Genomic DNA, 113,914 nt, shown 5'->3' with positions numbered 1-113,914 from the left:
ATCTGCGCGGTCCCGGTCTGGGTCAACACGGGCAGGGTGGACGGGCCGGGCAGCACCCGCATCCCCGCGACATGCGCGATGCGACGGGGATCGAGGACGCCGTCGGTCACGGCATAGGTCTCGAACATGCGGTGGTCGGGGTCGGTGTACTCGACGGTGATGCCGGTCGGGAACGCGGTGATCGTGCAGTCGGTGCAGTGGAGACGGTCGGCGCCGGTGCGCGGATCGACGATGAATCGGCCCGCGTCGCTGGTGGTGATCTGCAGCAGCCCGTCGGTGAGCACCTCGGCGCTCGCGGCGCGGGCGAAGGTGCGCGACCACTGTTCGTGGCCGTCCGGGGTGGCCATCGACACCCGGTAGCCGGAGGAGGAGATACGGACGAAGCCCGATCCGGCGCCGAGGACCGATGCGGTGTCGTCGAGGGCGGTCGGGCCGGACGGGGTGCCGTCGTCGTCTACGAGGTAAAAGCCTTGTGCGAGATCGCTGCTGGCATTGACCGCGCAGCCGACCACGCCGTCGTCGGTCATCCCGCAGCTCCCGGTGCCCGCGCGCAGCGGATGCTTCCACAGCAGATGTCCGTCGCTGCGATCGACCATCACATAGGCGCGACCGATACCCGACGGGTAGCTCAGCAGCCAGCGGTCGGTGCCGGTGGCGACCACCTTGATCTGGTCGCTGGAGGTGTAGTCGGGCAGGGTCTGGCTCGACGCCGTCCACGCGAGGGCGGGCTGGTCGGGGTAGGGCCGCAGTTGGCCGTAGGTGTAGCCGGTCGCCGGGCGATCGGGTGTGCCGATGGCCAGCACCGCCCCCACGCACACGACCATCACGGCGGCGAGTACGACCACGACGGTGCCGATACCGAACGGAAGTCGACGGCCCCGCTTGCTCCCCACACGCATGGCGACAGTCAATCACTCATGCCCTGCGTGGGGGAGGCTGACATGCAGATCAGGCGGTCACGGCCGCCAGGCCCGCGCGCAACACCTCGACCAGAGGCGTGGACGGCCGGCCGGTGAGAGTCGCGAGGTCGGTCGAGTCGGAGTCGAGCGCACCCCGGGCGACTCCGGCGTCCGAGTCGGCGAGGATCTCGGCCATCGGTGCCGGGATGCCGGCCTCGGTGAGTGCCGCCGCGTAGTCGGCCTCGGGAATATCGGTGTAGCGCAACGGTTTTCCGCTGACCTCGGCAAGGGTTGCGGCGATCTGTGCGTAGGTCGGGTGCTCGTCGCCGGCGAGCTCGTAGACCTCACCACCTGAGGCCTCGACGAGTGCGGCAGCCGCCGCAACGGCGTAATCGCGCCGCGACGCCGCGGCGATGGTCCCGTTGCCTGCGCTGCCGTACAGGACGCCGGTTTCGATGGCCTGCGGTGCCGCGGCCAGGTAGTTCTCCCAGTACCAGCCGTTGCGCAGCAGCACCGTGGGGATGCCGGACTCGGCGAGCACGCGCTCGGTGGCGACGTGTTCGGTCGCCAGAGCCAGCGGCGAGGTGTCGGCGCGCAGGATGCTGGTGTAGGCGATGAGGGAGACGCCGGCATCGGTCGCGGCCTCGATCACGTTGCGGTGCTGCGAGACTCGCCGCCCGACCTCGGAGCCCGAGACCAGCAGCACACGGTCAACGCCGGTCAGGGCGGCGCGCAATGCGGTCGGGTCGCCGTAATCGGCGACCCGGACGTCGACACCTGCGGACCTCAGGGTGTTGGCCTTCTCCGGATTGCGGACGACGGCGACCACGTCGCCTGCCGCGACGCCCCGGTCGAGCAACGCCTCGACGGCGGCACTACCGAGTCCTCCGGTTGCTCCGGTGACGGCGTAGGTGGTCATGGTTCCTCCTGGGTAGGTGACGGGAAGTGCGAGCTTCCCACTCATAATGCACTTACTGTTCGTATGGTGCAATATGTGCGACGTGCACATGTTTGACGATTAGCACCATCGTCCGGATGCGCCTAGAATGGCGCCATGACCCCCGCCGCCCCCGGCTCCGCAGCCTCCGACCCGGACGCCGTCGATCCGACTCTGGAGGCCGACGTCTTCGCCCGCGATTGCAGTTCGCGTGATGTGTTGCAGAACGTGACCAGTCGGTGGGGTGTGCTGGCGCTCGCGGCGCTGGCCGAGGGGGACCTGCGGTTCAGCGCGTTACGGCGCCGCGTCGACGGGGTCAGCGAGCGGATGCTCTCGCAGACGCTGCACAACCTCGAACGCGATGGCTTCGTCACACGTACTGTGCTGCAATCGATCCCACCGAAGGTCGAGTACTCGCTGACCGACCTGGGTACCGACGCCGCGACCCAATTGCGCGCTCTGATCCACCTCGTCCAAGGCAATCTCGCGGCGGTCGAGCGGGCACGCGAGGCCTACGACGAGACCCGTCAGAACAACTGACCGAGGTAGAACCGCGCGCCCTGGTCGTCGGTGCATCGCGCCACCGCGCCGTAGGCCTGACGGTTGGGCTCCTCGATCACGGCTCCGCCGGCGGAGCGCACCCGGTCGACGGCCTCGTCGATATCGGCCACGTTCCACATCGGTTCGGCCAGGGACCGATCCGCGCCCCCGGAGATCCCGATCTGCGGATGCACCCCGTCGACCTCCCAGCCGTCGTCGATACGACCGGGTGTGAACCGCCAATTCAACACGGCGCCATAGAAATCGCGGTACCGGGCCGAGTCCGGGGTGTGCACGGTGAGATACGACATCGCGCCGAGGGTGCGAGGGTGCTGTTCCCCGCGGGTCTCGCCGGGGTCGGGTACGTGGACCGAGAAGGCGACGCCCTGGTCGTCCACGGCGTCCATCACGAGGTATCCGTCGCGTGCGACGGTGCTGATCTCGCCGACGCGACCACCGGCGGCGAGGATGGCTGCGCGGGCTCGATCGAAATCCTCCACGGCGTACACGCAGTAGAGGGTCCCAGCCGTTCCGTAGCCGTCGCCGTCGAAGATCCCGAGCCGGTGGCCGATGTTGGTGACCTGCCGGGTTTCCGGGTCGTACTCCCAGCCGAGAACCGCGCCGTAGAAGCGGGCGGCCCGCTCACGGTCGGGCGTCTGCAGCGACAGGTAGACGATGTCGCCGACCCGGACACGTTCGGCAGTCACTGCGGTCCGTGCGGGACCGGTCAGCATCCACCGGTGTCCGAAGGGATCGATGATGGTCGCCGAGCGCGTGCCGTAGGCGTCGTAGGGTTCGCGGGTGACGGCGGCGCCACCGCGCTGTGCGTGGGCCAGGGCCTCGTCGGTGTCGGCGACGGGAAGCATGAGGCTCACCGAGACGTGCCCGGGTTGCGGGCCCCGCAGACCCAGGTCGGGGAATTCGTCTGCGAGGTAGAGCACACCGTCGCCGATCTCGAGTTCGGCGTGCCCGATTCGGTTGTCGTCCATGACAATCGGCTCACCCCGTAGACGCGCGCCCAGGTTGTCGCGGTACCAGTCGATCGCTTGCCGCGCTCCGCGGACCGTGAGATACGGCAGGGCGCCGGGGCGTTCGACGGGAGACGCGGCGGGTGCCGAGATGGCCGCTTCGCTCTCGGTAATGGCGGTGTCGGCGCCGGGAGCGAAGCGAGCGGGCCGGGAAGTATTGGACATGAGGATTCCCTTCGGGAGGGTGACGCCGCGTTCGAGTCGGTCACGGAGACGGGCGGCGAAGGCGGGATCGGGCGCAACCGGTGCGTCCCACCCGGGGGTGTCCGAGGCGCGCAACACGGCGAACGGGTCGCCGATGGACGAGTGTGGGGCCGAATCGAATTCGGCGTCGTCGTGGTTCATGCGCGTCCTCCTTTCCGGGTGGATCGGGCCGGTTGGCCGGGGTAGGCCGCGCGGAAGGCGCGCTTGGCCCGGGTCAACAGCGCCTCGGTGGCACCGACGGTGCGGCCCATGATCTCGGCGCATTCGGCGACCGGGAGGTCGTCGACGTAGCGCAGCGTGAGCACCGACCGGTGGATCGGCGTGAGCTGCGCCAGGGTGTGGTGGGCGATCATCCGGTCCAGATGGGCCTCGGCGAGATCCTCGCCCGGCGGATCGGGCACGTCCGGCACGGGCTCGGGCGTCCGTTGCGCCCGTCGCCAGTGGTCGGCGAGCTTGTGCCGGGCGACCCCGATCAGCCAGGGCACCGTCGGGGCCAGGTCGGCGTCGCGACGAACCGAATCCATCGCGGCGAGAAAGGTCTCCGATGTGACGTCCTCGGCGACCCGTCGGTCCGAGCACCGTCGCACGACGAACCCGTATACCGCGGGTAGAGCCGTGTCGTAGACCTCGAGGAGGGCCTCGGGGCCGGTGTGTTCGCCACTCACACCCTCATCGTCGTCGCCCGGACCGCAAACCCGACGCCTGTTGGGCAGAAAAATGTGTCGCCGGCCGTGCCCGTACGGCACGACCGGCGACACTCGCGCCCGCCGATCAGGCCGGCGGGAAGGACCCCAGACGAATCACCCTGCCGCCCAACTGGAATGCCGTGACGTAGGTCGGTCCGCCACTCGCGCAGCAGAACGGGTCGTCAGCGCGCAGCCAGCGGTACTTGACGGTGACGTGGTCACGCGACCATCCGGCGATGGAGGTGTAGGAGTACGGCCTCGGATCGACGGTGCCGAGGAAACGGCCGTTGTGGAAGAGCAGGACGCGCGACTGGTAGGTGGCGTCGCCGATCCCGTTGCCGGTGACCAGCATCCAGTCGAGGTTGCAGCCGCGGGAGAGGGGATTGGTGCTCGCGCTGCGGGGCTCCCAGCTCCCACCGTTGGCATCACGTCCGATCTTGGTGAGCGAGTCGCGGGCGAGGGCCGAGTTGAGGTCGAAACACAGCCCGTGCCCGCTGCCGGGCGGGGCGGCCGCGGCGTCGCCGGCCCCGAGGGCGGTGGCCGAGAGTGAGCCGGCGAGCACGCCGGCCACCGCGAGGCACAGGACGAGGAGTCGCCGGAGTCCGGTCGGCGGTCGGGTGGACGGAGAGCGTCGAGCAGAGGTCATGATGTGGCCTTCCTGGTGGTGGTGTCAGGTCCCGACCTCGGGAGCGATGTCCCGTAGTGACCTGTTCGCGCGTTTCGCCGGTCTCGTTAGCCAGGCGTAGCTGTTGTCATTCGGGTGCGGTACCCCCGACGGCTCGTCGCCGCTCGGACTGAAGGGGCCACGGAGGCGGCGTCGTTCGCTCTCGGCGTAGCGCGGCGGCGCGCATCGCGGAACATGCTGATGTGCAGGGCGGTTGTACCGCGCAGACCCCCGTCGACGTGTGCATGACGTTGACTTCTGGTGGGCGTTAACTGCAGGTGCACACCGCACGACCTCTAGAGTGGAAGCAAGCTGGTCGTCGTGTACCCCGACACCATCGCAGTTGTCGCCTCGCATCGGTCGCCGCCCGCGGTTTCCGATCACCGGGACAACCACGACGGCCGGGGCGAAAGCGAAATGAGGGAGAACAATGTTCGAACGGTTCACCGACCGCGCTCGGCGGGTTGTCGTGCTCGCCCAAGAAGAGGCGCGGATGCTCAACCACAACTACATCGGCACCGAGCACATCCTGCTCGGCCTGATCCACGAGGGCGAAGGCGTCGCCGCCAAGGCCCTCGAATCGCTCGGCATCTCCCTGGAAGGGGTCCGCAGTCAGGTCGAGGAGATCATCGGTCAGGGCCAGCAGGCGCCGTCGGGGCACATCCCGTTCACCCCGCGCGCCAAGAAGGTCCTCGAGCTCTCGCTGCGTGAGGCGCTGCAGCTCGGCCACAACTACATCGGCACCGAGCACATCCTGCTCGGCCTCATCCGCGAGGGTGAGGGCGTCGCCGCACAGGTGCTCGTCAAGCTGGGCGCCGACCTCAACCGGGTGCGCCAGCAGGTCATCCAGCTGCTGTCGGGTTACCAGGGCAAGGAGCCGCAGGAGGCCGGCACGGGTGGCCGGTCCAGCGAGTCCGGCACCCCGTCGACGTCGCTGGTCCTCGACCAGTTCGGCAGAAACCTGACCGCCGCGGCCGCCGAGGGCAAACTCGACCCCGTCATCGGCCGCGAGAAAGAGATCGAGCGGGTCATGCAGGTGCTGTCCCGCCGCACCAAGAACAACCCGGTGCTGATCGGCGAGCCCGGCGTCGGCAAGACCGCCGTCGTCGAGGGCCTCGCGCAGGCGATCGTCAACGGCAAGGTGCCCGAGACGCTCAAGGACAAGCAGCTCTACACCCTCGACCTCGGATCGCTGGTGGCGGGCAGCCGCTACCGCGGTGACTTCGAGGAACGCCTCAAGAAGGTCCTCAAGGAGATCAACACCCGCGGTGACATCATCCTGTTCATCGACGAGCTGCACACGCTCGTCGGTGCCGGTGCCGCCGAGGGCGCGATCGACGCCGCCAGCATCCTCAAGCCGAAGCTGGCCCGCGGTGAGCTGCAGACCATCGGTGCCACCACCCTCGACGAGTACCGCAAGTACATCGAGAAGGACGCCGCACTCGAGCGCCGGTTCCAGCCGGTGCAGGTCGGCGAGCCGTCGGTGGAGCACACCATCGAGATCCTCAAGGGTCTGCGCGACCGCTACGAGAGCCACCACCGCGTGTCCATCACCGACGGTGCGCTCGTCGCCGCGGCCACTCTGGCCGACCGCTACATCAACGACCGGTTCCTGCCGGACAAGGCGATCGACCTCATCGACGAGGCCGGTGCGCGGATGCGCATCCGCCGGATGACCGCACCGCCGGACCTGCGCGAGTTCGACGAGCGCATCGCCGACGCCCGCAAGGAGAAGGAAAGCGCCATCGACGCGCAGGACTTCGAGAAGGCCGCCGGCCTGCGGGACAAGGAGAAGCAACTCGTCGCCGAGCGTGCCGAGCGTGAAAAGCAATGGCGCAGTGGTGATCTGGACGTCGTGGCCGAGGTCGACGACGAGCAGATCGCCGAGGTGCTGGGCAACTGGACCGGTATCCCGGTGTTCAAGCTCACCGAGGAGGAGACCACGCGTCTGCTCCGCATGGAGGACGAGCTGCACAAGCGGATCATCGGCCAGGAGGACGCGGTCAAGGCCGTCTCCAAGGCGATCCGTCGTACCCGCGCGGGTCTCAAGGACCCCAAGCGCCCGTCCGGCTCGTTCATCTTCGCCGGCCCGTCCGGTGTGGGTAAGACCGAGCTGTCCAAGGCGCTCGCGAACTTCCTGTTCGGCGAGGACGACGCCCTGATCCAGATCGACATGGGCGAATTCCACGACCGCTTCACCGCGTCGCGCCTGTTCGGTGCCCCTCCCGGCTACGTCGGCTACGAAGAGGGCGGCCAGCTCACCGAGAAGGTGCGCCGCAAGCCGTTCTCGGTGGTCCTGTTCGACGAGATCGAGAAGGCCCACTCGGAGATCTACAACACCCTGTTGCAGGTTCTCGAGGACGGTCGACTCACCGACGGCCAGGGTCGCACGGTCGACTTCAAGAACACGGTGCTGATCTTCACCTCGAACCTCGGTACCGCCGACATCTCGAAGGCCGTGGGTCTGGGCTTCAGCAAGGGTGACGACTCGAAGTCGAACTACGAGCGGATGAAGCTGAAGGTCAACGACGAGCTGAAGAAGCACTTCCGCCCGGAGTTCCTGAACCGTATCGACGACGTCATCGTCTTCCACCAGCTGACGAAGGACGAGATCATCCAGATGGTCGATCTGATGATCAACCGCGTCGAGACGCAGCTCAAGAACAAGGACATGGCGATCGAGCTCACCGATCGGGCCAAGTCGTTGCTGGCCAAGCGCGGTTTCGACCCGGTGCTCGGCGCCCGGCCGCTGCGCCGCACGATCCAGCGCGAGATCGAGGATCAGTTGAGCGAGAAGATCCTGTTCAACGAATTGACCCCGGGTCAGATCGTGCTGGTCGACGTCGACAACTGGGACGGCGAAGGTGAGGGCGAGGACGCCAAGTTCACCTTCACCGGCTCGGAGAAGCCGCGTGAGTTGCCCGACGCCCCGGTCGAGCTGAGCAAGGCAGGTGACGCCGGCAGCGAGAGCTGATCGGTCCGACCGCGAACACCCACGACGCCCGTCGACTCCTTCTCTGGAGCGGCGGGCGTCGTGGGCGTCGGCATCACCGCCGATGGCTGTCGGCGCCGGGTCCGACCCCGGAGTGTGGGCATCATGAGGACACCGCCACAATGGTGACCGGCGCAACATCAGGTGCGCCGTCATATATCACCGAGTGGAGGCGTCACACCGTGAGCACCGAATCAGCAACGCAGGGTCTGGCCGAAGCGGCCCCCGAACCGGTCATCACGGTCACCCGGCACGACGAGATCGCCGTCATCACCCTGAACCGCCCGGACCGGCTCAACGCGTTCACCTTCGAGATGGGTGAGCAGATCCAGGCGGCCTTCGACGAGACCGACGCCGACGACTCGGTGCGCGCGGTGGTCATCACCGGCGCCGGCCGGGCGTTCTGCGCCGGCGCCGACCTCGCTGGTGGCGCAACCACATTCGAGCTCGAGGAGAAGGAGCCCGGTGAGGTGCCGCCGGATTCCGGTGGCCGGCTGACGCTGCGCATCTTCGCCTCGCTCAAGCCGGTGGTGATGGCGATCAACGGCCCGTCCGCAGGCGTCGGCGTCACCATGACCCTGCCCGCCGATGCCCGCATCGCCTCGGAGAACGCCCGCTTCGGGTTCGTGTTCACCAAGCGCGGACTGGTGCCCGAGGCGGCGTCCACCTGGTTCCTGCCGCGCCTGGTCGGGCTGCCGACCGCGCTGCGCTGGACGTTGGGGGCGCAGATGGTCGGCGCCGCAGAGGCGCTCGAGGCCGGTCTGGTGCAGCAGGTCGTCGCTCCCGATGAGGTTCTCGACGCGGCGATCGCCGCCGCCCGGGAGATGACGTCGGGCACCGCGCCGGTATCGGTCGCGCTGACCCGGCAGTTGCTCTGGCGCATGGCCGGGGCGCCGAGCCCGCTCGACGCCCATCACGCGGACTCCGCGGCGATCTACGCGCGGGGTCGGATGCCCGACGTCGCCGAGGGGGTGACGTCGTTTCTGGAGAAGCGTGATCCGACCTTCACCGATTCGGTGGCGACCGATCTGCCGGAGATCTTCTCCTGAAATCGCCCGAATGCGGCTTTTTCGCAGGCCACGTGGGCAATTCAACACGGGGCGTTGACGCTTCCCGTCATCGTGGTGTGTGAAACTGTACGACGATGTCTCGAGCACTTTTCGGCCGTGTCGCCACGGCTGTCGCCGCGTTGGTCGCCGCCGCCGTCGTCGTACTCCCCGGGAGTGCGAGCGTGCCGTCGGCGGCTGAGTCGACGACGGTGCAGACCGCCGCACAGCGCCAGCCCGAGACCGCCGTCTCGTCTGCCGCCGCGCCGCAGAAGTATGTGGCGTTGGGTAGCTCCTACGCCGCAGGCCCGGGTGGGCTGGACTCGATCGGCAACCGGTGCCTGCGCACCATGGACAACTATCCGCACCAGGTTGCCCAAGCACTGAACATGAGCCTGGTCGACGCGACGTGTTCGGGGGCGACGACCGAGAACATCCTGGACCGTCCGCAGCGGTTCGTGAAGCAACCCCAGATCGACGCCGTCACCCCGGGCACGGCGTTGGTGACGATCACCACCGGCGGAAACGACATCGGTTACGTGCAGCGCCTGATCGCCATGGGCTGCAAGAACTCTGTCGCCGACCCGGTGAAGAAGATCGCCGAGCGGGTGTGCGGACACGGCCGCCCGATCTCTCCCGAACCCGGATTCGAACGGTATGCCGCCGTCGAGCAGAAGATGATCGAGACGGTGTTCGCCGTCCGGATGCGCGCCCCCGCGGCGCGGATCGTCCTCGTCGACTATCCGCCGGTGGTGGTCGCAGGCGGCCCGATCTGTCCCAAACTCGCACTCACGCCGGAGGAGATCGAGTCGACCATCCGGGTGTACGACGCGCTCGCCCAGGTGACTGCTGAAGCCGCGCAGATCTCGGGTGCCGAGCTCGTCACCACCGGTCCGCTCGGCGCCGAGCACACCGTGTGCTCACCCGACCCGTGGCTGCGCGGATTCGAGCTCCCGGTGCCGTACCACCCGAACGCCTCCGGCAAGGCAGGCGTCGCCCGCCTCATCGTCGACGCGCTGCGTCGGTGATGTGCTGACGCGCTGCGTCGGTGATTCGCTGCGCTGACGCGCTGCGTCGGTGATTCTTTGACGCGCTGCGTCGGGTGATCACACCGCTTCTTCGACGTACTCCGCGTCGCGGTGGCGGATCTGGTGCCAGTAGACGATCGCCATCGAGAACACCAGGAAGGCGCCGGTCGCGGCGATCAGATTGCCCGCCCACCAGCCGAAGCCGAGGCGGACGATCAGGCCGACGACGATGCCGGCGAGTCCGACGAGCGCGGACCGTCCGGCGTTCTGGGAACGCCAGTCGATGCGATTGCGTCCGGTGGTGATGAGGCTGATCGGGCTGCGGCGCAACGTTTCCACCACGAACACGGTCAACACGACGGTGGCGAGGTAGGCCAGGATCACGCGCGGCAGGGCGTGGATGCGTTCGTCGGCGATCTGTGGCAGCAGTGCATAGATCGCGAGGACATGTGCGAGATAGATGGCGAAGGAGCGATCGGCGGCGGTCTTCATGAACCGGTCGGGGATCGAGCCGGGGTGGCGGCGTTCCTGCCAGAGCGTGCCGAGGCCGTACAGGATCACGATGATCGCGATGAATGCCCACATGTTGTGGAGCATGAAGACGTTGGTCGCCCGGAACAGGTCCTCGCCGCGGTCGACGATGTAGAGGTAGTAGAGCCAGGTCGCGATGATCACCACGACGCCGACACCGATGAGCTGCCAGCGCCACCGTTTGATGAAGGCCTGGAAGGCCTCGTAGTGCATGGCCGACACACAGCCCGCGAGGATGAAGAATTGGTAGGGGAAGATCGTCACCACCAGGTGGCTCCAGATCTCGCCCTGGATACCCCAGGTGAAGAACGAGATGGGTGAGCGCACCATCGCGTACATCATCACCATCTGGAAGATGAAGCTCACGGCGAGCAGGTAGCGGTGAAAACCCCAGGTGCGCCGCAGAATCCACAGCATCAGCGGGAACACCAGATAGATCTGCATGCTCACCGACAGGAAGTACAGGTGGTAGGCGGCGTTTCCGGTGATGAGGTCGTAGACGATCGATTTCACCGAGCGCTCGGCGGCGTCGAGACTGTTCCAGGCGTTGGCGATCGCGTCGACGCCACCGAAGTGATAGCGGACGTAGAACCAGTAGAACAGGCTCCACACGAGGAAGGGCAGGCCGATCAGCTTGTAACGCCGCTTCCAGAACGGAATCGCCTTGAGCTCGCGGTTGCGGTACTGGTAGCCGAGGACGAAGCCGGTCAGGGCGAAGAAGCTGTAGCGGGTGTAGCGGAGGAAGACCTCGACGGCGCCTGCGGCGACACTGGTCGGGGCGGTGACGCTGAGCATCACGTGGTCGAGGATCACCGCACCGAAGGTCACCAGTCGGACGAGGTCGATCTGGTAGAGGTGTTTGTCGCGTTTCGCGGGCTTGGCGGCCGGTTCGGCGCCGGAGTCCGTCGGGGTGACGTCGCCTGCGACGGGGTCGGGGACGGTCACCGGATCGGTGTCCGGACGTTTCGCGGACGCCGGGGTACCGGTCGATGGCTGTTCGGTAACGATCGGAAGACCTCCGTCCAATTCTTCGCACGTCGCAGAGGGTGAGGCTACTCCCTGTTGCTGAAAGTTCCGAAGTCGGCCCGTGACGCCATTGGAGGCATTCACACCGACCGCTCAGGGGCGCTGCGGATGCCGCGTGGTGGCCGATGTCACGTGCTTGGATGTCATCGTGGCACCAAAACCGCAGGAAGACGGGGACCTCGATGCGGGTGTTTCCTCCGGAGGTGATGCCGCGGATCGAGCGGCGACACCCTCCCCGGTGGACGTGACATATCCCACTGTCGGCGGGGGACGCAGTCGCCTCCGGTCGGTCGGCGCGGCGCTGCTGACCGTGGTGTCGGTGGTGCTGGTGGTGTTGACGCTGCTTGCGGGCTATCTGCGGTCCGATCTGCTCGACACCGACGGCTACGTGGCGATGGTGGCTCCGCTGGCATCCGACCCGGCGATCCGGGCCGAGGTCACCGATGCCCTCGTGACGGTGATCGACGATCACGTCGACATCGCGGCACTGAGCGCCGAGGCGTTCTCGGCGCTGACGCCCGGCACCGGTTCGCGAGCGGCGCAGGTGCTCTCACCGCTGATCGCGGCGCAACTCCAGTCCTACCTCCACGACACGGTCGAGCACTTCGTGTCCTCGTCGGCGTTCGCGACCGCGTGGACGACCGCCAATCGTGCCGCGCACGCCACCCTCGACCGGCTTCTCGCCGGCGACACCGGAATCGTCGCGATCGATCTGGCCCCGATGGTCGCCCGGATCCGACAGCGATTGATCGACGACGGATTCACCGCCGCCGAGCAGATCCCCGAGATTCATCGTCAGGTCGTCCTGTGGCAGTCGGACGCACTGCGCCGCGCTCAACGCGCGGTGTCCGCATTGAACACCGCGGCGCTGGTCCTGCCCTGGCTGACCGCGCTGGCGATCATCGCGACGATCGGTGTCGCTGCTCCGACCCGCGGGTGGCGAGCGGTGATGGGGCTGGGCCTGGGCATCACCACGGTGATGCTGCTGCTCTGCGTCGCATCGGTGGTGGCCCGCGGCCGGTATCTCGATGCCGTTCCCGCCGACGTCATCACGCCGGACGCGGCCCGCGCGGTGTTCGACACCGTGGTGGCACCACTGCGTACGCGCATCTGGGTGGTCGCCGTCGTCGGTGCCGTGCCCGCGGTGCTCGCCTTCGTCGCCGAGCGTCGCGGGTGGCCGTCAGGTCGTCGATTCCATCCGCGGTAGGTGCGGCGCGCGGCGGCGATGGATGGCCAGGCCGATGGCCGCGGCGACGAAACACGAGGCAGCGCCGACGGCGAGGCCGGCCCGCGGCCCGGACGCCTCGCTGATCCACCCGATCAGCGGTCCGCCGATCGGCGTCGACCCCATGAACGCCACCGACCACAACGACATCACCCGGCCACGCATCTGCGGGTCCGAATTCAGTTGCAGCGTCGCGTTTCCGGTCGACATGAACGACACGCTGAGCCAGCCGACGAAGAACAGGGCGACGATCGCCATCCACAGGTGCGGGACCGCAGCGGTCACCGCGATGGTGATGCCGAACCCGATGGCGGCCAGGATCAACGTGCGCAAACCGGTGGTGCCACGCGCGGCCACCAGCAGACCGCCGACGACCGCGCCCACCCCCATCGCCGCCGTCATGAAGCCGAAGGCCTGGGGGCCGCCGTGAAAGGCGTCCTTGGCGGCGGCAGGCAGCGACACCTGGAACTCGTAGGCGAGGGTGCCGACCAGCGCCATCATCGTCAGCGGAACCCACAGCACGGGGCGTCCGGCGACGTAGCGGAGTCCTTCGCGCAGTTGGCCTTTGCCGCGTTTGACCGGTGTCTCCTCGGCGATCTCGGCGGTCCGCATCATCAGCAGTGACACCACCACCGCGACGAAGCTGGCCGCGTTGATCGCGAAACACCAGCCCGCGCCGACCGCGGCGAGGACCAGACCGGCCACGGCCGGGCCGACCGCCCGCGCCGCGTTGACCATCACCGAGTTCAAGGTGACCGCATTGCGGATCCGGGATTCGCCGACGATCTGGTGGATGAACGCCTGGCGGGAGGGGTTCTCGAAGGCGTTGTTCAGTCCGAGCAGCACGGCGAGGACCCCGACCTGCCACACCTGCACCCAACCGCCGAAGGTGAGGATCGCCAGTGCCGCCGCCAGCAGCCCCATCACCGACTGCAGGATGATCATCAGCTTGCGACGATCCACGCGATCGGCGATCACCCCCGCGTACGGGCCGAGGACCAGGATCGGTACGGCCTGCAGCGCGACGATCACGCCGAGCACGGTCGATGAATTGCTGAGGGTCAGGACCAGCCAGGCCTGGGCGGTGGCCTGCATCCAGGTACCGACCAGCGAGAGCGCCTGCCCACCGAAGTACAGGCGATAGTTGTGGATGTGCAGCGAGGCGAACATGCCCTCGCGCTCCTGCGCCATGTCACCCACAGTCATTTCATCCACTGTAGAACCCGCCACTGACCGCTTCCTGGGAGGTCAACCCGGGAGGTCGGCACAGGGCCAGGCCGCGACTGTATTCTATATTCTATGGTTGATCCTGCCGCTCCCGCTCCGGCGGCGCGACGCCGACGCCGTCCCCGGTTGTCCGACGAGGTCTCGGAGTACGTCCGCGAGCTCATCGTCTCCGGACAACTGCAACCCGGCGAGTTCATCCGCCCGGAAACCGTTGCCGATGAACTCGGGGTCTCGGCCACGCCCGCACGGGAGGGATTGCTGTCCTTGCAGAGCGAGGGGCTACTGCGGGTCGAACCGCGGCGCGGATTCGTCGTCGCACCCCTGAGCAGCACCGACATCGAGGACGTCTTCGCCGGGCAGGCCCTGCTGGCCGGCGAACTCGCCGCCCGCGCCACCACCCGTCTCGACGACGTGGACCTGGCCACTCTCGACCGTCTGCAGGTCGAACTCGAGGCGGCCGCCGACGCGGAGGACAACGACGAGGTCGAGCGGCTCAATCACGAATTCCACCGACTGATCTATGCCGCGGCGGGATCGCCCAAGTTGTCGTGGATGATCAAGTCGTCGCTCAATTATGCTCCCCGACGGTTCTTTTCGTCGGTCGACGGCTGGCCGCAGGCATCGGCCGACGATCATCGCGACATCATCGACGCCCTGCGCCGACGCGATGCGGCCGGCGCGCGGGCGGCGATGTCGGCGCACATCGGCAAGGCCGGGCGTCTGCTCGCCGAGCATCGGCGCGACTCACGCTGAGTCCTCCGGCCCAGGGCTTTCGGTGAGGGGAGCAGACGCCAGAATCCGTTGTGCGCGTGCGACAACCGGCGGGTCCACCATGTGTCCGTCGACCGCGACCGCCGAGGAGTCGGTACCGGCCGCCGCCACGATCGAACGCGCCCAGGTGATCTCGGTGTCCGACGGCGCCAGGCACGCGTGGACCGTTGCCACCTGGGCGGGATGGATGCAGAGCTTGCCGGTCAGGCCGATCCGCGCGGCGTAGCCGACGTCGGCGACGAGTTTCTCGACGTCGCGCAGCGCCGTGGTCACCCCGTCGATGGGGTCGGCGACACCCGCCGCGGCCGATGCCGTGACGAGCATCGAACGCGCAAACAGCAGTGCCTCGTGGTCATCGGGGTCGGCACCGATCTCGACGGCGAAGTCGATGGCGCCGAAGCCCAGTCGAGCGACACCGGGTACCTGCGCGATGGCCGGCGCCGCAAGAATGCCCCGCGCGGTCTCGATGAGCGGCAGGACCGGCGCCGCGGTCGCCTGCGCCACGCGTATCACCTCGTCGGCGCTGGTCGCCTTGGCGAGCATCACCGGTGCGCCGTGTCGGGCCGCGAGTTCCACATCGGCTGTGTGCCACGGCGTTGCGGCGGCATTGATGCGCAGGACGGCGTGCTTGCCGGCTGCAAGCCAGCCGGCGATGTGCTCGCGGGCCGCGCCCTTGTCCTCCGGGGCGACCGCGTCCTCGAGGTCGATGATCACCACGTCGGCACCGGCCGCGGCGGCCTTGTCGAAACGCTCGGGCCGATTACCCGGGACGAACAGGAAGCTGCGCGCGACGCGCAGCGATGCGATGGGATCGGTGGTGTCGGTCATGCGAATTCTCCCTTGCCCGAGACGTGAACGGTGCCCTGTCCGGTGACGACGGCGAGCTCTACCGCGTCACCGTCGTCGTCCGGGGTGGCCTCGACCCGGAAGCGGTCACCGAGGAACAGTGGGCTGCGAAGCCGGAAGTCGAAGGTGCGCAGCGATTTACCGTGATGATGTGCGCGGGCTAGCTCGGCCATGTAGGTGGCCAGCAACGGTCCGTGGACGACGAGATCGGGGTAGCCCTCGACGCCCGTCGCATACGGGCGGTCGTAGTGGATGCGGTGGGCGTTGGAGGTCAGTGCCGAGTACCGGAAGAGCAGCGGCGTGTCGGGTGTCGGCTCCGCGGTCCATGGTGCGGTCGCGTCGGCGAGGTCGGGACTCGGCCGATCGAAGGGCCGCGCGTTGCCGGAATCGCTGCGATACACCAGATCCTGGTCCTCGGTGAGCACAACGGTTCCGCCCTGGCGGTATTCACTGCGGACCGTGACGAAGAGCATGTCGCCGGTACGCCCGTGCTTCTCGGTCATCGAGGCCACCGACGACACCTTCTCGGCGCGCGTGCCGAGAGCCAACGGGGCCGTGGACGAGATCCGCGCACCGGCGAACATCCGACGGCGGTCCGGGATCGGTGGCAGGAAATGGCCGCGGGCGGGGTGACCGTCGGCGCCCAGTTCCGCGGTCTGCGGCCACTCGGAGAAGAAGATCCAGTGCCAGGGCAACGGCAGGGGATCGCCGTCGGCGAAGGTTTCCGACAGTCCGAGCGTGGCGGCCAACCGCGTCGCCTGCGCCGCGTCGAGGGTGTCCACCTCGGTGATCGGTTCGGGACGCCAACCGGCGACATGGTCGCTCAGACTCGATCCGGTGGTCCCGGCCATTTGCGCTCCTCCGCTTCTCCGCCTGCACAACGACATTCCACACTATGAAACATAGTCTATAGAGTTGGTGGATGGGCCGGTGTCCCGCCCCCACTTAGGGGGGTGTTGACGGCGCTGGTGTGACGTGGATCATGCACTCATGACCAGCACCACCGCCACCGACAGCCCCTCGACGACCAACACCGAGCGATACCGCGTCGCGCGAGATCAGATGGTCCGTCTCATCGGCGACTACGAGACCGCCGTTCGTGAGTTCCGGTGGCCGGCCATCACCGGCCGGTTCAACTGGGCGATCGACTGGTTCGACGTCATCGCTCGCGGCAACGACCGCACCGCGCTCTGGTTGTGCGAGCAGGACGGCACCGAAACCAAGGTGTCGTTCGACGAGATGGCCACGCGCTCGGATCGGGTGGCGACCTGGCTGGCCGAGCTGGGCATCGGCAAGGGCGATCGCGTGATCCTGATGCTCGGCAATCAGGTCGAGTTGTGGGAGGCGATGCTCGCGGTGTGCAAGCTCGGGGCGATCGTCATGCCCACCACCGCAGCGCTGGGGCCGGCCGACCTGCGGGACCGGATCGACCGTGGTGCGGCTCGATGCGTCATCGTCAACGCCGCCGACACCGCCAAGTTCGCCGAGATCGACGGCGACTATCTGCGCATCGCGGTCGGCGACGCGGTGCCGGGCTGGCACTCCTACGGCGACTCGGCCACGGTCACCTCCGCCGGGCCGTTCGACGTCGTCACCGAGGTCGGCGATCCGATGCTCATCTACTTCACCTCCGGCACCACCAGTCGTCCCAAGCTCGTCGAGCATTCCCAGACCAGTTACGCCGTCGGCCATTTCACCACCATGGCGTGGATCGGGGTGCGCCCCGGCGACATTCACCTGGCGATCAGCTCGCCGGGTTGGGCCAAACATGCCTGGAGCTGTTTCTTCGCACCGTGGATCGCCGAGGCGACGATCTTCGTCTACAACTACGCGCGCTTCGACGCGCAGGCCCTGATGATGCAGCTGCGGCGGGCGCGTGTCACCACCTTCTGTGCGCCACCGACGGTGTGGCGCATGCTGATCCAGGCCGACCTCGGCGAGCGACCCGAGGGTATGCGAGAGCTCCTCGGTGCCGGGGAGCCGCTCAATCCCGATGTCATCCGGCAGGTCGAGAAGGCGTGGGGCCTGACCATCCGCGACGGTTTCGGGCAGACCGAGACCACCCTGCAGGTCGGGAACACGCCGGGCGCGCCGGTCAAGGCGGGGTCGATGGGCCGACCGATGCCCGGCGTCCCGGTGGTGCTGATCGATCCGATCAGCGGCGAACTCGCCGACGAGGGCGAGATCTGTCTGGAACTCGCCCAGCATCCGGTCAATCTCATGACCGGATACCTCGGCGACCCGGAACGCAACGCACTCGTCACGGCCGGCGGCTACTACCACACCGGCGATGTGGCGCAACGTGATTCCGACGGCTACATCACCTACATCGGGCGCACCGACGACGTCTTCAAGTCCTCGGACTACAAGGTCTCGCCCTTCGAGTTGGAGAGCGTGCTCATCGAGCACCCCGCCGTGGTGGAGGCGGCGGTCGTCCCGCAGCCCGACGACACCCGTCTGGCCGTGCCGAAAGCCTATGTGGCACTGGCCTCCGGGTGGGAACCCGACGAACAGACCGCACGCTCGATCCTGAAGTACTCCCGAGATCACCTCGCGCCCTATCTCAAGGTGCGCCGCGTCGAGTTCTTCGAACTGCCCAAGACCATCTCCGGCAAGATCCGCCGCGTCGAACTGCAGCAGCGGGAGGCCGCTGCGCATCGGGACAAGGAGACGATCACCACCGAATACCGGTACGAGGATCTGGTGGACTGAGCGTCGGCGGCGAGGTCAGCCGGGCCGGAACTGGTTGCGGTGCACCGATGGTGACACGCCGAACCGGGCGACGAAGTTCTGGCGGAGGGTGACCTCGCTGCCGAATCCGCACCGTTGTGCAATCAGCCCGATGTCGAGATCGGTGGTCTCGAGCAGGGTGCGGGCATGGGCGACTCGCTGGGTGGTCACCCATCGCGCGGGGGTGGTACCCGTGGCGTCGCGGAAGTGGCGCAGGAAGCTTCGTCGGCTCATCCGGGCCCGGGCCGCCAGCCCCGACACCGACAGGTCGGAATCCAGATGGCCGATCACCCATTCCAGCACTGCGCTGACCGAGGTGTCGGATTCGCTTGTGGCGAGCGGATGTTCGATGTATTGCGCTTGGCCGCCGTCGCGGTGCGGGGCCACCACCATGCGTCGGGCGACGCGGTTGGCCAGGTCGGCGCCGCACAATCGTCGCAGCAGGTGCAGGCAGGCATCCACCGATGAGACCGTGCCGGCCGAGGTGATCACGTCGCCGTGGTCGATGTAGAGAACCGAATCGTCGACCCAGCCGCAGCGCCCACGACGCTCCAGTTCGCGGGTGCCCAGCCAATGCGTCACCGCTCCACGGCCTTCGAGGAGGCCGGTGTCGGCGACGGCGATGGCCCCGAGGCACAGTCCGGCAATGATCGCACCCCGCCCGTGGGCATCGAGCAGAGCCGAGCGCACCACGTCGTCGATCTCCGGTGCCGACTCGGGCCACGACGGCACGATGACGATGTCCGCAGCAGTGGTCGCCTCGGGACCACTGATCCCGCTGAGGCGTTGGCCCATCTCGAGCTCGACATCTCCGGAGTGGGCGGCCCACAAGGTGATCGACCAGAGCGCCGGATCTCGCGCCACCACCGCGGCCTCCCGGAAGACCATTTGGGGTGCAGCGACATGAAAGAGACTGACGCCGTCGAACACATGAATCGCGACCCGCATCGGTGCACCTACTCCGTGGCACGATCTCATCGGAAATCGGCATTCGCGCCACTGTCGTGGGTCAGCGTAACGCAGCAAAGTGGGTCGGGGACGGCGAGGATGACCGTCCGCCGAGCCAGAAGGAAGGCCCGACATGACCGCACCCACCCGCGCACTCGTCGTCGTCGACGTCCAGAACGAGTACTTCGACGGTCCGATGCAGATCCAGTACCCGCCGCGCGAGGGCTCGCTGGCCAACATCACCCGCGCGATCGACGCCGCGACCGAGGGCGGATTACCCATAGTGGCTCTGCGACACACCCTTCCGGCCGACTTCCCGGTGTACGCGGAGGGCTCGCACGGCTGGCAGTTGCATCCCGACATCGAGCGGCGCATCGGGGCGGACTGGAAGGTGGCCGACAAACAGTTCGGCACCGTGTTCGCCGGCACCGGGGTCGGCGAGTGGCTCGCCGAGCGGGGCGTCGACACCATCACGATCGTCGGGTACATGACCAACAACTGTGATCTCGCGACCGCCGCCGAATCCGAGACGCGGGGTCTGAGCGCGGAGATCCTCTCCGACGCGACCGGCGCCATCCACCTCGCCAACGACGCGGGCAAGGTGTCGGCGGAGCAATTGCACAACACGCTGATGGTGCTCTACCACTCGAACTTCGCGGCCGTGGCCACGACGGATGACTGGATCACGGCGGTGAACGCCGGTGCGCCGTTGGACCGGGGCAACCTCGTCGAATCCGCGGTGGCGGGTGCGGCGGCCAACTCCTGACCTGCCAACAGCGTTGGGCGCGCGAGCATTCAGCGCCGGGCGATCCAGGTGGTTTTGAGGCCGGTGAATTTGTCGATCGCGTGGATTGACAGGTCCGCGCCGAAGCCTGATCCCTTGAAGCCGCCGAACGGTGTGCCCGGCGACAACGCGTCGACGGTGTTGATCGACACGGTGCCGGCATGCAGCGCCTCGGACACACGCAGGGCTCGGTCGAGGCTCGCCGTCCACACCGACGCGGCCAGCCCATACGGGGTGTCGTTGGCCAGTGCGACGGCTTCTTCCTCGGTGTCGAAGGGGATCATCGCGAGCAGCGGGCCGAAGATCTCGTCGGTCACCACCGGCGAGTCGACCGGCAGGTCGGTGACGACGGTCGGTTCCAGGAAGAAGCCGGTGTCGCCGATCCGGTTGCCGCCGAGGATGATCCGTCCGTCGGTGTGGGCGCGGTCGATGTAGCGCAGGACAAGGTCGAGTTGCTTGCGCGAGACCATCGCACCGGCGCTCGATGCCGGATCGAGCGGGTCGCCCGGCAGGTAGGCCGCCGCCTTGTCGATCAGTGCGGCGGCGAACTCGTCGACGATGTCACGCTGGATCAGTAGACGACTGTTGGCCGAGCACACCTCGCCCTGGTTGCCGAAGATCCCGAAACACGCCATCGCCGCGGCCTGCTCGAGATCTGCGCAATCGGCGAAGACGATGTTGGGGCTCTTGCCGCCGCATTCGAGCCACACCTGTTTCATGTTGGACTCGGCGCTGTAGGCCAGGAACTTCTTGCCCACCTCCGTCGACCCGGTGAAGGTGAGGCAGTCGACGTCGGGGTGTCGTCCCAGAGCTGCTCCGGCGGTGGCCCCGAGGCCCGGTACCACGTTGAACACTCCGGCGGGTATGCCTGCATCCAGGGCGATCTCGGCCATACGCAGTGCCGACAGAGGTGACTCCTCGGCGGGTTTGAGGACCACGGAGTTGCCTGCGGCCAGGGCTGGCGCGAGTTTCCAGGCGGCGATGTCGAGCGGGAAGTTCCACGGCACCACCGCGCCGATCACTCCCAGGGGGACACGCCGCACCATGGCGACGCTTCCGTCGGCGGTCGGCGGAAGCTCACCGGGGATCTTGTCGATGACTTCGCCGTAGTAGCGAAAGACCGCAGCCGCGCCGGGTATCTCCACGTCGAGCGAATCGGTGATGGCCTTCCCCATCTCCAGGGTGACGAGCAGCGCGAGTTCGTCGCTGTGGTCGAGCAGAAGATCGGCGAAGCGGTTGAGTACCGCGCCACGCTCGGCGGCCGACAGGCGGGACCACCGGCCGTCGTCGAAGGCCCGTCGAGCCGCCAACACCGCGGCGTCGACGTCGGCCGCGTCGCACGCGGACACGCTCACCAGCACCTCTTCGGTCGCCGGGTTGACGACGTCGAAGGTGGAGCCTGAGATCGCGGGTACCGGGTGACCGTCGATGAGTGCGTCGGTGGGCGGCTTCAGGCCGGCCGCTCGCGCGTGCCAGTCGATCGGGGTGGGTACGGAGGGTGCGGGCATGGACCCAGGATGGCCGATGTCCGCGCCGGTCGATAGATCCAGTTGAGCCGAATTATTGGATGATCTGCATCGGTTCAGCCGAAGATGGCGGCGTGGGTATTGCATCGACTCCGGTGATACAGAAGCCAGAAAGATTCTGTTTTCTCTGGGATGGCCGGTGTCGAATACTGGCCGAACAGCGATCACGATCCCAGCCAGGAGCCGACCAACCCATGACGAGCACACCAGAATCCGGCGCCCCGGGCGCCGCGCCGGCACTCGAACGCCGCACCATCGATCACATTCCGCATGACGAACGGCACGGTCGCGCCCGCGACATCTTCACCGTGTGGTTCGGCTCCAACATCATGCTCCTGACCATCATCACCGGCGCGCTCGCGACCACCGTGTTCGGTCTGCCGTTGTGGGCCGGGGCGCTCGCGGTGATCGCCGGCAACGTCGTCGGCGGTGTCGTGATGGCGTTGCACGCCGCGCAGGGTCCGCAGATGGGCGTGCCTCAGATGCTGCAGACCCGCGCCCAGTTCGGCTCGCTGGGAAGCCTTCTGGTGGTGGTGCTCGTCGTCTTCATGTACCTGGGGTTCTTCGCCTCCAACGCGGTCCTCGGTGGCAAGGCCTTCGCGGCGGTGACCGGCCTGCCGACCAACTGGGCGATCGTGATCATCGGTGCGATCAGCGTCGGTGTCACCATCATCGGCTACCGGTTGATCCACTCCATGGCTGCGGTGTTGTCGGTGGTGGCGGGTGTGGCATTGATCATCGCGTTCGTGTGGATGGTCGGGGTGCAGGGCCTGCCCAGCGGCACGTGGCATGGCGGCGGATTCGGCTGGGCCGGTTTCATGGCCACCTTCTCGGCCGCGGCACTATGGCAGATCGCTTATGCGCCCTACGTTTCCGACTACACGCGGTATCTACCCAAGGACACCGGGGTGACCACCGCGTTCTGGGCCACCTACTCCGGCTGTGTACTCGGATCGGTGCTGCCGATGCTCCTCGGTGTGGTCGTCGGTGCAGCTCTGCCCGCCGCCGACACCCTTGACGGCCTGTCGACGCTGACCCACGGCATCTCGACCGGGCTCTTCGTGATCTTCGCGGTGGGCATCAGCGTCACCAACGGGATGAACCTCTACTGTGGTGCATTGTCGACGATCACCATCGGGCAGAACATCTTTGCGTGGTGGCGTCCGCAGGCCACGAGCCGCGCGGTGATCGCCGTCGTGCTGTTCGCCATCGCGATGGCGCCTGCGCTTCTGAGTGCCGACGACTTCCTGGCCAACTACGCCAATTTCCTTTCCCTGCTGCTGTGCGTGCTGATCCCGTGGACCGCGGTCAACCTCGTCGACTATTACCTGTTGCGCCACGGTGACTACGACATCGACTCGCTGTTCGCCAAGGACGGCGGAGTCTATGGTCGCTTCAACTGGACGGCCATCACCTGTTACGTCCTGGGCATCGCGTTGCAGATCCCTTTCCTCTCGACCACCCTGTGGGTCGGTCCTATTGCTACATCGCTCGGCGGCGTGGATATTTCGTGGCTGGTGGGGCTCGCGGTGATCTGCCCCCTCTACTACGTGCTGATGCGCGCGAAGATGCCTGTGCCGTCGGCCTCGCTGGTGTCGGGGTCGGTCGCGTGATGAGCGACTACGTGGTGGTTGGCGGTGGCACCGCCGGTTGTATCGTCGCCGCACGGCTCAGCGAACGCCCCGACGTCACGGTGACGGTGCTCGAGGCCGGTCCGGACGACGAGCACGAGCCTCGTGCCCGATCGATCCGCCGGTGGGCGGAGATGATCGAGAGCGAGTACGACCAGGATTACCGCAGCATCCCGCAGGAGCGCGGGAACTCGGGAATCCGCCAGTCGCGCATGCACATTCTCGGTGGATGCTCGACCGCCAACACGATGATCACCTGGCGGCCGCTGGCCGCGGACCTCGAGGAGTGGGCCGACCTCGGCGTCGTCGGCTGGGATGTGCACACCCTCGGACGATGCTTTGATCGACTGGCCACCCCCATCACGCCGGTCGCCGAGCAGGATCGCAACCCCTACGTGGCCGACGTCGTCGCCGCGGCCGGGGAGGCGCTCGGCCTGCCTTTGCGGACGGCGTGGAACAGCGACGACGACTTCGCCTCGACGGGAGAGGGCGCCGGCTTCTTCGAGATCGGCTACGCCCCGGACACCAATCTCCGGTCATCGACGTCGGTGCACTATCTCCATGACGTCCGGTCACGCGCCAATCTGACTCTGCTGCAGAGTAGTTCGGTCTCTCGAATCCTGTTCGACGGGACACGTGCGGTGGGTGTGGTGGCAGTCGACGAGAACGGGGCCGAGTACGAGGTGCGCGCCGCAGTGGAGGTGATCGTGTGCGCCGGTGCTCTCGGATCGCCGGCTATCCTGCAGCGATCAGGGATCGGGCCTGCGGACGTGGTGGGCGCCGCCGGGGTGCCGGTGTTGCTCGACCTGCCCGGGGTGGGCGAGAACCTGATGGATCATGCCGAGGGGCTGATCGTCTGGGAGACCGATCGCGACGTGCCGTCGACCTGCGCGACCGGCTGGGACGCCGGTGCGGCGCTGCGGATCTCGGCCGACAGCCCGGCACGGCCGGACGTGTTGATGCACTTTCCGGTCGAGGCCGTTGCCGATCATGCCGTCGCCGCCGGTGCGGAACTGCCCGAGCACATCGTCTCGATCGCACCCAATGTGGCCAAGCCCCGCAGCCGCGGGCGGGTGTGGATCACCGATGCCGATCCGGCGACGCCGCCGGCCATCGACTACCGGTACTTCACCGATCAGTCCGGGGCGGACGAGGCCGTGTTGCTGGCCGGTGTTCGTGCGGCCCGTCGCATCGCCGAGACCGAGCCTATGGCGAAGTGGATTGTCCGAGAGGTATTCCCGGGCCCGGAGGTGGTCGGCGACGAGGAGCTCTCGGCCGCGCTGCGAGCGACGCACCAGACGGTCTATCACGTGTCCGGCACGTGCCGCATGGGTTGCGATGGTGACCCGCTCGCCGTCCTCGACAGCGATCTGAGGGTGCGTGGCGTGAGCGGTGTGCGGGTGGTGGATGCGTCGGTGCTGCCGACGCTGACCTCGGTCAATCCGGTCGGCACCATCATGAGCGTCGCCGAACGTGCCGCCGAACTCATTGCCGCCGAACTCATTGCGCCGGTCGGGGCGTCCTCGTCTTAACTCCCGAACAGATCCCGGCAGAGTTCGGCCACCACGGCCGCGCGGCGCGTGGGACGGGCGGCGACCGCGCTGAGCAGCACCATCGTGAGTGCCGGGGCGTCGTCGGCGATGGGGATCGCCGCGACCTCGTGTCCGTCGAGCGCCACCGGCACCGCCGACTGCAGGTTGAGCACTGTGTAGGCCAGTCCCCGTCCGACGAGCGCCCGACATGTCTCGACCGTCGTGGAGCGGTAGCGGATCGCGGGCTCCACCCCGGCGTCGCCGAAGACACGTCCGAAGTAGTCGCGACTGTGCGGTAGATCGAGCAGGGCCATCGGCTCGTCGGCGAGTTCACGCAGCCGCAACGACTTTCGCTTTGCCAACCGGTGGGTCCCCGACACGAGCACGTACGGCGGTACGGTACGCAGCGGCCACCGCTTGAGACGGGCGTCGTCGACGAGGTCGTATCCGATACCGAGTTCGAAGGTGCCGTCGGCGACGCCCTCGGCGAGATCGGCGAGGTCGACCTCGGTGGTCTGCAGATGTAGACGCGGAAGCTTTTCCGCAGCGGTGCTGAGCAATTCGGGTAAGAGGTACGGCGCCATCACCTCGAAGCAGCCGATCGACAGCGATCCGGTCAGTGAGCCGCCCAGTCCGTGCGCGATGGACCGCAGATCGGCCGCGGAGGTCAGCAGTTGCCTGCTCGCCACGAGGAGCTCCCGACCCGACGGGGTCAGGGTGATGCCCTTCGCGTGATGACGTACCAACAGCTGCACGCCGAGGGCGCCCTCGAGGTCGGTCAGGGCCGTCGACATCGCCGACTGTGAAAGATGGACGGCGGCGGCGGCTTTGGTGATACTGCCGGCCTCGGCGACCGCAACGAAGTACTCGAGTTGCCGCAGGGTGTAGTCGGCCATGTCCCGCCTCCGTTGATTCGACTGAACCGATATTAAACCAAGAAAACAACGACTGTACAGATGGGATCGCCAGACTCAGTCTTGTAGTGCACGTCATACTTTTCTCGCAATCAGGAGTTGTTTCATGGGAACTCATCCAGTAGGCCAGGACGGTCCGGATCTGCATCTGAAACGGTCGCTCCGGCGCCTCGACGTCCCGATCATGATCTTGTCGGCGCTGATCAGCCTCGACATGGTCGGTGAGATCTCGTCGTTCGGCGGCGAGACGTTCACCTGGTTGCTCGTCCTGGCACTGCTCTGGATGATCCCGTACGGGCTGGTGGCGGCCGAGTTGGGCAGCGCTTTCCCCGACGAGGGCGGCCTCTACGAATGGGTCAAGCGCGCCTTCGGCCGCCTACCCGGATCGATCGCCACCGTCATGTACTGGTCGATCAATCCGCTGTGGATCGGCGGCTCACTTGCGTTCATCAGTACCCAGGCGTGGAGCGGCTTCATTCATCCGGTGGGTTCGGGAACGCTCGGCGACTTCGCCTTCAAGATCGTCTTCGTGTGCGCCTCGGTGGGGGTGACGCTCCTGTCGATGCGACGAGCACGCGTGATCTTCCGGATCGGCACCTATCTCAAGCTCGGCCTCGCCGCGGTCTTCCTGATCACCACCGTCGTCTACGGCATCGACCACGGCTTTCACGGCATCGGTGCGGTCAGCTGGTCGCCCACGATGGCCGGATTCCTGGGACTCGTCCCGCTGCTGCTGTTCTCGCTCGTCGGGTTCGAGGTACCGAGTCAGGCGGGCGGCGAGATGGCCAACCCGCAGCGCGACGTACCGCGCGGCATCGCGCTCGGCGGGTTCGTCGGACTGGCGGTCTATGCGCTGCCCGTCCTGGCGCTGCTGCTGGTCCTTCCGGCCGAGGCGATCACCGGAATCGGCGGATTCATGGCCGCGGTGGACACTGTCTTCGGTGTCTACGGTCCGGCCGCGTCGATCCTGGTCAAGATCGCGGTCGTCGCCTTCATCATCGGACTCGGGATCACCGGCGCCACGTGGGCGGTGGCGGCCAATCGCGCTCTGGCAGTGGCGGCTTCCGACGGAGGCTTCTTCCCGTACTTCGCGCGCTTCGACGAGAAGCGCAACTCGCCGGTGCGTGTCAACGTCTTCACCGGTGTCATCGCGCTGCTGTTCATGATCGTCGGCGTCCTCTTCTCGCGGGGCGACAGCGCCGCCACCTTCACCGTCGTCCTCACCATCACCATCTCGACGTCCCTGGTCGCCTATCTGTTCGTGTTCCCGGCAGCACTGCGGCTGCGATTCACCCACGCCGACATCAACCGCCCCTATGCGATCCCCGGGGGTCGCGCGGGTCTGGCGGTGGCTGTCGCCCTGACCACGTTCTGGGCCGCGCTCGGTGTCTGGGTGGCGGTGTTCCCCGGGACCCTGGAGAACCTCATGGGTGTGCACTACGACTTCGTCGAGACCTGGGGAGTGGGTCGGTTGCGGTTCGAGGTGTTCACCCTGGGCACGCTCGCAGTGCTCGCCCTGATCGCGATCGTCGGCTACCTCCGAGGACGCGTGACCCCCTCGACGCCGGTCGGTACCGACACCCCGGCTGTCGCCGCACAGATCTCGTAGCCGGCATTCGCCGGATCATCTGTCACCGATCGATCACCCCTGAAGGAGTACCCATGAGCACCCTGCAGTCGACCACCCCGCAGATCATCTCCACCGACGACGCCGCCCGCACTGTGATGACGCTGAGCGCCTACGTCACCCCGGAGAACCTGCGCGCCGGCGACCCCGCCGAGCGCGAGGCCACCCACCTCGTCAGCGCGGACGACAAATTCGTCGTCGGCTCGTGGTCGGCACAGCCATACACCGAGTTCATCGAGTCCTATCCGGGTGACGAGTACGCGCGGGTCCTCGAGGGATCGGTCACGCTCACCGGTGACGACGGTGTGGCGCATACGATCTCCGCCGGCGAGGCGTTCACCCTGCGACGTGGCTGGCGTGGCGAGTACCGCGTGACCCAGCCGCTGCTCAAGCAGTTCGCGCTGTATCTGGGCTGACGCGGCGTCACGCCGTCGGCCCGCGCCCGGCCACTGCCGAAACCCGGGGAGCAACATTCCTCCCCGGGTTTCGTGCTCGTCGGAAGATGTCTCTCGCCGACGACGGCACTCAGATGGCGTGCACCACGGTGCCGCCCACCATCGTCATCGTCGCGGTCAGAGCGCCGATGTCGACGGCCGTGCGGATGTCTTCATCGAGCACGACGAGGTCGGCGTCCTTGCCGACGGACAGCGAGCCCGCGCGATCCTCGGCGTGCATGGCGCGAGCGGAGCCGACCGTGTAGGCGTCGACGGCCGCGCGCAAGGTGATGGCCTCCCCGGCGACGAGCGGTACCGTCCGGGCGTCGTCTCCGATGGCGTGCGGATCGGCGATCGACCCCGTTCGGTGCACCGCGGTGTGTATGGCCCACAACGGATTAGGATCGGTCACCGGCCAGTCGCTGCCCATTGCGAGCGCCCCGCCCTCGGCCCGGATCGACCCGAACGGGAAGTGGAACGGTTCGCGATCGGGTCCCAGTAGCGGGAGCTTGCGTTCGACGATCTCGGTATCGCGTCGCGCCCAGAGTGCCTGGATGTTGGCGATGACGCCGAGTTGCGCGAACCGCGGGATGTCGGCCGGGTCGACCACGTCGAGGTGAGCGATCTGATGCCGGGCATCGAAGCCGGGGCGTGAGGACCGCGCGGCGCCCAGCGCATCGAGGCATTCGCGGACCGCCCGATCGCCGACGGCGTGCATGTGGATGTGAAAGTCGTTGCGCACCAGTAGTGCACACACCTGCTCGAGCTCGGCAGGATCGATGAAGGACAGTCCTGTCGGAGATGCTCCGGCCGGCAGGTCCGAGTACGGCGCCAACATCGCGGCGGTGCAGTTCTCGCAGATGCCGTCCTGCATCACCTTCACGGTGTCGACGTGAAAGCGGTGTCCCCGGCCCTGTGCTCGACGCTCCCGCAGGGTGTCGAGCTGCCCGACGCCCTCGTCGGCGGCCCACCACAGGGCGCCGCAGACGCGGGCGGTCAGCTCGCCCGCGGCATCGGCGGCGAGGTAGGTGGCGAGGGTATCCGACAGCCCGAACGCCGGGATGTCGACGCCGGCATCTTGCCAGCCGGTGACACCCGCCGCATGCAGGCGCTGCTGTGCGATCAGCAGTGCGCGCCGCAGGAAGGCCTCGTCGTAGTCGGGGATCAACGCATTCGCCGGATCGCCGGCGCGCTCGAAGAGGATTCCGGTCGGTGTGCCGTGCGCGTCCCGCTCGATGCGGCCGCCGCTGGGGTCGGGTGTCGACGCGTCGATGCCGACCCTGCGGAGAGCCTCGCTGTTGACCCACACGCCGTGACCGTCATGGCTCGAGAGCACCACCGGGCGGTCGGCGATGACCTCGTCGAGATCGCCGCAGGTGGGTAGACCACCGACGAAAGCATCTCCGTACCAACCGCTTCCACTGATCACCGGCTCGTCCGGATGGGCACGCGCATATGCGGCGATCGCGTCGAGGTAGCCGCGTCGGGTGTGCGGCAGCTCGGACAGGTTGCACCGGAGGGCGGCGAGCCCGCCGGCCACCGGATGCACGTGGGCGTCGACGAAGCCCGGCAGGAGGCTTGCGCCACCGAGGTCGTGGACCTCGGTGGCAGGTCCGAGCAGTGCCCGATCGACGCCGCGGCCGACGGAGATGATCACTCCGTCGGCTACGGCGAGGGTATCGGCACCGCTCACGTCATCCGGCCGCCAGAGTGCGGCATTGGTGAAGACATGAGAGGCGTACATGGGTTACTCCTTCGGGCCGGTCACGAGGCCGTCACCGGTGTTCGGAACACCGGTTCGATGGACAACTGGGTGACCTCGCGCCGGAACGGCACCAGGTCATCGGACTTCTCGACATCGAGTTCCTCGGCGTACCGATGGCCCGCCCACACCGCGGCGGCGATCGTCGAGGGTGCCCACGCGTCGCCGATGCCGCGTACCGAGCGCACGCCTGCGGCAGACCACTCGTCGGCGCGTGCGTGCAGGGCCGTATACAGCTCGTCGTGGGGGAGTCGGGCGGTGACGAGGACGACGGCGTCGGCGTCGAGTTCTCCGGTGCGCCCGGTGAATCGGCAGGCGGTGCCGACGCCGCCGGCACCGATCGCGGTGAGCGCGGTGTCGGTGCGGACCTCCACGCCGGCCTCGATGATCCGAGCCCGGATGCGGTGGGCCTCCATGGTGTTCACCGTCCATTGCGACACCTGCGGCGCGGGGGTGACCAGGGTGACCGCATACCCCTCCTTGGCGAGCAACTCCGCGATGACGGCGCCGAGGTAGTAGTGGTCGTCGTCGAAGAGCACGATGCGCTTTCCGGCGGGACGAAGCCCGGCGATGATGTCGTCGGGGGTGAGGACTTCGGGGGTGGGGTCGATCTCGATGGGGTGGGTGTGCCAGCGGCCCACCCCATCACGACGCCACGACGAGCCGGTGGCGACCACCACGTGGTCGAAGCCGTACTCGAGGATGTCCTGCTCGGTCATCGGTGACTCGCGATAGACCTCCACATCGTCGAGACGATCGAGCTGTTGCAGCCGGTAGTCGACGACCCGAATCCATGCGGACAGGCCGGGGAGCGTGGACTCCTTGGCCACGCGCCCGCCGAGTACGCGGCTCGCCTCGGTGAGGGTCACCGGATAGCCGCGGTTGCCCAGCGAGCGCGCGGCTTCCAAGCCTGCCGGCCCGGCTCCGACCACGAGCACCGACGACGCCGAGGTGGCCGGGGCGATGCGTTCGGGATGCCAGCCGCGACGGAACTCCTCACCCATGGTCGGGTTCTGGGTGCAGCGGATGGGCGACATGGTGAAGTCGCCGGACACGCAGATGTTGCAGCCGATGCATTCGCGGATGTCCTCGAGATCTCCACGTTCGATCTTGTTGGGCATGAACGGATCCGCGATGGAGGGCCGGGCGGCGCCGATGAGATCGAGGATGCCGCTGCGGACGTGGCGGACCATGGTGTCCGGGGAGGTGAAGCGGCCCACGCCGACAACGGGTTTCGTGGTGAGCTGCTTGAGTCCGGTGACGAACGGTTCCTGTTCGGCCTCGGGGCCGAACCGCGAGGTCACCGAATCGTCCTCCCAGCTGCCGAGCACCAGGTCCCAGAGGTCGGGGTGCTCGCCGATGAGGCCGAACACGTCCTCCATCTCCGCGCGGGTGATGCCGTCGTCACCGAGGAGTTCATCCACCGAGATGCGGCAGGCGACAGCCGCTTTGCCGTCGGCGATCTCCCGGGTGTCCTCGAGGATCTCGCGGATCAACCGCACTCGATTCTCCAGGCTCCCGCCATACTCGTCGGTGCGGTTGTTGTAGCGGGGCGAGAGGAAGTGGTGCAGGCCGCCGATGGCGTGCCCGGCGTAGACGTAGACGATGTCGTAGCCCGCTCGCAGTGATCGGTGCACCGAATCGGCGTGCCACTTGCGCAGGTCGACGATGTCGGACTTGCTCATCGCGCGTGCCTGAACCGGATCGAAGTTCCACGAGACGACGGGCAGATGTTGTGGCGCCAAGGGGGTTTCGCGGCTGATGAGATTGGGGCTGTTGAGGCCGTTGTGTGCCAGCTCGATGCCGGCGAGTGCGCCGCCCTCGTGGATCTGCTCGGCGATGCGGGCGATCGCCGGCATGTCCTTGTCGTCCCAGAGGCGTAGCTCGATGAACGGGCCGATGTCGGAGGTGGGGTGTATCTCCACCTGCTCGGTGCAGACCACGGCCCAGCCTCCCTCGGCCTTGGTGCGGCGCATCGCGGCCTCGCCGGAGGGATCGCGGTACCCCATGCCGTTGCAGTGCGGCACCTGGAAGAAGCGGTTGCGGGCGGTGACCGGTCCGATGGTGACCGGTTCGAAGAGGACGTCGTAGCGGGGATCGCGCATGGGAACACTCCGGAGGCTGGACTGTGAGGGAGCACCTCATTCTTTGGGTTCAATCTCAAAGAATGAATCGACGGTATCGCGAGCTCGGCCACCGCGCACAGCTGTCAGCGGGATCTCGTCGTGCGAAGATCCGATCCGTGACATCGGCTGGATCGATGCAGCCGGGGCATGTTGCATCACCCGGCGGTGCAAGGCAGGATCGGCACACATGGCCAGACCTCGAAGACAGGATGCCAGGCGCTCCGAGATCATCACCGCCGCAACGGTTGCCATCGCCGAGCGAGGATTGATCGGGCTGCGGCTCAAGGACATCGCCGAGGCCGCGGCGATGTCGGCGGGCTCGGTCGCCTATTACTACCCAGAACTCGACGACCTCCTGCTGGCCGTCCACGAGCGGGCCGTCGAACGGTTCCACGGGGGTCGGCGAACGGCCATGACCACCCAGGACGATCCGGTGGGACGGTTGCGGATGCTGGTGGACCTCGGTGTCTGCGACCCTGACGATCCGATGTGGCCCGCACTGTACGAGTTGCATCTGCACAGCGCGCGCGAACCGCGTCATGCCGAACTGATGTCGAGACTGTTCGAACTCGAGGTCTCGCTCTACCGCGACGTCATCTCCGCCGGGGTGGAGTCCGGTGTCTTCGACCTCGGCGATGACGCCGAACGGATCGCGGCCACGGCGGTGGCTCTCGAGGATGGCTACGGCATCCACCTCGTCGCCCGTAACCGCGAGGTGGATGCTGACGCCGCGCGTACCGCACTCCGTGGCTACCTCGCTGCGGTACTCGCCTGCGCCGACATCATCGGCGGTCGCGCGCGACCTCGACCGCCGAGTGCGGACGCGACAGGAGTGCAGGACTGAATATGCGTGCCAGGACGTCGTCGTCGACGAGTCGGGAGCGCCGGACCAGATCGGGAATCGAAGCGCCGGTGGCAATCGCCTCGGCCACCAGGGCGGTGGCCACCTCGTAACCGAGCAGCGGATTCAGTACGGTGGCCAGGCTCGCCGATCCCATGACGGCCTCGCGCATACGATCGGGATTGGCGGTGATGCCTGCGATGCAGCGTTCGCCGAGAACGTCCACGGCGGCGGTCAGGTGGGTCAGCGACGACAGCAGTGCACGAGCCATGATGGGCTCGAATGCGTTGAGCTGTAACTGTCCGGCCTCGGCGGCCATGGTGATCGTCAGATCATTGCCGACCACCTCGAAGGCCACCTGGTTGACCGCTTCCGGGATCACCGGATTGACCTTGCCCGGCATGATGCTCGACCCCGCCTGCACCGGCGGGAGATTGATCTCGTTGAAGCCTGCGCGGGGTCCGGAGGACAAGAGCCGCAGATCATTACAGATCTTGGACAGCTTCACCGCGGCCCGTTTGGTGACCCCGGACAGCTGCACGAATGCGCCGACGTCGGAGGTGGCCTCCACGAGATCGCCGGCGGTGCTCAGCGGCAAACCGGTAATGGTGCGCAGATGTTCGCAGGCCCGTGCGGCGTACTCCGGATCGGTGTTGAGACCGGTTCCGATTGCGGTGCCGCCCAAGTTGATCTCGGCGATCAGCAGGGCAGCCTCGGCGATCCGGTCGGCGTCCTCGACGATGGTCACCGCGTACGCGCTGAACTCCTGGCCCAGGGTCATCGGCACCGCGTCCTGCAATTGGGTGCGTCCGAGCTTGAGCATGTCGCCGAATTCTTGCGACTTGGCCACACAGCGCGCCGCCAGTTCGCGCAGCGAGGTCTCCAGGGCGCGAGCGGCGAATCCGAGGGCCGCCTTGACCGCCGTCGGGTAGACGTCGTTGGTGCTCTGCCCGAGATTGACGTGCTCGAGCGGGTGCACGACGGTGTAGGTGCCTCGCGGGTGACCGAGGATCTCGAGTGCACGGTTGGCGATGACCTCGTTGGCGTTCATGTTCGTCGACGTTCCCGCGCCGCCCTGGATCTGGTCGACAACGAACTGATTGTGTAGCGCGCCACCGCGAATCTCGGTACAGGCGTCCGTGATCGCCCCGGCGATGACTGGGTCGAGGAGCCCGAGTTCGCGATTGGTCTGCGCTGCTGCTTGTTTGACCGAGGCCAGTGCAATCACCAGATCGCGGTGGACGGCGATCGGAACCCCGCTGATCGGGAAGTTCTCGAGTGCACGGGCGGTGTGCACACCGTAGTAGGCCCCGGCGGGGATCTCCCGGTCGCCGAGCAGGTCGTGTTCGATACGGAAGGCGGCATGAGGCTCGGTGGACACGATGTTCTCCTCCGTTGGGTCGGTGGGGGACGGTGGGTCAGTGGGCGCCCAGCAGACGAGTCCGAACAGTCGACTGCATCGCGGCGTCGACAACGGTTCCCGCCATCGCGAGCGCACCGTGCGCGATCGCGGTCTCGGCGGCCGGGCTCAGGGTGGCCGCGGCGAACTCGGCCTGGTGATTGACCGCCGGCATCGAATCGATACCGATGTAGGGATGGATCGCGGGGAGTAGCTGCGACACATTGCCCATGTCGGTCGATGCCCGTGCCATCATCGAGTCCGATCCGGTCTCGAAACGCCGGCCGAGTGCGGTGGCGCGACGTTCGTACAGTCCGAGAAGTTGCTCGTCGGTGCGGAATTCGGCGTACGGACGGGATTCGGGTGTCACAGTGAGCCGAGCCCCGGACGCCAGGGCGCCGGCCTCGAAGCAGCGCAGTACCCGGGGCGTCACCTCGGCGAGTTCGGCGAGCGTCTCGGCCCGCACATACCAGCGGCCCTCGGTGTGCTCGGCGATGGCGTTGGGCGCCTCCCCGCCACGGGTCATCATCCCGTGCACGCGCACCGACGACGGCAGCTGTTGCCGAAGCAGCCCGATCGCAACCTGCGCGACAGTGAACGCATCGGCGGCGTTGACCCCACGCTCGGGGTAGGCGGCGGCGTGCGCAGCCTTGCCGTGATACTCGATATGGTTGTGCGACACAGCAAATGGCCGGGCCCGCGCCACATCGACCGGTCCTGGATGCACCATTGCGGCAGCGTGTTGACCATCGAAACCATTGCGTTCGAGCATCTCGATCTTGCCCCCGCCGCCCTCTTCGGCAGGTGTGCCGATGACGGTCAGACGCAACCCGAGATCGTCGGTGAGCGGCGCGAGAGCGAGCGCCGCACCGACGGTGATCGCCGAGATCAGATTGTGGCCGCAGGCGTGACCGAGGCCAGGAAGTGCGTCATACTCGGCGCACAGCGCGAAATGGAGGTCGCCGGTCCCGATCGTCGCGGCAAAGGCGGTGTCGAGCCCGCAGTATTTCTCCGTGATCTCGAAGCCGGCGTCGGACAGGCGATCGGCCACCCGCCGCGCCGAACGTACTTCCTCCCAGGCAATCTCGGGATCATCGTACAGCTCCCGGGACAGCGTGGTCAGCAGCGAATGATCGGCGGCGATCTTATCGGCGAGCGCCGAGTCGAGGGTGCTCACAGATCCCCCGCAACACCGTACGAGGGGGCGCGCGTCGGGTCGATACCGCGCACCCGGTAGTCGTCCTTCTGTGGTGCCCAGATCTGCCAGAGGGCACTCATTTCGTCCACTGGGTCGTCGGCGAAATCGACCCGCAGATCGGTGACCGGCCAGTCGACGTCGGCCACGACGAGCAGTCCGGCCGAATGCACCGGGCCGGCCTCACCGCCGGCAGCGAGCGCATCACGTAGCCCGTCGAGTAGTCGCTCCTCGAGATGTTCTGCCCTACTGCGGGTGTAGCCGGTCACCAGTTCGGTGAGAACGCTCTCGTCGGCCAGGAGATTGCCAGCGGCGACCACGTTCTCGGCCTCGATGTGACCGTACACACCGAGGCTCTGCGAGCCCGAGTGCACTGCTGTCGTGCCGTCGGCCCCGATTGCGGTGACCTGTCGATGGTCCGGAAAGCGCTCCCGCGACAGTGCATTTGCCAGAGCATCCGGCGCGTTGGCGCCAACAGCCATCTCGTCGAGCACGGCGGTGCCCAGCGCCGGATTGGTGATGTTCTGCGAGGCGACCACACCGACACCTGGCCGCAGGTGCGCGCAGCGCGCGGCGACTGCCGGGCTCGACGAGCAGATCACGATGCCGAAGGCACCCGTTGCCGGTTCGTGGGCGATCAGTGAGAGGGTCATCGATCGTCGGACTTCGGTTCGGTGAGAACGGGTTCGCTGACAACGGCGGTCGCATCGATCTCGACGAGCCACTCGGGTCGGGCGAGTGCCTCGACGACCAGTCCGGTGGAGACGGGGAAGACACCCGTGAGCCATCGGCCCATCACGCGGTACACGGTCTCGCGAAACCGGATGTCGGTGAGATACACGGTGACCTTGACGATGTCGCGCAGCGAACTCCCCGACTCGTCGAGCAGCATCGCGATGTTGGCCATGGCCTTGTCGGCCTGTGCCTCGACATCGCCGATGCCGATCGACTCGCGCGTGTCGAGGTCTTGTCCGATCTGACCGCGCAGGTACACCACGCCGCCTGCGACGACGGCCTGGCACAGATCGTTGTCGAGGTTCTGCTCGGGATAGGTGTCGCGGGTGTTGAACGGACGGATCCGGGTGTGGGTGACCCCGCGGGAGGGTGCGGCGCTCATGGAGAGAATCCTTTCGGCTGTCAGGTGTCGGGGCTCAGCGTGCGGCGAGAGCGGGCGCTTCGTAGGCGAGGTAACCGCGCTGGATGGCGATCTGATCGGCGAGATACTTGGCGTCGTGCCAGACACCCCAGATGAAGCTCGATCCGCGTCGCGACAGCCATGGCAGCCCGAGGAAATACACGCCGGGCTCGCTGGAGACACCGCGCTGATGCCGCGGCCGACCGAGTTCGTCGAGGGCCGCGACCTGTAGCCAGTCGTAGTCGTAGGCGAAGCCGGTGGCCCACACGATGGAGGCCACCGAATGCGCCGCCAGGTCGAGTGATCGGACCGGTGTGGTGACGCAGGCCGGATCGGGTCCGATGACCCGGGCCTGCGGTTCCTCGGGCAGATCGAGTCCGTTGCGGGCGATGTGGGCGTCGGCCTCGTCGAGCATCGACAGGTAGTTGGCGTCACCGGCCTCGATGTTGGCGCGCAGGTCGTCGGCAAAGGTCATGACTCCGTCGACGACGGCCTCCGCACGTCCGAGCAGGGTGATGCCATCGGCGGCGAGGCTGCGGAAATCGACGGTGTGTCCGCCGTGAGCGCCGCTGACGGCGATCGTGACATGCTCGGCCCCGGCGGGCGGAACGGCCATGTCCCACTTGCCGAGAACGCCGAGCCACCAACAGAAGTCACGGCCGCGATAGCTGCGCGGGGGACGGTCGTGCGGTCCGACCGCAAGATAAACCGTACGCCCCGATTCGCGGAGCTCGTCGGCGATCTGCACACCCGACGAGCCGGCACCGACGACGAGTACCGCGCCGTCGGGTAGCTGCTGTGGCCGGTGATAGGAACTCGAATGGATCTGGTGCAGTGCCGAATCGGCGGGTACCAGCGGCGGGATGACGGGCTTCTGGAAGGCCCCGGTTGCCGAGACGACGAAGCGGGCGTCGATGGTGCCCTCGCTCGTTTCGACACGAAAACCCGAGCGGCCGTTGTGTCGTCGGACCGAGATCACCTCGACACCGGTGCGGATGGGCGCGGAGATCATCGAGGCGTAGGCTGCGAGATAGTCGGCGACGCCGTCCTTTCCGACGAAGGAATCGGGGTCGGCATCGAATTGCATGTTCGGGAAGCGGTCGTGCCACGCCGGCCCGTTGGCGACGAGGGAGTCCCACCGCCACGAGCGCCAGCGCTCGGCGACGCGATCACGCTCGAGCACCAGGTGCTCGATTCCCTGCGCGCCGAGGTGTTCACTCATGGCGATACCGGCCTGCCCGGCACCGACGATGACCACGTCGATCTGCTCGTTCTCCACTGCCAACCTCCAACGTTCGCCCAATGTCTCGTGCGTCGGATCAAGGATCGCGTGAAGCTGTTGAATCTGTACAGCGGTATTAATCGGTGCATTGCATCGGTTTTCCCGAATGCTGTCAGAGCGGTCGACAACCCACGGAATCAATCGATCGGGGAGCCCGTTGCAGCGACCATGCGAGCAATCACCTATGACCGCTTCGGCGGCTCCGATGTCCTGACGCTGCGCGATCTCCCGACACCTCACGTCGGACCCGACTCCGTCCTCGTGCGCGTGCGCGCTTCGAGTGTCAATCCCGTGGACTGGAAGGTTCGCCAGGGCTACCTCGCCGAGGTCCTCGACACCGTGTTCCCGGTCGTCCCGGGATGGGATGTCGCCGGTGTCGTCGAGCAAGTGGGCTTGGACACACCGGAATTCGAGGTCGGCGACGAGGTGTTCGGCTACGTCCGCAAAGACGTCGTCGGTGGGGAGGTGGCGGGCGGAACGCTCGCCGAATTCGTCGCCGCGCCGGTACGAACCCTCGCCCGCAAGCCGGCCGGGTGGTCGTTCGAAGACGCAGCGGCCGTTCCGCTCGCCGGGCTTACCGCGTACCAGACGATTCGGCGCGCGGGCGTGCGATCGGGGCACACGGTGCTCGTCCACGCCGCCGCCGGCGGTGTCGGCTCGTTTGCCGTGCAGATCGCGCGGTCGATGGGCGCCCGGGTGATCGGCACGGCGTCGGCCGCCAATCACGACTTCCTCCGACGCCTCGGTGCCGAACCCGTCACCTACGGACAGGGCCTGGCCGAGCGGGTATGCGCGCTCGAACCCCGAGGTGTGGACGCGGTTCTCGACTATGTCGGCGGTGACGCGCTGGACTCGGTGCCGGAGGTGTTGCGCGCGGGCGGCACCGTCGCCTCCATCACCGATGCGCGGGCGCGAGACGAGTTCGGTGGCCAGTACGTCTGGGTGCGGCCCGACGCCACCGATCTTGCAGAACTCGCCCGACTCGGCGAGACGGGTGCCCTGACTCCCGAGATCGCCGAGGTGTTCGACCTGGCCGATGCCGCCGCCGCGCACGAGCGCAGCGAGTCCGGCCATGTGCGCGGGAAGATCGTCGTCCGCGTCTGAGACCGGCCGGCGCGTGGCTCAGGGGCGGGCGATGGTGCGGCTGTCACCGCGGAATTCGGCGACCACCTGCTCGCCGCAGGTGACGGTGACATCGTAGATCCCATTGCGCCCGAAGCCCGCTACCTCGCGGGCGTCGGCGACGAGCAGGTCACCGGCGTGGGTGGGACGTAGGAAGCGGATATCGCAGCGGGCGGCCACCGCAGCGTCGTCACCGCTGTTGCAGGCGACCGCGAACGCGGTGTCGGCGAGGAGAAACACATAGCCGCCGTGGGTGATGCCGTGGCCGTTGACCATCTGTGCTGCTATGCGCATCGACATCCGCGCCCACCCGGCACCGAGCTCGAGGAGCTCGATGCCGAGCGCGCGAGACGCGTTGTCCTCGGCGAACATCCGCCGCGCGATCGCGTGGTCGGTGACCTCGTCGGGAACCGACGTCACGGACGCACCGAGGTCTCGGCGTGGGTGAACATGGTGACCCCACCGGTGGCGAAGTTGGGCACATCACCTGCGGCGGCGGCCATCTCGGGAGACCCCAGGCCGGCCTTCAACGAGTCGTCGTCGGCGAAGTACAGGCTCGCGACCGAATAGTACGGCGGCTCGGAGCCGTCGAGCGTCGACACCTTGGCATAGGTGTACTCGGTCAGGCCCGGGATCGCATTCGCGAGCGGGATGTGCACCCGCTCGTAGTAGTCGTCGAACGCGGCGGGGTCGGCGGGTTGTCCATAGCAGACGGCAACGCGAACGGTCATGTCGATTACTCCTTTTCGGCTTTGGCGACGAGCGTGAGCACGTCGTAGGTCGCCACCGGGTCGTCGTTCTGATTGGTGACGACGGCATCCCAGCGCACCTCACCGTAATCGGCGCTCTGGCGCGGCGTGATCTGTTTGGCCGTCAACGTGACGATGAGGCTGTCCTCGGCTTTGACCGGGGTGAGGAATCGCAATCCGTCGACACCGAAGTTGGCCAGCACCGGACCCGGTGCCGGATCGACGAACAGGCCCGCGGCCAGCGACACCACCAGGTATCCGTGGGCGACGATGCCGCCGAAGAGGGGGTTGGCCGCGGCAGCCTCCGGGTCGGTGTGTGCATAGAAGGTGTCGCCGGTGAATTCGGCGAAGTGGTCGATGTCGGCGCGCGTCACCTGACGCGGCCCACCGACGATGGTGTCACCGATCTGCAACTGCGACAGATTCTTCCGGAACGGGTGCACGTCGGTGTGCACGCGGTCGGCGCCGCTGACCCAACGCCGTCCGATCGCGGTGAGGATGTTCGGTGTGCCCTGCACCGCGGTGCACTGCATGTGGTGGAGCACGCCGCGGATGCCGCCGAGTTCCTCCCCGCCACCCGCGCGGCCGGGGCCGCCGTGCACCAGGACCGGCAGCGGTGAGCCGTGGCCGGTGGATTCGGCGGCATCCTCGGCGTTGAGCACCAGAATGCGACCGTGGTAGGCGGCGATGCCGCGCACGACGGTCGCCGCGACATCGGTATCGGCGGTCACCAATGAGGCGACCAGCGATCCACGGCCGCGGGCGGCGAGGGCGATGGCGTCGTCGGTGTCGCGGTAGCCGATGACCGTCGACACTGGGCCGAAGGCCTCGATGTCGTGGATCTCCGGCGCCCAGCTGTCGTTGGCGCGCAACAGGATCGGCGAGAGAAATGCGCCTTTTGACCGCTCGGCGTCGACGAGCTCGACGTGGTCGGGGTCGCCGAAGACGATGTCGGCCGACTTGGTCAGTCCGCGAAGTGATTTCAGGACCTCGTCGCGCTGGTCGATGCTCGCGAGGGCGCCCATCCGGACGTCGGGGGCGGCGGGATTGCCGACGCGGATCACGGCCAGTCTCGTCGACGCGGCCTCGACTACGGCGTCGACGAGCGGCTCGGGGACCAGTGCGCGCCGGATCGCGGTGCATTTCTGCCCGGCCTTGACGGTCATCTCGGTGACGAGTTGCCGTACGTACAGCTCGAATTCGGGATCGTCGACACCGATGTCGGCGCCGAGGATCGATGCGTTGAGTGAGTCCGCCTCGGCGGTGAAGTGCAACCCGGATGCCACCACCGTCGGATGGGCGCGCAGCACGGCGGCGGTGTCGGCCGAGCCGGTGAACGCCACCGAATCCTGTCCGTCGAGATGGTCGAGCAGATCGCCCGCGCTTCCGCACAGTAGTTGCACCGATCCCTCGGGCAGGATGCCGCTCTCGACGATGCGGCGGACCACGAGTTCGGTGAGATAGGCAGTGGCACTGGCGGGTTTGACGATCGTGGGCACGCCGGCGATGAACGCCGGGGCCAGCTTCTCCAGGAAACCCCACACCGGGAAGTTGAAGGCATTGATCTGCACCGCAACCCCGCGTCGCGAGGTGTAGAGGTGCTGGCCGAGGAAGGTGCCATTCTTGCCGAGCGGCTCGACCGGGCCGTCGAGATAGACGGTGTCGTTGGGCAATTCCCGTCGTGTCTTGCTCGCGTAACTCAGGACGGTCCCGAATCCGCCGTCGATGTCGACGGCGCTGTCGCGGTCGGTGGCGCCGGTCTTGCGGGAGAGTTCATAGAACTCGTCCTTGCCCGCCATGAGGGTGAGGCCCAGTTGTTTGAGCAACCCGGCCCGCTCGTGGAAGGTCAGCGAGGCCAGCGCCTCTCTGCCGACGGTGCGTGCATATTCGACCATCGCGGCGCGATCGACACCGGTCGCCGAGATCCGCGCCACCTCCGATCCGTCGACGGCGTCGAGCAACGGCGTGCCCTCGTCGGGCGCGGCGTACCAGCGTCCTTGTGTCCAGCTTTCCAACAATCGGCTCACAGCCCAGCTCCCTCTACCGTCCATTCGGTCGGTAATTACCATCGCCGGGACGTTGGTTCCGTGTCAAGGGGTGGCGGTGTCAGCGCCGGCGGCGCAGTCCGTCGAACGTCATCGCGACCACGGCGTCGGCGAGTTCGTCGACGCTGACCCCGACGCGGGGCCGGTACCACTCGATGAGCGAGTTGACCGTGCCGAACAGCAGCCGCGCCACCAGCGCCGGGTCGACCTCCGGCGAGACATCGCCCTCCTCGGCGGCGCCGATGACGAGGTTGCCGACGAACTCGTCGAACTCGCGTCGACGGGCCAGTGCCCGGCGCTCGACGACCGAGTTGCCACGTACCCGCAGCAGCAGCGTGACGTAGGGGAGTTCGGCGGCCAGGATCTCCACACTGCGCCTGACCAGGTATTCCAGCCGATCGATGTGCCGGCCCTCAGTCGTGCCGGCCTCGGTGGTGGCGGCAAAGAGTGCTCCGAGTGCACGCCCGAGAGCCAGCTCGAGGAGTTCCTGCTTGCCCGAGACGTGGTGATAGATCGACGACTTGCTGATCCCGAGCCGGTCGGCGAGCACATCCATGCTGGTGCCGTCGTACCCCTTCTCGTTGAACACCTTGACCGCGACCGCGAGCAGCGAGTCGAGGTCGTAACCGGGGCGCCCCGGGCGGCCCGTGCGCTTGGCCGGTTTCGCTGTGGTCATGGATCTCATGATGGCAAAGAGTCCGCGGAGTGGCGTCCGGGGTGGGCAAGGGGTTGCAACCGACCAAAAGGTCGGTTATTAATGGAGGGGTCCACAGTGTGAGGAGGGCCAATCATGGCCGGTGCGGTGACCACCGACACGCGACCCGTCGATCTCGACCACGTGGTGATCTCCGACGACGGTGATCGCTACCGGGTCACGCTGAACCGTCCGGAGCGTCGCAACGCGATCACCGGCGAGATGATCGCCGAACTGCACCGGGTGTGTGCGATCGTCGAGCGGGCGCCCAAACCGGTGCTGCTGTGCGGGGCCGGACGCAACTTCGCGGGCGGCGCCGACCTCGCACAGCTCGCCCGACGTACCCGCGACGATGCCCTGGCCGGGATCAATCGCACCCTGTTCGACCGGATCGCGGCGCTCGCGCTTCCCACTGTCGCCGTCGTCGAGGGTTACGCGCTCGGTGGTGGTGCCGAACTCGCCTATGCCTGCGACATCCGCATCGCCGCACCGGATGCGGTGTTCGGCAACCCGGAGCCCGCTCTGGGCATCCTCGCCGCGGCCGGCGCGAGCTACCGCCTCCCGCAACTCGTCGGCATCTCGGTCGCCAAACAGATCCTGCTCGCCGGCGCGCGACTCGACGCCGAGCAGGCGCTCCGGCACGGCCTGGTCATGGAGGTCGCCGACGACCCGTTCGCCGCGGCCGAGACCGTCATCGATCGCATCGTCGCGCAGTCGGCGCTGGCGCTGCGCCTGTCGAAGACCGTCATCGACGCCCCCGGGCATCACCCGTGGGCCGACGACATCGCACAGGCCGTGCTCTTCGAAGGACCCGACAAGACCGACCGCATGGCCGCATTCCTGGAGAAGAAGTCATGAACAGCAGCACTTCTGGCGGCGATCTCCCGGCAACCGTCGGCGTCGTCGGTGGCGGACGGATGGGCGCGGGCATCGCGCAGGTCTTCGCCGAGCGCGGTGTCACGGTGACCATCGCGGACTCGCTCGACCAGGAGGGAGCCCGCAGTCGTGTCGCGACCGGTCTGCAACGCGCCGCGGACCGCGGCCAATTGGGGGGACGGGCACCCGACGAGGTTCTGACACGGGTGCACACCGTCGGTGAACCTCGCGCGTTGCCGACGGATCTCGGTCTGGTCGTCGAGGCGGTTCCCGAGAACGTCTCGCTCAAACTCGACGTTCTCGCGCAGGTCGCCGAGACGGCGGCCGCCACCACCGTCATCGCCTCCAACACGAGCTCCCTGTCGATCACCGAACTCGGTGCGGCACTGTCCGACCCGTCACGATTCGTCGGCATGCACTTCTTCAATCCGGTGCCGGTCTCCGAACTCGTCGAGATCGTGTGGGCCGGCACCACCGCCCAGAGCACCGTCGACGCCGTCCGCGGATGGGTCGACGCCCTCGGCAAGACGGCGATCGTCGTCAACGACTCCCCGGGATTCGCCACGAGCCGGCTCGGGGTCCACCTGGGTCTCGAAGCCATCCGGATGGTCGAAGAAGGCGTTGCCGACGCCGAATCCATCGACCGCGCCATGGAATTGGGCTATCGGCACCCGATGGGTCCGCTCCGGTCGACCGATCTCGTCGGACTCGACGTGCGGTTGGCCGTCGCCGACCACCTCGCCGCGACCCTCGGGGCGCGATTCGAACCGCCACAACTGCTGCGCGACAAGGTTGCCCGCGGTGAACTCGGTCGCAAGTCCGGCCGTGGCTTCTACGATTGGAAGGCTGACAGATGACAGCGACATTGGAGATCACCGACGGTCTCGCCACCATCACCCTGGCGCGCCCGCGCGCCCACAATGCGCTCGACGTCGAGACCAAGACGGCGCTGCGCCAGGCGATCGAGAAGGTCGCAGGTGATCGCACGGTACGTGCGGTACTGCTGGCGGCCGAGGGCAAGAACTTCTGCGTCGGACAGGATCTCGGCGATCACGTCGCCGAACTGAAGAAGTCGCCCGAGCACGCGATGGACACCGTCGCCGACCACTACAACCCGGTCATCCGGGCGCTCGCGGGCATCGAGGTGCCGGTGATCGCAGCCGTCCACGGCGCCTGCGTCGGTGCGGGGCTTGGGATCGCACTGACCGCCGACATCCGGATCGCCTCTCAGACCGCCACGTTCGCCACCGCATTCGCGGGCATCGGCCTGGCGAGCGACTCCGGTCTGTCGCATCATCTGGTCTCCATGCTCGGCAGCAGCCGCGCCACCGGACTGCTGATGCTCGGCGATCGCATCGACGCCGCGCAGGCCCTCGATTGGGGACTTGTGCATCGCGTCGTTGACGATTCCGATTTCGATTCCGCCGCAGTGGATCTGGCTCGTCACCTCGCCGACGGACCCACCGAGGCGTTCCGCCGGATCAAGGGCCTGGTCGGGGCCGGCGCCGTCGGACTGAGCGAAGCGCTGGACCGTGAGTACGACGCACAACGTCACCTCGGGGCGACCGCCGACCACGCCGCCGCCGTCGAGGCATTCCTCGACAAGCGCACGCCCGAGTTCAGCGGTCGCTGAGAGAGCAGGAACGATGACCGACACGCAACTACAGCAATCCGAGCTTCAGCAGTCGTTCGACGCGACCATCGCCGCCGAGGCGCGCATCGAACCGCGTGACTGGATGCCCGAGGGCTACCGCAAGACGCTGATCCGGCAGATCGCCCAGCACGCGCATTCGGAGATCATCGGCATGCAGCCCGAGGGAAACTGGCTGACCAGGGCTCCGTCGTTGCGGCGCAAGGCGATATTGATGGCCAAGGTGCAGGACGAGGCCGGCCACGGCCTCTACCTGTACTCGGCCGCCGAGACACTGGGCGCCGATCGCGCCGACCTCACCGACAAACTCATCTCCGGGCGGCAGAAGTACTCCTCGATCTTCAACTACCCGACGCTGACCTACGCCGACGTCGGGACCATCGGGTGGCTGGTCGACGGCGCGGCCATCTGCAACCAGGTACCGTTGTGCCGCAGCTCTTTCGGACCGTACGCCCGGGCGATGATCCGCGTGTGCAAGGAGGAGTCCTTCCATCAGCGGCAGGGTTATGAGCTGCTCACCACAATGATGGGTGGCACCGACGAGCAGCGCGCGATGGTCCAGGAATCCGTCGACCGGTTCTGGTGGCCGGCGCTGATGATGTTCGGTCCGCCCGATGACCGTTCGCCCAACAGCGAGCAGTCGATGGCGTGGGGTATCAAGCGGCACAGCAACGACGAGCTGCGCCAGAAGTTCGTCGACATGAGCGTCCCGCAGGCCGAGGCCCTCGGCGTGAGCTTCCCCGACCCGGATCTGGCCTGGAATGCCGAACGCGGACACTACGACTTCGGCGAACCCGACTGGAGTGAATTCACCGAGGTCGTCAAGGGCAACGGTGCGATGAACGTCGAACGGATCGCCGTCCGCCGCGCCGCACACGAGGGCGGCGCCTGGGTGCGGGACGCGGCAACGGCTTTCGCCGCACGGGAACAGGAGAACCACCGATGAGTGACATCAAGGCGGAATGGCCGCTGTACGAGGTGTTCGTGCGCGGCAAGCGTGGGCTGAACCACGTGCACGTCGGGTCGCTGCACGCCGCCGACGACCAGATGGCCTTGCGGCATGCGCGCGACGTGTATACCCGCCGCAACGAGGGCGTCAGTATTTGGGTGGTGCGCTCGGCCGACATCGTCGCCACCAGTCCGTCGGAGAAGGACCCCTTCTTCGCCCCGAGCGGCGACAAGGTGTACCGGCATCCCACGTTCTACGACATCCCCGACAACGTCCCCCACATGTGAGAGGACGACGACATGACCGATCATGACAACGCCTACGAGGGCCTCGTCGACGAGGATTCGCACGGCCAGTGGGCCTTCGGCACCAGCTTCGACGATCCGCTCGCCGGCGTCGACACCACCGTCCCCGACGACGTCGACCACGCCGCGCTGGCCGCCTACTGCCTGATGCTCGGCGACGATGCGCTGATCAGTGCTCAGCGACTCGCCCAATGGTGCACCCACGCACCCGAACTCGAGGAAGAGGTGGCGCTGGCGAACATCGGACTCGACCTCCTCGGTGCGGCGCGGCTCCTGCTCGCCCGCGCCGCGGCCGCCGATCCGGCTGTGGTACCCCACATCTCCGAGACCACGCCGGTGCCCGCCGAAGACGCACTGGCCTTCTTCCGGGACGAGTCGTCGTTCCGCAACGTGCATCTCGTCGAGATCGCCAACGGCGACTTCGCGGTCTCGCTCGTCCGGCTGCTGGTGTTCTCGACCTGGCGACTGGCCCTGTTCGACAGACTGCGCACCTCACGGGATCCGGTGCTGGCCGCGGTCGCCGACAAGGGCGTCAAAGAGCTGACCTATCACCGTGATTACGCGGCCCGCTGGGTGGTCACCCTCGGGTGCGGCACCGCGGAGTCACGACGCCGTCTGCTCGACGCGCTGTCGCGGGTGTGGCCCTACGTCGACGAGCTGTTCGTCCCGGCATCCGAGGAGCTCGCACTCGCCGCCGTCGGTGTGGCGGTCGATCCCGCTTGCGTGCGAGACGAATTCGACGACATCGTGGGCCAGGTGTGTCACGCTGCCGAGGTCGAGATCCTCGACGGACCGCACATCGGGCGGGTCGGGGGCCGCGCCGGGCGTGACGGTCTGCACACCGAGCACATGGGATTGCTGCTCGCCGAGATGCAGAGCGTGGCCCGTCGCCACTCCGAAGGGGTGTGGTGAGATGCAGACACTCGCAACCCGATCCGCGCGGGAGATCGTGGAATCGATTCTCGACCCGGAGATGCCGATGGTCACCCTCGCCGACCTCGGGATCATCCGCGAGGTCCGGCTCGATGATCCCGGCGCGGTGACCGTCACGATCACCCCGACCTACTCGGGCTGCCCGGCGATGGCCACGATTCGCGACGACATCACCGACGCGTTGCAGCGTCACGGATTTGCCGACGTCACGATCCGAACCAGCCTCACTCCGGCGTGGAGCACCGACTGGATCACCGACAGGGGTCGCGCCAAGCTCGTCGAGGCCGGGTACTCGCCACCGGGTGCGGCACCGATGCGGCGGTCCGGGCCGATCCCGCTGACGTTGACCGCGCGGCCGCGCGAGGTGGCGTGCCCCCAGTGTGGTTCGACTCGTACGCAACTGATCTCGGAGTTCGGTGCCACCCTGTGCAAAGCCCACTACCAGTGTCTGGCGTGTGCCGAGCCGTTCGATCACGTCAAGGAGATCTGACCGTGACCTCAACCGTCGAGACCACCGCCGTTCCGGTCACCGGTCCGTCGCGCAACCGCGACTTCCACCGCCTGACCGTTGCCGACGTCGAATCCCTGTGTGACGACGCCGTCGCCGTCCGGTTCGACGTTCCGCCGGATCTGCGGGACACCTTCACCTTTCGGCCCGGACAGTCCCTCACGTTGCGGCGAACGGTCGACGGGACCGAACACCGGCGCACCTACTCGATCTGCGCGCCCGCGGGCGCCGCGCCGCGGGTGGGTGTTCGTGAGGTCAATGGGGGACTGTTCTCGAGCTGGCTCGTCCATCAGGTGCGTCCCGGCGATCGCATCGAGGTGCAGCCGCCATCGGGATCGTTTCAGGCGAACCCGGATTCGGGCGGGCGGCACCTGTTGATCGCGGCCGGCTCGGGCATCACCCCGATACTGTCGATCGCTGCGTCGATGCTGGCGACTCCCGACGCCGAGGTGACGCTGATCTACGCCAACCGCAAGACCCGGTCGGTGATGTTCGCCGAGGACATCGCCGATCTCAAGGACGCCCACGGTCCGCGGTTCGACGTGATCCACGTGCTCTCCCGCGAGCCGCGCGAGGCCGAATTGTTCAGCGGGCGACTCGATCGTGATCGTCTCGAGGAGATCCTCACCACCGTCGTACCGACCGGCGACATGGACCACTTCTGGTTGTGCGGCCCGCTCGGCATGGTCGAGGCGGCCGAGGAGGTGCTCCTGGCCCGTGACATCGCCAGGGACCGTATCCACCACGAACTCTTCTACGTCGAGGCAACGCCGCCGCCACCGGATCGGCATCGGGAGCCGGGGATCTCGGGGCCCACCAGCGAGGTGACCATCGTCCTCGACGGACGTTCGGTTGCCGGTTCGCTCTCTCGGGACGAGAGCATCCTCGACGCGGGGGAGAACCTGCGCTCGGACCTGCCGTTCGCCTGCAAGGGCGGGGTGTGCGGAACCTGCCGCGCCAAGATCACCTGTGGGGAGGTCGACATGCGACGTAACTATGCCCTCGAGGAGTCCGAGGTGGCCGCCGGGTTCGTCCTCACCTGCCAGTCCTATCCCGTAACCGAGTCCGTGACCGTCGATTTCGACGCCTGACACCGTCCTCCCTCTCACGCCTGGAGTCCACCATGACCAGCACCCTCCCCAGCGCCGCCGGCGGCTCGGAGACCGTCGCCATCGAATACGCGAGTCGCGACCGGATCGCCGATCTGCAGCTCTCGCGTCTCAAGTGGTCCTTGCACCACGCCTACGACAACGTCGCGCATTACCGGAAAGCTTTCGACGAGAAGGGGGTTCATCCGAGCGATCTGAAGGAACTCTCGGATCTGTCGTTGTTCCCGTTCACGGCGAAAGCCGATCTGCGCGACAACTATCCGTTCGGGATGTTCGCGGTACCGCAGGAGCAGGTGTCGCGGATTCACGCCTCATCGGGAACAACGGGCCGTCCCACCGTCGTCGGTTACACCGCGAACGATCTGAACAACTGGGCCGATCTGGTGGCCCGCAGCCTGCGGGCGGCGGGGGTTCGGCCGTCGGACAAGGTCCACGTCGCCTACGGCTACGGTCTGTTCACCGGTGGGCTGGGCGCACACTACGGCGCAGAGCGTCTGGGCTGCACGGTGATCCCGATGTCCGGCGGCATGACCGATCGCCAGATCCAGCTGATCGAGGACTTCGCCCCCGATGCCATCATGGTCACGCCGTCGTACATGTTGACCATCGTCGATGCGATGATCGCCAAGGGCATCGATCCATCGTCGACGTCGTTGCGCGTCGGCGTGTTCGGTGCCGAGCCGTGGACCGAGCAGATGCGGCGTGAACTCGAGACCCAGGTGGGGATGGACGCCGTCGACATCTACGGACTGTCGGAGGTGATGGGGCCCGGTGTCGCGCAGGAGTGCGTGGAAACCAAAGACGGACTGCACATCTGGGAGGACCACTTCTATCCCGAGATCGTCGACCCGATGACCGGTGAGGTGCTGCCGGACGGGGAGGAGGGGGAACTCGTCTTCACCTCTCTGACCAAGGAGGCGATGCCGATAATCCGGTACCGCACCCGCGATCTGACGCGACTGCTGCCGGGCACCGCGCGTTCGGTGCGACGAATGCAGAAGGTGACCGGACGATGCGACGACATGATCATCCTGCGCGGGGTCAATCTGTTCCCGACGCAGATCGAGGAACTGATCCTCACCGTGCCGGCACTCGCGCCCCAATTCCAGTGCGTCCTCGAACGTCCCGGCCGCATGGACAATCTGACCGTGCGTGTCGAATACCGCCCCGACGCACCGGGTTCGGACTGGCAGCCTGCTGCCGATTCGCTGAGAAAGGCCATCAAGAATCGGATCGGGGTTACCGTGGATGTCGAGATCGCCGAGCCCGGGACCCTCCAACGATCGACCGGCAAGGCGAAACGATTGGTCGACAACCGCCCCAAGGATTGATGTCATGAGCACCGCCGCCTCACACGATCTGGAGTTCGACGTGTGGCGGGAGGCGATCTCGAGTGCCTTCGTGCCGTTGGACGCCGCGCCGCTCGTCGGCGCGCCCACGGCATTCAGCGGCGGCCTCGCCAGCCGGGAACTCGGGGACCTCCAGCTGTCGGAGGTGCTCGGGGCGTCGGCGTGGGTGCGCCGGACCGCGTCGACGATCCGGCGGGCCGACCCCGGCGTGATCAAGGTGGCGCTGCAGTTGTCGGGGCATTCGACGGTGTCACAGGCCGGGCGGGAGGCCGAACTCGGACCCGGGGACCTGGCCGTCTACGACACGAGCCGACGTTACGAGCTGGCCTTGGCCGACTCGTTCGACATCCTGGTCGCCGTCATCCCGCGGGAGACGTTGCGTATCAATGACTCCGAACTCGACGACGGCGTGGCGCGCACCATCACCTCATGCACCGGTGTGGGTGCTCTGCTGCGTCCGATGCTCTGCGCGCTGCGGGAACAATCGCTGGGCGAGGAGTCGATGGCGCCGCAGGGAATGAGCGCGCAGTCCCTCGTGACCGATGCCGTGGCCGACCTCGTCAGCGCCTGCCTGCGTGCCGCGGTGCCCGACACCGGCATCGGTGCCGGGGACACGGTGCTGATGTCGGCGCGGACGTACATCGAAGGGCACCTCGGTGACCCGTTCCTGACACCGGCAGCCGTTGCGGCTCATCATCATGTGTCGCTGCGCTATCTGCAGAAGCTCTTCGCGCAGGACGGCGACACCGTCGCCGGATTCATCCGCCGGCTGCGACTGGAGCGATGCCGCGGCGACCTGGCCGACCCGCTGCAGATCCACCGCAGCGTCGGGGCGATCTGTGCCGCCAACGGTCTCGTCGAGGCCGCCCACTTCTCCCGGATCTTCAAGAGCGCCTACGGCATGAGCCCGCGTCAATATCGCGACTCCCACCTGCCCGCCGCCGGCTGATCCTGTACCCCGGCATCCCACATCCACGCCCGCATCCACGGACTGGACTGACCGACTGTATGAAAAACGCTGCCCGAGTTGGCAAACGCGGGTGGTACACCCACCGCGTCTGCCAACTCGGACAGCGTTCGCAACGTCAGTACATGATCACCCCGCGCACGTTCTCGGCGCGGCGCATCGCGGCGTAGCCGTCGTTGACCTGGTCGAGAGTGTATGTGCGCGTGATCATCTCGTCGAGCTTGAGGCGCCCCTCCATGTACAGACGTAGCAGGTGGGGGATGTCGAAGCGGATGTTGGCGTTGCCGAACCATGCTCCCTTGAACGTCTTGCGCATCGCGGTGAGGTCGAACAGGCTCATCGTGACATCTGTGGCGGTCAGGTCACCTACCGAGACCTGCACGCACACACCACCCTTGGCGACCAGGCTCATCGCCGGTGCCACCAGGGCGCCCTGTGCGACGTCGACGGTGATGAGCACCTTGTCGGCCAGCTGACCCCAGGTGATTTCCTGCAAGAGTTCCTGTGCCTCCTCGATGCTCGCGACCGCGTGCGTGGCGCCGAAGATCTTGGCCTGATCCCGCTTGAACGGCGACGGATCGACGAGCACGACGTGCCGCGCACCCGCCAGCGCTGCACCCTGCACCGCGCCACAGCCTACGCCGCCCATACCCAATACGACGACGGTCTCACCGGCGGAAACGCCGGCCGCGTAGACCGACGAGCCCCAACCGGTGGTCACACCGCACCCGACGAGAGCGGCCTTGTCGAGCGGGATGTCCTTGGTGAGTTTGACGCACGACGCCTCGTTGACCACGGTTACCGGTGCGAAGGTGCCGAGCAGACACATCAGACCCGCATCCTGGCCGTTGACGTGATGGCGAGAAGTGCCGTCGGAGAGCTGCACGCCGGCAAGCAGATTGGCGCCGAGATCACAGATGCTCGACATCCCCTTGGCGCACGACGGGCACCGCCCGCAGGCCGGGATGAAACCGAGGGCGACGTGGTCGCCGACCTCGACGGACTTCACCCCCGGGCCGATCTCGGTCACCACACCGGCGCCCTCGTGGCCGCCGATGTACGGATACATCCCCACGGGCACGCTGCCGTCGCGGACGTGCTCGTCGGAATGGCACATCCCCGACGCCGCCAGCTCGACCTTCACCTCGCCGTACTTCGGCGCGTCGAGCTCGAGTTCCTCGATCTGCCAATCCTGACCGGGCTCCCACAGAACTGCTGCTTGTGTCTTCATGATCGATCCTTGTCTTCGGTGAAGTTACTTCGGTGGTCCGATGTTCGGGCGGTCGTCAAAGGTCCGTCTGTTCAGAGAACGACGGTGACGACCTTCTCCTCGGTGTTCGCGACGATGCCCGCCCACCCGAGCTCACGGCCGACACCGCTGGTCTTCATGCCGCCCCAGGGCAACGCCGGGTCGATCGCCGCCCACCCGTTGACCCAGACCGCTCCGGCCCGTACCCGCGCCGCAAGCGAATGCGCCTGAGCCACATCCGATGTCCAGATACTGGCGGCGAGGCCGTAATCGGTGTCGTTGGCCAGTGCGATCGCCTCGTCCGACTCGTCGAAGGCGATCACCGTGCCGACCGGCCCGAAGATCTCCTCGCGGGCGATCCGCATGTCGTTGGTGGCGTCGGCAAAGATGGTGGGCTGCACGAAGAATCCGGACTCCCCGCCACGCTCGCCACCGGCGACGAGTCGTGCCCCCTCGGACCGGCCGGACGCGATGTAGTCCAGCACGGTGGCCTGCTGTTTCGCGTTGACCAACGCACCCATGGTGGTGGCCGGATCCAGCGGGTCGCCGAGGACCTGCGCGGCCGCGGCGCCGGCGAGTCCCTCGACCACCGCGTCGTAGTGCGAACGATGCACCAGCACACGGGTTCCGGCGGCGCACACCTCGCCCTGATTGAAGAACAGCCCCATCGCGGTGCCGTTGATCGCGGCCTCGACGTCAGCGTCGGCGAGGATGATCTGCGGTGACTTGCCGCCGAGTTCGAGCGTGGTGCGCTTGAAGGTGTCGGCGGCCACCTTGAGGATGTGGCGACCCACCCGCGGACTTCCGGTGAAGCTGATCTTGTCGACGTCGGGATGCGCGGTCAACGCCTCACCCGCCACCTGGCCCAGTCCGGGGACGACGCCGACGACACCGTCGGGCAGTCCGGCCTCGGCGAGTAGCGATGCCAGATGCAGGATCGACAGCGGTGCATCCTCCGGGGGCTTCACCACGACGGTGTTCCCGGCCGCCAGGGCGGGTGCGAGCTTCCATGCGGCGATCATCAGCGGGGTGTTCCACGGGATGATCGCGCCGATCACACCGACCGGCTCGCGCACGGTGTAGGAGTGCGTCGGCCGCCCGAAGTAGCCGGCGGTGGGGATCGATTGACCGGTGATCTTGTCGGCCCAGCCCGCGAAGTGACGGAACGTGGCCGCCGCGTTGGGGACGTCGAGCATGGCCGGCTGGCCGATCGGCTTGCCGATGTCGAGCGACTCGAGACGGGCCAGGATGTCGGCATCACGCTCGATGAGGTCGGCCACCCGGTTGAGCAGTGCGCCGCGGGCCGCGCCGGGGGTGGCGGCCCAACTGCCCGACAGCGCGGCGCGGGCCGCGCGGACCGCGTCATCGATGTCGGCGGCCGAACCCGCGGCGACGTCGACCAGCGGCCGACCGGTCGCCGGGTTCAGGTCGATGAAGGTCTCACCGTCGGCGGCCGTGTGCCAGGCACCTCCGATGAAAAGCCTCGTCTCGGTGCCCGCGGGTAGGTGGGTGGCCTCGCCGTCGATGTTCACTGCCGTCATTGCGTCTCCGCTCTCTCGGTCGTTGTGACTGCTGCCACAATTCTCGAAATCGGCGGCCGGCATTACTTGCACGTGCGCGCATGGATTGTTGACCGAACGCGAACCATCACAACTGGCTAACGACCGCTCCCGCGATTTCCGGGACGCCGATTAGGGGCGTTAAGCTGAGAAAACTGTGACTGTTGTGATTGAAGGGGCTGATGGTGCATAAGAGCTTGGTGCGGGTTCTGGCGGCGGTGTCGACCGCCGTGACCGTCGGCGCGCTCACCGGCACGGGCGTCGGCATCGCCGACACCGATCCGGCGCCGCCCAATTCCTCGACCAACACCACGACGACGTCGACCACCTCGACCGCCGACCAGCCGGCCAATCCCGCCAATCCGGCACCGATGAATGCGTCGAAGATCCAGACCCTCGTCCACGACTCGCCCCAGCAGGTCACCGCGATCGTGTACTCGGCGTCGATGGACAAGCTGATCCCGGTGACGGTCCTGCTGCCCAAGGACAAGAGCAAGCCCGCGCCGACGCTGTACCTGCTCAACGGTGCGGGTGGCGGCGAGGACTCGGCCACCTGGGCCGCCAAGACCAGCTACATGCAGTACTTCGCCGACAAGAACGTGTACGTGGTGACGCCGATCGGCGGCGCCTTCTCCTATTACACCGACTGGCAGAAGGACGATCCGGTACTCGGGCGCAACAAGTGGACGACCTTCCTCACCAAAGAGCTTCCGCCGCTGATCAACAAGGAGTTCGACACGACGGGCGAGAACGCCATCGCCGGTATCTCGATGGCCGGCACGTCGGTGCTCAATCTCGCGATCGCGGCCCCCGGGTTGTACAAGTCGGTCGCCGCCTACAGCGGGTGCGCCCGCACCAGTGACCCGTTGGGGCTGGCGTACATCCGGATGGTCGTCGGCGATCGCGGCCACGGCAACATCGTCAACATGTGGGGTGTACCCGGCGGTCCCGGATGGGTGGCCAACGACCCCTACGTCAACGCCGGAAAACTCAAGGGCACCAAGGTGTACATGACCAGCGGCAGCGGTCTGCCGGGTCCCAACGATCAGCTCAATGCGCCACTCATCGACGGTGATCCGGTCACCCTGGGTAACCAGATCCTCCTCGGCGGCGTGATCGAGGCCGCGGTGAACCAGTGCACCGAGCAGATGGCCCAGCGGATGAACGAGCTCGGCGTCGAGAACAAGGTGATGTTGCGCCCCACCGGAACTCACTCGTGGGCCTACTGGGAACAGGACCTGCACGACACCTGGCCGATGATCGCCGCCGATCTCGCGAAGCGGCCGGCCGGCAACTAGGTCGGGCCGGTGGGCGCCTAGTAGGCCATGAACAGGATCTCGTTGCGCGAGTACTCGTGGTCGGGGTGATTCTCGGCCAGGTGCTTGCGGACGTTGTCGACGAGTTCGTCTTCGGTGGTGCCGCGCAGCATCTCGCCGCACGGGCAGGTCAGTCGGGTCTTCATGAGTGGGGCACCCGATCCTTCAGGAGTAGTCGGACGGTCAGTTCGAGGCGATTGGTGACATCGGTCGCCGACGCGCGGCGCGTGAGCCACTGCACCAGGTTCGACATCCACACGTCGGCGAGCACGCGGGCGATGGCGAGATCCTCCTCGCCCGGTTCTCCCTCGTCGACGATCGCGCCGGCGAGTAGTCGGTCGATGATGCCGGCGACCTGATCGACCTCGGCGGTCGCCGACGCGTCGGCGAACATGAACGCCCGGGTCATCGCCTCGGTGAGAAGCGGATCGCGCTGCATCGCGAAGGTGATCATGTCCAGGACGTGCCGCAGACGTTCGATCGCGTTGTCGCCGCGCAGTTGTGACCGGTCGACCCGGGACTCGACGCGGGCGAGTTCGCGCGCCAGCGAGGTCACCAGCAGGTGCACCTTGGACGGGAAGTACCGGTAGAGCGTGCCGACCGCGACGTCGGCCTTCTCGGCGACGGTCCGCATCTGGACGGCGTCGTAGCCGCCCTTGGACGCCAACGTCAGGGTGGCGTCGAGGATTCGACGTCGTCGGTCTCGCTGGGCCGCGGACCCGTATTCGCCTGTGCCGGTGTCGGCGACCGCTTCGGTCGCGGTTGCGGCGTTGTCAGATGCAGCCATGTGCTCTCGGACATCCTCACGTCGTCGGGTCGTGGTGGGCCGCGCGGTCGAGTAGGTGGGTACCGAACCCGCGTCCCTCATGGCATATTAGAACAGGTTCTAGTTCTTGGTCACCTTTCGACACCGAAGGAATCCCGTGACTCTCGCCACGTCCTCCGAACAGCTCGCGGTCTGCGAGGCCATCGCGGCCTGGTCGGCACGGGTCGGTACCACCGACATCGCCCGCGCCCAGATCGACAAACCGGGCGAGGACTGGTTGGGATTGTTCCACCAACTCGCCGAGTTCGGGCTGTTCGCCGCGGTGTTACCCGAATCGAAGGGTGGTCTGGGCGCGGGCTTCACCGACCTCGCCGCCATGCTCGAGCAATGCGGCCGCGACCTCATACCCGGCCCGATCGGGGAGACCGCGGCGACCGCACTCGCGCTCACCATGACCGACGACCCGCGGGCCGAGGAACTGCTGGCCGCGGTGGTCGCAGGTGAGGCTCCCGGAGTCGTCCCGGTCTTCGACGGTCCGCTGCCATCCATCGGGGATCGGGTCGAGCTGGTGGTCCCCGGATACGTCGACGCAGCGGTACTGCTCCTGCCCACCGTCGACGGATGGCGGATTCTCGCGCCCGCGTACGGGATGCGCGAGCGGACCGTCGAGACCCCGGTCGACGGGGCCACGCCGGTCACCCGCGTCACGATCGAGGGCCTCGAGCCGGATGCGCCGATCGTGTGCGCCGATTCGCCCCTCGTCGACGGTGTACTGGCGTTGGCGCGCAACGCTTTCGCGAGTGGGGTGTGCCGCTGGGCGCTCGACACCGCCGTCGGCTACGCCAAGGTCCGCACCCAGTTCGGGGTCGCGATCGGCTCCTTCCAGGCGATCAAACACATCTGTGCCGACATGCTGTGCCGCACCGAGCAGGTCGAGGCCGCGGCCTGGGATCTCGCGAACGCCCTCGACTCCGCCGCTGCCGACGCCGACGAACAGTTGTCGCTGAGCGTCGACGTCGCCGACATCCTGGTCGCCGACCTCCCCGTCGCCGTCACCAAGGACTGCGTGCAGGTCCTCGGCGGCATCGGCTTCACCTTCGAGCACGATGCGCATCTGTATCTGCGGTCGGCGATGACCGCGCGCGCCCGTCTCGACGCCGGTGTTCCCGCGCGGATCTCGCTGTCGCAGCGTGGACTCGACGGCGGGCGGCGGGAGTTCGAGATCGACCTGTCGGCCGTCGAGAGCCAACGAGCAGAGGTCCGCGCGATGGCCGAAAAGGTGCGCGCCGCACCGGAATCGGAGCAACGTCGGCTTCTCGCCGAGAGCGGCTATCTGGCACCGCACTGGCCGCCGCCGCACGGGCTCGGCGCCGACCCCGCACTCCAACTGCTCATCGACGCCGAGTTCGACCGCGCCGGTGTCGTCCGGCCGGACCTCGTCATCGGGGCCTGGGCGATCCCGACGATCCTCGAGCACGGTACCGACGCCCAACGCGACCGTTTCGTGGCGCCCACGCTGGCCGGCGACATCATCTGGTGTCAGCTGTTCAGCGAACCCGAGGCGGGCTCGGATCTCGCCTCGCTGCGCACCCGTGCCACCCGGACCGACGGCGGCTGGATGCTGACCGGACAGAAGATCTGGACCTCACAGGCGCACAACGCGCAGTGGGGAATCTGCTTGGCGCGCACCGGCGATGGTGACACCCCCAAGCACAAGGGCATCACCTACTTCCTGGTCGACATGGCCTCGCCGGGCATCGACATCCGGCCGCTGCGCGAGCTGACGGGTCGCGCGAACTTCAACGAGGTCTTCCTCGACGAGGTGTTCGTCCCCGACGACTGCGTGGTCGGTGAGGTCGGCGGCGGGTGGCGACTGGCGCGCACGACCCTGGCGAACGAGCGGGTGGCGATGGGTGGTTCCGGGCTCGGCAAGGAGATGGAGTCGCTGCTGCACCAGATCTCCGGGATGTCCCGGCCGCTCGAACGCGCCGAGCAGGCACGATTGGGCCGACTCGTCGCCGACGCCCACATCGGTCGGGTCCTCGACGCACGTGCGGTCACCCGGCGCCTGGCCGGCCATGATCCAGGGGCGCTGTCGAATGTGCGCAAACTGATCGGCGTCGCCCACCGGCAGTCGGTCCCCGAGGCCGCGCTCGATTTCCTGGGACTCGACGCGGTGATGGCCGGTGGCGCTTCGGATCTCGCGTTGCAGAATCGGTGCCTGTCGATCGCGGGCGGCACCACCCAGATCCTCAAGACGGCCGCGGCGGAGCGAATCCTCGGACTCCCGCGCGCCTGATCTGATACAACTAGAACAGGTTCTAATTCTTGCGATAGGAGGTGCCGGGGTGGACTTTGCCGTCGATAGCGAGGCGATCGCCGTCGGGGACGTCGCCGCCGAGGTGCTCACACGACACGACACGGTCTGGGAGTCGAAGTTCGCCGACACCGTCGGCGGCTTCGACACCGCGCTCTGGGACGAGATGACCGCTGCCGGACTCGGACATCTGGCGCTGCCGGAGTCGCTGGGTGGTGACGATCTCGGCATCCTCGCGTTGACACCGCTGTTGCGTCGGCTGGGGGAGTCGGCGGCCGTGGTGCCCGCGATCGGATCACTGACCTCGGCTTTGGTGCTGCGCACCCTCGACTCGCGGCAGCGATGGGCGGGCACGCTCGCCGAGGGCGCCTGGCACGCCGTCGCACTCGGCGAGCTCGGCGGTGCGCTCACCGACGCCCCGGCGACCACGCTGCGCGATGGCCGGCTCAACGGGGTCAAGACCGGAGTCCTGCACGCGGAGGGTTCGACGGTGCTGCTCGTCGGCGCCGACGCCGGAGTCGTCGCGGTACGCACGGAGGCACCCGGCGTGTCGCTGGTGCGCACCCCGTCCTCGAGCGGCTGGGGTGAGTACACGGTGCGTTTCGGCGACGTGTCCGTCGACGCAGCCGACCTGCTCACCGCCGACCTCGCGGTGTTGCGTGACGCCTACCGGATCGCGTTGTGCACCTATGCCGACGGCCTGATCGCCGGCGCCACCCGACTGACCGCCGACCACGTCACCAATCGTCACCAGTTCGACAAACCCATCGCACTGTTCCAGGCGGTCAGTCAGCAACTCGCCGACGTCTACGTCGTCGGCCGCTCGATGAACCTCGCGACCACCGCCGCGGCGTGGCGGATGTCGGAAGATCTTGATGCGCAACAAGATCTGGCCATCGGCACCTACTGGATGGCCGACGAGCTGCCCCCGACCCTGCGCACGATGATCCACCTGCACGGCGGACTGGGCGTCGACGTCACCTATCCGCTGCACCGGTATTTCTCGATCGCCAAGGACCTCGCCCGATTGGTCGGGGGGCCGTCGGCGCGGATCGACGAGCTCGCGGGCCTGCACGCCGAGGAGACCACCGATGTTCATTGACCTGACGCCCGATCAACGGGCTCTCAAAATGCAACTGCGCGAATACTTCTCCGACCTGATCAGTCCCGACGACGCACACACCATGCTCACCGAGCGGCACGGCAAGACCTACCGCAAGGTGATCAAGCAGATGGGTACCGACGGGTGGCTCGGCGTCGGATGGCCCAAAGAGTATGGCGGCAAGGGTTTCGGTGAGATCGAACAACAGATCTTCACCAACGAGGCGGTCCGTGCCGACGTCCCGCTGCCCGCGGTGACCCTGCAGACGGTCGGCCCGACCCTGCAGGAACACGGCACCGAGGAGCAGAAAGACCTGTTCCTACCCAAGATCCTCTCCGGCGACGTGCATTTCGCGATCGGCTACACCGAGCCCGAGGCCGGCACCGACCTGGCGTCGTTGACCACCACCGCAGTGCTCGACGGCGACCACTACGTCGTCAACGGGCAGAAGATCTTCACCACCGGTGGCCACGACGCCGACTACATCTGGCTCGCGGTACGCACCGACAAGAATGCCCCCAAGCACAAGGGCATCTCGATTCTCATCGTCGACACCACCGATCCCGGCTACTCGTGGACGCCCATCATCACCGCCGACGGCGCGCATCACGTCAACGCCACGTACTACAACGACGTGCGGGTGCCGGTCTCGATGCGTGTCGGCGAGGAGGGCGGCGGCTGGCGGCTGATCACCACCCAGCTCAACCACGAGCGGGTGATGCTCGGCCCCGCCGGACGCGTCGAGGGACTGGCCGCGCGCGTGCGGCGCTGGGCACAGCGTCCGGGTGCCGACGGCACACCGATCGCCGAGTACCCCGACGTCCGTCGCACGCTCGCCCGGATCGACGCCTACGCCCGGATCAACGAACTGCTCAACTGGCAGGTGGCCTCCACCGGTGAGGCCATCTCGATGGCCGACGCCGCGGCCACCAAGGTCTTCGCGACCGAACGACTGCAGGGCATCCACCGCATGATCGACGAGATCCTCACTTGCCATGGTGATCTCACCGACCCCGACACCGACGAGCTTGTGCGATGGCTCGACGTGCAGGCCAAACGCAACGTGGTCATCACCTTCGGTGGCGGCGTCAACGAGGTGATGCGCGACATGATCGCCACCGCCGGACTCGGATTGCCGAGGGCCAAGCGATGACCGCCCAGACGAGCGAGGCCATCCTCGAGGCCACCGAACAGATCAAGGCGGCCGGACCGAGCGCACCGGTCGCCGGCCGGGATCCGGTGAACCTGCCCATGATCCGCAACTGGGTGGAGGCAATGGGTGACGACAACCCCATCTACGTCGACGCAGACGCGGCTCGTGCCGCAGGCCACCGGGGGATTGTTGCACCACCGGCGATGGCGCAGGTGTGGACGATGCGCGGACTGCGCGGGGTGCGCAGCGCCGACGATCCGCTCGGGCGCGCCAGCGAACTGTTCGACGAGGCCGGCTACACCTCGGTCGTCGCCACCAACTGCGACACCACCTATCACCGTTACGTCGAGGTCGGTGAAGAGGTGAGCCTGTCGGCCGAACTCGTCGACGTCGTCGGCCCCAAGACCACCGCGCTCGGCGAGGGCTGGTTCTTCACCACCCGCAACACCTGGTCGGTCGGCGATGAGGTGGTCGCCGAGATGGACTTCCGCATCCTCAAATTCCGTCCGCCGGCCGGCCCAGCCGTTCCGGAGACTACGACGGTCCCGGAGGATCTGGACCCCGCGAAGATGTTGCGGCCCAGTCCGTCCCGGGACACCGCGTTCTTCTGGGACGGTGTGGCGGCGCACGAACTGCGCATCCAGCAGGTCGCCGACGGCTCGTTGCGGCATCCGCCGATCCCGGCGACCTGGAAACCCCGCGCAGCCGACGGAACCGTCCCGGACACCGACTATGTGGTCTCCACCGGATTCGGAACCGTGTACAGCTACGTGGTGCACCGCGCGCCGAAGGTCCCCGGACGCGGCCTGCCCTTTGTCGTCGCGCTCGTCGAACTCGACGAGGGTGTCCGCATGCTCGGCGAGCTGCGCGGCGTGGACCCCGATGCGGTGCAAATCGGGATGCCGGTCACCACAACCTATCTCGACTTCCCCGCCGACCCCGACACCGGTGCGCCGGCGTGGGCGCTCTACGCCTTCACCCCGCGTGAGAACGGAGAGCGGTCATGACCATCGAGGCGGCACCGGCCGTGGAGGTGGGAACAAGGTTGCCGGAGTTGACGATCGAGGCCACCCCGACCTTCGTCGTGGCCAGCGCGCTGGCCACCCGCGACTTCCAGGACGTGCACCACGACCGGGATCTCGCGCACGCCAAGGGCTCCAAGGACATCTTCGTCAACATCCTCACCGACACCGGACTGGTCGAACGGTTCGTCACCGACTGGGCCGGCCCGTCGGCCCGCATCACCAAGATCACCCTCAAGTTGGGGGTGCCCTGGTACGCCTACGATTCGGTGACGTTCACCGGCGAGGTGACCGCATGCGATCAGGACGCGGTCACCGTGTCGGTGGTGGGTACCAATTCCCTTGGCAAACACGTCATCTCGACGGTCTCACTGACGTTGCACGCAGGAGCGAAGTGATGGGAACAGCGAAGTGATGGGAACACTGAAGTGACGGGCAGGCTGGGCGGACAGGCCGCCATCGTCGGCATCGGTGCCACCGAGTTCTCCAAGGATTCCGGGCGCAGTGAGCTCCGGCTGGCCGCGGAGGCGGTAAGTGCGGCGATCGCCGACGCCGGACTGACCCCCGCCGACGTCGACGGCCTGGTCACCTTCACCATGGACACCAATGCCGAGATCGCCGTCGCCCGCGCCGTCGGCATCGACGAGATGACCTACTTCTCCCGCATCCATTACGGCGGCGGGGCGGCGTGTGCGACCGTGCAACAGGCCGCGATGGCGGTCGCGACCGGTGTCGCCGACGTCGTCGTGGCCTACCGTGCCTTCAACGAGCGGTCGGGATTGCGCTTCGGGCAGGTGAATTCGGCCGTCGCCAATCAGGAGAACTCGTCGGGTACCGACAATGCGTTCTCCTACCCGCACGGCTTGTCGACCCCGGCGGCATTCGTCGCGATGGTCGCGCAGCGTTACATGCACGACTTCGGCGCCACCAGTGCCGACTTCGGTCGGATCGCCGTCGTCGACCGCAAACACGCGGCGGTGAACCCGAATGCGTTCTTCTACGGCAAACCCATCACCCTCGACGACCACCAGGCCTCGCGCTACATCGCCGAACCGTTGCATCTGCTGGACTGCTGCCAGGAGTCCGATGGTGGTGTGGCGCTGGTGATCACGTCGGTCGAGCGTGCCAAGGACCTGCCGCATACGCCTGCGGTGATCGCCGCCGCTGCCGCGGGAAGTGCGGCCGACCAGTTCATCATGACCAGCTACTACCGCGACGAGTTGGCGGCCCTCCCCGAGATGGGCCTCGTCGGCCGGCAGCTGTGGGAGCAGTCCGGGTTGGGCCCCGACGACATGGATCTGGCGGTCCTCTACGACCACTTCACCCCGTACACGCTGCTCCAGCTCGAAGAGCTGGGCTTCTGCGGCCAAGGCGAGGCCAAGGATTTCGTCGCCGAGCCCGGCGCCCTGGAAGTGGGTGGGCGGTTGCCGCTCAACACCCACGGCGGCCAGCTCGGTGAGGCCTACATCCACGGCATGAACGGCATTGCCGAAGGTGTACGGCAACTGCGCGGTACGTCGGTCAACCAGGTCGACGATGCGACGAGGGTCGTCGTGACCGCAGGCACCGGCGTCCCCACCAGCGGTCTGGTCCTGACCGCATGACCTCACACCCCGAAGGAGTTCGTCAATCATGACCCCAGACGCCCAGACCCCAGACGCCCAGACCCCCGTTTCGCAGACCCCCGTCAAGTTCAATCTGGCCGACGTGTTCGAGACCGTTGCGGACTCGGTGCCCGAGCGGATCGCCCTGAGTTACGAGGGCCGCCAGATCAGTTACGCAGAACTCGACAGGCTCGCCAACCGGGTGGCACACCTGTTGCGCGACAACGGTATCGGTACGGCAGATCACGTCTCACTGTTCCTGAAGAACAGCGTCGAGCACGTCACCAGCCTGCTCGGGCTGCTGAAGATCCGCGCGGTCCCGGTGAACGTCAATTATCGCTACACCAACTCCGAGCTGCGCTACATCTTCGACAACTCCGACTCACGGGGCATCATCGTCGAACTCTCCGAGCATCAAAGCAGTGTTGCCGCGCTGCTTCCCGAATTGCCGCTGGTGCGCACGGTGTTCGTCGTCGGCGACATCATCGACGAATTGACCACGGCCGCAGCGTCGTTACCCGAAGGGCGCACGGTCTCGATCGTGCCGTTCGCCGAAGAGGCCGCGGCGTCCGAGGATCGCGACTTCGAGGCCCGCACCGGTGACGAGCTGTACCTGCTCTACACCGGCGGCACCACCGGATACCCCAAGGGCGTGATGTGGCGTCACGACGATTTCTTCCGCAAGCCCATCTCCGGCGGCAACCCGTATGGCGACGCCCGCAAGGATCTCGCCGAGGTGGGCAGTGCGGTCAAGGAATTCGGCTCCATCGCCTTCAACATCGCGGCTCCACTCATGCACGGCGCGGCGTCGTACTCGTTGTTCACCTTCCTCACCCTCGGTGGGCGGTTGGTGCTGATGCGCGACTTCGACCCGGCCGCAATCGTGGCGGGCATCGAGGACGAGAAGATCCAGATCATTCTCATCGTCGGTGACGCGATGGGCATGCCGCTCGTCGAGGAGATGGAACGCCGCAAGGACGACGTCGACCTGTCGTCGCTGTTCTCGGTGACCTCCGGTGGCGCGATCTGGTCGCACCACAACCGCGACCGATTCGCGGCGATCAAACCCGAACTCATCCTGCGCGACAACTTCGGGGCGTCGGAGTCGGGCAACGACGGTGAGATCATGATGGACGACAACGGCAATCTGCGGGTGCCGCCGACCGACAAGATGATGGTCGTCGACGAGCGGCTCAACCGGATCGAGCCCGGCTCGGGCGACGTCGGTTACATCGCACGCATCGGCAATGTGCCGCTCGGGTACTACAAGGACGAGGAGAAGAGCGCCCGGACCTTCCCGACCCTGCCCGACGGCCGTCGCATCTCGATTCTCGGCGACATGGGCACCGTGGAGGCCGACGGGTCGATCGTCTTTCTCGGCCGGGGTTCACAGTGCATCAACACCGGTGGGGAGAAGGTGTACGCCGAGGAGGTCGAGGCGGTGTTGCACGCCCATCCCGCGATCGGCGATGCACTCGTCGTCCCGGTGCCCGACGAACGCTACGGTCAGCGGGTGGCCGCGGTCGCCCGCGTCGCCGACGGCGAGGCAGAGCCCACCCTCGCCGAGATCCAGGAGTACTGCCGCGAATCGCTGGCCGGATACAAGGTTCCGCGGACCATCGTGTTCGTCGACGAGGTCAAGCGCACCCCGGCGGGCAAGGCGGACTACCGCTGGGCCAAGAACGCCGCGGCGGCCTCCGATCAGCAGGCTGTGACAGCCTGAGTGCGGATCACATCACCTGCAGGCCGACCCAGAGCGCGACGACCGCGGCGATGAGGGTCGGCGGAACGGTGAGCGTGCCCAGCAGCACGTAGCGTCGCGTCGGCGGCGCGATGGTGTGGCGGCGCATCACGTCGCGCCACAATAGGTTTGCCAGCGAACCGAAGTAGGCGAGGTTGGGGCCGATGTTGACGCCGAGCAGCATGGCCAACGCCAAGCCGTGATCATGGGCGACCATCGGCAGCAGGAGCAGTGTCGCCGGGAGGTTGTTGAGCACGTTGGCCGCGACCGCCGCGAGTGCGGCGACCGCCAGGAGTGCCCACAGCGAGTTGCCACCCGGGATGAGATGGGTGATCGCCTCGCCGATCGGTCCGAGCCGGATGGGCAGGATGATGATGCCCAGCGCGGCGACGAACGCGAGGAACGGGATGTTCACCGCGCGCAGCGCACGAACCGCGGTGACCACGGGCGCCTTGCGCATCGGAACGATGAGCATCACCGCGGCCCCGACACCGGCGATCGCGGCCAAGGGAATTCCCAACGGCTCGGCGATGACGAAGCCGCACAGCAGTAGACCGAGCAGGATCAGCGTGACGACCGGCGCCGGGCGCCGGGTGGTGCGCTCGGGTGTGCCGCTGTGCGGCTGTACCGGAGTGCGGGTGGTCTGCGGTGCGGTGGTCTGCAGTTCGCCGGCGAAGAAGATCCGGAAGATGACGTATTCGACGACGATCGCGACCACCCACGGGGCCGCCATCAGTCCGGCGAAGGAGAGGAAACCGAGCCCGGTCGCCGAAAAGGCCAGCAGATTGGTCAGATTCGACACCGGCAACAGCGTCGAGGCACTGTTGGCCAGGTGTGCGGTCGCCGTACCGACCGGGGTCACCCGGGCGCCGATCCGCCGCGCGGTGGCCACTGCCACCGGGGTCAACAGCACGATCGTGGTGTCGATCGACAGCACCGCCGTGGTGAGCGCCGCGGCGACGAACACCAGGCCGAGTAGGTGCGTGGGCGATCCGCGGCTCCAGTCCGCGAGCAACTGACCCACCCAGGCGAAGACCCCGGTGCGTGCGCACACCTCGGCGACCACCAGCATGGCGGCGAGGAAGCCGATGGTCGGCCCGATGAACTCGAGTTCGTCGCGCACCTGCGACCACGACACGACGCCGAGAAGGGTCACCAGCACCGCGGCCGGAACCGCGACGATCGCCGGCGAAAGGCGTTGTGCGGACACCGCGATCCCGATGACGGCGATCAGGGCGAGCACGGCCACGGCGGTGCCCAGTGGACTGTGGACGTCGAGCACGTCGAGAGCCTACGCAACCACCCGTTGCGGCGCGAGGATCGTGGTCACCACGGACCCGACGACGAGCACGATGCCCAGCACCAGACACCCCTGGTTCATCGGGACGACGAAGGCGTCCTGCGCGCCGTGCAGGACGCGGGCGCCGAGGTCACCGGGCAGCCGCGCCGCGACCTCCCGTGCCTCGGCCAACGAACGGGTGATGTGGTCGGCGGCAGCGGGCTCGGCACGGACGAGGTCGGCGGTCGGGCCGATGCGGTGTGCGTATCCGGCGGCGAGCAGACTGCCGGCCAGGGCGATGCCGATGGCGGCGCCGATCTCGCGGGCGGTGTCGTTGACCGCGGAGCCGACCCCCTGATTCTCCAGCGGCGTGTTGGACATGATCGCGGTCGTCGACGGGGCGGTCGCCAGACCGATACCGATCGCGCAGATCGCGAGCATCCACGCCATCATCCAGTAGGCGTCGTAGTCGATGACCCCCAACAGGATCAGCCCGATGCCGGCGATGAGCAGTCCACCGCCCAGCACGAAGCGCAGGGAGTGAAAGCGCACCGCGAGCCAATTGCCCAGCAGTGCAAAGATGCTCACACCCAGGACCATCGGCATGAGGGCGAAGGCCGAGCGCAGCGGCGAGAAGTCGAACACCAGCTGCAGGCGTTGCAGCAGAAGGTAGAAGGCGCCGAAGGAGGCGAAGAACTGCAGCGCCACCGACAACGCACCGGCCCCGAACGCGCGATTGGTGAACAGGCGGACGTCGAGGAGTTGACGGGTGCCGCGCAATTCGATCAGGCAGAACACGGCGACGAGGAGTACGCCGCCGATCAGGGTGAGAAGGACCAGCGCATCATCCCAGCCGCGGTGTGGGGCCTCGAGGAGCCCGAACACGATGCCGGTGACCGCGAGGATCGACACGGCCGATCCGGCGTAGTCGAAGGGTTGTGGATGGGAGTCCTTGGAGGTGCCGATCGTCAGGCACACCAGTGCCGTCAGCACCGCCGACGCGGCGAAGGTGATGAAAATCGAATGCCACGAGAAGAATTCCAGCAGGACGCCGGAGACGAAGAATCCGGCGATCGCGCCCGCGCCGGCGACAGCGGCCCAGATACTGATGCCGATGCTGCGCTTGTCGGCCGGCACACCGGAGGTGATGAGCGACAACGTCGTCGGCATGATGAATGCCGCGCCCACGCCGGCGACGCATCGGGTGATGATCAACTGCGTCGGATCGGTGGCCCAGATCGCCGTCAGCGACCCGACCGCGAAGATGGCCAGACCGACGATCAACATCTCGCGGCGGCCGAAACGGTCGCCGATCGCGCCGGCGGGCAGCAGCAGCGCGGCGAGGGCGAGCGTGTAGCCGTCGGCGATCCAGGTCATCTGGCCGGTGTCGGCGCCGAGGTCGATGGCGATGTCGGCGAGCGCGGTGTTCAACGCGGCCATGGCGGCCACCACCATGCTGACCGCCGCGCAGGCGATCGCGATCAGCCACACCGAGCGCAGATCGAGCGCCCTGAGCCGATTCATCCGGCCCTCCCTCCCCGAAGTGCTGCAGAAAACGGACACAAGAGTGTGATCCAGGCGACACGCGGGGTGCAAATCGCGACACCACAGGCAACCTGTGACACATTGATCACTGGAGTAACAAACCCGGGGTTGCAGATCGCCACTGTGGTCGTGGCCTCGGACAACCGAAAGTGGGAGATCATGGCCGCACCGGTCGCCTCTTCACGATCCACCGACACGCCGACCGCACGCCTGCACGTCTGGCGGGTGCTGGTGATGCTGGCGGCGCTCATCGCCGTCGTGTGCGCGCTGGTACTCGTCGTCACCAGCGCAGCCTGAGGGCCGCGACGCCCACCCGGATGCGACCGGGTGAGCGAGCCGCGGCCGCGGGTCACGCGTGCTTCTCGATCACGTCGCCGACGGCGGGAAGTGCCTCGGACACATAGCCCTTGGCCTTACCGCGCAGCGTGCCGTAGGCCTTGGCCAGCGGCGCCTTGGCGGATTCCACCTGGGCGTCGGTCACCGCGAGCAGGGCCTCCGACGCGGTGTCGGGGTCACTGGCCAGATGCGCACCGAACGATGTGCCCGCGGGCTTGGAGTCCCAGAACGGCTGCAGGGCGGCGACGAAATCGGGCAGCATCAGGTTGGTCGCCTTCTTCACGATGTCGGGCTTGACCTTGCCGACGGCACCGTATGCAGCCTTGACGGTCGCACCGCCGAGCCCCTTCTGGGCTGCGACCTGCGAGTCGATCACCCCCACCAGATCGTCGACGACGGCCGGACGGGTGGGACCGAGCAGGGACTGCAGCGAATCGCTCATCAAGATTCTCCTCAAGGGACGGTTTCGACGAAGGACGGGCGCGGCCGGCGCGACCGGCGCCCCCTGAGCAGAATAGACGGGTCGGTCAGTTCTCGAACGAGGCCAAACATGTGTCGACTTGGGGGATGCGTGTCCTGCAGGGCACACATCCCCCAAGTCGACACATATTTGCTCAGTCCGCGGTTGTGCCGAGGCAGTGGCCGTCAGCGCTTCTCGATGACCACGTTCTTCAGCGCGGGTGCGCCGTCGCGGTCGGCGACGCTCGCGGCGATCAGCAGCGACCGGCCTTCGTCCCACACGTCGATGTCGATGGTCTCGCCCGGGAACACCACGCCGGCGAAGGTGGCCGAGTAGTCGGCCACAGCGGTCACGTCGCCGTCGAGGAGTGCGTCGACGACGGCTCGACACACCGTCCCGTACGTGCAGAGCCCGTGCAGGATCGGGCGGGGAAATCCTGCACGAGAAGCGAATTCGGGGTCGGAGTGCAGCGGGTTGCGGTCACCACACAGCCGATAGAGCAGCGCCTGGTTGGGCAGTGTCGGTACCGACCGGCGCTGGTCGGGCGCCCGATCGGGGTAGTCGAGCTTGGCGGAGTTGCCGCGGTCGCCGCCGAAACCGCCCTCGCCCTTGGCGAAGATGGACGAGCGCGCCGTCCACAGCGGTGTGCCGGCGTCGTCGACGGTGACCGATTCCTGGATGATCACCGCCGCCGATCCCTTGTCCTGGATCTCGGCGATCGTGGTCCGGGTGGTGGCCTTTCCCGACGCGGGGATCGGGCGGTGCGCGGTGACCTGCTGGCTGCCGTGGACCACCTTGGCCAGGTCGATGTCGACACCCGGGAAGGACACCTTCGGTGCCTCGGTGGCATGGAAGGACGCCGCCACGGTCGCGAAGGAGGGCAACACCTTCGGGGCGACGTCGTCGACGTAGGTCAGACCCGCGCGGTCCATCGGGTCGGCGGCCGCACCGACGGCCAGGTGATAGAGCGCGACGTCGGAGGCCGACCATTCGAAGCCGACCTCGGGTAGCTCGGCGCCCAGTGCCACGGACAGGTCGATCGGCATGGTCAGTTCTCCTCGCCGGCGGACGCCGATGTCGTTGTGGTATCCGGGATTCGGACCCCGGGGTGTTCGGCGCAGTCGAGCGCGGCCAAGTAGCCGAAGACCATCGCGGGTCCGATGGTGGCGCCCGGTCCGGCGTAGGTGTGGCCCATCACCGGCGCCGAGGTGTTACCGGCCGCGTAGAGCCCCTCGATGACCGATCCGTCGGCGCGCAACGCCCGGGCGTGCGCGTCGGTGTCGATGCCGCCCTTGGTGCCGAGATCACCGGGCACCATCTTCACCGCGTAGAACGGCGCCTTGTCGACCACTCCGAGACTCGGATTGGGCTTGTTGGTGATGTCGCCGTAGTAGTGGTCGTAGCCGCTGCGTCCGCGCCCGAAGTCCTCGTCGGTGCCGCTGCGCGCGAAGCCGTTGAACCGATCGGTGGTGGCGCGCAACGCCTCCGCGGGAACCCCGATCTTCTCGGCCAGGGCCTCGACGGAGTCGGCCTTGACGACCACTCCGGACTCGAACCACTTCTTCGGAAGCGGTTGGCGCGCATTGATGCCGGCGAACAGGTAGCGGTTGCGGCAGCGCTGGTCGAAGATGAGCCACGACGGGACGTTCTCGCCGGGGCCCTCGCCCTGTCCGAAGTCGCCGCCGTACATCTGGTGCACCGCTTCGACATACGGCAGTGACTCGTTCATGAAGCGTTGTCCGCGTTCGTTGATCATGAAGGTGCCGGGGACGGCGCGCTCGGACAGCGCGAACCACGGTCCGCGCGGCAACGGGATGGTCGGGCCCCACCACGAGTCGTCCATCAGCGACACCGCGGCGCCGATCTTGAGGCCCGCGTTGATGCCGTCGCCGGTGTTGGTGGGTGCGCCGGTGGTCCACTCCGATCCGATGGGTTCGCGCTGATACTTCTTGCGCATCTCGGCGTTGTGCTCGAAGCCGCCGCACGCGAGGATGACACCGCGCTGCGCGTGCAGCCGAGTACGCGTGCCCTCGTGCTCGGCGATCACCCCGACCACCCGGTCGTTCTCGGTGATCAGGTCGACCAGACCCGTCGACAGCCGCAGTGGCACACCGGCTCTGCGGACCCCCAGCAGCAGCTCGGCAGCCAGCGCGGCGCCCATTGCGATGAGTTTCTTGCCGCGGCTGCGGGCCCAGAAGAACCGGGCGCCGACCTTGCCCATCCGCACCGGTCCGCGCCAGTGCCGTAGGCCCGTGTTGAGCCAGCGGTAATCCGATTGCAGCACAACCATGTTGAGCGGCGCCTTGGTGTACTGCGGATGCAGGGTCGACAGGTCGTCGCCGAGCGCCCGGGCGTCGAAGGGCCGCGGTTCGACGCTGCGTCCGCCGAGGCGTCCGCCGGGTGCCTCGGGGTAGTAGTCGGAGTAGTTCTTCACCCATTCGAGGTCGAGGGGAGCATGGGCCATCAGGAATTCCAACGCCTCGGGGCCGCGATCGATGTACGCGTCGATCTTCTCCGCAGGCGCGTGCTCACCGATGATCGCGTGGACGTACTGCCGCGCCGTCTCCTGGTTGTCGCGCACCCCGTCGCGCTTGAGCACCGGGTTGCCCGGAATCCAGACGCCGCCGCCGGAGCGTGAGGTGGAGCCGCCCCAGTACGCCGACTTCTCGATGATCACCGTCCGCAGGCCCTGCGCGGCCGCGGTGATGGCGGCGCTCAGGCCCGCGGCACCGGCGCCGACGACGATGACGTCGTAGGTCTCGTCCGTCTCTGGACGCCCCGCCGGGGGAGTGGATGCCTGCTGTCCTGCTGGTTCGGTCGCGCCGGCCATGAATCGGTCCCTTCGTGCGCCGCGGGTGGAACGTGTTCTCACCTAAAAGTAGAACACGTTACAGATTCGCGGCGCCAGGGGTCGCACTCGGCGGGGCGTGATCGGCGTCGACGACGAGATCCCACGGGTCGATCCCGTCGTCCGACGCACGTCCGGCAAGCACCCGTGACCAGTACTTCTCGTCGCCGTGTCGGTCCCGCCAGGCCAGCAGCGCCATGGTGAATCGGCCGAGATGATGTTCGGAGGTGAATCCGATCGCGCCGTGGATCTGATGCGCCCCGGCGGCCACCTCCCGCGCGGTCGACGAGGCGACGGCCTTGGCCGCGGCGATCGTGCCGCCGTGATCGGGGTTCTCGGCCATCTCGACGCCGTGCTCCACCGCGGCACGGGTTTGTGCGGTCAGCGCCGCCATCGACGCCAGACGTTGCTGGATGGCCTGGAACTTGGACAGCGGTCGACCGAACTGGGTGCGTTGCGACGCGTGGCGCACCGTGGTCTCGACGATGGTGTCCGCGCAGGCGGACATGGCCACCGCATAGGCCAGCGCGCCACGCAGTCGCAGTTCCGCCGAGTCGACCGGAGAGTCCGTGAGCTGTTCGACGACCACGGCGTCGAGAGCCACGTCGTCGACGGACGCCCCGAGTAGATCGGTGCCGTGGTAGAGCGTCAGGCCGGGTGCGGTTCGGGAGACCAGCGCCACCGAGGACGCGAAGTGAACCACGAGGACGTCGGCGTCGCAGGCGTGTACGACGCCGGGCAGCAACCCGTCGAGCACCCATCCCTCGTCGGTGGAGCGCACGGTGGCGCCCTCTCCGCCCAGGGCGAGTGTCGCAGTGCGCCTGCCGAGGTCGAGCCCCGAGCGTGCGGCCAACCAGGTGGCGAGGACGGTGTGCTCGATGAGTGGGGTGAGTGCGCCGCTCGCCGCTGCCGCCGACACCACGGTCAGTGCATCGGTGAACTCGCCACCGGTGCCCCCGAGATCCTCGTCGATACCGACGCCGGTGAACCCCGCATCGGTCAGCGCCGCCCAGACCCCGGTGTCGATCGTGGTGGCCGGTGTCGTGGTGGCCGGTGTCGTGGTGTCTGGGCCGACGCGCTCGATCACCGCGGTCACCGCCGCATGCAGCTCGGCGTCCCCGATCACCGCAATCCCATTCCTCTGGCCACGATTCCACGCAGGATCTCGTTGGTACCGCCGCGAAGTGTGAAGGCGGGTGTGTGGCGCATCGCGGTCGCCAGCAGGGTGGCGAAGGGGTTCGCATCGCTGACCCGCGCCACGGTGTCCGACGAGGATCGGATGGCCTCGACGACGTCACCCTCGAACTGCGAGCCGATGTCCTTGACCATCGCGGCCAGCACATCGGGTGCGCCGCCCTCGGCGAGTTCGGCGGCCACCTGCAACGACATCCGGCGCAACGCCCACGCACGGGCGGTCAGCGTTCCCAGGGTGATCCGCTGCTCGTCGGACGCTCCGACTCTGCGCAACTCGTCGGCCCACGCCCGCAGCAGCGGCATCGTCGACAGGTATCGTTCCGGGCCGGAGCGTTCAAAAGCCAACTCGCTCATCACTTGTTTCCATCCCGCGCCGCGTTCACCGAGCAGTGCCCCGGTGCCGACGTTCGCGTCGTGGAAGATCGCCTCGTTGAAGTGGGCGCCGCCGTCGATGCTGCGCAAGGGGCGGATCTCGATGTCGGGGTGGGGAAGATCGACGATCAGCTGGGACAGTCCGGTCTGACGGTCGGCGGGTGTGCCGTCGGTGCGGGCCAACAACACCATCGCGTGCGCGACGTGTGCGCCGGTGGTCCACACCTTGGTGCCGCTGATCCGCCACGATCCGTCGTCGGCGCGCACCGCGCGGGTGCGTACCGAGGCGAGGTCGGAGCCGGCGTCGGGCTCACTCATGCCGATCGCAAAATATGTTGTACCCGAGCATATTCCGGGAAGGTAGTGTTGCCGCTGGCGTTCGGTGCCGTGGACGAGGATGCCCGGTGCCATCTGCCGGTCGGCGATCCAATGCGCCGCGACCGGTGCCCCGCAGGCGAGGAGTTCTTCGGTGACGACGAATCGTTCGACCGCGCTGCGGCCACCGCCGCCGTACCGCTCGGGCATCGTCATACCCAGCCAGCCGTGCCGGCCGAGGTGTGCACTGAACGCCGGGTCGAATCCGCTCATCCAGTTGTCGCAGGCCGGGACGAAGGTGCCGGCATCGAGTTCGGCGGTCAGGAACTCACGCACCTCGTGGCGCAGCGTGTCGATACTCGCCTGGTCGGTGCCCACGGTCGAACCGTAGCACCGGACCGGACCGAGGAGTCCTCCCGGAAACCTGGAACATGTTCTAAACTAGAACACGTTCATTCCACGGAAGTGAGGCTCTCATGGCGGTTGACCAGGCAATCCGCGAGCGGATCGCCGCTGATCTGTGGACCGCGGAGCGGACCGCGACGGCGATCGGCCGACCGACCGATGCCCACCCGGGTCTCGATGTCGTCGACGCTTACGAGATCCAGCTGATCAACATCCGCAAGCGCCTCGACGCCGGTGCGAAGGTCGCCGGGCACAAGGTCGGGCTGGCATCGGAGGCCATGCAGAAGATGATGAACGTCGACGAGCCCGACTACGGGCATCTGCTCGACGAGATGCAGTACCACGAAGCCACCCCGATCGACACCGCGACGCTGTGCTTCCCGCGGGTGGAGGTGGAGGTGGGGTTCATCCTGGGCAAGGATCTGCCCGGTGCGGGATGCACCAACGACGACGTGATCGATGCCGTCGAGTGGGTGGTGCCGTCGATCGAGCTGATCGATTCGCGGATCACCGATTGGCAGATCACGTTGTGCGACACCATCGCCGACAACGCATCGTCGTGCGGCTGGATTCTCGGCACCGAACGGGTGGCGATCACCGACATCGACACCGGTGACATCGACGCGGTCTTGCACCGCAACGGCGAGGTCGTCGCGAAGGGCAATTCCTCTGCGGTGCTGGGCCATCCGTTGAACGCGGTGAGCTGGCTGGCGCGCAAGGTGGAGTCCTTCGGGGTACGACTACGCCAGGGGGATGTGATCCTGCCGGGCACCGCGACACGGGCGTTCGATGTCGGGCCGGGTGATCACGTCGTCGCCGAGTTCGCCGGACTCGGCAGCGTCACCCTCGATTTCACCTGACCAACAACAGTTTTCGACAACACTCTCAGAGGAGGCGCAGGTGGCAGCCAAGCTGACCGCGGCGATCATCGGGTCGGGCAACATCGGTACCGACCTGATGTACAAGCTGGAACGATCCGAGGTGATCGCTCCCCGATGGATGGTCGGGATCGATGCCGACTCGGAGGGTATGAAGCGGGCCGCCGACCACGGGCTCATCACGATGAGTGGCGGCGCCGACGAGTTGCTCGCGTCGTCGGAGAAACCGGACCTGATCTTCGAGGCGACGTCGGCCTATGTGCACCGCGAGTATGCGCCGCGATATGAGCAGGCGGGTATCACCGCGGTCGACCTGACGCCGGCCGCCGTGGGCCCGGCAGTGGTGCCGCCGGCCAATCTGCGCGAGCATCTCGACGCGCCGAACACCAACATGATCACCTGTGGTGGGCAGGCGACGATCCCGATGGTCCACGCGGTGTCGTCGGTGGTGCCGGTGCCCTACGCCGAGATCGTCGCATCGGTCGCGTCGGTGTCGGCAGGTCCCGGGACGCGGGCCAACATCGACGAGTTCACCCGGACCACATCGAAGGGAATCGAGACGATCGGCGGTGCCGCCCGCGGCAAGGCGATCATCATCCTCAATCCGGCCGATCCGCCGATGATCATGCGCGACACCATCTTCTGCGCCATCCCCGACGACGCCGACACCGATGCCATCGCCGCGTCGATCCACAAGCGGGAGAAAGAGATCCAGGCCTACGTGCCCGGCTATCGACTACTGCAGGACCCGCAGTTCGATCCGCCGAGTGCGCTCAACGGCGGCCACGCCCGCGTCTCGATCTTCGTCGAGGTCGAGGGCGCCGGGGACTTCTTGCCGCCGTACGCCGGCAACCTCGACATCATGACCGCCGCCGCCACCAAGGTCGGCGAGGAAATCGCGAAGCAGAAGTTGGGGGTTTCGGCATGAGCACACCGACGACGGACCTGATGGCCAATGCCCGTAAGTATTCCGAGAGCCTCGACATCCGGATCACCGACTCGTCGCTGCGCGACGGAAGTCATCACAAGCGCCACCAGTTCACCACCGACGAGGTACGGGCGATCGTCGGCGCCCTCGACGACGCGGGGGTACCGGTCATCGAGGTCACCCACGGTGACGGCCTCGGCGGATCGTCATTCAACTACGGATTCTCCAAAACACCTGAACAGCAGCTGATCTCCGCGGCAGCCGAGACGGCCAAGCGGGCGAAGATCGCGTTCCTGATGTTGCCGGGTCTCGGTACCAAGGACGATATCCGCGCCGCGCAGGACAACGGTGGCCAGATCTGCCGCATCGCCACGCACTGCACCGAGGCCGACGTGTCGATCCAACACTTCGGACTGGCCCGCGAACTCGGGCTCGAGACCGTCGGCTTCCTGATGATGAGTCACAGTCAGCCACCGGAAGTGCTTGCCGCCCAGGCGCGGATCATGGCCGACGCGGGCTGTCAGTGCGTCTACGTCGTCGACTCGGCGGGCGCGCTGGTGCTCGAGGACGTCACCGTCCGGGTGCAGGCGCTCGTCGCCGAACTCGGCGACGACGCGCAGGTCGGTTTCCACGGGCACGAGAATCTCGATATCGCCGTGGCCAATTCGATCAACGCGATCCGCGCTGGCGCCCAGCAGATCGATGGGTCCATCCGGCGCTTCGGCGCGGGCGCCGGCAACACGCCCACCGAGGCGTTCGTCGGGGTGTGCGACAAACTCGGCATCACCACCGGCGTGGACTTCATGAAGATCGCCGACGCGGCGCAGGACGTGGTGCGCCCGGCGATGCCCTCGGAGTGCCTGGTCGACCGATCGGCGATGATGATGGGCTACGCGGGCTGCTACAGCTCATTCCTCAAACATGCCGAGGGGCACGCCGAACGCTACGGCGTCTCCGCCGCGGAGATCCTCATCGAGGCCGGCAACCGCAAACTCGTCGGCGGCCAGGAAGACCAACTCATCGACATCGCCCTCGAGCTCAAGAAGAAGGCCGACGCCAACGCCGGTGTGTAGCGGGCTTGCGAAGTCAACATCGAAACGCGGCCTGAACTCGTAGACGCGGTCTTTGCACGGACCGCGTCCACGAGTTCGCACGGCATGTACTTCACGCTGCCATCAAGGCGAAGTGGGTCAGCCACCGACGGATGCGGGTGACGACGGTCCCGGCTTCGAGGTCGGCCCACACCCAGCGGATGACCATGATGCCTTGGGCGCGTATGCGGTCTTCGCGAATCTTTTCGCGGATGACGGCGTCGGCCGCATCCTCTCCTGGCCGTAAGTGCTTCTGATACTTGACTTTTCCGTCGAACTCGCCGACGAGGACTCCACTCCAATCGAAGTCGGTCCGGGCGATCTCGTTGCCCTCCGCGTCGTAGAAGCGGTGCTGGAGCCGTGCCGAGGGAATGCCGGCTTCGATCATCTGTGCTCGGCTCCTCCGACTCGCCGGGGCTTTCAGCGTTGCCGTCGGCGTGATGCAGAGCGCGCCGCGCGACGCCGACCCCACGTCAAACCCCGCGCAGCAACGACTCCATCGTCGCCCGATCGGCGCCGGCACGCAGCGCCGCGTCGAAGACTGCAAGTGCCCCGGCGAATCCCGCCGTGGTGGTGCACGCCACGTCGACGGCCACGTACTCAATACCTGGAACGATGACGCCGTCGATCTCGATGAGGTGGTCGGGAGGAACGATGCCGACGTGGTTGTGTCGCGTCGCTGTTCGTCCGCCACCGCGAGCGCGGCCGGTGGTCGTGTGGATGCGGCGGAAGTTGGGCGAGAGCATCGGCAGCCGGTGCAGTGCGGCAGCGGATTGATGGCTGGGTACCGACTCGTCAAATCGTCCAAGGCGGCTGGTGGCGATGACGGCCAAGCGATGGATTTCGGCGCGTTCACGGTGCTGCGCGGGGATGTAGGCGCCTCTTACCAGTTGGGTGATTTCGCCGTGGCTGCGTGCTCTGGCGAGATCGGTGTCGGTGAAACCGGCCGTAAGGCAGGCGTGTCGGTAGATGATGTCATGTTCGTCTGTGGGAAAGCGTGTCATGCAGGGTTGGACGCACGAGGGGACGGATCGGCTCCATCGACACCAAGACGCGGCCTGAACTCGTAGACGCGGTCTTTGCACGGGCCGCGTTCACGAGTTCATGCCGCGCCGGGCAGGCGCCGCCCGATCCGTCGCCTACATCCCGGCCGGCGGATGGCCGAGGCAGATCATCGAGCCGAACGGGTCCTTGATGACGGCGAGGGTGCCGTACGGGGTGTCCTCGCCGGGCATGACGATCTCACCGCCGAGACCGGCGGCCTGTGCGACGGTCGCGGCGACGTCGTCGACGCAGATGTAGATCTGCCAGAACGACGGGGCGTCGCCGAACAGTCCGGTGGCGTCCATGACGCCGGCGTACGCGGTCTCCCCGAAGAACAGCTGCGAGTAGCGCAGAGGCCCGCCGGGGGCGACCTCCTGACCGGTGTTGTCGATGACGGTGTCGGCGCGGGCGCCAACGGTCTCGGTGTAGAACGCGAGTGAGGCCGGGTAGTCGCGGGTGGCGAGTTCGAACCAGTAGGGCGCTCCGTGCACACCCCACTCGGTGAAACCGTGATGCTGGTTGGGCTTCCAGAACCCGATGACGGCTCCGGCGTTGTCGACGGTGACCATCATGGTGCCCTCGTCGCCGACTGCCATGGGCGGCACCATGATCGAACCACCCGCGGCTTCGACGTTCTTGACGGTGGTCTCCGGGTCATCGGTACGCAGGTAGAGCGACCAGATGTCGGACGGGCCACCACCTTCGGCCATGTACGGACTGAGCCCGGCGACGCGTTTGCCGTGCAGGGTGAAGTTCTGATAGCCGCCGAACTCCTCGCGCGGTGGGCCTTCGACCTCCCAGCCGAAGAGGGCCTGGTAGAACTCGGCGGCCTTCGCCGGCTCGCTGCTCATCAGGTCGAACCAGATCGGTGCGCCCACGGGGGCGGAATATGCGGTCATGGTGAACTCCTGTTTCCGATGACGATTGGTGACAAGTGTGAGACCTCCATCCTCGTCGAAACTCATCGGTGTCACGGCCGACCTGCCGATCTCGTGACGTGCGTGAGGAAGTCGCGTGCCGCACCGGCGCGCGGTTCGTCGCCACCGATCCACACCGCCCGCAGCGCGCGGCGCAGATCGAGCCCGGACACCGGCACTGCGATCAGCCGACGACCGAGGTCGTCGCGTACCGACAGATCGGACACGACCGCCGGTCCGGCGCCGGCGATGACCGCCGAGCGTACTGCCGCGGTCGTCGACAACTCGAGCACCGGTTGCGCCCGGGACATGTCGGGGTCGTGGGCCGCGGCCAGCATGGTGTCCAGGAAGAGTCTTGTCCCGGAACCGGATTCGCGGGTCACCAGCGGGGTGCGGGCCAACTCGTCGGCGCTCACCGCCGTGCGCCGACGAGTCCACGGATGCCCGGGCGGTACGACGAGCACCAGGGTGTCGTGGGCCACGACGCGACTGCGTACCCCGGGCGCCACCTGCGGGCCCTCGACGAAGCCGAGTTCGACGTCGCCGGCCCGGACCAATTCGCAGGCGTGCTCGGAGTTCGTCGCGGTGAACGACACCTTGGGTGCGTGTTCGACGCTCTGCCCGAACGACACCAACCACTGCGGAAGGAGATGTTCGGCGACCGTCAGACTGGCAGCCAGACGCAGTTCGTCGCGTCGTTCGCGACGCAGTGCGGCGAGCCCGGCGTCGAATTCCGAGGCCAGGCCGAGAAGCCGATCGGCCCACTCCGACACCAGGATTCCGGCCTCGGTGGGTGCGGTGCCGGTGGGGGAGCGCGTCAGCAGCGAGATCCCGAGCGTGGCCTCCAATGCCCGCATCCGCGCCGACACGGCCTGCTGGGTGATCCCCAGTTCGCCCGCGGCGGCGTTGAGGCTGCCGGTGGTGACCACCGCGAGAAGTGTCTCCAGCGAGGGCAGGTCGGGCATGCGTGGGCTCAACACCCTCCCAGGTTACAACCATCCGTTGTAACTCTTGCAGGGAATCGCCTTCTACCTGCCGCGACGTCGATCGGCGACCGTAGGTGCATGACGTTGCGCGAACCACCGGTCCGGACCCACTTCGCCCATGTGCCGCCGAACTGGTTCGCGACGGTGATGGGCACCGGCATTCTCGCCGTCGCCGCGCACGGGCTCGGGCACGGCACACTGCTGACCGCGCTGTCGATCGTGTTCTGGTTGCTCGCGTGCCTCGTCTACATCGGGGTGATCGCCGCGACCGTCATGCACTGGCGTCGCCACCGCGATGCCGCACGTGCGCACCTGCAGCATCCGGTGATCGCGCACTTCTACGGCGCCGTGCCGATGGCGACGCTGACCGTCGGCACGTCGACCCTGGTGGCCGGTGTCCATGTGATCGGGCCGAGCGCCGCGCTCGCCGTCGACATCGTGTGCTTCACCCTCGGCACGCTCGGCGGAGTCGCGACGGCACTGCTGATCCCCGCCCGCCACCTCCTCGGCCGATCGGGCGACCCTGCAGGACCGGACCGGCCGGAACCGTTCGGGGGTTGGCTGATGTCGGTGGTCCCGCCGATGGTGTCGGCATCGGCGGCCGCGGTGCTCGCCGGGGCGTTCGACGAGCCCGGTGCACGCCGCGCGCTGCTGGTCATCGGGATCGCGGCCTTCGTGTTCTCGCTGGTCCTCGCCGCGCCGATCGTGGTCTCGGTGATCGGTTCCCTGGTGACGCGCGGAACGGGGCCCACCGGCCTGGCACCGACATGGTGGATCGTCCTCGGACCGCTCGGACAATCGGTGACCGCGGCGTGCCTGCTCGCCCACGTTGCCACCGGGGTGACCGGAGCGGCTACCGCCGGCGTCCTCGGCGCCCTCGCCCACGACTACGCGCTCGCGGTGTGGGCCGCGGCGGTGATCTGGATCGTCGTCGCCACCGCCATCACCGCGCGGTCGGTACGCCGCGGACTGCCGTTCGGCCTGACCTGGTGGTCGTTCACCTTCCCGCTGGGCACCTTCGTGACCGGGTCGTCGGCATTGGCGGCGACCACCGGGCACACGATGTTCGCGGTGATCGCAGGCGCAGGATTCGTTGCCCTGTTCCTGGCCTGGGGGATCGTCGCGGCCCGGACCGTCGCCGGGATCGTCGACGGTGCGTTGCTCGCCGCCCCCGCAGGAGCGCGTGGCACGCTGGGACGGTGAGCCTCGAGAGAATTCGGCCGTTCCTGTGGCCGGCGTTGGTGGTCGTGGGTCTGGCGATCGTGGGCTGCGCGCAAGCGAGCTGGGGTGCCTCCGATCAGGGGGCGCAACTTCAGGTGAGCGGGCTCGGAGGGGTCAGCGCCAGAGCGGCCGCGACCGCCGACGTCGAGGCGGCCTTCTCCGCCCACACCGAACGGCCGGCGTTGCTCACTCTTGTGTTCGGCATCGTCATCGCCCTGGCGGCGCTGCTGGGTTGGTGGAAGCCGTTTCGCCGCAACACCATCGGCGTACTCGCCGTGTCGGCGGTGATCGTGGCGGCGGGGGTGGCGACGATCGTCGTGTCCGCGATGGTGATCGCCGACCCGGCGGGGCACCTGTTCGACGCCGCGGTCAACGATGCCATCGACGCGCCGGGCCCGCTGTTGTCGCCGGCGTGGGGCGTGATCGCCACCCTGATCCTCGCGGTGCTGAGCGTGGTGCTCGCACCGCTCACCAGTATCCGTCGGGGTCTGATTCGGGAGACTGCGCCGGGATGATCCCCTCGGCGACACCGTGATCGATACTCGCCGAGAGTCGCGGACACGTCCGCATCATCGCCGGGTTGCCGCCGATCCGCCGGATCTCCTCGAGTTCGTCGCAGCGCGCCCGGGCGCTGGGGTTCCACTGCACGCTGGTGTGGTGCGGACTGGTCTTCTTGACCATCACACAGGCGTGGCAGGACCGGCATTCGATCTCCGTCATACCGCCGCGCAGGTAGTGGTCGCGGTCGCGGGCGGTGGCCTCGTGAACCCGGGCGAGGAGTTGCGGGTCGTCGGTGTGGTCGGGAGCCTTTGCCCAGCCCGCGCGGGTCATCGGTTCAGACCCGCGACTCGGTCGTCTCGGCGGACGAGTCGGCCTGTTGCGCCTCGAGTTCCTCGCGGCGCCGAATGTTCTCCTGCACTTCGATGTTCCAGCTCTCGACGGCCTTGGTGGTGTCGATCTCGTACTCGAAGCGCTGGGTCATCTCGTCGGTGACATCGGCCTTGTCGACATAGAACTGCTCGTACCAGCGACGCAGCTGATAGACCGGTCCGTCCTCCTCGACGAGGAGTGGATTGTCGATGCGCGTCTTGTGCTTCCAGATCTCGACGTCCTGCAGGAAACCGACCTCGATGCCCGCGGTGATCTTCTGGGCCATCTTGTCGGCCTGCTCCGGTGAGAGGCCCTCGGGGATCTTGGCCATCACGCCGTACATGAGGACGAACGAATTGGCGTCGATGGGGTAGTGGCAGTTGGTGAGGATGGTCTCGATGGCGTAGCCGCCGTAGTACTGCACCATCGGATTCAGCATGTACGAGGGCCCGTAATAGGCCGCGATCGACTCCAGGCGGGTGTCGCCGTAGGCGGTGCCCAACGAGATGTCGGGGCGCCCATGGGAATTCATGTATTGCGCCGCGGTCTCACCCTCGAAGACGTTCTTGAAGTAGTCGGGGAGTGCGAAGTGCACGTAGAAGAAGTGCGCCATGTCGACGACGTTGTCGATGATCTCGCGGCAGTTGGAACCCTCGATGACGATCCGATTCCACGTCCACGCGGTCCACTCGTCGCTGTCGACCTCCGACAGCTCCGGGATGATGATTTCCTCCGGGGGAGGATTGCCTTCCGGGTCGTTGTAGACGAACACCTGCCCGTTGCGAACCATGGTCGGCCACGCCCGGGTCTTGGCGAGCTTCGGGTTGCGCTTGGCATAGGGAACCCCGGCGCAGCGTCCGTTGCCCTTCCACAGCCAGCCGTGGAACGGGCAGGCGACGTTGTCACCCTTGACGCTGCCCTGTGACAGATCGCCACCCATGTGTCGGCAGTAGGCGTCGAGCACCTGGATCTGTCCCGACGTGTCGGTCCAGACGACGAGCTTGGTGCCGAAGATCTGCACCGAGTGCGGCTTGCCGTCGGCGAACTCGGCCACCAGGCCCAGGCAGTGCCATCCGCGGGCGAAGCGGGTCGGTGGGGTGCCGGTGTCGATCTCCCGCACGCCCGAATCGGCCGCGTCGGCGGCCGAGGTTGCGGTCGGGGTGCCTGTGCTCACAGCCATTGGCGATTTCTCCCATCGTGGCGCTGCATGCGAATCGCGTACAGCCGATACTAGAACATGTTACAAAAATAGCAGCGGACCGCGGCCGACGAACCCGGATACGGGCAGGAAATGGGCACAAAGTCCCAGTACTCGACATAAATGAGAACGTGTTCTAGTCTTGGAATCGTTACGCGTCACGCCGGTGCTGGTTGGGGGACGAGCACACGAGAAGACACACAGTGAAGAGAACAGGGATGGGTGAGATGCCAGCACGAGAGAGCGATCCGAGTCGGCGCAGCGAGGCCGGCGCGCAGGTCCTGGAAAAGATCAACGCGTTGCTGCCCGAACTCGAGCAGCGTGCGCAGCAGACCGAGGATCTGCGTCGGATTCCCGACGAGACGGTCTCCAGCCTCGAGAGCGCGGGCTTCTTCCGACTCATGCAGCCCGAGCAGTGGGGCGGCTATCAGGTCGATCCGGTGACCTTCTACGAGGCCGTTCGGCGTCTGTCGACGGCGTGCGGGTCCACCGGCTGGGTGTCGGGGATCATCGGTATCCACAACTGGCATCTTGCGCTCTTCGACCAGCAGGCGCAGGAGGACGTGTGGGGCAACGACACCACGGTCCGAATCTCCTCGTCGTACGCCCCGATGGGGATGGGCGAGGTCGTCGACGGTGGGTACAAGGTGAACGGCAACTGGGCGTTCTCGTCGGGATGCGAGATCGCCGATTGGACTTTCGTGGGTGGGCCGGTCATCAAGCGCGGCAAGCCCGTCGATTTCGTCAGCTTCTTGCTGCCCCGCTCGGACTACACGATCAAGGATGTGTGGAATGTGGTCGGGCTCAAGGGCACCGGCTCCAACACCATCGAGGTCAAGGACGCCTTCGTCCCGACCCACCGCGTACTCTCGATGCGCACCATGGCCGAATACCGCAGTCCCGGCCTCGAGCGCAACACCGCGCCGGTCTACCAGATGCCGTGGGGCACCATTCATCCCAGCGTCATCTCGACGCCGATCATCGGAATGGCCTACGGGGCCTACCATTCGCACGTCGAACATCAGGGCAAGCGCGTTCGCGCCGCCTACGCTGGCGAGAAGTCCAAGGACGATCCGTTCGCCAAGGTCCGGATCGCCGGCGCCGCCAGCGACATCGACGCCGCCTGGCGTCAGGTGTCGGGCAACCTGCAGGCCGAATACGACCTCATCCTCGCCGGCGAGGAGATCCCGATGGAGCTGCGGCTGGCCGCTCGGCGTGATCAGGTGCGCGCCACCGGCCGCGCGATCGAGTCGATCGACAGTCTCTTCGAGAACTCGGGTGCCGGTGCGCTGAACGTGGATTCGCCGATCCAGCGGTTCTGGCGCGACGCACACGCCGGACGCGTCCACGCCGCCAATGACCCCGAGCGTGCCTACGTCGCATTCGGCAACGGGGAGTTCGGGATTCCCGTCGGCGACACCATGGTCTGATCCACGTCGATCTGATTCACGCCGATCCGGTGGACAGCACACGCGAGGACAGGAGCACCCAGCACATGACCGACAGTCCCATCCGTTCCCTGGGGTACATGCGCATCGAGGCGACCGACGTCGACGCCTGGCGCGAGTACGGCCTGAAGGTTCTCGGCATGGTCGAGGGCGCCGGTACCGTCGACGGCGCGCTCTACCTGCGGATGGACGATTTCCCGGCTCGCCTGGTGATCGTGCCGGGCGAGCACGACCGGCTGGCGTCCTCCGGCTGGGAATGCGCCAACGCGTCGGCGCTCCAAGACGTCCGAGATCGTTTGTCGGCGGCCGGCGTCGTCTATCGCGAGGCCAAGGACACCGAACTGCTCGAGCGGCAGGTCGTCGAGATGATCGTGTTCACCGACCCGGCCGGCAACACCATCGAGGCGTTTCACGGTGTGGCGCTGCAGCATCGACGTATCGTCAGTCCGTATGGTCACCGCTTCGTCACCGGCGAGCAGGGCCTCGGGCATGTGGTGCTCACCTGCGATGACGACAAGGCCGCACTGGAGTTCTATCGCGACGTCCTCGGCTTCTCGCTGCGCGATTCGATGCGACTGCCACCGCAGGCCGTCGGCCGCGAAGAAGGCGACGAGGTGCCGTGGCTGCGCTTCCTCGGCTGCAATCCACGGCATCACTCGCTGGCGTTCCTGCCGATCCCCAATTCGACGGGCATCGTGCATCTCATGGTCGAGGTCGAGAACTCCGACGACGTGGGTCTGTGCCTCGATCGGGCGTTGCGCCGCAAGGTGAAGATGTCGGCGACCCTCGGTCGGCACGTCAACGACCTCATGCTCTCCTTCTACATGAAGACACCCGGAGGATTCGACGTCGAATTCGGTTGTGAGGGAAGAACCGTCGCCGACGACGACTGGATCGCGCGGGAGAGCACCGCGGTCAGCCTCTGGGGACATGACTTCACCGTCGGATTCTCCCAGTAGCGACGAGTCGGCCATGAGCGCCCATACCCCCTACGGCTCCGCCGATTTCGACTCCCGACAGTTCCGCACCGCGATGGGGCAGTTCTGCACCGGCGTCACCGTGATCACCACGCTCACCGCCGACGACCAGCCGGCCGGATTCGCCTGCCAGTCGTTTGCGGCGTTGTCCCTCGACCCGCCGCTGGTGCTGTTCTGTCCGCAGAAGACCTCACGAACGTGGTCGGTGATCGAGCAGCGGGGCGCCTTCTGCGTCAACGTGCTCTCGAATCGTCAGCAGGACGTGAGTGCGAATTTCGGTGCGCCGCGCGAGGACAAGTTCTCCGGCGTGGTGTGGGACCCTTCGCCCGCGGGACTGCCGGTCATCCGGCACTGCCTGACCTGGGCGGAGTGCACCATCGAACAGGTCGCCGACGGTGGTGATCACCACATCGTCATCGGCCGCGCACAGACGCTGGGAGAAGTGTTGCAGGACAAGCCGTTGTTGTTCTACCGCGGCGGATACCTCTCCACCGAGCACCCGCGCGTGACTCCCGCGCAGGCCGAACTCGAGAACTTCCTGACCTGGACCGGAGGGGACACCTGGCTATGAGTGCACCGAGCATCACGATCGCCGAACAGGCCACCAAGCCGTTCACCGATGCCATCGCCGAGGCCGAGAAGCTGATCCGTTCAGCGGAATTCGTGAGCAGCGAACAGGATCTGGCCGAGGGTCTCGACTATCTCGCCGGCAGTATCTCGGCGATCGGTCACCTGGTTCGTACCCGCAACCTCAGCCACCCGGTGTTCGTCGCCTCGACCGGGCCGTACACCAAGATGGGCCTGGACAACCCCGACACCCTCTACTATCACGCCGACATCGACCCCGCCGGAACCTACCGGGTGTGGGGTCGGCGGGGCACCACTGCCGACCTGAGTTTTCAAGTGCTGCGCGGAGATTACACCCCCGATGAGGTCCCGGGCGGTGACGATGCGTTCGACGACCGGCGCATCACAATCGCCGACGACGGCGTCTTCGAGATCGTCTTCCGCCCCGCGGGCAGCGTACCGGGCGGCGCGGACGAGTTCGTCCTGCCCGACGGCGCCACCACACTGTCGGTGCGCGAGGTCTACTCCGACTGGGCCCAGCGCAAGGGCGCCATCGCCATCGAACGCGTCGACACGAGCGGAACCGCGCCCACCGAACCGGATCTCGAACGGGTGACCCGTCGCTACCGGACCGCGGCCAAGATGTTGACCGCGCGCATCAACACCTGGTTCAACTTTCCCAAGTGGTTCTACCTCGACGAGCCGGTGAACACCTTCACCCCGCCGCGGCTGACACCCGGTGGGCTGGCCACCCAGTTCTCGTCGGTCGGCCACTATCGTCTCGCCCCCGACGAGGCGATCCTCGTCACCGTCCCGAAGTCCGAGGCGCCCTACCAGGGATTCCAACTCGGCAGCCTGTGGTACATCTCGCTGGACTACGTCCATCATCAAACGAGTCTGAATTCGGCTCAGGCGCAGGTCGATCCCGACGGGATGATCCGCATGGTGATCTCGCATACCGATCCGCACATCGCCAACTGGATCGAGACCACCGGGCGCGAACGCGGGATCATGCAGTTCCGCTGGCAGCGGACCGAGCGACCGATCACCGGCGAACAGGGCCCGACGGCACAGGTCATCGACGTCGGCGACGTAGCGGCGCATCTACCGTATCTCGAACGCAACCGGGTCGACGCGGACGGCTGGGCGCAGCGAATAGCACAGCGGCAGCAAGGCTTTGCCGAGAGGATGCTCGCATGAGTGACGGACTACTGGCCGACAAGGTCGTCGTCGTGTCGGGTGTCGGGCCCGGGCTCGGACGATCGATCTGTGTTCGGGCCGCGGCCGCCGGGGCGAGCGTGGTCCTCGCGGCTCGGACCGAATCCAGGCTCAAGGAGGTGGCCGCCGAACTCGACACGCCCACGCTCGTCGTGCCGACCGACATCACCGACGACGACGCCGTCGACGCACTGGTGAGCGCCGCCGTCGGCGAATTCGGTGGTGTCGATGTGCTGGTGAACAACGCTTTCGCGTTGCCGTCGATGAAACCGTTGGCCCGCACCGACTTCGACCAGATCACCGCGAGTCTGGACCTGACCGTGCTCGGCACCCTGCGGGTGATCAAGGCGTTCACCGATGCTCTCGCCGAGAGGGACGGGTCGATCGTCAACATCAACTCGATGGTGATCCGTCATTCCGAGCCCCGCTACGGCAGTTACAAGCTGGCGAAGTCGGCGATGCTCGCGATGTCGCAGACCCTGGCCACCGAGCTGGGGGACAAGGGGATTCGGATCAACTCGGTGGCGCCCGGCTACATCTGGGACGACCAGCTGAAGTGGTACTTCGGCGAAGTGGCCAAGAAGTACGGCATCACCCCCGAGCAGGTGTACGAGCAGACGGCGGGCCGCTCCGACCTACATCGCCTACCCGAGCCTGATGAGATTGCCGACGCGGTGGTCTTCCTCGCCTCGCCGATGGCCCGCGCCATCACCGGTCACACCCTCGACGTGAACTGCGGTGAATACCATGACTAGATCGACGCTGACGACCGTGGGTACCGTCGACGACCTCCACGAATCAGCCATGCGGGCGACCGGTCTGGATGATTTCGGCGATGACGGGTACCGCGAGGCGCTGGCGATCCTGCTCACCTCGTACGCCGAAGAGGCCGGGCTCACCGAACTCGGCAGCAAGATGTTCCGGTACTTCCTCAAGGGGGCGCTGGTGGCGCGGCTGCTGAGCGAGGCGTCGTGGAAGGCCAACCCCGGCTACGTCGACGTGCCGATCACCCGGCCGATCTTCGTCACCGGGCTGCCGCGTACCGGGACCACCGCACTGCATCGGCTGCTCACCGCCGATCCCGCCCATCAGGGCCTCGAGATGTGGTTGTGCGACGTCCCGCAGCCGCGTCCGCCGCGCGAGACGTGGTCGGAAAACCCGGTGTTCACACAGATCAACGCGGGCTTCGCCCAACACCACGTGGAGAACCCGGAGTTCCTGGGACTGCACTACATGGATGCGGCCGAAGTCGAGGAATGCTGGCAGTTGTTGCGGCAGAGCATGATGTCGATCTCCTACGAGTCACTGGCGTACCTGCCCACTTATTCGCGCTGGCTCGCCGGCCAGGACTGGACGCCCGCGTACGCCCGACACAAACGCAACCTGCAGCTCATCGGCTCCAACGATCCCGAAAAGCGCTGGGTACTCAAGAATCCCAGCCACCTGTTCGCCTTGGATGCGTTGATGGCCACCTATCCCGATGCTCTGGTGATCCAGACACATCGGGCGCCGGAAACGATCATCGCCTCCATGTGTAGCCTCGCCGAACATGCCACTCCGGGGTGGTCGACGACCTTCGTCGGCGAGCGGATTGGTGCCTCACAGCTCGAACTGTGGTCGCGTGGTCTGCGCGAATTCTCGAGTGCCCGACAGCGATACGACCCCGCACAGTTCGTCGACGTCGAGTTCGACGAACTGCGAGCAGACCCGTTCGGCGTCGTCGACCGCGTGTACGCGGCATTGGGGGCATCGGTGTCCGACGCGGCTCGAGCGGCGATGCGGGTGCTCGACGAGGAGAGCCGTTCGGGGGCGCGAGCACCCCGCCACACCTACCGGCTGGCCGACTACGGTCTCGACGAGGACACCGTGACAACCGCTTTCGCTTCCTGATCGCTCTTATCAGAGTGATCGATCACCGCCGTCAGGCGCCGGTCGGGTGGTTGGGGTCCGCGGGGGTGCAGCAGATCGGCGAGTGCTGTCCGCACGCATTCGGTGAACAACCGGCTGTCGGTGACGGCCGCGGGATCGCAATTCACGCCGAGGAAGACGCCGCCGGCGTAGGACATCAGTCCCACGTTGACCGCGGCCCCCGACTTGGGTGCGAACGGGATGAGCTTGGTGACCTTGGCGCCCGCGGTGTAGACCGGCATCGGTGGGCCGGGGACGTTCGTCGCGGCGACGTCGACCCCCTTCATCAACGAACCCGCGATCGAGGTGGTCAGTGAGGCCGGCAATGAGGCGAGCAACTGGTAGACGATGGTCGAGGCGCGCAGTGCCGGATCGTGTTGGGCCCGCCGCACCACGGGCTCGATCCGTCGGAGCAGACCACTGACGTCGGCCGGCTCGGCCGGCATCACGAAACGTGCGGGTACCCAATGATTCCCGGCTGCCTCGTCGGAGTCGGTCCGCACACTGACCGGCATGTTGACCCGGACTCGGCGCAATTGCTCGCCCAACGCGACGTGATAGTCGCGCAGCGCTGCGGTCACCACCGCCAGGAAACAGGTGTTGAGCGTGGTGTCATGCCGGCGTGCGGCGGACTTGAGGGCATCGAGAGGCACCTCCACCACCGAGAAGTCCACCGACAGTGAGCGATCCGACATCAAGGTGGACAGCGGACGGCCCTGGGGTGCGAGCATCCGAATCGTCGACGCCGCGGTGTCGACGGCCTGTCGGGTCACACCCACGGGGTTGGTGACGGCGGTCCTGCCGGTCGAGAACGCCAGTCGTGCGAGCCGGGCGGCGTCGTAGGCGGCGGCGCGGACCTCGAACCCCACGGCCTGCTCGACCCGATGGATCAGGCTCGACGGTTCGGCGGCCGGCACTGTCGGCATGTCTCCGCGTTCCGGGGCATCGCGGGAGAGGTCGAACAGCGAGGCAGCCATTGCCAGACCACCGATGCCGTCGGTGATGCAGTGGTGGATCTTCACGATCAGCGCGGCCTGATCGCCGACGAGGCCGGTGATGATCGCGGCCTCCCACAGCGGGCGCGCACGATCGAAGTCGGCCTCGCTCATCCGCTCTGCGAAGTCGAGGACCTCGGCGAGCGCCTCGCGTTCGCCTGGTGCGCGTCGCCACCGCAGGTGGAATCCGGCGTCGAAATGCGGGTCGACCTCCCAGCGTGGCGGAGCCAGCGACATCGGATTACCGACGGCCCGCTGACGTAGGCGCGGCTGCAATCGGGTCAGTCGTTCGGTGCGGTCGGTCACCAGCGCGAGATCAGGTGCGCGGTCGAGCATCGCGACCAGCGTGATCGACGACCGCAACAGCGGGTCGTCCTCGATGCCGAACATCACCGCGTCGAATGCGCCCATCCTGGGATCGAGGCCAACCATGTGCGTATTGTGCGACAGGCATCCTCGCCGGTGCCACGGTTTGCGCGAGGTCGGCGATCATCGGCGGGGGATGACACCTAGGGTTGATCACATGTCCGAGAAGTACGAACGCCGTACCGACGACGGGTTCCGCCGACTGATCGCCTTCACCGACGCCGTTGTTGCGATCGCGTTGACGTTGCTCGTCCTGCCGCTCGTCGACATCATCCACGACGTCGCCCAGGACTCGACGGTGGGGCAGGTATTCGACGAGCATTCCGACGAGATCATCGGCTTCCTGATCAGTTTCGTCGTGATCTGGGTGCTGTGGCGCAACCACCACGGCACCTTCGAGTACTTCAAGACCTACGACCGGATGATCTTCAACCTTCATCTGCCGTGGCTGCTGACCATCGTGGTGCTGCCCTTCGTCACCGCGCTGATCAGTGGAAACACTCTCAAGGGAGCCAACGTCGTCTATATGGCGGTGCTGTGGCTGTCGATCGCGTCGGTGGTGGTGATGTCGATGTGGGGCCGTCGGCACCGCGAACTGCTCCACTCCGGCGACGACGTCGACGCCTGGCTTGCCCGGCTGCCCGACTTCGGCACCCCGATCCTGCTGACCGTCGCGATCGTGATCACGCTGGTGGTGCCGGGCTCGGGGCTGTACTCACTGCTCCTGTTGTTCGCCGTCGGCCCCGTCAACGCCGTGATCGAACGGTGGGTCGGCCGGGGCAGAACCGCCTGAGCTGCACCGGCCGGCGGGGTCTTCCCGGTCGTCGAGGTGTGACGAGCCGCTAGGCGAGGAGCCTCGAGACGCGGTGCGGTGGTGCTGGTTCTCAATCGGGTCACCGACCCGGATCATCCACCGGGTAGTCGTCGAACACGGTCTTCCAGTACTGCTCCGGAAGCTCGACGCCGCGGCGGAGAACGATCGCCAGGCCGGTGGCCATGGCGATACCCAGAAGCCCCAGCCACAGGCCGCCGAGTGCGAGCGCCACGAGCGCGATGGTGTGCAACACCGGCCACCCGTCGAGCAGAAGAAGAATCGGCGCGAACAACAGGCTCACCACGATGTAGGACGACGAGCCGAAGCGGTCGCTGCGCATGATCATCCGCAGCCAACGTGGGACGTCGATGTCGGGCGAGGTGTCGGTGTCGGCGGTCGTGGTCATATCGTGCTCCTCTCGTCGGTTCCATTCCACTGTTCGCGGGGTTGCGTGGTCAATGACCTTGGAGGTCATGGTTGCCACCACCGAGCCGGTACGGACGAGCGAATCAGATCGTGCCGGAAAGATGCTGCGGGACTGGCGGCTTCGCAAGGGGCTCTCACAGCTCGCGCTCTCCTCGCAGGCCGGGATCAGTGCTCGGCATCTGAGTTTCGTCGAGACCGGGCGCTCGGTGCCCAGCACCGAGCTGATCGTTCATCTCGGAGAGCATCTGGAAATACCTCTGCGCGAACGCAATCGGATTCTCCTGGCGGCCGGTCATGCTCCGGTCTACTCCCATCATCGGCCCGACGACCCCGAGCTCGCGGTGGTGCGCAGTGAGCTGTCGCAGATGATCGCCGCTGTCGAGCCGGTGCCCGCGGTCATCTGCGACCGCCATTGGGGGCTGGTCGAAGCCAACGGGACGATCGCAGTGCTGCTCGACGGATGTGCGCCGCACCTGCTCGAACCGCCCGCCAACGTCCTACGGCTGACCCTGCATCCCGACGGTATGGCCCCGCGGATCGCCAACCTCGCGACGATACGGAACCATCTGATCGGTCAGGTGCGTCGGCGTGCGGAGTGGACCGGGGATCGCGTCCTTGCCGATCTCGCCCGCGAACTATCCGCGTACCCAAGCGATTCCGATGAGGAGTCCGAATCCGTGGACGACTCGGTCGTGGTGCCTCTGCGGCTGAGACATCCCGACGGCGAACTGAGTTTCTTCACCATGGCCGCCGCCTTGACCTCGGCTCGCGACGTCACGATCGACGAGTACACCGTCGAGCTGTTCGCGCCGGCCGACGGTCGGACCCGAGAATTCTTGACCGACCACGCGTAGCCGCGCTGTCTCGCTCCCGGCGGCATCTGCCGAACGCAGTACCCGTTTGCGAAGTTTGTGGGTTCTTCTGCCGACTCGGCTTACGCTTGAACCGCAACGGCGCATTCGCCGAATCTCGAGGAGCATCATGGCAGATCCGTGGGAGCAGATCCTCCACCATACCTTTTCCGGGACGCCCGGAGTGATCGCCGACCTGTCGCCGGCACGGCGATATCCCGGTGTTCCACAACAGATCACACTGAATCAGTATCTTCGCGACGGCACCGCGCCGGGCTCCGGGGTGATCGATTTCCGGGGCGGCGGCGTGGTCACCGCTCGGCTTCCGGGTGTGAACCCGTTGCGTGGACTGCGTGTCGAGGTGACCGTCGCCGGTGAGGCACACGCGGACGGATATCTCGTTGCCGGAGATGGGTTTTCACTGACAGTCGGCTCCGGGTATCTGAACCTGTACCTCCGGGGAACCGGTCCGGTCCCCTCTGATCTTCTGCATGTTGCACCGTTTCGGCCGAGCCCCGACCGCTGGAACACCGTCGGCTTCCTCCACGACGGGGTGTCCACGGTCTTCATGACCATCGACGGCTCGGTGGTCAATGAAATCGACGGTGTCGGCCTATCCGCCCTGCGGGCGGTGAGCATCGGCAATTCGGCCGCCATGGCGCATCCCTTCGGTGGTCTCATCGACGACGTCGCGATCTGGCGGGCCAACCCGCATCGGATCAACGACGAGTTCCTCGGCCGCCCGATGGGTGAGGCAACCAGGCAATGCTGGTTGGAATGGGTTGCGAGAGTTCGGGACTTCGCCCAGACCGACCCGGACTGTGTGTCTCGGGTCCTCGACCTCGTCCGCGCGGCGGTCGACGACATGCTGGCCCGCGGCTCGGCTCACGGAGCCGAGGTCCGCAGGCAATGGCAGGACGTCTCACGGGAGTACCGCGGTCTGTGGAGCAACGGCCGCCTCGACGACGTCGCCGAATTGCTCGTCGAACGTTACCGAGCGCTCGCCGAGCAGGGGCTCGACCCCATGGAGTCGCCGACGTTCGTTGCGCTCCGCGATGATCCGTGCTTCGCGCAGATGGTCGAGAGCATCGGCGCCGCGACGTGCGACCCCGACTTCACCGGTGAGATCAACGGCGTCATCTCCGGTATCGACGCGATCCGCAACCCGACCGGACCGACCTGAGGAAGACACATGATCCGCCAACCCCTCACCGCTGATGCGGTCACGACCAACACCTCGACCTTCACGACGGCGTCGTTCACCGTTCCCGCGGACGCCCGGGTTCTGGTGTTCGTCGCCAGTGCTGCGGCCGGATTGCTTGCCGGAACCCCGAATCCGCCGGCGATCTCCGGGGCCAACCTACTCTTCGAGCAGCTGAACACGGTGACCATCGACGGCGTGGACCGTAGGCGCATCACGGCATTTGCGGCGAGCGCCGCCGCGGCCACCTCGGGTGCCTTGACACTCACCTTCGACGACCAACGTCAGGATCTGTGCGCGTGGTCGGTGATCGCCTACACCGGAGTCGTGGTCACCGGACCCCTTGCCTCGTTCACGGGGTCGGGGACCGGTACCGATCTCTCGATCACGACGCCGGTGACCGGTGATGGCCTGACGGTCGTGGCTGCGGTCACGGTGACCTCCTCGACCCTGGTGAGCCCGCGCGGTGGGGCGACCGAGGTGCACGACGTCACCAACCAACAGCTGGGCAATCGGGCCATCACCCTGGAAACCGAGGATCGCGACTCCGCCGCGTCGTCGATGGCGTGGGGATGGACGGGCAACGCGTCCGCCGCCGGCATCGCAGTCGCACTGCCCGCGGTGACCCCGACCCCGGGACCGAGACCCGGCCCGGCCCCTCTCGCCGAACAGCTGGCGCTGTGGTTCGCCCCGATTCTCCACCTGCACCCGGCCGAGCGTTTCGTGCCCGTCGATGCCAAGCGCTACGTGGAGAACTCGGCGGTGTGGAAGGCGGGATCGCCGTTCGACACCACCAGCACCTGGGGTGGGAATCCCGGGGACCCGTATCCACGGCGGCCGGTGGCCGAGGCCGGTTCGGTGTCGGCGCGGGTCGGCGAACCCGGCGAGTCGATCGGCGGTGCGAAGCTCGGGTCCGTCGGCCCCGACGTGGACACGTTCCTGCAGTTCGCCGGGTGGACCGATGCCGAGGGAACATCGAGTGACACGGTCGACATCGACAGCGTGACGACCTACAGCGACGCCGATGGCATTGCCGCCCGATACCGCGACGAACCGGTACTCGCCGACAGCAGACACTGGTATCACGCCGAGTACATCGAACCCGACACACTGCTCGCGCGTGCCGCCGCCGACCCCCGCGGACTCGACAAGGTTCTCGGCACATACGTGAGTCGTCCCGGTCTGCTGTGTTATCACCTGTTCTTTCCCTATCATTCGGAGTCGGTCGGACAGGATTCCGGAGACTGTGCCGGATCGATCACGGCGCAACAAGCTCTGTCGCATGCCGGCGATTGGCACTGTGTCGCAGTGCTTCTCGATGTACCCAAGAATGAACCCACGAACGCGGTTCCGCGCCTGATCGGTACGACCGTCTCGCGGCTGAGCGCCGACGACGGAGGGGTCGAGCCGCCGGCGTACTCCTCCGATCCGGACGCCGCCGTCACGATGACCGTGCGGTCCTGGCGGCCGACGTCCGGAGCGACCGCGGGACTGCCCAAGCTCGCCGGCGGCCACCCCCGCATCTACGTTGCCGCCGGAACCCATTCGATGTACGTGTCACCGGGCGAGCGGGCGGCGCTGTCACCGAGCGCGGGCACTGCGTTCTGTGGCCGCTTCGACCCGGGCGTACCCATTCCGGAGGATCTCATCCCACATTCCGACGAGAGTCTCGGCGAGGACATGCTCGCCTTCTTGGCGAAACTCCTCGGTGGAGCCGGGATCGGTGGTGCATTCGGCGGGCTCCTCGGTCCGATCGGGTTGGCGGCCGGGCTGATCGCTGCCGGTGCGGAGGGAGTGCTGCCGCACTCCTACGGCCTCGACATCATGGGCTACGGCGACGTCCCCGACACCGACAAGGCACCCGGCGACGAGGAGTCGACCGTGCTCGCGCCGCCCGGGGTCACGGTGTCGGGAACTGCTGATCGGATCGACTGGGCCTCGCGCCGTGACCTCGTCATCGACGGCCGCACATACGACTTCGTCGTCGACCGGACGACTCAGACCTGGTGGCCGTCACCCGCGCGGGAATCGGGTTTTCAGGGACGATGGGGGCAGCGTGTCACCGCCGATGTCGACGCGCTGCGTGCCGGTCCCCGCATGCCCGACATGGTGGACCTGTTTCTCGATGCCCTCACCGACGGCGACAATCGGGACTTGTTCCCCGCGTGACCGGTGTCACGGGCCGACATCGAGCACCGTCGGCACTCAGCCGCGCAACCGCTCCACCATATCGGCGACGACCTCATGCGGTTGGCCGAACAGCTGGGAACTCGATTGTGCACGTTTGAAGTACAGCTGGATGTCGTGTTCCCAGGTGATGCCGATGCCCCCGTGGATCTGGATGGCGTCGCCGGCGACGCTCGCGTAGGCCTCCGAGCAGTGGACGCGGGCGGCCGCCGCGAGTTCCGCGGCGTCGGCCGAACCGGCGGCGAGTGCGTTGACCGCGGCGTGGGATATCGCCCGCGACGTCGCCACGAGCGCGTACATGTCGGCCATCCGGTGTTTGAGTGCCTGGAACGATCCGATGGCGCGGCCGAACTGGTTGCGCTCCTTGCTGTATCCGACGGTCAGGTCCAGAGCACGGGCGGCGCCACCGACCTGCTCCGCCGACATCAGAGCCCAGGCCGCGGTCCGGATCGTGTCGACGGTCCCGGCGCGGGCGGTGATCGTCTCGGCGGGCACGTCGTCGAAAGTGACCGACGCGAGCGGGCGTGTCGGGTCGAGTAGTGGTTGCGGAGTGATCGTCACGCCTTCGGCACGGGCATCGACGTCGTGGACGGTGAGTCCGGCGTCGGTGCCGGCGACGACCAGCAAGTGATCGGCAGATTCCGCGTCGAGAACGTAATGGGCTGTGCCCGAGAGCAGTCCGGCCTCCGCGCGGACACCGGACGACGACCACCCCGACGGTGCCGCCCAACACAGCGCGACGATCGACGTCCCCGCGGCGATCGCGGGCAGCAACCGCGCCGAGGCCGCATCGTCACCGGCGGCCAGCAGCGCGGCGCTCGCGAGCGCCGCCGAGAACACCGGCACCACCGACAGTGCGCCCCCGAGTTCCTCGAGCACCACTGCGGTCTCGACGAAGCTCGCCCCGGCACCACCGAACTCCTCGGGAATCGGCAGTGCCGCGGCACCGATCTCGGTCGACAGCGTCTGCCACAACCCTCGGTCGATGCGTGGTGTTTCCGTCATCGATGCACGCAGCGCGGCGGAACCACCTCGCTGTTTGAGCAACGCGGCGATCGACTCCCGCAGGGCCTCTCGTTCCTCGGTGGAGATGGATTCGCGCACAGTGGGTTCGGTGGTCACAGCGTCTCCAGGATTCGCGCCCGATGCGCGGCGGGGGTACCCCACGCGCCGATCAGGGCGCGGGTCTTGGTCAGATACAGGGAGAGATCGTGCTCGGCGGTGTACCCGATCGCCCCGAGCACCTGCAGAGCATGACGCGACGCCAGGTACGCCGCATCGGCGGCGGCCACCTTCGCCGCGGAGATGTCGCGGCCCACGTCGGTGCCCTCCGGGGCTCCGCCGTCGACGCCGACGGCCGCGCCGTGAATCAGCGGCCGTGCCATCTCCAACGCGATGGCGACATCGGCCAGATGGTGCTTGACGGCCTGGAAGGAGCCGATGGCGCGACCGAACTGCTTGCGCGCCACCGCGTACTCCGACGCGATCGACAGCATCCGATCACCCAGACCGAGCAACTGGGCGCCGGTGGCCAGCGCGCCGAGATCGGCTGCGGCAGTACCGTTCACCTCGGTGGCGACCGGGTCGGACGCGCTGACTTCGGAGACCGTGCGGGCCGGGTCCACCGTGCGGTGGGTGGCGGTGATCTGCGCCGTGGACAAGGTGCCGTCGGCGAGGAGGTACACCTGTGACGCGGCGTCGGCGTCGGCGGCGCGTGGCGCCCACGGCGCCGCCGCCACCGACGCCAGCCGACCACCGGCAATGGCGCCGAGGTCGTCGGCGGCATCGGTGCCGGCGAGCAGAGTCGGTGCGACGGCCACTGTTTCGGCCAGCGGGCCGGGGACGCCGTGCCGGCCCAAGACCTCGGCGACCACGACCATCTCCACTGCCCCCGCGCCGGCACCGCCGTGTTCGTCGTCGATGAGCAGCCCGAAGACGCCGGTGTCGGCGAGTTGGCCGAAGACGTTGGCGGCCGGCGCCCGGTCACCGGCGGCCCACGCGCGGGCGACGGCGGGACTGTCGGCCTTGGTCAGCAGCGCATCGACACTGGCGGCGAGATCGTTGTGGAAATCGGCGAGCAGGAAGTCCATGTCAGCGATCCCCCCGCGGTAGGCCGAGGAGTCGCTCGGCGATCACATTGCGTTGAATCTCGTTGGTGCCGGCATAGATCGGTCCCGACAGGGAGAACAGGTAACCGTCGAGCCACGCGTCGTCGAGTTCTGCGTCGGCGCCCTGTAGGTCCAGGGCGGTCTCGTGTGCTGCGATGTCCCACTGACTCCAGAACACCTTGTTGATCGACGACTCCAGGCCGAGCTGACCGCCGGCGGCGAGCCGGCTCACGGTCTGATACGTCGACAATTCATAAGCGCGGGAACCGATCCAGGCGTCCGCGACGCCCTTGTCGGTCGCCGCGGTCGGCGGAACACTGTCGCCACATGCCTTCCACAGTTCGACGAGCCGGTCGGTGGTTGCGAGGAACCGTCCGGGCGAGCGCAGCGACAGTCCGCGCTCGTTGGCTGCGGTGCTCATCGCCACCCGCCACCCGTTATCGACCTCGCCGATCACCCCCGATGCCGCGGGATCGGCCGGGTCATCGGGGACGAAAACGTCTTCGAGGAACAGTTCGGCGAAGCCGGGTTCGCCGTCGAGCTGGGCGATCGGACGCACCGTCACCCCGGCAGTACGCAGGTCGAACATGAAGTAGGTCAAGCCCTTATGGCGTTGCGCGGACTTGTCGGTCCGGAACAAGCCGAATGCGCGATCGGCGAAGGACGACCGCGAACTCCACGTCTTCTGACCGTTGAGCAGCCAACCGCCGTCGGTGCGGGTGGCACTCGAGCGCAATGATGCCAGGTCGCTGCCGGCTTCCGGTTCGCTCCACGCCTGACCCCAGATGTCGTCGGCGCGTGCCATTCGCGGCATGATCCGGGACAGCTGTTCGGGTGTCGCGTGCTCGAACAGGGTGGGCGCCAACAGGAAGATGCCGTTCTGGCTGACCCTTCCGGGTGCGCCGGAGCGGTAGTACTCCTCCTCGAAGATCAGCCAGTGCAGCAGCGGCTCGTCACGACCGCCGTACTCCTCGGGCCAGCTGACCACCGACATCCGGTCGGCCGCCATCGTTCGTTCCCACTCGCGATGTGCCTCGAAGCCCTCGGCGGTGTCCATCGACGGCAACGGCTCCGCGGGAACATGGTCGGCGAGCCAGCTGCGGATCTCCGCCCGAAATGCTTGTGCCGCATCGTCCAACAGATAGTCCACGTCAGGACCCCGACCCGGCGGCGCTCTTCATCGACTTCGCATCCATCCCGCCCAGCGAATCCCCGCCGGAGGATTCGGCATTGGCCGAATGCGCGAAGTGGTGCCAACCGAAGACCGAGTCCATCGCGTTGCGCATGCCCATCTGGTCCTCGCAGATGTTGACCGCCTTCTTCGACAGGAACAGGCCCTGCATCGGCATCTCGACGATCTTCTCCGCGATGCCGTTCACCTTGCCCGCGAGTCCATCTCGTTCGACGACATGATTGACCATGCCCCACTCGGCGGCCTGGGTCGCAGTGAAGCGTTCGCCGGTGAATAGGATCTCCTTGGCCCGGCGGGGCCCGAGGACGTAGGCATGGGCGAAGTACTCGACGCCGGGAATGCCCATGCGGGCGACCGGGTCGGAGAAGAATGCGTCGTCGGAGGCGACGATGAAGTCGCAGACCCACGCCAGCATGAGCCCGCCGGCGATACATGCCCCGTGCACCGCTGCGATCATCGGCTTGGGGATGTCCCGCCACCGGCGACACATCCCCATGTAGACCTCCATCTCACGGGCCAGTCGCTGATCGGCACCCGACTTGTCGGTGTGATCCCAATGCAGGACAGCAGCATTCTCGTAATAGGTGTCGAAATCGCGTTCCGAAGTACCGATGTCGTGGCCGGCCGAGAAGTGCTTACCGTTGGCCCGCAACACGATGACCTTCACCGACGCGTCGTCGACGGCCTTACGGAACGCAGCGTCGAGCGAATAGGTCATCACCGAGTTCTGCGCATTGCGGTACTCGGGTCGGTTGAGGGTCACGTAGGCGACCGCGTCTGCCGGACCGCCGACCTCGTAGGCGACCGGCGAGGTGTCGGGTCCGAGATCGTCGGGGCCCAGGGGTGGTGGGATGACGGCGTCGCTCATGCCACCGAGCGTAACCTAGCAAGTGCTTGGTTGGTAGGGGCGGGCATGGCAGACCGCGACTCCCCGGATCGTCCGCCCTACGGCGTGACGGTGAGATCGCCGCAACCGCCCTCGGAGAGTTCCGCAGCGCATCCACGCGCCGCGTCGACGAGGTGATCGAGTTCGGTGCGATCGACGCGACCGCCCGGGCAGACGACGACCGAGGCGTGGACGCCACCGCCGGCATCGAAGACCGGTGCGCCGATGGTGACCGCGGCGATCGTGTCGTCGCCGAGCTCGTCGGGCAGATAGTCGATGGTGCTGATCTGTTCGAGGAGTTCGTCGACACGCACCCGAACACCCGCGGGCACCTTTAACGAGTCCAGCGTGGCCATCAGGGCGACGTGGTCGTCGGTCATCCGCTCGATCGAGGCGCCTCGTTCGCGGACCGCGTCGAGGACGAGTGTGAGACGGGTGCGCAGCGACGCCGGAGCCGTGGCGATCCACGACGCACGCTCGGCCGGTGGTGCCCAGGCGAGAAATTCGCGGCACACCGGCGGCCGCAACGGCATCCGGGCGTCGCTGGTCAGCCACGCCGCCGAGCCGAGGGTGCGGCCAGGTGGCGCCGACCCCACCACGATGGTGATCTCGTCACCGACCCGCCGTGCCAGGAAGCAGTGCAGGCCCAGCTGTTCGGCAAGGGCGTCGAGGAGCGGACCGGCTCGGCGAGTGAGGTGATCGGCACGGGAGATCGCGACGGCGAGGCCGACGAGGCGACCACCCGTCGAATAGTTGCCGTCGGGAAGGCGCGTGGCCCATCCGCGAGCTGTCAATTCGCCGAGGATCGCGTGTGCCGTGGCGCGGGAGTGCCCGGTTCGGCGGACAATGTCGGCGAGGGACAACGGGCCATCGGCGGTCCCGAGGATCTCGACGATCTCCACGACGCGTGCAGTCGGCGGCGACGGCGGCCGTGTCGCCGAGGAGTTGGGTGGTTGTTGACCTGGCCCGTCTGCAGCGCCTAGCGTGTCCGTCACATAGTCAATACTGAGTGTCGAATATTCGACATGTCAAGGGAGCGCAGAGTGACAGCGTCATCCGCGAGCACGCCCGTACGCGGGCACTACGAGCTGAGTCATCTCGACGCGCTCGAGGCCGAGTCGGTACACATCTTCCGCGAGGTCGCGGCGACCTTCGAGCGGCCGGTATTGCTGTTCTCCGGCGGTAAGGACTCGGTGGTGATGTTCCACCTCGCCCGCCGGGCGTTCTGGCCGGCCCCGATCCCGTTCCCGCTCATGCACGTCGACACCGGGCACAACTTCGACGAGGTCATCGACTACCGCGACCGGGTGGTCGCCACGACCGGTGTCCGGCTCGTGGTGAGTTCGGTGCAGGACGACATCGTCGCCGGTCGTGTCGTCGAGCAGACCGGCCCGGGCGCGAGTCGCAATCGGCTGCAGACCACCGCCTTGCTGCGCGGTATCACCGAGAACGGTTTCGATGCGGTGTTCGGTGGGGCGCGCCGCGACGAGGAGAAGGCTCGGGCCAAGGAGCGCGTCTTCAGTTTCCGGGATGAGTTCGGCACGTGGGACCCTCGTGCCCAGCGGCCCGAGCTGTGGCACCTCTACAACGGCCGCCACCACAAGGGTGAGCACATTCGGGTGTTCCCGCTGAGCAACTGGACCGAACTCGATATCTGGCAGTACATCGCCGAACAGCACATCGAGTTGCCGTCGATCTACTACGCACACGAGCGTCAGGTGATACCGCGCGACGGAATGCTGTTGGCGGACACACGGTTCCTCGAACGACTGCCGGGGGAGCAACCTCACACCGAGCGCGTGCGATTCCGGACGGTGGGCGACGCGACCTGCACGGGCTGCATACTCAGCGACGCCGACACCGTCGACAAGGTCATCGCGGAGGTGGCGGCGACGCGGGTCACCGAGAGGGGCGCCACCCGTGCCGACGACCGCATCTCCGAAGCGGGGATGGAAGACCGCAAGAAGGAAGGCTACTTCTGATGCCGCATATTCCGACGCCGCAGATTCCGACGCCCCAGATTCCGATGGCTCAGATCGAGATGCCCGGCGCCACAGGAGAACTCCTACGCATCGCGACAGCGGGGTCGGTCGACGACGGGAAATCGACGCTGATCGGTCGTCTGCTCTACGATGCGAAATCGATCTTCGCCGACCAGCTCGAGTCGATCGAACGGACCAGCGCTGAGCGCGGCGACGAGTACGCGAATCTGGCGTTGCTCACCGACGGATTGCGCGCCGAACGCGAACAGGGCATCACCATCGACGTCGCCTACCGCTACTTCTCCACGCCGAGAAGAAAATTCATCATCGCCGACACTCCGGGGCATGTGCAGTACACCCGTAACATGGTCACCGGCGCGTCGACCGCGAACCTCGCGATCATCCTCATCGACGCGCGCAAAGGAGTACTCGAACAGACCCGGCGGCACGCCTTCCTGTCGTCGCTGCTCGGCATCCCGCACCTGACGGTCTGCGTCAACAAGATGGACCTCGTCGACTGGTCCCGAGCGCGTTTCGACGAGATCTGTTCGGAATTCGCCGATTTCGCGGCGAAGCTCAACATCGGTGAGATCACCTTCATCCCGATCTCGGCGCTGCGCGGCGACAACGTCGTCGACGCCTCGGAAGCGATGAACTGGTATCAGGGCCGAACGTTGTTGAGCCATCTGGAGAATGTGCACATCGCCTCCGACCGCAACCTCATCGACGCGCGGATGCCGGTGCAGTACGTGATCCGGCCGCAGCGCAGCGACGGCGCGGATCATCGCGCCTACGCCGGCACGGTGGCCGGCGGGGTCTTCGCCCGTGGCGATGAGATCGTGGTGCTGCCCAGCGGTTTCACCACCACCATCACCGAGATCTGGGGACCCGGCGGGACCAAGGTCGACGAGGCGTTCGCCTCCATGGCGTGCTCGATCGAACTCGCCGACGAGATCGACATCGTCCGCGGTGACATGCTCGCCCGACCGAACAACCGGCCCTACGTGGGCCGCGACATCGACGCGATGGTGTGCTGGTTCTCGGAGGACTCGACGCTGACCGCGCACAGCAGGTTCGCGCTGATGGCCGGAACACGATCCACCCGCACCGAGATCACCGGCCTCGCCTATCGTCTCGACGTCAACACCCTGCACCGGGACGAGGCGGCGACGTCGTTGCGCCTCAACGAGATCGCACGCGTGACACTACGCACGCAGCAGCCCGTCATGTTCGATTCGTATCGGCGCAACCGGGAAACCGGGAGCTTCATCCTCATCGACGAGGCCACCAACAAGACGGTCGGTGCCGGCATGATCACCGCCCCGGTCAGCCACGACAGCCACATCGTCTGGCAGACCACCAAGGTCGGTCGTGAGCATCGGCCTTACGCCGGCGCGACGGTCTGGCTGACCGGGTTGTCGGGGTCCGGAAAGTCGTCACTGGCAATGGAACTCGAGAGAAGATTTGTCGCCGAGGGGCGGCCCGCCTACCTGATGGACGGCGACAACCTGCGGCACGGACTGAACTCCGACCTCGGATTCGGCGACGACGATCGCCGCGAGAACATCCGGCGCACCGCCGAGGTCGCGGCACTGTTCGCCGACTCCGGATCCATCGCGATCGTCTCGCTCATCTCGCCGTTCGGTGACGAGCGCACCCGAGCGCGGGAGATCCATGCCGAACGCGGGCTGCCGTTCTTCGAGATCTTCGTCGACACCCCCCTCGACGAATGCGAGCGGCGTGATCCGAAAGGGTTGTACGCCAAGGCCCGACGTGGTGAGATCAGCCAATTCACCGGCATCGACTCGCCGTACGAACGCCCCGAGCACGCCGACCTCGTCGTGACCCCCGCCGACGGTTCCCCGTCGGAGGCCGCCGACGCGGTCCTGCGTAATCTGGGCCTGTAGTGCCCCGAGGCGTGGCCTGCGGAAGTCGCGGGCCGATCGGGGAATCGAGCATGGGAGACGAGGATGGACGATCGCGCACTCGCCGGTGAGTTGGCCACGGCCGCAGGACATCTGCTGCTGGACATCCGCGCGAACAGTGGCCTGACGGGCAAGGACCTCGGTAAGGAGGGGGACCTGCGCTCCAACGACCTGCTGATGCGCCGCCTCGCCGAGGAACGGCCCGACGACGCGGTGCTCTCGGAGGAGTCCGCCGACGACAAGTCACGATTGGGTGCGCAGCGCGTGTGGATCGTCGACCCGGTCGACGGCACACGCGAATACGGTTTGGACGGACACACCGATTGGGCCGTCCACGTGGCGCTGTGGTCGGCCGACGGTGGCGGCACACTGATCGCGGGGGCCGTGGCACTGCCAGCGTTGGCGGTCACCTACGTCGACGACGACCTCCCGATCACGCCCACCGACGGGCTGGCGAGTACCCCGAAGGGCGAGCTGCCGCGGGTGGTGGTGAGTGGTTCACGGCCCCCGGCGTTCTCGCAGCCGGTGGCCGACGCGATCGGCGGCGAGGTGTTGTCGATGGGATCGGCAGGCGCCAAGGCGATGGCCGTGGTGCGCGGTGAGGCCGATGCCTACGTGCACGCCGGTGGCCAGTACGAGTGGGATTCGGCGGCGCCGGTCGCCGTGGCACAGGCAAAAGGCTTGTGGTGCGGCCGGATCGACGGCTCGCCGCTGGTCTACAACCGCGACGACACATACTTGCCCGACTTGGTGATCTGCCGACCGGAGCTCACCGAACGGATCATCGCGGTGACGTCTGCGAGTTGAGAACCCCCGTGGGTTGAGCCTCCGGTCAGTTCGGTAAACGGCCGGCGACGAGGTCGGCGATGAGCGCATCGGGGTAGCCGGGACACACGCTGTTGTAGATGTCGATGGCCACCCCGAGTCGGGTGTTGTCGGCGGTGGCGCCGTTGGCGCGCAACACCGCCGCCTGCGTCGAGCGATCCAGTGTCACGAACTGGCTGCAGGTCATCGTCGTCGCGTTCGGTGGCGCGGGCACGTCGCTGATCGGTGCGTCGGTGCTCGAATCGGGTTCGGTCGAATCCGGTTCTGTCGCATCGGGAGCTGGGGAGTCGGGAGCTGGGGAGTTGGTGGTGGCGTCGGGATCGGTGGTCGTCGTGGAGATCGAGGCGCCCGACGGGTCGGCCACCGGGTCGCCGCTGACGGTGCACGCGGGCACCGCTGCGAACACCACCGCGGCGAGCGCGATGATGGCCACCCGGATTCGGCGTGTGCTCGTGGGTGATTCGGTACGCATGGGTGACTCCGTGTTCATGCGAGAGTTCTTGCCGGTGCCAGGCCCGACAGCACCGAGTTCAGCGCGGCACGCAGGTCGGCGACCTCGATGCGCATCAGTTCGTCGTGGGTGAGGTTCTCCAGATCACCGCCCGCCGACAGGCGCACCTCACGTTCCTCTTCGGCGGCCTCGATGATGTTGCGGATGAACCGGCCGTTGCCGGCGAGGTCGGTGGCTCGCTGGGTTCCACCGGGGCCTTGGCGCACATCGTGATACAGCGGTGTGCATGCCTGCTCGAGTTCGGCCATCGCCTCTGCCGTGAGGATCGAATCCCGTTGCGCGGCCAGGAACTCGCCGATGCGGGCAAGCTCGCCCGGCGTGTAGGACTCGAAGCGGACGCGGCGGGCGAAGCGCGAACCCAGCCCTTCGTTGGCGGCGAGGAAGCGGTCGATCTCGGCGTCGTAGCCGGCGATGATGACCACCAACCGGTCGCGGTCGTCCTCCATTCGCGCGAGCAGGGTGTCGACGGCTTCCCGACCGAAGGCGTCGCCCCCGGAAAGGCCTTGCTGGATCAGCGTGTACGCCTCGTCGATGAACAGCACCCCGTCCATCGCGGAGTCGATCAGCGTTGATGTCTTGATCGCGGTGGAGCCGAGGTGCTCGCCGACCAGATCTCGTCGGGTCGCCTCGATCACCTTGTCGGACTTGATGAATCCGAGTCCGCAGTACAGCGTGGCGATCACCCGGGCGATCGTCGTCTTACCGGTACCGGGTGGTCCGGTGAAGGCCAGATGCAGACTGCGCGCCGACGTCGACAGCCCGCGATCGGCCCGGATCCGTGCCAGTGTCGCCGCCGACTTCAGTTTGGCCACTTGCTCTTTGACCGACTCCAGACCTATCTGTGCGTCGAGATCCCGTTGCGCCCGGGCGACGAGGTCGTCGCCGTCGACCGAGGCCGGGTCCGCGGCGTCGGTGCCGGGTGTCGACGCCGGGTCCCACATGTCGGCCCGTGCCGCGATCTCCTCGGCGCTCGTCACGGTCAGCCGCAGAGTCTGGCTGCGCATCGCGTCGGCGGCCGCGGTGAACGCCGGATCCCGGGAGAATGCCTGCTCGAATGCCGCGCGGGCCTGATCCTCCTGACCGGTTTCCCGCAAGGCGAGCCCGAGAGCGAACAGCGCCCGGGTCGCGCAGGAGGGGATCGGGCCGTCGATGGCCCGCTGCAGCCGGCGCAGCCCCTCGGTGAACATGCCCAGCTGCACGCACGCGCTGCCGCACATGTAGTCGGCGGCGCTGCCCAGATACTCGTCGGCCCAGGAGTCGGTTCGCCCCAGTGCGGTCAGGACATCGGGCCAGCGCTGCGCCGAGAAGTGCAGCACGCCCGTCATGAACTCGGCGATCGGTGCGTCGCCGGTGATCTGTGACAGGACCTCGGCGGCCCCGGCGAGATCGTGTCCACGGATGAGGGTGGCGGCGTACGCGGCGACGGCGTGGTCGGCATCGACGAGTGGATAGTCGATGAACATCCCGGTGTACCAGCGGCCGACGAGCAGTCCCGGCGGCAGCCCGAGCCGACGCTGTTCGCGACCGATCGCATCGCGGTGGCGATACACCGCGAGCAGCGCCTCGTTGACCGCGTCGCCCGTACCGACGGCCGCCGGTCCGCACGCGAGCCGGCCGATCCAGGCGTCGGCCATGCCCGGGTCCCACTCGCTGGCGCGGGTGAAGGCGAGAGCCGCCTGCTGCGGATTGTCCACCGGATCGGTGCCCTCGACCGCAATACCCATCGACAGCACGCCGAGTTCGAACAGTTGTCGTGCCCTGCCGACGTCGACCATCGAGAACTCCCCCCGTTTCGGACCCTGCGAGGAGCCTAATCGGTGGCGCGCGTCACGGGGAGATGATGTGCACCGATACCCACGTGCGCTGTGGATTGTGTGGACTCACGAGGCTCCGGTGGCCACGTCTATCATGGCCGGGTGAGCGATCAGACTCATGTGGACACCGTCTCCGCAGCCGCCCAGTCCCCCGATCATCCTCAGCCCTACCGTGAACTCGGTCTCAAGGACGACGAGTACGACCGCATCCGCGAGATCCTCGGACGCCGACCCACCGATGCCGAGCTGGCGATGTACTCGGTGATGTGGTCCGAGCACTGCTCGTACAAGTCCTCGAAGGTGCATCTGCGGTACTTCGGGGAGACCACCACCGACGAGATGCGGGCGGGGATGCTCGCCGGGATCGGTGAGAACGCCGGCGTCGTCGACGTCGGCGACGGCTGGGCGGTGACCTTCAAGGTCGAATCGCACAATCACCCGAGTTACGTCGAGCCGTACCAGGGTGCGGCGACCGGCGTCGGCGGCATCGTGCGCGACATCATGGCCATGGGTGCGCGGCCGATCGCCGTGATGGATCAACTGCGCTTCGGTCCTGCCGACGCCCCCGACACCCGGCGCGTTGTCGACGGCGTGGTGCGCGGGGTCGGTGGCTACGGCAATTCGTTGGGCCTGCCGAACGTCGGCGGCGAGACCGTCTTCGATCCCAGCTACGCCGGCAACCCGCTCGTCAACGCGCTGTGTGCGGGTGTGCTGCGCACCGAGGATCTGCACCTGGCGTTCGCCAGCGGCGCGGGCAACAAGATCATCTTGTTCGGAGCGCGGACCGGGCTCGACGGCATCGGCGGTGTGTCGGTGCTGGCGTCGGAGACCTTCGACGATTCGGGGGAGGCCGGTCCGAACCGCAAGAAGCTCCCGAGCGTCCAGGTCGGTGACCCGTTCACCGAGAAGGTGCTCATCGAATGCTGCCTCGAGCTCTACCACGCGGGACTGGTGGTGGGTATCCAGGATCTCGGCGGCGCCGGATTGTCGTGTGCCACCTCGGAATTGGCTGCCGCCGGTGACGGCGGCATGCGGATCGAGCTGGAGAAGGTACCCATGCGTGCGGTCGGTATGACACCGGCCGAGGTGCTCTCGAGCGAATCCCAGGAACGCATGTGCGCGGTGGTCACGCCGGAGAACGTGGAGGCATTCCTGGCGGTGTGCCGCAAGTGGGACGTGCTGGCCACGGTCATCGGGGAGGTCACCGACGGCGATCATCTGGAGATCACTTGGAACGGTGAGACCGTCGTCGACGTACCGCCGCGCACGGTGGCCCACGAGGGGCCGGTCTACGAGCGGCCCCTCGCCCGACCGGAGTGGCAGGACGAGGTCATCGCCTCGAGCACGGCGTCGCTGGCGCGGCCCTCGACGTCCGGCGAACTGCGCTCGACGTTGTTGACGATGCTGGCCTCGCCGGCGCTGTGCAGCCGCAAGTTCATCACCGAGCAGTACGACCGGTACGTGCGCGGCAACACGGTGCTCGCCGAGAACGCCGACTCCGGAATGATCCGCATCGACGAACGCACCGGCCGCGGGATCGCGCTGGCCACCGACGCGTCGGGCCGCTACACCTATCTCGACCCGTACCGCGGAGCGCAACTCGCCCTCGCCGAGGCCTATCGCAACGTCGCCGCATCCGGTGCCACACCGAAGGCCGTCACCAACTGCCTCAACTTCGGGTCACCCGAGGACCCGGCGGTGATGTGGCAGTTCCAGCAGGCGGTTCGCGGTCTCGCCGACGGGTGCGCGCAGCTCGGTATCCCGGTGACCGGCGGCAACGTCAGCTTCTACAACCAGACCGGCGCGACGGCGATCCTGCCGACACCGGTGGTCGGTGTGCTCGGCGTGATCGACGACGTCCGGCGCCGCATCCCCACCGGATTCGGCACCGAGCCCGGCGAGACACTCATCCTGCTCGGGCAGACGCGTGACGAGTTCGACGGCTCGATCTGGGCGCAGGTCGCCCACGATCACCTCGGCGGCGTGGCACCGGAGGTCGATCTCGACCACGAGAAGCTGCTCGGCGACATCCTCACCGCCGCATCGCGCGACGGCCTGGTCTCCGCCGCCCATGACCTCTCCGAGGGTGGGCTGATCCAGACCGTCGTCGAGTCGGCGCTCGCCGGCGAGACCGGCTGCCGGCTGTTGCTGCCCGAGGGTGCCGACCCGTTCGTCTGGCTGTTCTCCGAATCGACCGGTCGGGTATTGGTGGCGGTGCCGCGCACCGAGGAGTCGCGTTTCGTCGCGATGCTCGACGCCCGCGGCATGCCGTGGACCCGCATCGGCGTCGTCGATCAGGGCAGCGATTCGGTGAGTGTGCAGGACCAGTTCGAGGTCACCCTCGAGGAACTGCGCACCGCCTACGAGGGAACACTGCCGGCGTTGTTCGGCTGAGCGGGAGCGGGCCGAAATATCCGGGAGCAGGCCGAAATATCACCGTATGCTCGGGTGATGACCACTCCGCAGGATGGCTCGGGATCGCAGCCGTATGGCCATCAGTCGCAGCCGTATGGCCATCAGTCGCAGCCGTATGGCCAACAGTCGCAGCCGTATGGCCAACAGTCCAACCCGGGGGCGACGCCGGGACCGTCTCCGTGGGACCAGAAGACGGTGTACGGCGGCGCCGGTCAGTCGCCTGCGGCCGGATCGCCCGCATACGGTCAGCCTGGTGCCGAGTATGGCCAGCCCGGTTATGGGCAGCAGCCGACCTATGGGCAGCAGCCGATCTATGGGCAACCCGCATATGGCCAGCAACCCGCATATGGCCAGCAACCGGTGTGGGGGCAACCCGCAGGAGCCAATGTTCCCTATCCCCAGAACCCGTACGGCGATCCGTACACGCCGAAGCCCTCGGGTGGCACCGCTATCACCGCGACAGTTCTCAGCTTCCTCGGAGGCGTCTCGGCGATCGTCGGGCTCATCGTTTCGATCGGCGTGCTGGTCGCGATCTCGGCTCTGGCGACCGAGGTGGATCGGATTCCGGGGTGGTACAACGCCGTCCTCGTGATGCAGATGATCGTCGATGTGGTGCTCGCCGTGCTGTTGATCTGGGGTGGCGTCTCGGTGTTGCGGCACAAGATGATCGGCCGAATTCTCGTCGCCTCGGGATGTGGCGTGTCGATCGTGTTCGGCATCGTCGGGGCGATCGCGGGCCTGGCCGTCGAGTCGGCGTTGAGTCACAACGGCGTCAGCAATGGCTTCGGAAGCGGCATTTTCAGCTTCGTCGGTCTCGTCTTCCCGATCGCCACGGCGATCCTCGTGATGCTGCCGTCCACCGCGGAGTGGATCAAGGCCGGCTGACGCCCGAACCTTCTGTCGCCGAACCGAACCGTCGGGCCACGCCCTGTGGGTCGTCGGTGGTGATCTGGTCGGTGTGCAACTCGAGAGCGCGGTCGATGTCGGGGTCGTCGGCCCGGCCGAAGGTATAGATGTCGATCTCGCGTCCGGTGGCGTGGAACGCTGCGACGAGGTCGGTGCCCCGATCAGCGACGGTCAGTGCCAGGCGTCGGTCGAGATAGATCACCTCGGCCCGAGGGGAGGCGGCGACCGCGTGGTCGACGAAACGCCGATAGGTGCGCCACCTCAGCACCCGGTCGACCGCCCCGTGGTGACAGGGGTCGTACCCCACACGCAGGCGCGGGACCGCGTCGGTGAGGATGCGTACCGCCTCGGCATCGCCGCACGAGAGAATCGCGTGTTCCGCGAACGGTGCCACCGCCTCGACGAAGGCCCGCACGGTCGGCTCGTCGAGGTCGTCGGCGGACTGCTTGAGATCCAACTGCAGCAGCGCATTCGGGTGAATGTCGGTGAGTAGACCGCCCAGGTCGCCGACCAGCGTCACCGGTTCGTCGATCCGATGACCGTCGTTGTCGCGCAGGGACAACGATCGAAGGTAGTCGGCTGGGGCTGCGCCGACGTCGCCGGCGCCCGTCGTCGCCCCGGCCAGATCGCGGTCGTGCAGGATCGCGAAGCCGCACGACGCGGACGAGCCCGGCCCGTGGATGACGAGGTCGACCTCCACGCTCGCCCCGACTGCCATCCCCTCGACGATTCTGCTGCGCGTGAAGGGCGGGTCCTCGGCGCGTTTGCGTGCGCGATGCCATTTCAGTCGGGTTCGGTGGCCGTCGGATGTCACGGCGATCGGTTCAGCGGTACTCATCGTCGGCGCACTCTACCGTCGGCAGTTGGCCAAAACGTGTCCGATAAAGTGAAACGTGTTCTAGTTTTGGCTGATGACGTTACGAGTGGTGGAGTGGTCGACCGGAACCGTCGGCCGACATGCGATTGCCGGGATCGACGCCCATCCCGACCTCGAACTGGTCGGGGTGTGGGTCTCGGACCCGGCGAAGGTGGGCAAGGACGCGGGCGAACTCGCGGGTCTCGGCCGCGACCTCGGTGTACTCGCGACCGACGACCGGGCCGCACTTCTCGCGCTGGCCCCCGATGCCATCGTGCACACCGCGATGACCGATGACCGCATCTTCGAGGCGATCGACGATCTCATCTCCTTCGTCGAGGCGGGCGTCAACGTGGTCTCGAGCGGGCCGGTCGTGCTGCAATTCCCCCAGGGCATTCTCGATCAGAAGCTCCTCGATCGCATCGCGGCCGCAGGCTTGGCGGGTGGGGCCAGCCTGCACGTCAACGGTATCGATCCGGGATTTGCGAATGATGTTCTGGCGCTGTCGATGACGAGTCTCTCGCAGCGGATCGACGAGGTACGGTGCCTCGAGATCGCCGACTACTCGACGTACTACCAACCTGTGGTCATGCGTGACATCTTCGGTTTCGGGCAGCCGATGGATGCGACACCGCTGCTCCTGCTGCCGGGTGTGCTCGCGATGGGGTGGGGCAGTGTCGTCCGCCAGCTCGCCGCCGGGCTCGGACTCACGCTCGACGAGCCGCTGATCGAACGGCATGAGCGCGTCGCGGCCGATCGTGACTACTCGACCGTGTCGGTGGAGATTCCCGAGGGAACCATGGCCGCACTGCATTTCGAGGTGGTCGGTCAGGTCGCCGGAGTCGACCGCATCGTGCTCGAGCATTACACCCGCACACACCCCGAACAGTGTCCGCAGTGGCCGAGCCCCGTCGACGGTGACGGCTGCTACCGCATCACCATCTCCGGTGAGCCGCAGATGTCGGTGGAGTTCGCCCATCACGGTGAGAACGGCGATCACAACGTGTCGGGGATGATCGTGACGGCAATGCGATTGGTGAATTCGGTTGCCGCGGTGGTTGATGCACAACCAGGCCTGGTGACGGCACTCGACCTGCCGCTCATCACCGGAGTCGGGCTGGTGTCGCGCTAGGAGGCGCGCTTCGCCGGTTGGCTGCGCTTCCAGGAATTACTGCACTGCAGCGTATTTCGTAATTCTCGGACAAGTCGGACAAATCAAATCTTTGGTATTTGGTTATGCTAACCTTGGCCGCCATGGTCACGGAGCAGGTTGCCAGCCCACCGGTCGAACGCGCCAGGGCATCGGCGAACCGTCGGCGAACGTCGAAGAAGCCGGTGCGACGTGCTCTGATCGTGACGCACCGGTGGAGTTCGATCGTTCTCGGTCTGCTTCTGGTGGTCGTCTGCACCAGCGGCGCGATCCTGGTGTACGAGCCAGAACTGGTGCGCGCCACCAACTCCTCGCTGTTCACCACCACCGACACCGGGCGCCAGGCGAGTTTTACCGACGCGGTGTCAGCCGTCCACACTGCCGACCCGGATTTCGATGCCCAGTACCTGTCACTCAAGGACGGTGTGTACTTCATCAGTTCCGCCGATACGGCCGCGGGCACCTGGGCTGTCGATGCCGGAACCGGAAAGGTCAACGGCCACGGCGATATTGACGGCGGTTTTCTGGGTTTCCTGGTCAACCTGCATGACTGTGGCCTGACCTGTGAAGGCTATCCGGGGTATATCTCGTGGTTGGCCAAGCCTTCGGTGGTCGCCGATTGGGGTTGGTTCACCGCCGATATGACCTGGGGTGCACTACTTCTCGGGATCAGTGGACTGTTGCTGGTTTTTCTGGCCATCTCCGGCATCGTGATCTGGTACCCAGGGCTGCGACGCTGGCGCAACGGTTTTCGGGTGCGCATCGGCAAGGGGCGATTCGCGCGGGATACCGACCTGCACAACGTGATCGGCATCGTGGCCGCGATCCCGCTGCTCATCTGGGGGCTGACCGGGATGAACTTCGAGATCCCGGGCGTCGGCAAGGTGTGGTACGCCGCCACCGGAGGTGTCGCGCCGGCCGACGACGCGTATACGATGCCGACCTCGGAGTCGACCGGACCTCTCATCTCCCTCGACCAGGCAATTGCCGCAGCGCAGGCGCACTACCCCGGATCGCACGCCACCTGGGTGGGGATGCCGTCGGAGGGCTCGGAGTACTACTCGGTGGATCTGCTTGTCGGAGGGCCGGATCTGTGGTCGGGGAGCGCGACCTACCACGGCAACCGAGAGCTCGGAATCGACGGCCATGACCCGTCGGTGATCAAGGAGTTCTCCGGGGCGCCGGCGACGGTCTCCAACACTATCGCCGACGACTGGGCACAGCCGACCCTGCACTACGGGGTGTCGGTCAACGGCTGGTGGCGGGCGCTGTGGTTCATCTTCGGGATGACGCCGCTGCTACTGATGATCACCGGGCTGAGTACCTGGCAGATCCGAAACCGCAACGCGCGGCGCAGACGTCGTCGCGCCCGTGACCGTGCGGCCGCTACGCCCGACACCTCGACCGACTCGACGGGCGTCGCAGCCGCGACCGACGTCGAATGAATCCATCTGTGGCATTACTGCTCTGCGTCGCGTGCGTAGGGGCGGCGCTGTGGTCGCTCCTGGGCCTGACCTCCGTGCCGTCACTGGAGTGGCCGACGCGAGTCACCGTGACCGTCGCGGTCGCTGTGATCGCCTGGACCGCAGGCGGTCTGGTGGCGTGGATGATCGGCGCCGATGCCCCTGCGCGACCCGGGGTGTTCCTCGGTTACGCGGCCACGGCGGTGGGTCTCGCGGCATTCGGCATACCAGCAACGACGACCCTCGGTCGGCGTGGAGCCGCCGTCGCCCGGGCGCTCATCCTGGCTCTCTTGGCTTTCGTGTGCTGGCGAGCCGAATCCGTCTGGCTGATCGGCGTGCCCGGGATGCATGGCTGACCGCACCGGAACTTGTGCGAAAGAACTTTCGACAACCTCTTGCCAACCCGACAAACCCGGCATACACTCGAACACAAC

At 67.1% G+C, this 113,914-nt stretch carries 106 protein-coding genes (1 of these 106 cut by a window edge); 56 read left to right on the top strand and 50 right to left on the bottom strand.

The features are described from left to right. Both P3L18_RS18295 and P3L18_RS18290 read right to left on the bottom strand, forming a co-directional pair. Positions 1-899 carry the 5' portion of a hypothetical protein gene (locus P3L18_RS18295; protein WP_276114860.1) on the bottom strand. Its footprint begins 409 nt before the window's first position, so 899 of the gene's 1,308 nt are visible here — the first part of the coding sequence; it begins with the start codon at positions 897-899; the stop codon falls past the left edge of the window. Positions 900-948: 49 nt separating this feature from the next. Next, positions 949-1,818 carry an SDR family oxidoreductase gene (locus P3L18_RS18290; protein ID WP_079928690.1) on the bottom strand — a complete coding sequence of 290 codons (870 nt, stop codon included), beginning with the start codon at positions 1,816-1,818 and terminating at the stop codon, positions 949-951. Positions 1,819-1,953: 135 nt separating this feature from the next. On the opposite strand from P3L18_RS18290, the gene P3L18_RS18285 reads away from it, so the two are divergent. Further along, positions 1,954-2,376 carry a helix-turn-helix domain-containing protein gene (locus P3L18_RS18285; RefSeq protein ID WP_079928686.1) on the top strand — a complete coding sequence of 141 codons (423 nt, stop codon included), beginning with the start codon at positions 1,954-1,956 and terminating at the stop codon, positions 2,374-2,376. Here the strand turns inward: P3L18_RS18285 and P3L18_RS18280 are convergent. The 3 genes from P3L18_RS18280 to P3L18_RS18270 form a co-directional block, all read right to left on the bottom strand. Then, positions 2,364-3,749, bottom strand: coding sequence for a VOC family protein (locus tag P3L18_RS18280; protein ID WP_276114859.1), 1,386 nt, complete (start codon positions 3,747-3,749; stop codon positions 2,364-2,366). The genes P3L18_RS18285 and P3L18_RS18280 overlap by 13 nt on opposite strands. Beyond that, complete coding sequence (locus tag P3L18_RS18275) at positions 3,746-4,273, bottom strand: RNA polymerase sigma factor (RefSeq protein ID WP_211543736.1); 528 nt, start codon at positions 4,271-4,273, stop codon at positions 3,746-3,748. Before P3L18_RS18275 ends, P3L18_RS18280 begins: the two co-directional genes overlap by 4 nt. Positions 4,274-4,379: 106 nt before the next feature. Next, a complete protein-coding gene (locus tag P3L18_RS18270) occupies positions 4,380-4,940 on the bottom strand; it encodes an LppP/LprE family lipoprotein (RefSeq protein WP_211543739.1) in 561 nt (186 codons plus the stop codon). A 448-nt stretch (positions 4,941-5,388) separates the two neighbouring features. On the opposite strand from P3L18_RS18270, the gene P3L18_RS18265 reads away from it, so the two are divergent. From P3L18_RS18265 to P3L18_RS18255, 3 genes are all read left to right on the top strand, one after another. Next, on the top strand, positions 5,389-7,932 hold the full coding sequence (locus P3L18_RS18265) for an ATP-dependent Clp protease ATP-binding subunit (protein WP_006369720.1): 2,544 nt from the start codon (positions 5,389-5,391) through the stop codon (positions 7,930-7,932). Between the two features lie 200 nt (positions 7,933-8,132). Continuing rightward, positions 8,133-8,999 (top strand): enoyl-CoA hydratase-related protein, encoded by an 867-nt coding sequence (locus P3L18_RS18260; protein ID WP_211543743.1) that lies wholly within the window; start codon positions 8,133-8,135, stop codon positions 8,997-8,999. 95 nt (positions 9,000-9,094) lie between these two features. Continuing rightward, on the top strand, positions 9,095-10,024 hold the full coding sequence (locus P3L18_RS18255) for an SGNH/GDSL hydrolase family protein (RefSeq protein ID WP_211543745.1): 930 nt from the start codon (positions 9,095-9,097) through the stop codon (positions 10,022-10,024). A 78-nt stretch (positions 10,025-10,102) separates the two neighbouring features. Here the strand turns inward: P3L18_RS18255 and P3L18_RS18250 are convergent, their stop codons facing one another. Further along, on the bottom strand, positions 10,103-11,500 hold the full coding sequence (locus P3L18_RS18250; protein WP_276114858.1) for an acyltransferase: 1,398 nt from the start codon (positions 11,498-11,500) through the stop codon (positions 10,103-10,105). 325 nt (positions 11,501-11,825) lie between these two features. On the opposite strand from P3L18_RS18250, the gene P3L18_RS18245 reads away from it, so the two are divergent. Further along, on the top strand, positions 11,826-12,788 hold the full coding sequence (locus tag P3L18_RS18245; protein ID WP_276114857.1) for a hypothetical protein: 963 nt from the start codon (positions 11,826-11,828) through the stop codon (positions 12,786-12,788). Here P3L18_RS18245 and P3L18_RS18240 read toward each other — a convergent pair. Next, positions 12,762-14,012 carry an MFS transporter gene (locus P3L18_RS18240; RefSeq protein WP_210739112.1) on the bottom strand — a complete coding sequence of 417 codons (1,251 nt, stop codon included), beginning with the start codon at positions 14,010-14,012 and terminating at the stop codon, positions 12,762-12,764. The two genes, P3L18_RS18245 and P3L18_RS18240, sit on opposite strands and share 27 nt — an antisense overlap. 93 nt (positions 14,013-14,105) lie before the next feature. Here P3L18_RS18240 and P3L18_RS18235 point away from each other — a divergent pair, with 93 nt between their 5' ends. Beyond that, positions 14,106-14,786: a GntR family transcriptional regulator gene (locus tag P3L18_RS18235; protein ID WP_276114856.1), complete on the top strand. Its 681-nt coding sequence runs from the start codon at positions 14,106-14,108 to the stop codon at positions 14,784-14,786. On the opposite strand, the gene P3L18_RS18230 is transcribed toward P3L18_RS18235, so the two are convergent. Then, the gene (locus tag P3L18_RS18230) at positions 14,778-15,632 is read right to left on the bottom strand and encodes a CoA ester lyase (protein WP_276114855.1); all 855 of its coding nucleotides are present in this window, start codon (positions 15,630-15,632) and stop codon (positions 14,778-14,780) included. The genes P3L18_RS18235 and P3L18_RS18230 overlap by 9 nt on opposite strands. After that, entirely contained in the window at positions 15,629-16,501 is an 873-nt protein-coding gene (locus P3L18_RS18225; protein WP_276114854.1) for a hypothetical protein, read from the bottom strand. The genes P3L18_RS18230 and P3L18_RS18225 overlap by 4 nt, the downstream gene beginning before the upstream one ends. A gap of 139 nt (positions 16,502-16,640) precedes the next feature. On the opposite strand from P3L18_RS18225, the gene P3L18_RS18220 reads away from it, so the two are divergent. Further along, positions 16,641-18,362: an AMP-binding protein gene (locus tag P3L18_RS18220; protein ID WP_276114853.1), complete on the top strand. Its 1,722-nt coding sequence runs from the start codon at positions 16,641-16,643 to the stop codon at positions 18,360-18,362. 15 nt (positions 18,363-18,377) lie between these two features. Here P3L18_RS18220 and P3L18_RS18215 read toward each other — a convergent pair whose 3' ends face one another. Then, complete coding sequence (locus tag P3L18_RS18215) at positions 18,378-19,328, bottom strand: helix-turn-helix domain-containing protein (protein ID WP_079928696.1); 951 nt, start codon at positions 19,326-19,328, stop codon at positions 18,378-18,380. A 133-nt stretch (positions 19,329-19,461) separates the two neighbouring features. Here P3L18_RS18215 and P3L18_RS18210 point away from each other — a divergent pair, with 133 nt between their 5' ends. After that, entirely contained in the window at positions 19,462-20,094 is a 633-nt protein-coding gene (locus P3L18_RS18210) for an isochorismatase family protein (protein WP_079928697.1), read from the top strand. 29 nt (positions 20,095-20,123) lie between these two features. Here P3L18_RS18210 and P3L18_RS18205 read toward each other — a convergent pair whose 3' ends face one another. Continuing rightward, complete coding sequence (locus P3L18_RS18205; protein ID WP_079928698.1) at positions 20,124-21,620, bottom strand: aldehyde dehydrogenase family protein; 1,497 nt, start codon at positions 21,618-21,620, stop codon at positions 20,124-20,126. Positions 21,621-21,832: 212 nt separating this feature from the next. Here P3L18_RS18205 and P3L18_RS18200 point away from each other — a divergent pair, with 212 nt between their 5' ends. Together P3L18_RS18200 and P3L18_RS18195 are read left to right on the top strand one after the other, a co-directional pair. Beyond that, positions 21,833-23,251, top strand: coding sequence for a cytosine permease (locus P3L18_RS18200; protein ID WP_079928699.1), 1,419 nt, complete (start codon positions 21,833-21,835; stop codon positions 23,249-23,251). After that, positions 23,251-24,801 (top strand): FAD-dependent oxidoreductase, encoded by a 1,551-nt coding sequence (locus tag P3L18_RS18195; protein WP_276114852.1) that lies wholly within the window; start codon positions 23,251-23,253, stop codon positions 24,799-24,801. The genes P3L18_RS18200 and P3L18_RS18195 overlap by 1 nt, the downstream gene beginning before the upstream one ends. Here P3L18_RS18195 and P3L18_RS18190 read toward each other — a convergent pair. Next, complete coding sequence (locus P3L18_RS18190; RefSeq protein ID WP_079928701.1) at positions 24,798-25,697, bottom strand: LysR family transcriptional regulator; 900 nt, start codon at positions 25,695-25,697, stop codon at positions 24,798-24,800. The genes P3L18_RS18195 and P3L18_RS18190 overlap by 4 nt on opposite strands. A gap of 124 nt (positions 25,698-25,821) precedes the next feature. Between P3L18_RS18190 and P3L18_RS18185 the strand changes: the two genes are divergently transcribed. Next, a complete protein-coding gene (locus P3L18_RS18185; protein ID WP_079928702.1) occupies positions 25,822-27,324 on the top strand; it encodes an APC family permease in 1,503 nt (500 codons plus the stop codon). 53 nt (positions 27,325-27,377) lie between these two features. Then, entirely contained in the window at positions 27,378-27,758 is a 381-nt protein-coding gene (locus tag P3L18_RS18180) for a cupin domain-containing protein (RefSeq protein ID WP_253193861.1), read from the top strand. A gap of 109 nt (positions 27,759-27,867) precedes the next feature. On the opposite strand, the gene P3L18_RS18175 is transcribed toward P3L18_RS18180, so the two are convergent. Together P3L18_RS18175 and P3L18_RS18170 are read right to left on the bottom strand one after the other, a co-directional pair. Continuing rightward, positions 27,868-29,520 (bottom strand): amidohydrolase, encoded by a 1,653-nt coding sequence (locus P3L18_RS18175; protein ID WP_276114851.1) that lies wholly within the window; start codon positions 29,518-29,520, stop codon positions 27,868-27,870. Between the two features lie 20 nt (positions 29,521-29,540). Then, positions 29,541-31,643, bottom strand: coding sequence for an FAD-dependent oxidoreductase (locus tag P3L18_RS18170; protein WP_079928704.1), 2,103 nt, complete (start codon positions 31,641-31,643; stop codon positions 29,541-29,543). Positions 31,644-31,851: 208 nt separating this feature from the next. On the opposite strand from P3L18_RS18170, the gene P3L18_RS18165 reads away from it, so the two are divergent. After that, positions 31,852-32,508 carry a TetR/AcrR family transcriptional regulator gene (locus P3L18_RS18165; RefSeq protein WP_079928705.1) on the top strand — a complete coding sequence of 219 codons (657 nt, stop codon included), beginning with the start codon at positions 31,852-31,854 and terminating at the stop codon, positions 32,506-32,508. Here P3L18_RS18165 and P3L18_RS18160 read toward each other — a convergent pair. From P3L18_RS18160 to P3L18_RS18140, 5 genes are read right to left on the bottom strand one after another with little or no spacing between them, the layout of a single operon-like run. Next, on the bottom strand, positions 32,447-33,886 hold the full coding sequence (locus P3L18_RS18160; RefSeq protein WP_079928706.1) for an aspartate ammonia-lyase: 1,440 nt from the start codon (positions 33,884-33,886) through the stop codon (positions 32,447-32,449). The two genes, P3L18_RS18165 and P3L18_RS18160, sit on opposite strands and share 62 nt — an antisense overlap. Before the next feature lie 37 nt (positions 33,887-33,923). Continuing rightward, entirely contained in the window at positions 33,924-35,048 is a 1,125-nt protein-coding gene (locus tag P3L18_RS18155; RefSeq protein WP_172398732.1) for a M20 family metallopeptidase, read from the bottom strand. Positions 35,049-35,077: 29 nt separating this feature from the next. Then, entirely contained in the window at positions 35,078-35,752 is a 675-nt protein-coding gene (locus tag P3L18_RS18150; RefSeq protein WP_079928708.1) for a DUF1028 domain-containing protein, read from the bottom strand. Beyond that, positions 35,749-36,216 carry a RidA family protein gene (locus P3L18_RS18145; protein WP_006369744.1) on the bottom strand — a complete coding sequence of 156 codons (468 nt, stop codon included), beginning with the start codon at positions 36,214-36,216 and terminating at the stop codon, positions 35,749-35,751. The genes P3L18_RS18150 and P3L18_RS18145 overlap by 4 nt, the downstream gene beginning before the upstream one ends. A gap of 34 nt (positions 36,217-36,250) precedes the next feature. Continuing rightward, positions 36,251-37,513 carry an NAD(P)/FAD-dependent oxidoreductase gene (locus P3L18_RS18140; protein WP_079928714.1) on the bottom strand — a complete coding sequence of 421 codons (1,263 nt, stop codon included), beginning with the start codon at positions 37,511-37,513 and terminating at the stop codon, positions 36,251-36,253. Between the two features lie 171 nt (positions 37,514-37,684). Between P3L18_RS18140 and P3L18_RS18135 the strand changes: the two genes are divergently transcribed. Next, positions 37,685-38,620, top strand: a complete 936-nt coding sequence (locus tag P3L18_RS18135) for an NADP-dependent oxidoreductase (protein ID WP_079928715.1) — start codon at positions 37,685-37,687, stop codon at positions 38,618-38,620. An 18-nt stretch (positions 38,621-38,638) separates the two neighbouring features. Here P3L18_RS18135 and paaI read toward each other — a convergent pair whose 3' ends face one another. The 4 genes from paaI to P3L18_RS18115 all read right to left on the bottom strand — a co-directional run bounded on the left by paaI (position 38,639) and on the right by P3L18_RS18115 (position 42,108). Beyond that, entirely contained in the window at positions 38,639-39,010 is a 372-nt protein-coding gene (paaI, locus tag P3L18_RS18130; RefSeq protein ID WP_172398733.1) for a hydroxyphenylacetyl-CoA thioesterase PaaI, read from the bottom strand. A gap of 44 nt (positions 39,011-39,054) precedes the next feature. Beyond that, positions 39,055-39,369, bottom strand: a complete 315-nt coding sequence (locus P3L18_RS18125; protein ID WP_079928717.1) for an EthD family reductase — start codon at positions 39,367-39,369, stop codon at positions 39,055-39,057. A 5-nt stretch (positions 39,370-39,374) separates the two neighbouring features. Next, positions 39,375-41,414 carry a phenylacetic acid degradation bifunctional protein PaaZ gene (paaZ, locus tag P3L18_RS18120; RefSeq protein WP_079928718.1) on the bottom strand — a complete coding sequence of 680 codons (2,040 nt, stop codon included), beginning with the start codon at positions 41,412-41,414 and terminating at the stop codon, positions 39,375-39,377. 79 nt (positions 41,415-41,493) lie between these two features. Next, positions 41,494-42,108, bottom strand: coding sequence for a TetR/AcrR family transcriptional regulator (locus P3L18_RS18115; RefSeq protein ID WP_014361429.1), 615 nt, complete (start codon positions 42,106-42,108; stop codon positions 41,494-41,496). Positions 42,109-42,222: 114 nt separating this feature from the next. Here P3L18_RS18115 and P3L18_RS18110 point away from each other — a divergent pair, with 114 nt between their 5' ends. The 10 genes from P3L18_RS18110 to P3L18_RS18065 are packed head-to-tail and all read left to right on the top strand — an operon-like array spanning position 42,223 to position 50,755. Continuing rightward, positions 42,223-42,984: an enoyl-CoA hydratase/isomerase family protein gene (locus P3L18_RS18110; protein WP_079928719.1), complete on the top strand. Its 762-nt coding sequence runs from the start codon at positions 42,223-42,225 to the stop codon at positions 42,982-42,984. Continuing rightward, positions 42,981-43,859, top strand: a complete 879-nt coding sequence (locus tag P3L18_RS18105) for a 3-hydroxyacyl-CoA dehydrogenase family protein (protein ID WP_079928720.1) — start codon at positions 42,981-42,983, stop codon at positions 43,857-43,859. Before P3L18_RS18110 ends, P3L18_RS18105 begins: the two co-directional genes overlap by 4 nt. Next, complete coding sequence (locus P3L18_RS18100) at positions 43,856-44,635, top strand: enoyl-CoA hydratase-related protein (protein ID WP_211543785.1); 780 nt, start codon at positions 43,856-43,858, stop codon at positions 44,633-44,635. The genes P3L18_RS18105 and P3L18_RS18100 overlap by 4 nt, the downstream gene beginning before the upstream one ends. Before the next feature lie 13 nt (positions 44,636-44,648). Further along, positions 44,649-45,599 (top strand): 1,2-phenylacetyl-CoA epoxidase subunit PaaA, encoded by a 951-nt coding sequence (gene paaA, locus P3L18_RS18095; protein WP_276114850.1) that lies wholly within the window; start codon positions 44,649-44,651, stop codon positions 45,597-45,599. Continuing rightward, positions 45,596-45,889 (top strand): 1,2-phenylacetyl-CoA epoxidase subunit PaaB, encoded by a 294-nt coding sequence (gene paaB, locus P3L18_RS18090; RefSeq protein WP_006369755.1) that lies wholly within the window; start codon positions 45,596-45,598, stop codon positions 45,887-45,889. Before paaA ends, paaB begins: the two co-directional genes overlap by 4 nt. A gap of 12 nt (positions 45,890-45,901) precedes the next feature. Then, positions 45,902-46,819: a 1,2-phenylacetyl-CoA epoxidase subunit PaaC gene (gene paaC, locus P3L18_RS18085; RefSeq protein ID WP_276114849.1), complete on the top strand. Its 918-nt coding sequence runs from the start codon at positions 45,902-45,904 to the stop codon at positions 46,817-46,819. Position 46,820: 1 nt separating this feature from the next. Continuing rightward, positions 46,821-47,330 carry a 1,2-phenylacetyl-CoA epoxidase subunit PaaD gene (paaD, locus tag P3L18_RS18080; protein WP_276114848.1) on the top strand — a complete coding sequence of 170 codons (510 nt, stop codon included), beginning with the start codon at positions 46,821-46,823 and terminating at the stop codon, positions 47,328-47,330. A gap of 2 nt (positions 47,331-47,332) precedes the next feature. Next, a complete protein-coding gene (gene paaE / locus P3L18_RS18075) occupies positions 47,333-48,439 on the top strand; it encodes a 1,2-phenylacetyl-CoA epoxidase subunit PaaE (RefSeq protein WP_276114847.1) in 1,107 nt (368 codons plus the stop codon). Between the two features lie 32 nt (positions 48,440-48,471). Continuing rightward, a complete protein-coding gene (gene paaK, locus P3L18_RS18070; RefSeq protein ID WP_079928724.1) occupies positions 48,472-49,788 on the top strand; it encodes a phenylacetate--CoA ligase PaaK in 1,317 nt (438 codons plus the stop codon). 4 nt (positions 49,789-49,792) lie between these two features. Continuing rightward, positions 49,793-50,755 carry a helix-turn-helix domain-containing protein gene (locus P3L18_RS18065; protein WP_276114846.1) on the top strand — a complete coding sequence of 321 codons (963 nt, stop codon included), beginning with the start codon at positions 49,793-49,795 and terminating at the stop codon, positions 50,753-50,755. Positions 50,756-50,891: 136 nt separating this feature from the next. On the opposite strand, the gene P3L18_RS18060 is transcribed toward P3L18_RS18065, so the two are convergent. Together P3L18_RS18060 and styD are read right to left on the bottom strand one after the other, a co-directional pair. Further along, the gene (locus P3L18_RS18060; protein WP_006369766.1) at positions 50,892-52,004 is read right to left on the bottom strand and encodes an NDMA-dependent alcohol dehydrogenase; all 1,113 of its coding nucleotides are present in this window, start codon (positions 52,002-52,004) and stop codon (positions 50,892-50,894) included. A gap of 71 nt (positions 52,005-52,075) precedes the next feature. After that, positions 52,076-53,563 (bottom strand): phenylacetaldehyde dehydrogenase StyD, encoded by a 1,488-nt coding sequence (styD, locus tag P3L18_RS18055; protein ID WP_276114845.1) that lies wholly within the window; start codon positions 53,561-53,563, stop codon positions 52,076-52,078. Positions 53,564-53,763: 200 nt separating this feature from the next. On the opposite strand from styD, the gene P3L18_RS18050 reads away from it, so the two are divergent. After that, positions 53,764-54,879 (top strand): alpha/beta hydrolase family protein, encoded by a 1,116-nt coding sequence (locus tag P3L18_RS18050; RefSeq protein ID WP_079928726.1) that lies wholly within the window; start codon positions 53,764-53,766, stop codon positions 54,877-54,879. 17 nt (positions 54,880-54,896) lie between these two features. Here the strand turns inward: P3L18_RS18050 and P3L18_RS18045 are convergent, their stop codons facing one another. Then, the gene (locus P3L18_RS18045) at positions 54,897-55,043 is read right to left on the bottom strand and encodes a DUF1059 domain-containing protein (RefSeq protein WP_006369769.1); all 147 of its coding nucleotides are present in this window, start codon (positions 55,041-55,043) and stop codon (positions 54,897-54,899) included. Continuing rightward, positions 55,040-55,684 carry a cholesterol catabolism transcriptional regulator KstR gene (gene kstR / locus P3L18_RS18040; protein ID WP_006369770.1) on the bottom strand — a complete coding sequence of 215 codons (645 nt, stop codon included), beginning with the start codon at positions 55,682-55,684 and terminating at the stop codon, positions 55,040-55,042. The genes P3L18_RS18045 and kstR overlap by 4 nt, the downstream gene beginning before the upstream one ends. A 136-nt stretch (positions 55,685-55,820) precedes the next feature. Here kstR and P3L18_RS18035 point away from each other — a divergent pair, with 136 nt between their 5' ends. The 7 genes from P3L18_RS18035 to P3L18_RS18005 are packed head-to-tail and all read left to right on the top strand — an operon-like array spanning position 55,821 to position 64,584. Then, positions 55,821-57,962, top strand: a complete 2,142-nt coding sequence (locus P3L18_RS18035) for an acyl-CoA dehydrogenase (protein WP_211543801.1) — start codon at positions 55,821-55,823, stop codon at positions 57,960-57,962. 49 nt (positions 57,963-58,011) lie between these two features. Further along, positions 58,012-59,082 (top strand): acyl-CoA dehydrogenase family protein, encoded by a 1,071-nt coding sequence (locus P3L18_RS18030; protein WP_079928728.1) that lies wholly within the window; start codon positions 58,012-58,014, stop codon positions 59,080-59,082. Continuing rightward, positions 59,072-60,235: an acyl-CoA dehydrogenase family protein gene (locus P3L18_RS18025; RefSeq protein WP_079928729.1), complete on the top strand. Its 1,164-nt coding sequence runs from the start codon at positions 59,072-59,074 to the stop codon at positions 60,233-60,235. Before P3L18_RS18030 ends, P3L18_RS18025 begins: the two co-directional genes overlap by 11 nt. Next, positions 60,232-61,242: an OB-fold domain-containing protein gene (locus tag P3L18_RS18020; protein ID WP_079928730.1), complete on the top strand. Its 1,011-nt coding sequence runs from the start codon at positions 60,232-60,234 to the stop codon at positions 61,240-61,242. Before P3L18_RS18025 ends, P3L18_RS18020 begins: the two co-directional genes overlap by 4 nt. Then, a complete protein-coding gene (locus P3L18_RS18015) occupies positions 61,239-61,655 on the top strand; it encodes a MaoC family dehydratase (protein WP_079928731.1) in 417 nt (138 codons plus the stop codon). The genes P3L18_RS18020 and P3L18_RS18015 overlap by 4 nt, the downstream gene beginning before the upstream one ends. Before the next feature lie 30 nt (positions 61,656-61,685). Continuing rightward, positions 61,686-62,861 (top strand): lipid-transfer protein, encoded by a 1,176-nt coding sequence (locus tag P3L18_RS18010; protein ID WP_079928732.1) that lies wholly within the window; start codon positions 61,686-61,688, stop codon positions 62,859-62,861. 28 nt (positions 62,862-62,889) lie between these two features. Continuing rightward, positions 62,890-64,584 (top strand): AMP-binding protein, encoded by a 1,695-nt coding sequence (locus P3L18_RS18005; protein ID WP_079928733.1) that lies wholly within the window; start codon positions 62,890-62,892, stop codon positions 64,582-64,584. Positions 64,585-64,591: 7 nt separating this feature from the next. Here the strand turns inward: P3L18_RS18005 and P3L18_RS18000 are convergent, their stop codons facing one another. Together P3L18_RS18000 and P3L18_RS17995 are read right to left on the bottom strand one after the other, a co-directional pair. Further along, positions 64,592-65,884 carry an SLC13 family permease gene (locus tag P3L18_RS18000; protein ID WP_276114844.1) on the bottom strand — a complete coding sequence of 431 codons (1,293 nt, stop codon included), beginning with the start codon at positions 65,882-65,884 and terminating at the stop codon, positions 64,592-64,594. Between the two features lie 9 nt (positions 65,885-65,893). Then, positions 65,894-67,405, bottom strand: a complete 1,512-nt coding sequence (locus P3L18_RS17995; RefSeq protein ID WP_276114843.1) for an MFS transporter — start codon at positions 67,403-67,405, stop codon at positions 65,894-65,896. Between the two features lie 150 nt (positions 67,406-67,555). Between P3L18_RS17995 and P3L18_RS17990 the strand changes: the two genes are divergently transcribed. After that, positions 67,556-67,723 (top strand): hypothetical protein, encoded by a 168-nt coding sequence (locus tag P3L18_RS17990; RefSeq protein ID WP_231386592.1) that lies wholly within the window; start codon positions 67,556-67,558, stop codon positions 67,721-67,723. A gap of 52 nt (positions 67,724-67,775) precedes the next feature. Here P3L18_RS17990 and P3L18_RS17985 read toward each other — a convergent pair whose 3' ends face one another. From P3L18_RS17985 to P3L18_RS17965, 5 genes are all read right to left on the bottom strand, one after another. Next, on the bottom strand, positions 67,776-68,204 hold the full coding sequence (locus P3L18_RS17985; RefSeq protein WP_020170109.1) for a hypothetical protein: 429 nt from the start codon (positions 68,202-68,204) through the stop codon (positions 67,776-67,778). 203 nt (positions 68,205-68,407) lie between these two features. Further along, positions 68,408-69,268, bottom strand: coding sequence for a MaoC/PaaZ C-terminal domain-containing protein (locus P3L18_RS17980; RefSeq protein ID WP_079928736.1), 861 nt, complete (start codon positions 69,266-69,268; stop codon positions 68,408-68,410). A 2-nt stretch (positions 69,269-69,270) separates the two neighbouring features. Continuing rightward, a complete protein-coding gene (kstD, locus tag P3L18_RS17975) occupies positions 69,271-71,052 on the bottom strand; it encodes a 3-oxosteroid 1-dehydrogenase (protein ID WP_276114842.1) in 1,782 nt (593 codons plus the stop codon). 58 nt (positions 71,053-71,110) lie between these two features. Further along, a complete protein-coding gene (locus P3L18_RS17970) occupies positions 71,111-72,196 on the bottom strand; it encodes an acyl-CoA dehydrogenase family protein (RefSeq protein WP_276114841.1) in 1,086 nt (361 codons plus the stop codon). After that, positions 72,193-73,329 (bottom strand): acyl-CoA dehydrogenase family protein, encoded by a 1,137-nt coding sequence (locus P3L18_RS17965; RefSeq protein WP_276114840.1) that lies wholly within the window; start codon positions 73,327-73,329, stop codon positions 72,193-72,195. Before P3L18_RS17965 ends, P3L18_RS17970 begins: the two co-directional genes overlap by 4 nt. Positions 73,330-73,427: 98 nt before the next feature. Between P3L18_RS17965 and P3L18_RS17960 the strand changes: the two genes are divergently transcribed. The 3 genes from P3L18_RS17960 to dmpG are packed head-to-tail and all read left to right on the top strand — an operon-like array spanning position 73,428 to position 76,235. Then, positions 73,428-74,216, top strand: a complete 789-nt coding sequence (locus P3L18_RS17960) for a 2-keto-4-pentenoate hydratase (protein WP_079928740.1) — start codon at positions 73,428-73,430, stop codon at positions 74,214-74,216. Positions 74,217-74,256: 40 nt separating this feature from the next. Continuing rightward, the gene (locus tag P3L18_RS17955) at positions 74,257-75,162 is read left to right on the top strand and encodes an acetaldehyde dehydrogenase (acetylating) (protein ID WP_276114839.1); all 906 of its coding nucleotides are present in this window, start codon (positions 74,257-74,259) and stop codon (positions 75,160-75,162) included. After that, the gene (dmpG, locus tag P3L18_RS17950; RefSeq protein WP_276114838.1) at positions 75,159-76,235 is read left to right on the top strand and encodes a 4-hydroxy-2-oxovalerate aldolase; all 1,077 of its coding nucleotides are present in this window, start codon (positions 75,159-75,161) and stop codon (positions 76,233-76,235) included. The genes P3L18_RS17955 and dmpG overlap by 4 nt, the downstream gene beginning before the upstream one ends. Before the next feature lie 91 nt (positions 76,236-76,326). Here the strand turns inward: dmpG and P3L18_RS28460 are convergent, their stop codons facing one another. The 4 genes from P3L18_RS28460 to P3L18_RS17935 all read right to left on the bottom strand — a co-directional run bounded on the left by P3L18_RS28460 (position 76,327) and on the right by P3L18_RS17935 (position 79,179). Then, positions 76,327-76,641, bottom strand: a complete 315-nt coding sequence (locus P3L18_RS28460; RefSeq protein WP_346348440.1) for a hypothetical protein — start codon at positions 76,639-76,641, stop codon at positions 76,327-76,329. An 85-nt stretch (positions 76,642-76,726) separates the two neighbouring features. Beyond that, positions 76,727-77,257, bottom strand: a complete 531-nt coding sequence (locus P3L18_RS28455; protein ID WP_346348439.1) for a hypothetical protein — start codon at positions 77,255-77,257, stop codon at positions 76,727-76,729. A 135-nt stretch (positions 77,258-77,392) separates the two neighbouring features. After that, complete coding sequence (locus P3L18_RS17940; protein ID WP_276114837.1) at positions 77,393-78,196, bottom strand: VOC family protein; 804 nt, start codon at positions 78,194-78,196, stop codon at positions 77,393-77,395. A gap of 71 nt (positions 78,197-78,267) precedes the next feature. Further along, positions 78,268-79,179, bottom strand: a complete 912-nt coding sequence (locus P3L18_RS17935) for a LysR family transcriptional regulator (protein ID WP_079928743.1) — start codon at positions 79,177-79,179, stop codon at positions 78,268-78,270. 99 nt (positions 79,180-79,278) lie between these two features. On the opposite strand from P3L18_RS17935, the gene P3L18_RS17930 reads away from it, so the two are divergent. Together P3L18_RS17930 and P3L18_RS17925 are read left to right on the top strand one after the other, a co-directional pair. After that, the gene (locus tag P3L18_RS17930; protein ID WP_276114836.1) at positions 79,279-80,403 is read left to right on the top strand and encodes a TDT family transporter; all 1,125 of its coding nucleotides are present in this window, start codon (positions 79,279-79,281) and stop codon (positions 80,401-80,403) included. Further along, positions 80,400-80,936 (top strand): hypothetical protein, encoded by a 537-nt coding sequence (locus P3L18_RS17925; protein ID WP_079928746.1) that lies wholly within the window; start codon positions 80,400-80,402, stop codon positions 80,934-80,936. Before P3L18_RS17930 ends, P3L18_RS17925 begins: the two co-directional genes overlap by 4 nt. Here P3L18_RS17925 and P3L18_RS17920 read toward each other — a convergent pair. Together P3L18_RS17920 and P3L18_RS17915 are read right to left on the bottom strand one after the other, a co-directional pair. Then, on the bottom strand, positions 80,890-81,252 hold the full coding sequence (locus tag P3L18_RS17920; RefSeq protein ID WP_006369800.1) for a hypothetical protein: 363 nt from the start codon (positions 81,250-81,252) through the stop codon (positions 80,890-80,892). The genes P3L18_RS17925 and P3L18_RS17920 overlap by 47 nt on opposite strands. Positions 81,253-81,256: 4 nt before the next feature. Then, positions 81,257-82,471, bottom strand: coding sequence for a Rieske 2Fe-2S domain-containing protein (locus P3L18_RS17915; RefSeq protein ID WP_079928747.1), 1,215 nt, complete (start codon positions 82,469-82,471; stop codon positions 81,257-81,259). A 236-nt stretch (positions 82,472-82,707) separates the two neighbouring features. Between P3L18_RS17915 and hsaA the strand changes: the two genes are divergently transcribed. The 6 genes from hsaA to P3L18_RS17885 all read left to right on the top strand — a co-directional run bounded on the left by hsaA (position 82,708) and on the right by P3L18_RS17885 (position 88,589). Beyond that, entirely contained in the window at positions 82,708-83,919 is a 1,212-nt protein-coding gene (gene hsaA / locus P3L18_RS17910; protein WP_014361381.1) for a 3-hydroxy-9,10-secoandrosta-1,3,5(10)-triene-9,17-dione monooxygenase oxygenase subunit, read from the top strand. 65 nt (positions 83,920-83,984) lie between these two features. Beyond that, complete coding sequence (gene hsaC, locus P3L18_RS17905; RefSeq protein WP_026919881.1) at positions 83,985-84,896, top strand: iron-dependent extradiol dioxygenase HsaC; 912 nt, start codon at positions 83,985-83,987, stop codon at positions 84,894-84,896. A gap of 13 nt (positions 84,897-84,909) precedes the next feature. Next, positions 84,910-85,485, top strand: a complete 576-nt coding sequence (hsaB, locus tag P3L18_RS17900) for a 3-hydroxy-9,10-secoandrosta-1,3,5(10)-triene-9,17-dione monooxygenase reductase subunit (RefSeq protein WP_020170136.1) — start codon at positions 84,910-84,912, stop codon at positions 85,483-85,485. After that, positions 85,482-86,681, top strand: coding sequence for a hypothetical protein (locus P3L18_RS17895; protein ID WP_079928748.1), 1,200 nt, complete (start codon positions 85,482-85,484; stop codon positions 86,679-86,681). Before hsaB ends, P3L18_RS17895 begins: the two co-directional genes overlap by 4 nt. After that, entirely contained in the window at positions 86,678-87,454 is a 777-nt protein-coding gene (locus P3L18_RS17890; RefSeq protein ID WP_079928749.1) for an SDR family oxidoreductase, read from the top strand. Before P3L18_RS17895 ends, P3L18_RS17890 begins: the two co-directional genes overlap by 4 nt. Then, the gene (locus P3L18_RS17885; protein ID WP_079928750.1) at positions 87,447-88,589 is read left to right on the top strand and encodes a sulfotransferase; all 1,143 of its coding nucleotides are present in this window, start codon (positions 87,447-87,449) and stop codon (positions 88,587-88,589) included. Before P3L18_RS17890 ends, P3L18_RS17885 begins: the two co-directional genes overlap by 8 nt. Here P3L18_RS17885 and P3L18_RS17880 read toward each other — a convergent pair. After that, on the bottom strand, positions 88,544-90,034 hold the full coding sequence (locus P3L18_RS17880) for a wax ester/triacylglycerol synthase domain-containing protein (protein ID WP_253193862.1): 1,491 nt from the start codon (positions 90,032-90,034) through the stop codon (positions 88,544-88,546). The genes P3L18_RS17885 and P3L18_RS17880 overlap by 46 nt on opposite strands. Positions 90,035-90,125: 91 nt before the next feature. Between P3L18_RS17880 and P3L18_RS17875 the strand changes: the two genes are divergently transcribed. Next, entirely contained in the window at positions 90,126-90,761 is a 636-nt protein-coding gene (locus P3L18_RS17875) for a TMEM175 family protein (RefSeq protein WP_014361375.1), read from the top strand. A gap of 100 nt (positions 90,762-90,861) precedes the next feature. Here the strand turns inward: P3L18_RS17875 and P3L18_RS17870 are convergent, their stop codons facing one another. Next, on the bottom strand, positions 90,862-91,188 hold the full coding sequence (locus P3L18_RS17870) for a hypothetical protein (protein ID WP_006369810.1): 327 nt from the start codon (positions 91,186-91,188) through the stop codon (positions 90,862-90,864). Between the two features lie 58 nt (positions 91,189-91,246). Here P3L18_RS17870 and P3L18_RS17865 point away from each other — a divergent pair, with 58 nt between their 5' ends. The 3 genes from P3L18_RS17865 to P3L18_RS17855 all read left to right on the top strand — a co-directional run bounded on the left by P3L18_RS17865 (position 91,247) and on the right by P3L18_RS17855 (position 95,429). Further along, positions 91,247-92,062, top strand: coding sequence for a helix-turn-helix transcriptional regulator (locus tag P3L18_RS17865; protein WP_079928754.1), 816 nt, complete (start codon positions 91,247-91,249; stop codon positions 92,060-92,062). 127 nt (positions 92,063-92,189) lie between these two features. Next, entirely contained in the window at positions 92,190-93,242 is a 1,053-nt protein-coding gene (locus tag P3L18_RS17860; RefSeq protein ID WP_276114835.1) for a LamG-like jellyroll fold domain-containing protein, read from the top strand. 9 nt (positions 93,243-93,251) lie between these two features. Then, positions 93,252-95,429, top strand: a complete 2,178-nt coding sequence (locus P3L18_RS17855) for a hypothetical protein (RefSeq protein ID WP_276114834.1) — start codon at positions 93,252-93,254, stop codon at positions 95,427-95,429. 36 nt (positions 95,430-95,465) lie between these two features. On the opposite strand, the gene P3L18_RS17850 is transcribed toward P3L18_RS17855, so the two are convergent. From P3L18_RS17850 to P3L18_RS17830, 5 genes are all read right to left on the bottom strand, one after another. Then, a complete protein-coding gene (locus tag P3L18_RS17850) occupies positions 95,466-96,569 on the bottom strand; it encodes an acyl-CoA dehydrogenase family protein (protein WP_079928753.1) in 1,104 nt (367 codons plus the stop codon). Beyond that, positions 96,566-97,537: an acyl-CoA dehydrogenase gene (locus P3L18_RS17845; RefSeq protein ID WP_276114833.1), complete on the bottom strand. Its 972-nt coding sequence runs from the start codon at positions 97,535-97,537 to the stop codon at positions 96,566-96,568. The genes P3L18_RS17850 and P3L18_RS17845 overlap by 4 nt, the downstream gene beginning before the upstream one ends. 1 nt (position 97,538) lies before the next feature. Then, positions 97,539-98,705, bottom strand: a complete 1,167-nt coding sequence (locus P3L18_RS17840) for an acyl-CoA dehydrogenase family protein (RefSeq protein WP_079928756.1) — start codon at positions 98,703-98,705, stop codon at positions 97,539-97,541. Position 98,706: 1 nt separating this feature from the next. Beyond that, complete coding sequence (locus P3L18_RS17835) at positions 98,707-99,615, bottom strand: enoyl-CoA hydratase (protein WP_276114832.1); 909 nt, start codon at positions 99,613-99,615, stop codon at positions 98,707-98,709. A 77-nt stretch (positions 99,616-99,692) separates the two neighbouring features. Next, complete coding sequence (locus P3L18_RS17830; protein WP_253193864.1) at positions 99,693-100,628, bottom strand: helix-turn-helix domain-containing protein; 936 nt, start codon at positions 100,626-100,628, stop codon at positions 99,693-99,695. Positions 100,629-100,658: 30 nt separating this feature from the next. Here P3L18_RS17830 and cysD point away from each other — a divergent pair, with 30 nt between their 5' ends. The 3 genes from cysD (at position 100,659) to P3L18_RS17815 (ending at position 104,347) form a co-directional block, all read left to right on the top strand. Then, the gene (gene cysD, locus P3L18_RS17825) at positions 100,659-101,615 is read left to right on the top strand and encodes a sulfate adenylyltransferase subunit CysD (RefSeq protein WP_276114831.1); all 957 of its coding nucleotides are present in this window, start codon (positions 100,659-100,661) and stop codon (positions 101,613-101,615) included. Between the two features lie 44 nt (positions 101,616-101,659). Next, a complete protein-coding gene (gene cysC / locus P3L18_RS17820; RefSeq protein WP_035727758.1) occupies positions 101,660-103,522 on the top strand; it encodes an adenylyl-sulfate kinase in 1,863 nt (620 codons plus the stop codon). Between the two features lie 63 nt (positions 103,523-103,585). After that, positions 103,586-104,347, top strand: coding sequence for a 3'(2'),5'-bisphosphate nucleotidase CysQ (locus tag P3L18_RS17815; protein WP_079928760.1), 762 nt, complete (start codon positions 103,586-103,588; stop codon positions 104,345-104,347). A 25-nt stretch (positions 104,348-104,372) separates the two neighbouring features. Here P3L18_RS17815 and P3L18_RS17810 read toward each other — a convergent pair whose 3' ends face one another. Both P3L18_RS17810 and eccA read right to left on the bottom strand, forming a co-directional pair. After that, positions 104,373-104,837 carry a hypothetical protein gene (locus tag P3L18_RS17810; protein ID WP_079928762.1) on the bottom strand — a complete coding sequence of 155 codons (465 nt, stop codon included), beginning with the start codon at positions 104,835-104,837 and terminating at the stop codon, positions 104,373-104,375. A 14-nt stretch (positions 104,838-104,851) separates the two neighbouring features. After that, positions 104,852-106,651: a type VII secretion AAA-ATPase EccA gene (eccA, locus tag P3L18_RS17805; protein WP_014361363.1), complete on the bottom strand. Its 1,800-nt coding sequence runs from the start codon at positions 106,649-106,651 to the stop codon at positions 104,852-104,854. Positions 106,652-106,792: 141 nt separating this feature from the next. Here eccA and purL point away from each other — a divergent pair, with 141 nt between their 5' ends. Together purL and P3L18_RS17795 are read left to right on the top strand one after the other, a co-directional pair. Continuing rightward, positions 106,793-109,084, top strand: a complete 2,292-nt coding sequence (gene purL / locus P3L18_RS17800) for a phosphoribosylformylglycinamidine synthase subunit PurL (RefSeq protein ID WP_205741430.1) — start codon at positions 106,793-106,795, stop codon at positions 109,082-109,084. 57 nt (positions 109,085-109,141) lie between these two features. Beyond that, positions 109,142-109,990, top strand: coding sequence for a hypothetical protein (locus tag P3L18_RS17795; protein ID WP_265076960.1), 849 nt, complete (start codon positions 109,142-109,144; stop codon positions 109,988-109,990). Here P3L18_RS17795 and P3L18_RS17790 read toward each other — a convergent pair. Then, positions 109,977-110,849, bottom strand: coding sequence for a glycerophosphodiester phosphodiesterase family protein (locus tag P3L18_RS17790; RefSeq protein WP_276114830.1), 873 nt, complete (start codon positions 110,847-110,849; stop codon positions 109,977-109,979). The two genes, P3L18_RS17795 and P3L18_RS17790, sit on opposite strands and share 14 nt — an antisense overlap. 73 nt (positions 110,850-110,922) lie before the next feature. Here P3L18_RS17790 and P3L18_RS17785 point away from each other — a divergent pair, with 73 nt between their 5' ends. The 3 genes from P3L18_RS17785 (at position 110,923) to P3L18_RS17775 (ending at position 113,836) form a co-directional block, all read left to right on the top strand. Further along, positions 110,923-111,999 carry a diacylglycerol kinase gene (locus tag P3L18_RS17785; RefSeq protein ID WP_276114829.1) on the top strand — a complete coding sequence of 359 codons (1,077 nt, stop codon included), beginning with the start codon at positions 110,923-110,925 and terminating at the stop codon, positions 111,997-111,999. A 122-nt stretch (positions 112,000-112,121) separates the two neighbouring features. Continuing rightward, a complete protein-coding gene (locus tag P3L18_RS17780; RefSeq protein ID WP_346348438.1) occupies positions 112,122-113,462 on the top strand; it encodes a PepSY-associated TM helix domain-containing protein in 1,341 nt (446 codons plus the stop codon). Then, complete coding sequence (locus P3L18_RS17775) at positions 113,459-113,836, top strand: hypothetical protein (RefSeq protein ID WP_276114828.1); 378 nt, start codon at positions 113,459-113,461, stop codon at positions 113,834-113,836. The genes P3L18_RS17780 and P3L18_RS17775 overlap by 4 nt, the downstream gene beginning before the upstream one ends. The last annotated feature ends 78 nt before the right edge of the window (positions 113,837-113,914 follow it).

It is taken from the genome of Gordonia sp. N1V (assembly GCF_029269935.1).
GTDB classification, from domain to species: Bacteria; Actinomycetota; Actinomycetes; order Mycobacteriales; family Mycobacteriaceae; genus Gordonia; species Gordonia polyisoprenivorans.
This window is presented reverse-complemented; position numbering and strand designations above follow the sequence as displayed.

Coding starts and splice junctions, on each gene's coding strand:
- P3L18_RS17845 (WP_276114833.1), bottom strand. CDS start 97,537: ATGGACTTCCTGCTCGCCGATTTCCACAACGATCTCGCCGCCAGTGTC.
- P3L18_RS18290 (WP_079928690.1), bottom strand. CDS start 1,818: ATGACCACCTACGCCGTCACCGGAGCAACCGGAGGACTCGGTAGTGCC.
- P3L18_RS17780 (WP_346348438.1), top strand. CDS start 112,122: ATGGTCACGGAGCAGGTTGCCAGCCCACCGGTCGAACGCGCCAGGGCA.
- paaK (WP_079928724.1), top strand. CDS start 48,472: ATGACCAGCACCCTCCCCAGCGCCGCCGGCGGCTCGGAGACCGTCGCC.
- P3L18_RS18240 (WP_210739112.1), bottom strand. CDS start 14,012: ATGACTGTGGGTGACATGGCGCAGGAGCGCGAGGGCATGTTCGCCTCG.
- P3L18_RS18185 (WP_079928702.1), top strand. CDS start 25,822: ATGGGAACTCATCCAGTAGGCCAGGACGGTCCGGATCTGCATCTGAAA.
- hsaC (WP_026919881.1), top strand. CDS start 83,985: ATGACCGACAGTCCCATCCGTTCCCTGGGGTACATGCGCATCGAGGCG.
- P3L18_RS18020 (WP_079928730.1), top strand. CDS start 60,232: ATGACCGCCCAGACGAGCGAGGCCATCCTCGAGGCCACCGAACAGATC.
- P3L18_RS17940 (WP_276114837.1), bottom strand. CDS start 78,196: ATGACCGCATATTCCGCCCCCGTGGGCGCACCGATCTGGTTCGACCTG.
- P3L18_RS17775 (WP_276114828.1), top strand. CDS start 113,459: ATGAATCCATCTGTGGCATTACTGCTCTGCGTCGCGTGCGTAGGGGCG.
- P3L18_RS18145 (WP_006369744.1), bottom strand. CDS start 36,216: ATGAGCGCCGCACCCTCCCGCGGGGTCACCCACACCCGGATCCGTCCG.
- P3L18_RS18110 (WP_079928719.1), top strand. CDS start 42,223: ATGGCCGGTGCGGTGACCACCGACACGCGACCCGTCGATCTCGACCAC.
- P3L18_RS18135 (WP_079928715.1), top strand. CDS start 37,685: ATGCGAGCAATCACCTATGACCGCTTCGGCGGCTCCGATGTCCTGACG.
- eccA (WP_014361363.1), bottom strand. CDS start 106,651: ATGGTCGACGTCGGCAGGGCACGACAACTGTTCGAACTCGGCGTGCTG.
- P3L18_RS17855 (WP_276114834.1), top strand. CDS start 93,252: ATGATCCGCCAACCCCTCACCGCTGATGCGGTCACGACCAACACCTCG.
- P3L18_RS17915 (WP_079928747.1), bottom strand. CDS start 82,471: ATGGCTGTGAGCACAGGCACCCCGACCGCAACCTCGGCCGCCGACGCG.
- P3L18_RS18190 (WP_079928701.1), bottom strand. CDS start 25,697: ATGGCCGACTACACCCTGCGGCAACTCGAGTACTTCGTTGCGGTCGCC.
- cysD (WP_276114831.1), top strand. CDS start 100,659: ATGTCAAGGGAGCGCAGAGTGACAGCGTCATCCGCGAGCACGCCCGTA.
- P3L18_RS18180 (WP_253193861.1), top strand. CDS start 27,378: ATGAGCACCCTGCAGTCGACCACCCCGCAGATCATCTCCACCGACGAC.
- P3L18_RS18100 (WP_211543785.1), top strand. CDS start 43,856: ATGACAGCGACATTGGAGATCACCGACGGTCTCGCCACCATCACCCTG.
- P3L18_RS18215 (WP_079928696.1), bottom strand. CDS start 19,328: ATGCGGGTCGCGATTCATGTGTTCGACGGCGTCAGTCTCTTTCATGTC.
- P3L18_RS18230 (WP_276114855.1), bottom strand. CDS start 15,632: ATGACCGACACCACCGATCCCATCGCATCGCTGCGCGTCGCGCGCAGC.
- P3L18_RS18170 (WP_079928704.1), bottom strand. CDS start 31,643: ATGCGCGATCCCCGCTACGACGTCCTCTTCGAACCGGTCACCATCGGA.
- P3L18_RS28455 (WP_346348439.1), bottom strand. CDS start 77,257: ATGACACGCTTTCCCACAGACGAACATGACATCATCTACCGACACGCC.
- hsaB (WP_020170136.1), top strand. CDS start 84,910: ATGAGCGCCCATACCCCCTACGGCTCCGCCGATTTCGACTCCCGACAG.
- P3L18_RS17890 (WP_079928749.1), top strand. CDS start 86,678: ATGAGTGACGGACTACTGGCCGACAAGGTCGTCGTCGTGTCGGGTGTC.
- P3L18_RS18235 (WP_276114856.1), top strand. CDS start 14,106: ATGGTTGATCCTGCCGCTCCCGCTCCGGCGGCGCGACGCCGACGCCGT.
- P3L18_RS17930 (WP_276114836.1), top strand. CDS start 79,279: ATGACGTTGCGCGAACCACCGGTCCGGACCCACTTCGCCCATGTGCCG.
- P3L18_RS17985 (WP_020170109.1), bottom strand. CDS start 68,204: ATGAGCGATTCGCTGCAGTCCCTGCTCGGTCCCACCCGTCCGGCCGTC.
- P3L18_RS17790 (WP_276114830.1), bottom strand. CDS start 110,849: ATGAGTACCGCTGAACCGATCGCCGTGACATCCGACGGCCACCGAACC.
- P3L18_RS18175 (WP_276114851.1), bottom strand. CDS start 29,520: ATGTACGCCTCTCATGTCTTCACCAATGCCGCACTCTGGCGGCCGGAT.
- P3L18_RS17875 (WP_014361375.1), top strand. CDS start 90,126: ATGTCCGAGAAGTACGAACGCCGTACCGACGACGGGTTCCGCCGACTG.
- P3L18_RS17870 (WP_006369810.1), bottom strand. CDS start 91,188: ATGACCACGACCGCCGACACCGACACCTCGCCCGACATCGACGTCCCA.
- P3L18_RS18205 (WP_079928698.1), bottom strand. CDS start 21,620: ATGCCCGCACCCTCCGTACCCACCCCGATCGACTGGCACGCGCGAGCG.
- P3L18_RS18050 (WP_079928726.1), top strand. CDS start 53,764: ATGGTGCATAAGAGCTTGGTGCGGGTTCTGGCGGCGGTGTCGACCGCC.
- P3L18_RS17935 (WP_079928743.1), bottom strand. CDS start 79,179: ATGCCCGACCTGCCCTCGCTGGAGACACTTCTCGCGGTGGTCACCACC.
- P3L18_RS18195 (WP_276114852.1), top strand. CDS start 23,251: ATGAGCGACTACGTGGTGGTTGGCGGTGGCACCGCCGGTTGTATCGTC.
- P3L18_RS18150 (WP_079928708.1), bottom strand. CDS start 35,752: ATGACCCTCTCACTGATCGCCCACGAACCGGCAACGGGTGCCTTCGGC.
- P3L18_RS17885 (WP_079928750.1), top strand. CDS start 87,447: ATGACTAGATCGACGCTGACGACCGTGGGTACCGTCGACGACCTCCAC.
- P3L18_RS17895 (WP_079928748.1), top strand. CDS start 85,482: ATGAGTGCACCGAGCATCACGATCGCCGAACAGGCCACCAAGCCGTTC.
- P3L18_RS17835 (WP_276114832.1), bottom strand. CDS start 99,615: ATGAGCGACGCCGTCATCCCACCACCCCTGGGCCCCGACGATCTCGGA.
- paaD (WP_276114848.1), top strand. CDS start 46,821: ATGCAGACACTCGCAACCCGATCCGCGCGGGAGATCGTGGAATCGATT.
- P3L18_RS18255 (WP_211543745.1), top strand. CDS start 9,095: ATGTCTCGAGCACTTTTCGGCCGTGTCGCCACGGCTGTCGCCGCGTTG.
- paaB (WP_006369755.1), top strand. CDS start 45,596: ATGAGTGACATCAAGGCGGAATGGCCGCTGTACGAGGTGTTCGTGCGC.
- P3L18_RS17815 (WP_079928760.1), top strand. CDS start 103,586: ATGGACGATCGCGCACTCGCCGGTGAGTTGGCCACGGCCGCAGGACAT.
- cysC (WP_035727758.1), top strand. CDS start 101,660: ATGGCTCAGATCGAGATGCCCGGCGCCACAGGAGAACTCCTACGCATC.
- P3L18_RS28460 (WP_346348440.1), bottom strand. CDS start 76,641: ATGATCGAAGCCGGCATTCCCTCGGCACGGCTCCAGCACCGCTTCTAC.
- P3L18_RS18165 (WP_079928705.1), top strand. CDS start 31,852: ATGGCCAGACCTCGAAGACAGGATGCCAGGCGCTCCGAGATCATCACC.
- P3L18_RS18060 (WP_006369766.1), bottom strand. CDS start 52,004: ATGAAGACACAAGCAGCAGTTCTGTGGGAGCCCGGTCAGGATTGGCAG.
- kstD (WP_276114842.1), bottom strand. CDS start 71,052: ATGGCCGGCGCGACCGAACCAGCAGGACAGCAGGCATCCACTCCCCCG.
- P3L18_RS17810 (WP_079928762.1), bottom strand. CDS start 104,837: ATGCGTACCGAATCACCCACGAGCACACGCCGAATCCGGGTGGCCATC.
- styD (WP_276114845.1), bottom strand. CDS start 53,563: ATGACGGCAGTGAACATCGACGGCGAGGCCACCCACCTACCCGCGGGC.
- P3L18_RS18045 (WP_006369769.1), bottom strand. CDS start 55,043: ATGAAGACCCGACTGACCTGCCCGTGCGGCGAGATGCTGCGCGGCACC.
- P3L18_RS18005 (WP_079928733.1), top strand. CDS start 62,890: ATGACCCCAGACGCCCAGACCCCAGACGCCCAGACCCCCGTTTCGCAG.
- P3L18_RS18270 (WP_211543739.1), bottom strand. CDS start 4,940: ATGACCTCTGCTCGACGCTCTCCGTCCACCCGACCGCCGACCGGACTC.
- P3L18_RS17880 (WP_253193862.1), bottom strand. CDS start 90,034: ATGGTTGGCCTCGATCCCAGGATGGGCGCATTCGACGCGGTGATGTTC.
- P3L18_RS18280 (WP_276114859.1), bottom strand. CDS start 3,749: ATGAACCACGACGACGCCGAATTCGATTCGGCCCCACACTCGTCCATC.
- P3L18_RS17960 (WP_079928740.1), top strand. CDS start 73,428: ATGGCGGTTGACCAGGCAATCCGCGAGCGGATCGCCGCTGATCTGTGG.
- P3L18_RS17980 (WP_079928736.1), bottom strand. CDS start 69,268: ATGCCGATCGACCTGTCCGTGGCACTGGGCGCCGAGCTACCCGAGGTC.
- P3L18_RS18225 (WP_276114854.1), bottom strand. CDS start 16,501: ATGGCCGGGACCACCGGATCGAGTCTGAGCGACCATGTCGCCGGTTGG.
- P3L18_RS17860 (WP_276114835.1), top strand. CDS start 92,190: ATGGCAGATCCGTGGGAGCAGATCCTCCACCATACCTTTTCCGGGACG.
- P3L18_RS18065 (WP_276114846.1), top strand. CDS start 49,793: ATGAGCACCGCCGCCTCACACGATCTGGAGTTCGACGTGTGGCGGGAG.
- P3L18_RS18125 (WP_079928717.1), bottom strand. CDS start 39,369: ATGACCGTTCGCGTTGCCGTCTGCTATGGACAACCCGCCGACCCCGCC.
- P3L18_RS18115 (WP_014361429.1), bottom strand. CDS start 42,108: ATGACCACAGCGAAACCGGCCAAGCGCACGGGCCGCCCGGGGCGCCCC.
- P3L18_RS17995 (WP_276114843.1), bottom strand. CDS start 67,405: ATGAATCGGCTCAGGGCGCTCGATCTGCGCTCGGTGTGGCTGATCGCG.
- P3L18_RS18025 (WP_079928729.1), top strand. CDS start 59,072: ATGTTCATTGACCTGACGCCCGATCAACGGGCTCTCAAAATGCAACTG.
- P3L18_RS18220 (WP_276114853.1), top strand. CDS start 16,641: ATGACCAGCACCACCGCCACCGACAGCCCCTCGACGACCAACACCGAG.
- kstR (WP_006369770.1), bottom strand. CDS start 55,684: ATGGCTGCATCTGACAACGCCGCAACCGCGACCGAAGCGGTCGCCGAC.
- P3L18_RS17785 (WP_276114829.1), top strand. CDS start 110,923: ATGACGTTACGAGTGGTGGAGTGGTCGACCGGAACCGTCGGCCGACAT.
- P3L18_RS17920 (WP_006369800.1), bottom strand. CDS start 81,252: ATGACCCGCGCGGGCTGGGCAAAGGCTCCCGACCACACCGACGACCCG.
- P3L18_RS18105 (WP_079928720.1), top strand. CDS start 42,981: ATGAACAGCAGCACTTCTGGCGGCGATCTCCCGGCAACCGTCGGCGTC.
- dmpG (WP_276114838.1), top strand. CDS start 75,159: ATGAGCACACCGACGACGGACCTGATGGCCAATGCCCGTAAGTATTCC.
- hsaA (WP_014361381.1), top strand. CDS start 82,708: ATGGGTGAGATGCCAGCACGAGAGAGCGATCCGAGTCGGCGCAGCGAG.
- P3L18_RS18200 (WP_079928699.1), top strand. CDS start 21,833: ATGACGAGCACACCAGAATCCGGCGCCCCGGGCGCCGCGCCGGCACTC.
- P3L18_RS18015 (WP_079928731.1), top strand. CDS start 61,239: ATGACCATCGAGGCGGCACCGGCCGTGGAGGTGGGAACAAGGTTGCCG.
- paaI (WP_172398733.1), bottom strand. CDS start 39,010: ATGTTCGCCGAGGACAACGCGTCTCGCGCGCTCGGCATCGAGCTCCTC.
- P3L18_RS18210 (WP_079928697.1), top strand. CDS start 19,462: ATGACCGCACCCACCCGCGCACTCGTCGTCGTCGACGTCCAGAACGAG.
- paaC (WP_276114849.1), top strand. CDS start 45,902: ATGACCGATCATGACAACGCCTACGAGGGCCTCGTCGACGAGGATTCG.
- P3L18_RS17795 (WP_265076960.1), top strand. CDS start 109,142: ATGACCACTCCGCAGGATGGCTCGGGATCGCAGCCGTATGGCCATCAG.
- P3L18_RS18285 (WP_079928686.1), top strand. CDS start 1,954: ATGACCCCCGCCGCCCCCGGCTCCGCAGCCTCCGACCCGGACGCCGTC.
- paaA (WP_276114850.1), top strand. CDS start 44,649: ATGACCGACACGCAACTACAGCAATCCGAGCTTCAGCAGTCGTTCGAC.
- P3L18_RS18265 (WP_006369720.1), top strand. CDS start 5,389: ATGTTCGAACGGTTCACCGACCGCGCTCGGCGGGTTGTCGTGCTCGCC.